Below are 114,131 nucleotides of genomic sequence, written 5' to 3' on the forward strand. Positions count from 1 at the left end.
AGGACCACGCGAACATTTGTTCGAACGGCGTGTCGCGACACGCCGTTCGAACAGATGTTTGAACAAGCCGGGTCCCGGTGGCTACGGTGACCCCATGGCCACGAAGAAGGAATCCGCCACCGGCTCCGGTCCCCAGAAGGTCAGCGAGCTGCCCGACGGACCGCCGGACGCCACCGGGCTGACCCCGCGGCAGCAGCGCGTGCTCGCCCACATCAAGGACTCCATCGAGAAGCGCGGCTACCCGCCGAGCATGCGCGAGATCGGTGAGGCCGTCGGCCTGACCAGCTCCTCGAGCGTCGCCCACCAGCTCAAGACGCTGGAGGAGAAGGGCTACCTCAAGCGCGATCCCAACCGGCCGCGTGCGCTGGAGGTGTTCCTCCCCGAGGTGATGGCCGCGCGTCGTTCACTCGGCACCGCCGACGAGACGTCGTACGACGAGACCGGCATCGGCGACGCCGTGCCCGCGGCTCAGTACGTCCCGCTCGTCGGCCGGATCGCCGCCGGCGGACCGATCCTGGCCGAGCAGACCTACGACGACGTCTTCCCGCTCCCCAAGCAGCTCGTGGGCGAGGGGGAGCTCTTCCTGCTCGAGGTTTCGGGCGAGTCGATGATCGACGCGGCCATCTGCGACGGCGACTACGTGGTCATCCGCAAGGAGCAGACCGCGGAGAACGGCGACATCGTCGCCGCCCTGCTCGACGGGGAGGCCACGGTCAAGACGTTCCAGCGCAAGGACGGAAAGGTGTGGCTCCTTCCCCACAACATTTCCTATGATCCGATTGACGGCACTCACGCCACCATCCTCGGGAAGGTGACCGCGGTGCTTCGTCGGGTCTGAATTGGGTACTCCCGGACGGGAATGACCCGAGGTGACCCTGGGTTGATGTCGGGGGGAATCCCTGATGGCCGCGGGAGGGCTGATGAAGGACGCTGGTGCTGTGGCGACAGCACCTGCTTACACCCAGACGCGGACGGTTCCGCGCTGGGTCCGAGGCATCTTCGAGCTCCTGCTGATCCTGGCCCTCTGGGTCTTCTACAGCCTGGCCCGGCTGGTCGCCGACACCAGCATGCAGCCGGCCCTCCACCGCGCGAACGAGCTGCTCCACGTCGAGAGCATCCTCGGCATCCAGTGGGAGCTCCCGCTCAACCAGCTCTTCACCGACCACCGCGTCCTCGGCCTCGCCGGGAGCTACTGGTACGCCACGCTCCACTACGTCGTCACCGGCGCCGTGCTGATCTGGCTCTGGCGCCTCGGCGCCGACCGCTACGGCCCGGCCCGCCGGGCGCTGGTCATCGGCACCCTGCTCGGGCTGGCCGCCTACATCTCGCTCCCGACCGCGCCGCCGCGCTTCCTCGGGGGGTACGTCGACGTGCTCAGCCTCCACGCCGCCGACGGCTGGTGGGGTGCTGACGCCTCCGCTCCCCGCGGCCTCGGCGGGCTGACCAACGAGCTCGCCGCCTTCCCGTCGCTCCACGCCGGCTGGTCGCTGTGGGTGGCGATGGCCCTGCAGATCTACGCCACCAAGAAGTGGGTGCGCGTGCTCGGCTGGCTCTACGCCCTCGGCACGGCGGTCGTCATCGTCGGCACCGGCAACCACTGGGTGATCGACGCCCTCATGGGCTGGCTGGTCATCCTGCTCGGCTGGGCGGCCGCGGTCGCGCTGGGCCGGGTCCCGATCGATCGGCTCTGGCGCAGACGAACACTGGATGAACGAGCATCACGCGAGGACGCCCCCGTCGTTGACTGAGGCGTGACCACCCCTCAGCCGATCCACCGTCGCACCGTCCTCGCCACCAGCACCGCCGGTGTCGCGCTGGTCGCCGCCAACCCCGCGATCGGGGCCGCCGACGCCGCCACCGGCGCTGCCCGCCGACCCTTCCGCCACGGCATCGCGTCCGGCGACCCGCTCCCCGACGCCGTGCTGATCTGGACCCGGGTCACGCCGACGCCGGCCAGCACCCCGGGCTCCGGCGCCGGCCCGACGGTCCAGGTGCGCTGGGAGGTCGCGACCGACCGCGGCTTCCGCCACGTCGTACGCCGCGGCACCTTCACCACCGGCGCGAGCCGCGACCACACGGTCAAGGTCGACGTCCGCGGCCTGGCCCCGGCGACCTGGCACTACTACCGCTTCACGTACGCCGGGGCCACCAGCCGCGTCGGCCGCACCCGGACCGCACCCGCCCACGACGCCAAGCTCGACCACCTGCGCCTGGGGGTCGTGTCCTGCGCCAACCTGCAGGCCGGCTGGTTCAGCGCCTACCGAGGTCTCGCCGCGCGCGACGACCTGCACGCGGTGGTCCACCTCGGTGACTACTTCTACGAGTACGGCCCCGGCCAGTACGGCTACGGCTCCGACGACGAGGACATCCGCCCCCACGTCCCCGCCCACGAGACCCTGTCGCTGGCCGACTACCGGCAGCGGCACGCGCAGTACAAGCAGGACACCGACCTGCAGGACCTGCACGCGAAGTACCCGTGGGTGATCACCTGGGACGACCACGAGGTCGCCAACGACCAGTGGAAGAACGGCGCCGAGAACCACAACCCCGACCTCGGCGAGGGCGACTTCCACCAGCGTCGCGCCCGCGCCCACCGTGCGTACGACGAGTGGATGCCGGTGCGCATGGACGGCACCGCCCGCCTCGGCGACGGAGACCGCCTCTACCGACGCATCCGCTTCGGCCGCCTCGCCGAGCTCAGCATGCTCGACCTGCGCAGCTATCGCGACGGCCAGCTCAAGGTCCCGGACGGCTCGGTCAGCGACCCGGAACGCACGATCACCGGCCGCCAGCAGATGGACTGGCTCAAGCAGTCGCTCGCCAACGACCGCGCCCAGTGGAAGGTGATCGGCAACCCGGTGATGATCGCGCCGGTCGACTTCGGCGCGCTGCCCGACGACCTCATCGACCCGATCGACGACGTCACCGGTCTGCTCCCCCGCGACGGCGTCGCCTACAACGTCGACCAGTGGGACGGCTACACCGACGACCGCCGCGAGGTCTTCCAGCACATCCGCGACCACCAGGTCACCGACGCGCTCTTCATCACCGGCGACATCCACTCGGGCTGGGCCGCCGAACTGCCGTACGACGCCTCGACGTACCCCGTCGGCGACTCGGCGGGCGTCGAGTTCGTCTGCACCTCGGTGACGTCCAGCAACCTCAAGGACATCACCGGCACGCCGCCGCACACGACCAGCACCGCGGTCGAAGAGGTGATCAAGGCCAACAACCGGCACATCAAGTACCTCAACTTCGACGACCACGGCTTCTCCGTCCTCGACCTCACGCCGACCCGCGCGCAGATGGACTGGTACGTCATCGGCGACCGGGCCGACCAGGACACCGAGATCACCTGGTCGGTGTCCTACCTGACCCGCACCGGGACCGCGAAGATCGAGCAGACCACGGAGCCGGTGTGAGCACGAGTCGCCGCACCTTCCTCCAGGCCGGTGCTGCCGGCCTCTTCTTCTCGACGGCCGTCGGCGCGCCCGCGCTGGCCGCGGGCTCGAAGCGCAAGCGGGCCTACGTGATCGTGATCGACGGCTGCCGGCCCGACGAGCTCGACAGCGGGCTGACCCCGCACCTGGCGGCGCTGCGCGACAGCGGCCTGCGCTTCCCGCGCGCGGAGTCGATGCCCGTGATGGAGACGATCCCCAACCACGTGATGATGATGACGGGGCTGCGTCCCGATCGCACCGGCGTGCCGGCGAACTCCGTGTACGACCGGACGGAGAAGACGGTCCGCGACCTGGACCGGGCGACCGACATCCGCTCCGACACCCTCATCGAGCGCCTCAACCGCAGGGGGTTCACGACCGGCACGGTGCTGAGCAAGGAGTACCTCTACGGTGTCTTCGGCGAGCGCGCCACCCACCGCTGGGAGCCGATGCCGACCCTGCCGATCACCGAGCACGCACCGGACGTCTTCACGATCGAGGCGGCGCTGACCATGCTCGAGGAGCTCGACCCGAGCCTGATGTTCATCAACCTCGGCGACATCGACCGCTTCGGCCACGCAGACCTCACCGGCCCGCTCGGGCTCAAGGTCGCGCGGCGTACGGCGCTCGCCGACACCGACACCCAGGTGCAGCGGTTCGTCGACGCGCTCAAGGACCAGGGCAAGTGGGAGCACGCGATGGTCGTGGTGCTCGCCGACCACTCGATGGACTGGTCCACGTCCGACAAGGTCATCTCCCTCCAGGGCGTCCTCGACGCCGACCCGCTGCTGGCCGGCAACGTCCAGATCGCCGACAACGGCGGCGCGGACCTCCTCTACTGGACCGGCCCGGCTGCGCAGAAGGAGGACGCGGTCGCACGGATGCGTCAGGTCGCGCGCGCCCAGGACGGCGTGCTCGCGGCGTACGACCGACGAGCCGACTGGCTGCGGCTCGGCCCCGAGGCCGGCGAGGTCGTGGTGTTCTGCCAGGCCGGCTGGCGCTTCAGCGATCCCGACCCCGCCATGTCCAACCCGATCCCGGGCAACCACGGGCACCCGGCCACCCGGGCGATCCCGTTCTTCGTCGCGGGTGGCCACCCCGGCGTACCCCACCGCACGGCGTCGACCCGGGTCGCCCACACGGTCGACGTCGCGCCCACCCTGGCGGCCTTCTTCGGCGTCGGCCACCCCCGCGGCGGCTACGACGGCCGCAACCTCGTGTGACTCACCCGGCACACCGCTAGTTGGGGATTTCACAGGTTCGTAGGGTTGAGTGTTCGGGTGCGCCCCCGCAACCACACCCTGTCCCGGCTCGCCCTCGCCAGTGTCGCCGTCACCGCCACGGTGGCCGGTGTGCTGACGGCCATCCCGGCCGACGCGACGGTCAACCCGCGACCCCTCGCGTCGTCCCAGGCCGCCGAGAAGGCGCTCGCCCGGGTGCAGGCGTTGCGAGCCCCGGCTCCGCTCGGCCAGGCGCGCGCGCGGACGGCGACCCCCACCGCCCAGGGTGACCTGACCATGGCGATGCGCGACCTGCGCCGGCTGCGCGGCGAGCTCTCGACCGGCGACCAGAAGACCGCGACCACCTTGCTGGCCCGGCCGAGCACCACGACGTACCGCGACTTCGGCGACGTGCGGGTGCACTACTCCACCTCGGGCAGCGACAAGTCGACCTCGGCGTACGTCAACGAGGTCGGCGACGTCGTCACCCACGTGCTCGAGACCTACGTGGACGCGGGCTACCGCTCGCCGAGGTCCGACGGCACCCGCGGCGGTGGCAGCGGCCTGCTCGACATCTACCTCCAGAACCTCGGCCCTCAGACCTACGGCTACTGCGACAGCGACACCGCTCCCCCGTCGAACGGCCCCTACGACACCTGGGCCTACTGCGCCTTCGACAACAACTACGCGGAGTTCCCGGCTCACACGCCGCTCGAGAACCTCGAGGTCACCGCGGCGCACGAGCTCTTCCACGCGGTGCAGTTCGCCTACGACTACGACGAGGACGCCTGGTTCATGGAGGCGACCGCCACCTGGGCCGAGGACGAGGTCTACACCGACGTCAACGACAACCTGCAGTACCTCGCCCAGAGCCCGCTCTCGCAGCCGCGCAAGTCGATGGACCACTTCAGCGGGGTCCGGCAGTACGGCGACTGGATCTTCTTCCGCTACCTGAGCGAGAAGTTCCCGAAGAAGGTCGGTCAGCTCCCCGTGCTGATGCGCGACCTCTGGGAGCGGGTCGACGGAGCAGCAGGCGGCCAGGACGAATACTCCATGCAGGCCGTCGATCGCGAGCTCAAGGCGCGCGGCACCAAGCTCCGCAAGGTGTTCGCCGAGTTCGCCGACGCCAACCGGCACCCCGGCAGCAGCTACAGCGAGGGCGCCGACAACTCCTACCCCGCCGCGCCCCTGATCGGCACCTGGAACTTCAGCCCCCGGAAGCGCGACTCCGACTGGCGACGCGGCACGCTCGACCACCTGACCAGCAGCACGGTGAAGATGGTCCCGAGCTCGGCGATGCGGAGCGGGTGGCGGCTCAAGGTCGCGCTCGACCTCCCGAAGCGCTCCCACGGCTCCGGCGCCGTCGTCTCCGTCTACGGCGCCTCCGGCGGTGTCACGAGCCACTACGTGGCGCTCGACCGCAAGGGTGACGCACGGACGTCGGTCCCGTTCGGCACGCGCTCGGTGAGCCGGGTCGAGGTGACGATGGCCAACGCCGGCATCGACTACAAGTGCTGGCAGGGCACCAACTTCTCCTGCCAGGGCCGCTCGCGCGACAACGACCGGACGATCAAGATCCGGGCACAGGCCGTCCGGACCTCGTCGGCCTCATGAGCCTGCGAGCCGCTTGAGCGCCTGACGCACCAGCGCCGGGTCGGTGGTGGTCCACATCGGCGGCAGGCTCGCCTTGAGGAAGCTGCCGTAGCGCGCGGTCGCGAGCCGCGGGTCGAGCACCGCCACGACGCCGCGATCGGTGTGGGTGCGGATCAGCCGGCCCGCTCCCTGGGCGAGCAGGAGCGCTGCGTGGGTGGCGGCGACCTGCATGAAGCCGTTGCCGCCGGCCTCGTCGGCCGCCTTCTGGCGCGCGCTGAGCAGCGGGTCGTCGGGACGCGGGAACGGGATCCGGTCGATGAGCACCAGCTGACAGGTGTCGCCGGGGACGTCGAGGCCCTGCCAGAGGCTGAGCGTGCCGAAGAGGCAGGTGTGCGGGTCGCCGACGAACTGGGCCGCCAGCTCGGGCAGCTGGGCGTCGCCCTGCGCGAGCGTGGTCAGGTGGGGCAGCCGTTCGCGGATCCCCTCCGCCGCGGCCTCGGCGGCCCGGCGGCTCGAGAAGAGCCCGAGCGTGCGGCCGTCGGCGGCGTCGACCAGCTCCGCGATCTCGTCGAGCTGGGCCTTCCCGAGCCCGTCGCGACCCGGCGGCGGCAGGTGGCGGGCGACGTACAGGATCGCCTGCTTGCCGTAGTCGAAGGGGCTGCCGACGTCGAGGCCGCGCCACGGCATGGTGTCGCCGGAGGGCTTCTCCGTGGAGCCCTCGACGACCCGCTCGGTGGGCTTGAGGCCGACGCTCGTCGCGACCGACGCGAAGTCGCCGCCGAGCATCAGCGTGGCCGAGGTGAAGACGACGGTCTTGTCGGCGAGCAGCTTGTCGCGCATCGGACCCCACACCTGGAGCGGCGCGACGCAGAGCCGCGGCGGCATCCGCTCGGTGCCCTCGGACATCCAGAGCACGTCCGTGGTGAGGTCGGCGGCCATCCGCTCGGCGGTCGCGAACACCTCCTGCACAGCACCCTTCGCCTGCGCCTTGCCCGCGTCGGCCTCCTCGCCGTCGCCCTTGGGGTACGCCGAGACGCAGGCGCGCGCCGCGTCGCGGACCAGCACCAGGGCGTCGGCGAGCTGCTCGGGGATGCGGTCGAAGCGGCCGGGGCTCGCCTCGGCGATCGCGTCGCGCAGCGCGTCGGCCGCGTCGGCGAGGTCGTCGGCCTGGTCGCCCTCGACGTGGCGCTGGCTGCGCCGGGCGGCGCGCTCGACCTCGGCAGCCCAGAGCTCGTCGGTGGCGGCCTGGGTGACCCGGGTGGTCAGCTCGTGGGCCTCGTCGATCACCACGACGTCGTAGTCGGGGATCATCGGCACGCCCTCGATCGCGTCGATCGCGAGCAGCGAGTGGTTGGTGACGACCAGGTGGGAGCGCTGGGCCTTCTCCTTGGCGACCTCGGCGAAGCACTCCTGGCCGAAGGGGCACTTCGCGGCGCCCAGGCACTCACGGTGGTTGACGCTGACCTGGCGCCACTCCTTGTCGGTGTGGCGCGGCGCGTTGTCGCGCTCGCCGCTGCCCTTGCCCTCGACCTCCTTCTCGGCCCAGGTGCGCAGCTCGAGGACCTTCTTGCCGAGGGAGCCCTCGGGCAGCACGACCTCCAGGGCGCCCTGCTCGTCGGGCACGCCCTCGCGGATCCGGTGGAGACAGGCGTAGTTGGAGCGACCCTTGAGGACGGCGTACGACGTGTCGACGCCACTGTCCTTGACCGCCTCGACGAGCCGCGGCAGGTCGCGCTCGACCAACTGGTGCTGGAGCGCGAGGGTGGCCGTGGCGACCACGACCCGCTCGCGGTGGAGCAGGCTCGGGACGAGGTAGGCCAGCGACTTGCCGGTGCCGGTGCCGGCCTGGACGAGCAGGTGCTGCCCACTCTCCATCGCCGCGGTGACCGCCTCGGCCATCTGCACCTGACCGTCGCGCTGCTGGCCGCCGAGCGCCTCAACGGCGGTCGACAGCAGCTCGGAGACAGAGGGAGCGTCAGGCACCCGAGAACCCTAGCCGCGCCCTCGGACTCGAGGACGCGGCTGTCCCCAGGCGCGGCTGTAACGCCGGGTTAGGAGCTGTTCCCACGGTGTTGCAACCTGGTGGGAACAAGCACTAACCCGGCGTTACAGCTGGCGGGCGAGGCTCAGTCCTTGGTCGAGAACGCCGCGTCGAAGGCGGCTTCCGGGGCGTCGAAGGCGAGCCGGCGGACGAACTCGAGCGCCTCGGGGGCACCGAGGAGCCGGTCCATGCCGGCGTCCTCCCACTCGATCGAGATCGGGCCGTCGTAGCCGATCGTGTTGAGCATCCGGAAGCACTGCTCCCACGGGACGTCGCCGTGGCCGGTCGACACGAAGTCCCAGCCGCGCCGGGGGTCGGCCCAGGGCAGGTGGGAGCCGAGGCGGCCGTTGCGGCCGTTGCCGGTCTGACGCTTCGCGTCCTTGCAGTCGACGTGGTAGATCCGGTCCTTGAAGTCCCAGAGGAACCCGATCGGGTCGAGGTCCTGCCACACGAAGTGGGACGGGTCCCAGTTCAGCCCGAAGGCCTCGCGGTGCCCGATCGCCTCCATCGTCGCGACCGTCGTCCAGTAGTCGTAGGCGATCTCGGAGGGGTGCACCTCGTGGGCGAACCGGACGCCGCACTCGTCGAAGACGTCGAGGATCGGGTTCCAGCGGTCGGCGAAGTCGCGGTAGCCCGCGGCGACCATCTCCTCGGTGGCCGGCGGGAACATCGCGACGTACTTCCAGATCGCGGAGCCGGTGAACCCGATGACGGTCTTGACCCCGAGCTTCTGCGCGAGGCGGGCGGTCATCTTCATCTCCTCGGCCGCGCGCTGCCGCACGCCCTCGGGGTCACCGTCGCCCCACACCTTCGCGGACAGGATCGCCTCGTGGCGTCCGTCGATCGGGTCGTCGCAGACCGCCTGGCCCTTGAGGTGGTTGGAGATCGCGTAGACCGCCAGCCCGTGCTTCTCGAGCAGGTCGAGCTTGCCCTGGACGTAGGCGTCGTCGTCGGCCTGCCAAGGGTCGAGGTGGTCGCCCCAGCAGGCGATCTCCAGACCGTCGAAGCCCCACTGCGACGCGAGGGAGCAGACCTCCTCGAAGGGCAGGTCGGCCCACTGCCCGGTGAACAGCGTGATCGGTCGTGGCATGTCAGTTCCTTCCTGAGGTGAGATCGCTCAGCGGACGCCGAGCAGGTGCTCCATCGCGAGCTGGTCGAGCGCTTCCATCGCGACGCTGCGGGCGCGGAGAGCGTCGAGGTCGTACGACGCGTTGCGGACGTCGTCGAGCGACTCCCCCGGCGCGACCGTGGGCTGCTCGAGCTCCATCACCCCCGCCGCCTCGACGGCCGCAGCGACCTCGGGGTCGGCCCGGAACGCCTGCACCTTCTCCCGCAGGATCAGGTAGTTGCGCATGCAGCCGCGCGCCGACTCCCAGACGCCGTCCATGGCCTCGGCCCGCGGCGGCTTGTAGTCGAAGTGCACGTAGCCGTCGTAGCGCCGGTCGGTGCCCGCGCCGAGCATCGCGTCCACCGTCCAGAAGGCCCCGCGCAGGTTGCCGGCGCCGAAGCGGAGGTCCTGGTCGAAGCGCGGCCCGTGCTGACCGTTGAGGTCGATGTGGAAGAGCTTGTCGTGCCACAGCGCCTGGGCGATGCCGTGGGCGAAGTTCAGCCCGGCCATCTCCTCGTGCCCGACCTCGGGGTTGAGGCCGACCATCTCCGGGTGCTCCAGCTCGGAGATCAGCGCGATCGCGTGCCCGATGCTCGGCAGCAGGATGTCGCCACGGGGCTCGTTGGGCTTGGGCTCGAGGGCGAAGCGCATGTCGTAGCCCTGCTCGAGGACGTAGGCGCAGACGGTGTCGAGCGCGTCGCGGAACCGGTCCATGGCGGCTCCGACGTTCTTGCTGGCACCGTGCTCGGCGCCCTCGCGCCCGCCCCACATGACGAAGGTCTTGGCGCCCAGGGAGGCAGCCAGGTCGATGTTGCGCAGCACCTTGGCCAGCGCGTAGCGGCGCACCTCGCGGTTGTTGGCCGTGATCGCGCCCTCCTTGAAGACCGGGTCGGAGAACGTGTTGGTCGTGACCATCTCGACGACGAGGCCGGTGTCGGAGAGGGCCGTGCGGAAGCGCTCCAGCGTCGCCTCGCGCTGCGCGTCGTCGGGCAGCAGGTCGTCGTCGTGGAAGGTGACCGCCGCAGCCCCGAGCTCGGCCAGCTGGTACGTCGCCTCCACGGGGTCCAGGAGATCGCGCGATGCCGGGCCGAAGACGTCGGCGCCCTGCCAGCCCACCGTCCACAGACCGAAGGAGAACTTGTCATCGGGATGGGGGGTGAAGCGGTCGGTCACTGGATCTCCTGCCAGGTACGGGTGTCGGAGCTGGTCTCGACGGCGGCCAGCACGCGCTGGACCTGAAGACCGTCGGCGAAGGACGGCGACGGGTCGGCGCCGGCCGCGATCGCGGTCACCAGGTCGACGACCTGGTGGGTGAAGCCGTGCTCGTAGCCGAGCCCGTGGCCGGGGGGCCACCAGGCGCCGACGTACGGATGGGTGGGCTCGGTGGCGAGGATCCGCCGGAACCCCGCGACCTCCGCGCCGTCGGAGGCATCGAAGAACTCCAGGACGTTCATGTCCTCGAAGTCGAACGCGAGGCTGCCGGCCGAGCCGTTGATCTCGATCCGGATCGCGTTCTTGCGACCGGTCGCGAAGCGCGTGGCCTCGAAGACGCCCATCGCGCCGCCCGTGAAGGTGGCGAGGAACGACGCGGCGTCGTCGACGGTGACCGGGCCGCGTTCGGTGGAGGAGCCACCGCCGCCCAGGCTGCCGGCGGTCGACCCCGCGGCGTACGGCCGCTCCTTGACGAAGGTCTCGAGCCGGCCGGTGAGCTCGGTGATCCGCTCGCCGGTGATGTGCTGGGTCAGGTCGATGACGTGCGCCCCGATGTCACCCAGGGCCCCCGAGCCGGCCTGGGTCTTGTCGAGGCGCCACGACAGCGGCGCCTCCGGATCGGCGATCCAGTCCTGGAGGTACTGCGCGCGCACGTGCCGGATCTCGCCGATCCGGCCCTCGGCGACCAGCTGACGGGCCAGCGCGATCGCCGGCACCCGGCGGTAGGTGAAGCCGACCATGGTGCGTACGCCGTGGGCGTGGGCCTGCTCGGCCGCGGCCGTCATCGCCTCGGCCTCGGCGACGGTGTTGGCCAGCGGCTTCTCGCAGAGCACGTGCTTGCCGGCCTCGAGCGCGGCGATCGCGATCTCGGCGTGGGTGAAGCCCGGCGTGCAGATGTCGACCAGGTCGATGTCGTCGCGGGCGATCACCTCGCGCCAGTCGGCCGAGCTCTCGGCCCAGCCCAGACGGCCCGCGGCCTCGGCCGCGCGGCCGGCGTCGTGGCCGACGACCACCGCCATCTCGGGCCGCAGCGGCAGGTCGAAGAAGTGGGGTGCGGTGCGCCAGGCCTGCGAGTGGGCGTTGCCCATGAAGGCATGGCCGACCATCGCGACGCGCAGGGGTGGTGCTGAGGTCATGACGGGCTCCCGTGTGGAGTGCGTGCCCGCCCCCGATGACGGAACGGGGGCGGGCACGCGTCGTACGCCGTGGGGCGTCGGTCAGGACTCGAACGCGGAGTCGATGAACTGGTCGACGTTGTCCGCGGTCACGACCGGGGCGTAGAGCTGGACCTTGCGCGGGACCTCGACCTCGACCAGGTCGGACATCGACTTGCCCTGGACCAGCAGGCGGGCGAGCTTGACGCCGTCGGCGGCCTGGGTCGACGGGTAGATGACCGTGGCCTTGAGGACGCTGTCACCCGACTTGATGAGCTCCATCGCGTTCTTCGAGCCGGCGCCACCGATCATCGTGAACTCGTCGCGGCCAGCGTTGTCGATCGCGGCGAGCACGCCGACGCCCTGGTCGTCGTCGTGGTTCCAGAGGAAGTCGATCTTCGGCTCCTTCTGGAGCAGCTGCTCGGTGACGTCCGAGCCGCTCTCGACGGTGAACTCAGCGGCCACCCGGGCGTCGACGTCGAGCCCGCACTCGGAGAGCGCGTCGGCGAAGCCCCGGCTCCGGTCCTGGGTCAGCGGCAGCGAGTCGATGCCGGCGATCTCGGCGACGACCGCATCCTTGTTGCCGTCGGCCTGCTCGCAGACGTAGGCGCCCGCCGAGACGCCCATGCCGTAGTTGTCACCGAGCACCGTCACGCGGGCGGCGTTCGGGTCGTCGAACTCGCGGTCGACGTTGATCACCGGGATGCCGGCGGCCATCGCCTTGAGCGCGATCGGCGTCATCGCTGCGCCGTCGAAGGGCAGCAGCACGATCGCGTCGACACCGTCGTTGATGAACGTCTCGATCTGGCTGATCTGCACGTTGACGTCGTTGGTGCCCTCGGCGACCTTGAGCTCGACGTCGTCGTACTTCGCTGCTTCCTTCTTGGCGGACTCGGTGATCGAGCCCATCCAGCCGTGGTCGGCCGCGGGTGCGGAGAAGCCGATGACGACCTTGTCACCGGACTCGTCGTTGGACCCGGCCGCGGCGACGGTGGTGGCGTCGGCGCTCGTCGAGTCATCACCGCTGGAGTCGTTGCTGGTGCAGGCGGCGAGGGAGAGCGCGGCGAGAGCGACGACCAGGCCGCTGACGAGACGCTTCTTCGAATTCATGGTGGTGGACCGCAGGGACATGCTGTGCTCCTTGGTTGGGGTGGTGACGTGGTGCGGGTGCTGCTGGTGACTAGCCCTCTGACAGCTAGGTGCTGCTCCGAGACGCCAACCTCTGCTGCAGGAGCACGGCGGCGACGATGATGGCTCCCTTGAAGAGCGACTGCTCGGAGAAGGAGCGGTTGTTGAGGATGAAGATGTTCGTGATCGTCGTGAAGATGAGGACGCCGAGGACGGTGCCGACGATCGTTCCGCGACCACCCGTCAGCAGCGTGCCGCCGATGACGACCGCTGCGATCGCGTCGAGCTCGTAGAGGTTGCCGTGCGTCGAGCTGCCGGTGGTGGTCCGGGCGACCAGCATCAGCGCGGCGATGCCGCAGCAGACGCCGATCAGCACGTAGAGGTAGACGGTGTGCCGCTTGACGTTGATGCCGGCCAGGCGGGCCGCCTCCGGGTTGCCCCCGACCGCGACCGTGCGGCGACCGAACGTGGTGCGGTTGAGCAGGATCCAGCCGACGATCGCGACCAGGGCGAACAAGTAGATCTGGAAGTCGATGCCCAGGAACTTGGAGGTGAAGAAGTCCTGGAATCCCTGGACGTGGGTGATCTGGGTCTTCTTGTCGCTGATGATCTCGGCGAGACCGCGGGCGCTCGCCAGCATGGCCAGCGTCATGATGAACGGCACGATCCCGCCGTATGCGATGAACAGCCCGTTGATCAGTCCGCAGGCGGCTCCGACCAGCAGCGCGACGGCGACCATCCACAGCCAGTGCACGTCCTCGGCCAGCTGCTGGGTGGCGACGGTGGTGCACCAGACCGACGACAGCGCGACGATGGCTCCGACCGAGAGGTCGATGCCGCCCCCGATGATCACGAATGTCATGCCCACGCTGACCACGCCGATGATCGCGGCCAGCCGCAGGATCGTCAGGGCGTTGTCCGTGGTGGTGAACCGGTCACCCGCGGTGATCGCCCCGACGACGCAGATCACCAGCAGCGCGACGACGAGTCCCGCGTTGCGGCCCACGCTGGTGCGCAGCACGGCGAGGGCCCGGTTCGGCTCCCGCTCGGTCTCGAGTGCGGCCTTCTCGACGCGGATGCTGTCGTCGGTGCTCATGCTGAGACCCTTCCTTCCATGACCAGGTCGAGGACCTGGGACTCGTCGATCTCGCTGGCAGCGGACTCGTGGACGACCTCGCCCTCGCGGACGACGAGGACCCGGTCGGCGAGACCGAGCACCTCCTCGATCTCGCTGGACACGACGACGACGGCGACGCCGCGGTCGGCCAGGGATCGGATCAGCTGGTAGATCTCGCTGCGGGCTCCGACGTCCACACCGCGGGTCGGCTCGTCGAGCAGCAGCACCCGGCAGTCGCGGAGCAGCCACCGGGCCAGCACGACCTTCTGCTGGTTGCCGCCCGACAGGGTGCGTACGGCGCGGACCACGCCGCTCGGGCGTACGTCGAGGCTCTCGGTCAGCTCGGTCGAGCGCTCCTTCTCGGCGCCGCGGTTGAGGAAACCGAGCCGCGCGAAGCGACCCATCGAGGAGATCGTGATGTTGCTGTAGACGGACTCGTCGAGCAGCAGCCCCTGGCTCTTGCGCTCCTCCGGGCACAGCCCCATGCCGGCGTGCACCGCGACGGTGACCGAGCCCCGACGCAGTCGCTTGCCGTCGACGCTGACCGTCCCGGCCGACGCCCGGCGAGCGCCGTACACGGTCTCGATGATCTCGGAGCGGCCGGCACCGACGAGGCCCGCGAGCCCGACGATCTCGCCGGCGTGCACCGTGAGGTCCACGCCCGAGAACACACCGTCGAGGCCGAGGCCCTGGACGTCGAGCACGACATCGCGGCTCGCGGGCGCGGTCACGCCGCGCTGCGGGAAGACGTACTCGATCGAGCGGCCGGTCATCAGCTTGATCAGCTCGGCGGTCGGGGTGTCGGCGACCGCGAGCCCGGTGGCCACCGTGCGGCCGTCCTTGAGCACGGTGATCCGGTCGCCGATCTCGCGGATCTCCTCGAGCCGGTGCGAGATGTAGACGACGGCGACGCCTTCGGCGGTGAGGCTGCGGATGACCCGGAAGAGGTTCTTCACGCCTTCCTGGTCGAGCACCGCCGACGGCTCGTCGAGCACGAGCATCCGGGTGTCGTGGGAGAGAGCGCGCGCCATGCTGACGATCTGCTGGTTGGCCGGCGACAGCTCTCCGACGAGCCGGGTCGGCGAGATCTCCGGGTGGCCGAGGCGGGTGAGCAGCTCGCGCGCCGTGCGGTGCGCTCGGCGGCGCTGGGAGAAACCGGCCCGGGACACCTCGTGGCCGAGGAAGATGTTCTCCGCGACGTCGAGGTGCGGCACCAGGTCGAGCTCCTGGTAGATCGTGGCGATGCCCTGGGCGATCGCCTTCGCGGGCGACGAGAGCGTGGTCTGCTCGCCCTCCCAGGAGATGGAGCCCGCGTCGGACTGGTAGACGCCGGAGAGCACCTTGATCAGGGTCGACTTGCCGGCGCCGTTCTGGCCGAGCAGGCAGTGCACCTCTCCGGCGCGGACGTCGAGGTCGACGCCACCCAGGGCGAGGACGCCCGGGAACTCCTTGACGATCCCGGTCATCTGCAGCAGCACGGTCATCTGGCTCCTCCGGCGAGGGCGTGGGTGGGAGCGACGAGGCTCGGGTCGTCGAAGACCAGGTCGAGGGCGACCGCCGCTCCCCCGCGGACGGCGGCCGTGAACCCGAGCGTCGAGAACTCGACCCGGGTCCCACCCGCTCGCGGCGCCAGGATGCCGGCCTGCAGGTGCTCCTCGATCGCGGGCCGGAGGTGGTGGCCCAGCCCGGCGAAGTAGCCGCTCAGCACGAGAGCGGCGGGGTTGAGCGCGTTGCCGAGGATCGCCGCGCCCATGCCGACCCAGTTGCCGACCTGGTTGAGCGCCGCGAGGGTGCGGGTGTCGCCGAGGTCCGCGCGGCGGTTGATCTCCGTGAGCCGGTCGTCGAGCGACAGCGCCGGGTCGCGAACCGGGTCGTCGGGGTCGGCGGCAGCGTCGAGCAGCGCACGGAGGCCGGCGACGGTCTCCCAGCAGCCGACCCGGCCGCAGCCGCAGCGACGGCCGCCGGGCTCGACGATCATGTGGCCGAACTCCCCGGCGTACCCCTGGTGACCGCGCAGCAGCTGACCGCCGGCGATGATGCCGCCGCCGACGCCGACCTCGCCGAAGAGGACGAGCATCTCCTGGTGCGCGGGGTCGCCGTGCCGGGCCTCGGCGATCGCAGCGAGGTTGCCCTCGTTGTCGATGAGGACGGGGGACGACGTCGCGAGGCGGCCTCGCAGCTCCGCGCCCACGGGGACGTCGTGCCAGCCGAGGTTCGGACCGTGCGTGAGCACGTCGCGCTCGCGGTCGAGCAGGCCGGCGACGCCGACCGTGACCCCCACGGTCGTGGCGCCGCCGGCGCGGACGTCGTCGTCGGTCCGGGTCACCAGCTCGGCGAGCCGGTCGAGCACCTCCGTGACCGAGAGCCGGTGCGCGTCGATCGCGCTCCGGTGCTCGGCAACCACGTCGCCGCGGAGGTCGAGGGCTATCGCGGCGACGTGGTTGACGTTGATCTCTGCGCCGATGCCGCAGATGGCGCGGCCGTCGAGCTCGACGGCGGTGCCGGGGCGCCCCATTCCACCGCGCTCGATGCCGGCCGAGCGGACCAGGCCGCGGCTCTCGAGGTCGGCGACGAGGGCGGAGACCGAGGAGCGGGTGAGGCCGAGGTCGGTCGCGAGCCGGGCCCGCGAGCGCGGACCGTGGTCGCGGAGCTGGCGCAGGAGCAGCCCGAGGTTCGCCGTCATGCCCACCTCCGCTCGTTGTGACTGCCATCACTCATTTGTTGGGATGCCGCACAAAGTAGGAGGCCGGACACATCGCTGACAAGGGGTTCAGGCGAATCAATTCAAACCTGAGCGCAAACTTTTGAAAGTTAGTTTCGAAAGTGGGACAGATCCAGACCACTGGGCGACCGGTGGCCGCCGCCGCGGGATGCGGCTACGGGGCGTAGACGGAGCCGCTGATCAGCCGGGCGGCGCCGATGACGCCGCCCTCGTCGCCGAGCTCGCTGAGCACGATCGGCAGGTTGCCGGTGGCGAGCGGCAGCGAGCGGCGGTAGGTGACGCCGCGGATCTCGGCGAGCAGGGCATGGCCCAGGCCGGTCACCCGGCCGCCGATCACGATCAGCCCGGGGTTGAAGAACGACACCAGACCGGCCAGCACCTGGCCGATGTGGCGCCCGCTGTCGCGGATCAGCTGCACGGCCTGGGCGTCGCCCTGGGCCACCGCGAGGCCGACGTCGGCGGCGCTGAGCTCCCCCTTCTCGGCGAGGATCGCGGCCAGCGCCGGGGACCGGCCGGCGCGGGCGGCGGCCGTCGCGTCACGGGCCAGGGCCGCGCCGCCGGAGAACGCCTCGAGGCAGCCGGTGTTGCCGCACGCGCAGGTGGGACCGAAGTCCTCGACCCGGATGTGGCCGATGTCGCCGGCGCAGCCGTTCATGCCGCGGTAGAGCTCACCGTCGATCACGATGCCGCAGCCGATGCCGGTGCCGATCTTGACGAAGAGGAAGTCCCGGGCACCGCGGGCGACCCCGGCGTGCTGCTCCCCCACGGCGAGCACGTTGACGTCGTTGTCGAGGACGACCGGGCACCCCAGCTCCCGTGAGACGGCGTCACGCACGGGGTAGCCGTCCCAGCCGGGCATGATCGGCGGCGACACCGGGAGGCCACGGTTGAAGTCGACCGGGCCCGGCACCCCGATGCCGGCGCCCATCGGTCGCTCGACGCCGACCTCGGCCAGGACCTCGCGCACCACCTCGAGCGCGGTGGCCAGCACGACCTCGGGGCCTTGGCGGATGTCGCAGGGGCGGGTCCGGGTCGCGAGCACGGCAAGACGACCGTCGGTCACGCCGACCGACATGCCGGTCGCGCCGATCGAGATGCCCACGAAGCGGATGTCGGCCGAGAGGTCGACCAGCGTCGAGCGCCGCCCACCCCGGGAGGCGGCCGGGCCGGCCTCCTGGGCGAGACCGAGCTCGGTCAGCCGGGCGACGTCGGCCGCGACGGTCGTGCGCGAGACCTGGAGCCGGTCCGCGAGCTGGGCCTTCGAGAGCGGCCCTTCGTCGCGCAGCTGGGCGAGCAACCGGGCCTGCAAGGGGCTCTCCGCCCGGCCCGCCAGGGAATGACGCACGGAGGGATCCTCGCACGGGTCAGGTCGTGAGGGCCGCGATCTGCTCGGCGACGAAGTCCCCGAACTGCTGGTGACCCGCTGGCGTGAGGTGGAGCTCGTCGTCCAGGTAGGGCAGGTGCAGGCCCGACGTACGCACGTAGCCAACGTCGTACGACGCGGCGAGGGACTCGAGCAGCCGGTCGACGTGCGGGACCTCGGCTGCGCGGGAGGGTGCCATCGCGGGTCCGACCACGACGACCCGCTGTCCGGCGAGGTCCTTCATCAGCCGGGCGAAGCCGGCGCGGATGTCGGCGTCGGGCTGGTCGTAGTCGTTGAGACCGCCCTCGACGACGACCAGGTCGGCGCCGCCGCGGAGCGCCTTCGGGGCGCGGTCGGCGAAGGAGACGGCCGCGCACTCGCTCGCGTGGGCGCTGAACCCGGAGCCCGAGAAGCCCGCGACGTGCACAGCGCCCGGCAGGCGCGACGGCCACGAGGAGCCAGGTTGGTCGAGGCCGAGCCCGGCGGACCAGGAGTCTCCGATCACGACCACGCGCTGACCTGCGCCGGTGACGGTCGCGGCACGGGCGACGGAGTCGCCGGCGAACCGGTCGCAGCGGTCGCCGTTGGCGCCGGCCCGGCCCGCGACGTGCAGGATCAGCACCGACACGACGGCGACGAGCACGCCGGCCGCGACCACGCGACGACGTGCAGACATGTGCGAGCTCGTGCTCGCGACCCCCCGGAGGACCACGTCGGAAATCATGCGGTCGGGGACGCCTCGGCACCGGCGATGTTGCCAACCTGTGAGCAAGATGCAAGAAATCGGAGAGACTGACGCGGTGACCGGACTCGACACCATCGCCCTGCCCGACGGCCGACGCCTCGAGATCCTCACGGGGGGCGACCCCGACGGCTTCGGCCTGCTCTACCACGGCGGATCACCGTCGGCCGCTGCTGACTACCCGCTCATCGACGACACGGCGCGCTCCCTCGGACTGCGCCTGGTCACCTACTCCCGGCCGGGCTACGGCGACTCGACGCCACGACCGGCCGCCGGTAGGTACGCCGACGACGTCGAGGAGTCGGTCGCGATCCTCGACCACCTCGGGATCGGCGAGTTCGTCACCCTCGGCTGGTCCGGCGGCGGCCCGCGGGCACTCGCCTGCGCGGCGCTCCTGCCCGGCCGCTGCCGCGCCGCGGTGTCACTGGCCGGCGTCGCGCCGTACGCCGCCGAGGGGCTGGACTGGTTCGCCGGCATGGCCGAGGAGAACCACGAGGAGTACCACGCTGCCGAGCAGGGCCGGGACGTCTACCAGGCCTACCTGGAGGAGAACTTCCTGCCGATCCTGAGCGCCTCGCCCGACGAGCTCGCGGAGGCGATGGGCGGGCTGGTCACGCCCGTGGACCAGGCCGCCATGGACCCGGGCTTCTCCGCGTGGATGAGCCGCACCTTCAACCGCGCCGGGGCGCAGGGCGTGGTCGGCGTCCGCGACGACGGCATCGCGGCGGTGAGCCCGTGGGGCTTCGACGTCACCGACATCACCGTCCCGGTGGCGATCTGGCAGGGCCGTGCGGACGCGATGGTGCCCTACGAGCACGGCGTCTGGCTGGCCGAGCACGTGCCCGGCGCGCAGGCGCACCTCTTCGACGACGAGGGCCACCTGTCCCTGGTGCACCGCCTCGACGAGATCCTCGCGGACCTCAAGCAGCTCGCGGGGCTGTAGCCGGGACCAGGACCGGCGTACGGCGCAGCACCTGCGCCAGCACGGCGGTGACGCCGAGCAGGCCGGTCGCGAGCGCGACGACTCCGGGCCAGCCGGCTCCCGACCACGCCGAGCCGGCGATGCTGCCGAAGACCGACGAGCCCAGGTAGTAGGCGAAGAGGTAGAGCGAGGCCGCCTGCGCGGCGGAGACGCCGCCGGCGTGCGCCCGGGCCGGGACCCACCCGCTGGCGATGCCGTGCACGACGAAGAAGCCGGCCACCAGCAGCCCGAGACCCGCGACCACGACCGGGAGCGAGTGACCGAGGGTGAGCAGCAGGCCGGCCAGTGCTAGCACGCACCCGGCCGGCAGCACCGCGCGTCGGCCGAGCCGGTCGGCCAGCTGGCCGGAGACCGCCGAGCTGACGGTGCCGAGGGGGTAGACGAGGAAGACCAGGCTCGCGGCGCCGAGGCCGAGGTGGAAAGGTGCGGCCTCGAGCCGGAACCCGAGCGTGTTGAACACCGCGACGAGCATGCCCATCGAGCAGCCGCCGATCCCGTAGAGCGCGAGCAGCGCCGGGTCCGACACGGCCTGCGCGGTCCGGTGGAGCACGTGCCGGAGCCCGGGGGTGGACGGCACGAAGTGGGCCGAGGGCGGGAGGAGGACCCGGACCGCGAGGGCGCATCCGACGGCCAGCAGACCCGAGGCCGCGAGCGCCCAGCGCCAGCCGGCGACCTCGCCGACGGCGCCCGTGAGCAGCCGGCCGGCCATGCCACCCAGCGCCGTCCCCCCGATGTAGAGACCGGCGGCGCGGGCGTGGGCGGAGGGGTGCAGCTCCTCGCGGAGGTACGCCGTCGCCACGGCCGGCAGCCCCGCCAGGGCGACGCCCTCGGCGAAGCGCAGCACCAGGACGCTCGACCAGGTCGGGGCCAGGGCGCAGGCGAGTGCGACCACGGCGGAGGCGGCCAGCGATCCGTGAATGAGCCGGGTCCGGCCGAGCAGCTCGGACGCCGGACCGGCGACCAGGAGGGCCAGCCCGAGCCCCAGGGTCGTCACCGAGAGGGTCAGCGTGCTCGCCCCACTCGAGACGCCGAAGTCGTCGGCGAGCTCCGGCAGCAGCGCCTGCGTGCTGTACAGCAGGGCGAACGTCGCCAGTCCGGCGACGAAGAGCGCCGCGACCACACGGCGGTAGTCCGTGCTGCCCGGACGGTGTCCCTCGATCTCCACGACGTCGACTCTGCCGCGCCGATCGTCATACTTCCAATGTGTCGAATGCGTGATCGTCATACGATCCACGCATGATGCTTCGCGACCTCGACTGGCTCGTCACCGTCGCCGACCTCGAGCACGTCACCGATGCCGCGGCGGTGCTGGGCATCCCGCAGCCGACGCTCTCGCGGGCCGTGGCCCGGGTCGAGGCCGAGCTCGGGGTGCGGGTCTTCGAGCGGGTGCCCGACGGCGTACGCGTCACGCCGGCCGGCGAGCTCGTCGTCGCAGCCGCGCGGGACCTCGACGCCCGGCACGCCCAGCTCGCCGACGACCTCGCGACCCTGCTCGACCCGGAGACCGGCGTCGTGCGCCTGGCCTTCCTCGACTCGATGGCCGGGCTGCTGGTGCCGCGGCTGCTCCGCGACTTCCACCGGGTCGCGCCGCGCGTGCGGCTGGTGCTGCGCCAGGAGCCGAGCATGGAGATCACCGCCGACCTCGCGAGCGGCGCCGCCGACCTCGCGATCACCACTCGGCAGGACGGACTCGGCTGGGCGCCACTCCTCGACGAGCGCGAGGTGCTCGTGGTCCCGGCCGGGCACCGGCTCAGCGGCCGCAAGCGGGTCGCGCTCAGCGAGCTGGCCGACGAGGAGATGGTGATGATCCCGCCGGGCTTCGGCTACCGCCAGCTGGTCGACGACCTGCTGCGCACCGCCGGCATCGTCCCGACGGTCTCGTTCGAGAGCCAGGACCTCGCGACAATCGAGGGACTCGTGGCCGCCGGTCTCGGCGTCGCGATCGTGCCCGAGCACTTCGCGGGCGCGTCCGGGACGGTCGGGATCACCCTCGCGGGTGCGAGCGTGCGCCGCTCGATCGGCCTCGTCTGGCGCACCGATCGCGAGCTCTCCCCCGCCGCGGAGCGGTTCCGCGACTTCGCTCGGTCCTAGACGGCGTACGCCTCGAGCTCGCCGGCGAGGTCCTCGTTGGCGCGGCCGACGACGATCGTCCCCTCGCCGGTGTGCTCCATCGAGTCGATCTCGCCCTGCTGGTGGAGCCGGTTGATCAGGTCGCCCCGCTCGTAGGGCAGCAGCGCCTTGAACTCGACGCCCGGGCGCGGCAGCTCGCCCTCGATGATCTTCAGCGCCTCGGCGATGCCCTCGCCGGTCTTGGCGGAGACGACGACGGAGTGCGGCTCGTGCTGGCGGACCCGGGCCAGCACCATCGGGTCGGCGAGGTCGGCCTTGTTGATCACGACGAGCTCGGGGACCTGCATCGCGCCGATCTCCGCGAACACCTCGCGCACCGCGGCCAGCTGACCCTCGGGGTCGGGGTGGGAGCCGTCGACGACGTGGACGATCAGGTCGGCGTCGGCGACCTCCTCGAGCGTGCTGCGGAAGGCCTCGACGAGCTGGTGCGGCAGGTGGCGGACGAAGCCGACGGTGTCGCTCATCGTGTAGACGCGGCCGTCGGAGGTCGTCGTACGACGCGTGGTCGGGTCGAGCGTCGCGAACAGCGCGTCCTCGACCAGCACCCCGGCGTCGGTGAGCCGGTTGAGCAGCGAGGACTTGCCGGCGTTGGTGTAGCCCGCGATCGAGACGCTGGGGATGTGGTTGCGACGGCGCTCCTGGCGCTTGGTGTCGCGGGTGCCCTTCATCTCGCGCAGGTCGCGGCGGAGCTTGGCGATCTTGGTGTTGATCCGGCGCCGGTCGTTCTCGATCTTGGTCTCACCGGGACCACGGCTGCCGATACCGGCACCCCCGGCGACCCGGCCACCGGCCTGGCGGGAGAGGTTGCCACCCCAGCCGCGGAGCCGCTGCTTCATGTAGTTGAGCTGCGCCAGCTCGGTCTGCGCCTGGGCCTCACCGGAGCGGGCGTGCTGGGCGAAGATGTCGAGGATCAGCGCGGTCCGGTCGACGACCTTGACCTTGAGCTTGTCCTCGAGGTTCCTCAGCTGGCTGGGCGCGAGCTCGCCGTCGCAGATCACGGTGTCGGCGCCGGTCGCCTGCACGATCTCGGCGATGCCCTCGACCTTGCCGCGACCGACGTACGTCGCGGGGTCCGGGGTCTGGCGGCGCTGGTAGATCGCCTCGAGCACCTCGGAGCCGGCGGTCTCGGCGAGCAGCGCCAGCTCGGCCATGGAGTTCTCGGCGTCCTCGACGGAGCCCTCGGTCCAGACACCGACCAGGACGACCCGCTCGAGCCGGAGCTGGCGGTACTCGACCTCGGTGATGTCCTCGAGCTCGGTGCGCAGACCGGCGACGCGGCGCAGCTGGTGGCGCTCGGCGAGCTCCATCGCTCCCGCGGTCGGGATCTCCTCGGGATCGGGCTCGTCCGACCAGCCGTCGTCGGGCTCCTGGGAGTCGTCCCAGTCGTCGGTCTCCTCGAGCTCGGCATCGAGGTTGAAGTCAGGTGCGTTTGTCATATGAGGTGAAGCGTACGTTTCAGTCATCTGCCTGTACCAACGCTTAACGTTCCTCTCGTGATTCCCGACGTGCCTGCCGGCATCCGGCTGCTCGGCATCACGGGCGCGCCCGGGGTCGGGAAGTCGACCCTGGCAGCGAGCCTGGGGCTCCCCGTCGTCCCGATGGACGGCTTCCACTACGCCGACGTCGAGCTCGTACGCCGCGGCCTGCGCGACCGCAAGGGAGCGCCGGAGACCTTCGACGCGGAGGGGTACGCCGCGCTGCTGGGCCGGGTCCGGGCGGGCGAGGCGGACGTCGTCGCCCCGATGTTCGAGCGCGGCCTCGAGCAGCCGCTCGCCGGTGCGATCGCCGTCCCGCCGACCGGGACCGTCGTCACCGAGGGCAACTACCTGCTGCTCGACGAGCCGCGCTGGCGCGCCGTACGCGCCGAGATCGACGTGGTCTGGCACCTGACGCTCGACGAGGAGGTGCGGGTCGGGCGGCTGGTCGCCCGCCACATCGAGTTCGGCAAGACGCCGGACGAGGCACGGGCCTGGGTCGAGCGGGTCGACGGCGCGAACGCGCGGCTGGTCGAGGCCGCCCGCGACCGTGCCGACCTGGTCATCGACGTCGGGGCTCGGCCGAGAACTCCCCGGGCGTCAGGCCGGTGACGGTGCGGAAGTCGCGGCCGAAGTGGGCCTGGTCGGCGTAGCCGAGATCGGCGGCGACCCGCGCCAGGTCGGGCTTCTCGACCTCTGCCAACCGCTCGGCGGCCTCGTGCAGACGACGGCGCTGGATCAGCCACTTCGGAGACAGCCCGATCCGACGGGCGGTGAGTCGCTGCAGGGTGCGCTCGGTGATCGCGAACTTGTCGCAGACCTGGCCCACCCGCTGGACCTCCGGCTCCCCCTCGACGTACTCGACGATCGCGTTGACGAGCTCACCCTCCTCGTCGACCGGGAGCAGCCGGGCCAGCGCGTCCTCGACGGCGGCGACCGCGGCCCGTCGACGGTCGGGGTCGTCGGGGTCGTCGCCGACCGCGGCCCGGATGGCCTCGGTGAGGTCGGTGTCGGGGAGCGGCACCGCCCGGTCGGTGAGCTCGCTGACCGGGCCGCCGACCAGCGCGGTGCCGGCGGCGGGCTGGAGCATGGTGCCGAGCGCCCAGCCGCTGCCGGAGAGCTCCTGGGTGGACAACCCGCTGCTCGGGCCGACGAGCAGTGCATAGGCGTGGGAGACCACGATCAGGCAGACGGGGTACTGCAGCACCCGCTGCACCGAGACCCGGCCGTCGGGCAGCGACCAGACCGGCATCCAGTAGCGGCGCACCACGGACGCGAGCTCGGGCGACGGGGCGAAGCGGTGGATCGGCGGCGTGTAGCCGGTCTCGTCGAGCAGGTGAGCGCGCTCCGTCGGGTCGATCGATCGAGGGCCGGTCATGTGTCGGATTCTTACAAGAACCGCCGACGGCCACACGCGATGGTGGGGGCATGAACTTCTACCTGGATGCCGCCGACCGCTTCACCGACACCGTGACCGCCACCGACGACTGGTCCGCCGCCAGCCCGTGCGAGGGCTGGACGGCCGCCGACGTCGTCGACCACGTGGTCGACACCGAGCGCCAGTTCCTGTCCGGGCACGGGGCCGACCTCGGCGACCGACCCTCGGGCTCGCCGGCCGAGGTCTGGGCGGCCCACCTGGCCGTCGTACGCCCCCTGGTCACCGACGACTTCCGGTCGCGGGAGTACGACGGCTTCTTCGGCCGCTCGACGATCGGCGCGACGCTCGACAACTTCTACGGCTTCGACCTGGTCGTGCACGGCTGGGACCTGGGCTCCGCCACCGGCCGCCCGACCACCTTCACCGACGCCCAGATGGACGTGATGGAGCAGGCGTTCGTCGGCTTCGGCGACCACGCCTACGACGACGGCGTCTTCAAGCAGCCGGTCGACGTCCCCGACGACGCCGACCGTCAGACCAGGCTGCTCGCGCGGATGGGCCGCGGTACGTCGGTCGAGTAGCGAGCGCCAGCGAGCGTATCGAGACCCCTGGTCGAGGTCTCGATGCGCCGGTCGCGACTACTCGACCTGGCAGCTGGGTCCGAGCCCTCGCAGGCTCGGCCTCGGGCAGCTCACTTCGGGGGCATCCGGATGCCGCCGTCGACGCGGATCACCTCGGCGTTCATGTAGCTGTTGGTGATGCACTCGATGACCATGCTGGCCAGCTCGTCGGCGGTGCCGAGGCGCTTGGGGAAGAGCACGTTGGAGCCCAGGTTGGCCTTGAACGCCTCGGACGCCTCGCCCTCGCCGTAGATCGGGGTGTCGATCAGGCCGGGTGCGACGGTGTTGAGGCGGATACCAGCGGCGGAGAGGTCGCGGGCGACCGGGAGGGTCATGCCGACGACGCCGCCCTTCGAGGCGGAGTACGACGCCTGGCCGATCTGGCCGTCGAAGGCCGCGACGCTCGCCATGTTGCAGATCGCGCCCCGGCAGCCGTCGGCATCGGGCTCGTTGCGGCTCATCGCCGTGGCGGCGATCCGGGTCATGTCGAAGGTCCCGACCAGGTTGATCGCGATCACCTTGCGGAAGGCGTCGAGGTCGTGGGCCGAGTCGTAGTCACCGTCGCGACCGATGGTGCGCTGGGCCCAGCCGATGCCGGCCGAGTTGACGACCGCGCGCAGCGGCGCGATCGCGGCGGCGGCATCGACGGCCGCCTTGATCTGGTCGGTGTTGGTCACGTCCACCTGGGCGAAGACGCCCCCGATCTCCTGGGCGAGCGCCTCGCCCTTGTCGGCCTGCAGGTCGGCGACCACGACGATCGCGCCCTTCGCGGCGAGCTGGCGGGCGGCGGCGGCGCCGATGCCCGACGCTCCGCCCGTGACGATGGCACTGGCTCCGTTGATGTCCATGCAGCGGAGCATAGAACGGGTTACAGGTCGGTGGTCCCCCGGGCCACGACCACGGCCGGGCCGGTCATCAGGATCCGGTCGTCCTCGGTCCAGGCGATGGTGAGCGTGCCGCCCGGCAGGTCGACGCGGTACGTCGACCCCGGGCCGCGACCGTCGGCGACGGCGGCCGCCACCATCACCGCGCAGGCGCCGGTGCCGCAGGAGCGGGTCTCGCCGGAGCCGCGCTCGTGCACCCGCATCGCGACGTGGCCCTCGCCGCGGCGTACGACGAACTCGACGTTGACGCCGGCCGGGTAGACGGCCGGGTCGAAGACCGGCGACTCGGTGAGCGGACCGGCCTCGTCGAGCGAGTCGACGAACGCCACGGCGTGCGGGTTGCCCATGTCGACGTGCTGCGCCGGCCAGGACCGGTCGCCGACCGACACCTTCGTGTCAGCGAGCACCTTCGGCGCACCCATGTCGACCGTGAGCTGCCCGTCGGGCTCGACGGTGATGGTCTTGATCCCGTCGCGGGTCGCGACCGGGAGCGGCCGCGCCGGGTCGGCGAGGCCCTCCTGGAAGAGGTGGAGCGCGAAGACCCGGATGCCGTTGCCGCACATCTCCGAGAGGGAGCCGTCGGCGTTGCGGTAGTCCATGAACCAGTGCTCGCCGTCGCGGACGACACGGAGCACGCCGTCGCCGCCGATGCCGGCGCGCCGGTCGCAGAGCGCGCGGACCCGCTCGGCCATCTCCTCGGCGGACAGGTCGCCGTGGACGCTGCCGTCGTGGTCGGGCAGCAGCACGAAGTCGTTCTCCGTGCCGTGCCCCTTGAGGAACGGGTAGTCAGGCATAGAGGCCCTTGGTGTAGTTCTCGGGCTTGTAGTAGTCGTCGAGCTGCTCGACGGTCATCTCGTTGGGCTCGATCGCGGCCGCGATCACCGCGCGCCGCGGGACCCGCGCGTCCGGCGCCCAGGTCTCGGGCTTCCACAGCCCGGAGCGCAGGAACGCCTTCGCACAGTGGAAGAAGACGTCGTCGATGTCGACGACCAGGGCCAGCAGCGGCCGGTGGCCCTTGACCACCATCTCGTCGAAGAACGGCGCATCGACCACCAGCCGCGCGCGGCCGTTGATGCGGAGCGTGTCGCCTCGGCCGGGGATGAAGAAGTTCAGCCCGACGTGGGGGTTCTCGAGGATGTTGTGGTAGCCGTCGGCCCGCTTGTTGCCGGGCCGCTCGGCGATCGCGATGGTGCGCTCGTCGATCACGTGCACCAGCTGACCGGCCGGGTCGCCCTTGGGCGACGCGTCGCACTCACCGGTCGCGGACGACGTCGCGACCACGCAGAACGGCGACGCCGCGAGCCAGTCACGGTCGAGCTCGAGCAGCGCGGGCCGACCCTTGTCGCGGGCACGCGCGTTGGGCTCGCCGATCAGCTCGACGAGCTCGTCGACCGTGGTGATCTCGGTCCAGGCGGTGGTCAGCGGCACGCCTCCACGGTACGCCGTGGGGCGTGCCGACCCGGGTGATTAACGCGTGGGATGGACCACCATCGCCGAGCCGCCGCCCCGCCGCTTCGGCTCGGCCGCGACGACCACCGACCCGTTGCGACGGAACTCGATCGCGGTCGCGGCACCGATCTCGTGGGTGCCGGTGAAGGGATCCGCGTAGGTCTTCACGTCGTGACCGAGGGCGTCCAGGGCGTCGCCGTACTTCCGGGTGAACCTCGGCTCGGCGTCGTCGGTCGCCGCGTTGCGCTGGCTCACGCGCGGGGCGGCGATCGCGGCCGGCAGCGACAGGCCGAGGTCGAGCCGGTTCATCAGGATCTGCAGGACGGTGGTGATGATCGTCGACCCGCCGGGCGAGCCGACGGCGAGGTAGGGCTTGCCGTGCTGCAGCACGATCGTCGGCGACATCGAGCTGCGCGGCCGCTTGAGCGGCTCGATCCGGTTGGGGTCGTCAGCGGCGTACTCCGCCGTGAAGTCGGTCAGCTCGTTGTTGAGCAGGAACCCGCGCCCGGGCACGACGATCCCCGAGCCCCCGGTCTGCTCGATGGTGAGCGTGTAGTCGACGACGTTGCCCCACTTGTCGGCGACCGTGAGGTTGGTGGTCTGGGTGTTCTCGGTGTCGTTCGTCGTGGTCGGGCGGCTGGTGCCCTGGCCGCAGACGCCGTCGTACGACGAGACGTCGCCGGCATCGACCGGCTTCGTCAGCGTGTGGTGGGGGCGGATCAGGCAGGCCCGCTCGGCGGCGTACGTGTCGGACAGCAGGTCCTGGAGCGGGACGTCGACCTGGCTGGGGTCGCCGACGTAGGCACCCCGGTCGGCGAACGCCAGTGCGCTCGCCTCGAGGTAGTGGTGGAGCGCCTGGACGCGCGACATGGACGAGAGGTCGTAGCCCTCGAGGATGTTCAGCGCCTCGCCGACCGTGGACCCACCGGACGACGACGGGGCCATGCCGTAGACGTCGAGGCCGCGGTAGCGCGTGTGGGTGGCTGCCCGGTCCCGGGGCAGGTAGCGCTTGAGGTCCTTCGCCACCATCGAGCCCGGCGGGACCGGCAGGTCGGTCCCCGCGGTCGTCGGGGGGTGCTGCACCGCGTCAACGATCTCGTCGGAGAGACGCCCGTCGTAGAACGGCCGGGGGCCGCGACGGGCGAGCAGCTGGTAGGTATCGGCGAGGTCGGGGTTGCGGAAGGTGGAGCCGACCCGCGGCGCGTGACCGCCGCGCCAGTAGAGCTTGCGGGTGGAGGTGAAGGCGTTGAAGCGCACCTTGTTCTGCTGCACCTGGTCGTGGAAGGTCTGGTCGACCTTGAAGCCGTGGCGCGCGAGCGCCGCACCCGGAGCCAACGACGCCTCGAGCGAGCTGGTGCCCCACCGGTCGAGCGCGCGCTGCCAGGTGGCGAGCGTGCCGGGAACGCCGACGGAGACACCACTGGTGACCAGCTCGGGCGAGAAGTTGTAGGGCTTGCCGGTGTCCGGGTCGATGAACGCGTCGTGCTGCATCGCGGCCGGGGCGGTCTCGCGGCCGTCGATGGTCTGCACCTTGCCGGTCTTCGCGGAGTAGTGGACGAAGTAGCCACCTCCGCCGATGCCGGCGCTGAACGGCTCGGTGACCCCGAGCGCGGCCGCCGTCGCCACCGCGGCGTCGGTGGCGTTGCCACCGTGCTTCAGCACCCGGAGCCCGATCCGGGTGGCGTAGGGATCGACCGACGTCACGGCGCCCCCGAAGCCGCGCGCCGTGGCGGTCTTGGGCGGGCCGGGATCAGCGGCCGCGTACGCCGTCGTGCTGCTGCCGACGGCGACCACCGCGCTGGCGGCGAGCGAGAGACACAGGACCGATGCTCCGAGACGCATGCCTGGTCCCGTGCCCGGTCAGGCCGGAGGTGAAACCGAGTAGCGCGCGCAGAGGAACTCGCGGTTCTGCCCGTGCTCCTCGAGACGCAGCTCGATCCGGCGCGGCAGCAGGGGCGCGCCGCCGCCCAGCGTGACGGGGGCGTACTGCACCCAGACCTCGTCGAGCAGCCCCGCGTCGGCGAACTGGCCGACCAGGTCTCCGCCACCCATCAGCCAGATGTCCTTGCCACCAGCGGCTGCGGTCATCGCCGCGTGGACGTCGCGCACGTCGTCGGTCGTGATCGTCACGCCGTCGCGCGGCGCGAACTCCCGATGGGTGAAGACCCAGGTCGGGAGGCTGGAGTCCCAGGCGTCGCCCTCCTGGTCGAGCACCCACTGGTAGGTCGTGGCCCCGACCGCCGCCGCGCCGACCTCGGCCCGGAAGCCGCCGAAGTTCATGACTCCCTCCTGGTCGATGTCGCGGGTCAGCAACCAGGACAGCGAGTTGTCGGGGTCGGCGATGAAACCGTCGAGCGAGGAGGCGGTGTAGTAGACGGTCGTGGTCATGAGGTCAGTGTGGCCGCGACCGCCGACAGCGCCAGGTCGAGCCGCTCGGGGTCGTCGAAGCGCACCCAGACGATCCGCGGGTCCTTGCGGAACCACCCGTCCTGACGCCGGGCGAAGCGCCGGGTCGCGAAGACCGTGCGCTCGCGCGCCTCGTCGAGGCTGAGCTCGCCGGCGAGGTACGCCGTGACCTCGCGGTAGCCGATCGCGACCGACGCGGTGCGTCCCTCGGCCAACCCGTCGGCGAGCAGCCGCTCGACCTCGGCGACGAACCCCTGCTCGAACATCTCGTCCACCCGCTGCTCGATCCGGGCGTCGAGGGTCGGCCGGTCGATGTCGACGCCGATCTGGACGGTGTGCGGGTCGGCGTACTCCAAGGTCGGCAGCGAGGCGCTGTAGGGCCGGCCGGTGAGCTCGATGACCTCGAGCGCGCGGACCGTGCGTCGGCCGTTCTCGACCAGCATCCGGCCGGCGGCCTCCGGGTCCAGCTGTCGGAGCCGCTCGAAGAGGACAGCAGGACCGACCTCGGCGAGCTCGGCCTCCAGCCGAGCGCGTACGGCCTCGTCGGTCTGCGGGAACTCGAAACGGTCGAGGATCGCGCGGGTGTAGAGGGCAGACCCGCCGACGAGGACCGGCGTACGGCCGCGACCTCGCAGGTCCGTGACCGCGGCCCGCGCCCAGCCCTGGAACTCCGCCACCGTCGCCGGGTCGCGCACCGACATCGTGTCGAGCAGGTGGTGCGGGATCCCGCGGCGCTCGGCGGGCGGCAGCTTCGCCGTGCCGATGTCCATGCCGCGGTAGACCTGCATCGCGTCGGTGTTGACGATCTCGCCGTCGAGCTGCTCGGCGAGGTCGAGCGACAGCCCCGTCTTGCCGGCGGCGGTGGCCCCAACGACGGCCACGATCGGCACGTCGGGGGCTGGCGGCATGTGGTTAGTGTGGCAAACATGACCGCACCCGTGCCCGAGGAGAACGACGAGCCGATCGCGACCACCAGGAGCACGCCGCCTCCTGGAGAGCACGACAGCGAGCTCCCCGACGAGTCCGACGCGAAGCGTCCTCCCGGCGAGCAGGAGGAGAACGCGGAGACTGCGCTCGACGAGCCGTCGGACGGCTCCGGGGGTGAGTGACCACGGCCGCTTCGTGGTCGTCCCGGCGTCGTACGTCTTCCTGCTCCGCGACGGCGCCTCGGGGCTCGAGGTGCTGCTGCAGCTGCGCCAGAACACGGGCTACATGGACGACCACTGGGCCGCGGCGGCCGCCGGACACGTGGAGCAGGGCGAGACGGCGTACGACGCCGCGCACCGCGAGGCGCTGGAGGAGATCGGCGTGCGCGACCTGGACCTGACCTTCCTGACCGCGATGCAGCGCACCCGCCACGCGGCCGCGATCGACGAGCGGATCGACTTCTTCTTCACCGCCCGCTCGTGGTCGGGTGAGCCACGCATCATCGAGCCCGAGAAGGCCGCCGACCTGCGGTGGTGCGCACTCGACGACCTGCCCGATCCGGTGGTGCCGCACGAGCTGGCGGTGTTGACGGCGCTGCGAACGGGTACGACGACGGCGTACTCGACCCACGGATTCTGAGGAGACACGCATGTCCGACGACGACCTCGGCCCGATGCCCGAGCCGAAGATCGAACCGGGCGAGCCGAACCCCGGCGGCGCCGACGCGCTGAAGGAGGACCCGGAGTCCGGCGGCGCGATCCCCGATCTGACCCCCGACGAGAACCCGGCCATCGACGACCAGGTTCCCGACGAGGTCAAGGGCGAGGTCGAGGGCAGCGAGGACACCTCGACCAAGGCGACCCGCGACGAGGACGGCTCCGAGGAGACGGACAAGGAGTCCCCCGCATGAGCCCCGACGGCGAGATGGGCGTCAGCAGCGAACGGGTCGGCCCGACCGGTCCCGGTCAGCACGCGACCGAGGGCGTGCGCGACGCGTCCGAGAAGGACCGGTCACCCGACGCGGAGACCCCGCCCGAGCAGTCGGCCGGCGGCCCCGAGGACAACCCCGACGGCATCGAGCCCAAGGCCGGCTACTCCAGCAAGGACCCGCGCTCCGACTGATCGGCATCGTTGGTTGAGGAAGGACGAAGTCCTGTCTCGAAACCCCCTCAACCAACGCAGGTGGGTGGGCCGCGGGGGTAACGAGTGCGGTCGCTGCGCAACCTCCTCGACCAACGAGGCCGCCTACGGGCAGCTGGCCGCAGCGACGTCGATCGAGAGCACCCGGCGACCTGCGGCGGTGACGGCCACGTGCGTGGACCGCTCCGTGGGCACCGACAGGTAGTAGTTGGTCGACGACGCCGGCCGGACGGTCAGGGACGCCGACGAGGCGCCGTACGACGACTCGACGGTGTAGGCGATCCTGTCGTCGCTGGTGGACCGGTTGTCGAGCACGATCTGGGCGACCGAGTCCTTGCCGTGGCACGACACTCCCCCGAGCGAGGCCTTGGGCTTGACCGTCGCGACGTAGCAGGACGCCAGCGCCGCGACGGTCGTCGAGAGCCGCAGCTCCCCGCGACCCATCTCGGGGACCCGGACCCGCACCGAGGCCGTGGTGCGCTGCGGGACGGACACGGTGACGGACTTCCTCCCGTGCGCGGGGACCCAGACGTAGACGGTGGGGTCGGCGAAGCGGTCGCCGTCGCGGACGACCTTGAACTGCACGCGGCGGGCCGACCGCGTGTTGTCGAGGACGATCGTGCGCCGCGTGATGCCGGTGGTCGCGGTCTTCGTGCAGGTGCGGTGGCCCGCCATGCTCGCGCGGGCGTCGTAGCCGGTGGCCGCGGTCGTGGCTCCGGCGGTGGTCAGCAGGGTGGCGACGACGCCGAGGACGGCGGTCGCGGTCGAGATGGTGCGCATGAGGGTCTTCCTTCTCCCGAGGTGACGTGACGGGCGTCAGCCTCGGCAACCCCCACGCGGCGGGCAATGCGCTTCCCGGGACCTGTGGACAACACGCTCAGGGAGCGTGCGTCAGCGTGCGGGGACGCCGATGCTCGGCATGCCGAGCGACACTCCGGGCGAGGCGACGGGTGCACTCCCCGGCTCCTGAGCCTGTCGAAGGGCCCAGGCGTCACCCGAGCGGGTCCGGCGTACGTCGGAGGCCGGGCCGTCCGCGACCAGGTGGTGCGGAGCGGCGTACGTGATCTCGACGGTGACCATGTCGCCGGGTCGGGGCTGCGGGAGCGCCGGGTCCCACGCGAAGTGCACGAGCCGGTTGTCGGGCCCGCGGCCGGAGAGCCGGTGCGTTGCCTTGTCCTTGCGGCCCTCGCCCTCCGAGACCATCAGCTCGACGCGTCGACCGACGAGCTTCTTGGCCTCCTCCCACGCGACGTCGTCGACCAGCGCGGCGAGCCGCTGGTAGCGGTCCTTCACGACCTCGGGAGAGACCTGGTCGTCGAGCGTGGCGGCGGGCGTGCCGGGTCGCTTGGAGTACTGGAACGTGAACGCCCCCGAGAACCGCGCCTCCCGGACCACGTCGAGCGTGGCCTGGAAGTCCTCCTCGGTCTCCCCCGGGAAGCCCACGATGATGTCGGTGGTGATCGCCGCGTCGGGCATCGCCGCGCGGACCCGCTCGATGATGCCGAGGTACTTCGCCTGCCGGTAGGACCGGCGCATGTCCTTGAGCACCTTGTCGGACCCGGACTGCAGCGGCATGTGCAGCTGGGGCATCACGTTGGGCGTCTCGGCCATCGCCTCGATGACGTCGTCGGTGAACTCCGCGGGGTGCGGGCTGGTGAAGCGCACCCGCTCCAGCCCCTCGATGTCACCGCAGGCGCGCAGCAGCTTGGAGAACGCCTGCCGGTCGCCGAACTCGACGCCGTACGCGTTGACGTTCTGGCCCAGCAGCGTGATCTCGGAGACCCCCTCGGCGACCAGCGCCTCGATCTCGGCCAGGATCTCGCCGGGGCGGCGGTCCTTCTCCTTGCCCCGCAGCGCCGGGACGATGCAGAACGTGCAGGTGTTGTTGCAGCCCACCGAGATCGAGACCCAGGCGGCGTACGCCGAGTCGCGCTTGGTCGGCAGCGTCGACGGGAAGACCTCGAGCGACTCGAGGATCTCGACCTGCGCCTCCTCCATCACCCTCGCGCGCTCCAGCAGGACCGGCAGCGAGCCGATGTTGTGGGTGCCGAAGACGACGTCGACGTACGGCGCCTTGGCCGTGATCGTCGAGCGGTCCTTCTGCGCCAGGCAGCCGCCGACGGCGATCTGCATGCCGGGGTTCGCGGCCTTCACCGGCGCCAGGTGGGAGAGGTTGCCGTAGAGCTTGTTGTCGGCGTTCTCGCGCACCGCACAGGTGTTGAAGACGACGACGTCTGCCTGCTCGTCCGCAGGAGCGGCGACGTAGCCCGCGTCCTCCAGCAGCCCCGTGAGCCGCTCGGAGTCGTGGACGTTCATCTGGCACCCGTAGGTGCGGACCTCGTACGTGCGCGTCATGACCGGAAAAGGGTACGGCGGTCTCCACCACGGACCGAAAACCTGGGGTTACGCTGCCGCCACCATGAGCACCCACCTCAACCGACGCGCCCTCCTCCTGGCCGGCGCCGGCACGTTCACGACCGCCGCCCTGCTGACCTTCCAGCCGGCGGTCGCCGGCACCACGTCGTCGCAGGTGTTCACGGGCAAATTCACCGACCCCGACGGCCCGGACTGGGTCTACCTGCCCTTCGACGTGCCGGCCGGGGTCAACCGGATCGACGTGTCCTACACGTACACCCCGGTCCACACGCCGGTCGGCCTCAGCTTCAACGTGGTCGACATCGGCATCTTCGACCCGTCGGGCAAGGGCCTCGGCAACATCGCCGGCTTCCGCGGCTGGTCGGGCGGCGCGCGCAGCTCGTTCACCCTCGCGGCGACCGACGCCACGCCCGGCTACCTCCCCGGCCCGATCACGCCGGGTCGCTGGCGGATCGCGCTCGGGCCCTACCAGATCCAGAAGCCGGGCACGCCGTACGAGGTCAGGGTGACGCTGACCTACGGCGAGCCCGGGGCGACCGCGGTCGCCAACCCGGCGCCGCGCGCCGTCGAGGGCACGGGAGCCGGTTGGTACCGCGGCGACCTGCACGTCCACACCGTCCACTCCGACGGCTCTCAGACCCAGGCCGACGTGCTGCAGTACGCCGCTGCCGCCGGCCTCGACTTCATCGGGACCTCCGAGCACAACACCAGCTCGGCGCAGTGGACGTGGGGCGACTACCTGGTCGGCGACTACGCCGACTTCCTCGTCATCGCCGGCGAGGAGGTCACCACGCGAGCCGGCCACTGGCTCGCGACCGGGCTGAGGAACACGAACCCCAAGCGCACCTGGGTCGACTGGCGCTACCGCCCCGAGGACCACCAGCTGAAGCGCTTCACCAAGCTCGTGCGCGACCAGGGCGGCCTCTCGATCGCCGCCCACCCCTACCAGCTCGGCGGCGGCATCACCTGGGAGTTCGGCTACGACTTCGGGCAGATGGACGCGATCGAGGTCTGGAACGGCCCGTGGAGCGGGCTCAACGCGGTCGCCAACGGCCGGGCCGTGACCCAGTGGCACAACCTCCTCGTGAAGGGCGTCTTCAAGCCCGCGGTCGGCAACTCCGACACGCACAAGCAGAGCCAGCAGATCGGCCTCGCGCAGACGGTCGTGCGTGCGGAGTCGCTGTCGGCGGACGCGATCATCGCGGGCTACCGCGGTGGCCACTCCTGGATCACCGGGTCGTCGGCGGTCGGGCTGACCTTCACCGCGTCGCTCGGCGACGTGACGGGTGAGTGCGGCGACCGGGTCCGGAGCAGGGCCACGGACCAGGTCGGCGTCCACCTCGAGGTGACCGGTGTCGACGGCGCGGTCGCGACGCTGATCGGTCCGAAGGGCGTGCTCGCGACGGCTCCCGCCGTCGACGGGACGATCACCCTCGACACGACCGTGAAGGGCGGGACCGCGTTCATCCGGGTCGAGGTGAAGGCCGGCAGCACGATGGTCGCGCTGACCAACCCGATCTTCCTCGCCTGAGGATCACTTCCGGGGCGTGACCCACAGCCGGATGACGCCCTCGACCACCACGGTCCCGTCCGCGAGCCGACCGCGGACGCGGACCGGGAGGTCAGGGTCCTCAGAGGTCCACTGCGCGGCGTCGGTCTCGGCGGTGCAGGTGACATCGCCTGCGGCCTTGGCCGTGTAGGAGACCTCCATCCCCTTCGGGATCCAGCGCTTGTCGGCCGGGATGGACGCCTCGGCGAGCGCGCCCATGGCCGCCTCGAGGCCGTTGCACAGCGCGATCGCGTGCACGGTGCCGAGGTGGTTGTGCACCCGACGCCGGTCGGGGATCAGCAGCTCGGCGCGGTTGGGCTCGATGGTCAGGAACCGCGGTCGGATCGAGGCGAAGTACGGCGCCTTCTGCGCGAACAGCACCGAGTAGATCCGGCTGCCCAGCGGCAGCCTGCGGGTCTTGTTCCACAGCGTGAGTACCTGGCTCATACCGCGACATTACCCATTGGTAACTTCGACGCACACCTGACGCGTGTCAATTCTGCCTGCTAGCGTCCGCGGCTGTGACCGCCACCACGTCTCCCCCGGACGGACAGGACCTCCCCGAGCTCGGTTGCTACGGGCTGGCCGGTCACTCCGCCTCACCGCGTGACCTGCTCGCCGAGGTCCGGCTCGCCGAGCGCCTCGGCATCGGGTCGGTCTTCCTCTCCGAGCGCTTCAACGTCAAGGACGCGGCCGTGCTGGCCGGTGCTGCCGGCGCGGTCAGCGAGACCATCGGCATCGCCACGGCGGCGACCAATCACAACACCCGCCACCCGCTGGTGACCGCGACGTTCGCGACGACGATGCACCGGCTGACCGGTGGCCGCTACGCCTTCGGGCTGGGTCGCGGCTTCGACCTGCTCTTCGACGTGATGGGCGTCCCGAAGATCACCGGCGCCCAGATGGAGGACGCGATCGGGATCTACCGCTCGCTCTGGCACGGCCAGGCCGTGATGGGTCATGACGGCCCGGCGGGCCAGTTCCCCTACCTCAACCAGGACAGCTCCTTCGACGAGGACATCCCGGTGCTGATGATGGCGATCGGCGGCAAGACCCTCGAGCTCGCCGGCCGGGTCGCCGACGGCGTCGTGCTCCACACCTTCCTCAGCGACGAGACGCTCGCCCGCTCGGTCGCCACCATCCGCCGCTCGGCCGAGGAGGCCGGGCGCGACCCGGCATCGGTGCGGATCTGGGCGGTGCTCGCGACGGTCGAGGAGTCCATCGGCGAGGAGGCCCGGCTGCGCAAGCTGGTGGGTCGGCTCGCGACGTACCTCCAGGGGTACGGCGAGGTCCTGGTGCGCGCGAACGGCTGGGACCTGGCCGTCCTCGAGAGGTTCCGCACCGACGACCTGGTGGTCGGCTACCCGGGCGCCTTCGACGCCATCGGCACCACCGAGGAGCTGACCCACCTGCGCGACGACGTGCTGCCCGCCGAGTGGCTGGCCGCATCGGCGACCGGGACCGCCGCCGAGTGCGCGACCCGGATCCAGGACCAGCTCGACGCCGGCGCGGACAGCGTCATCCTGCACGGCGCCACCCCGATCGAGCTGTCACCGGTGATCGACGCCTGGCGCGAGATCAGGCCGACCGACCAGCTCGCGGGGCTGCCTACCAACCCGGGGCGGTCCCGATGATCCTCGAGGACCTCACCGCCGACTGGCTCGGCGGCGTCCTGGGCCGCGACATCGACGAGCTCACCGTCGAGCAGGTCGGCACCGGCCAGATCGGGACCTGCTTCCGGCTCCGCTTCGGCGCGGACGAGACGGTGCTCGTCAAGCTGCCGCCGCCCGACACGTCCGCCCGCGACATGATGGCCGGCGCCTACCGCGGCGAGGTGCGGTTCTACCAGCGGGTCGCGTCGACGGTCGCGATCCGTACGCCGGCCTGCCACCTCGCGGAGATCGCCGACGACACCGGCGACTTCGTGATCGTGCTGGAGGACCTGGCGCCGGCCGAGCAGGGCGACCAGATCGCCGGCTGCACGACCGCCCAGGCACGCGACGCGGTCGTCAACCTCGCCGGTCTGCACGGCCCTCGTTGGTGCGACCCGTCGCTGCAGGAGATCGACACGCTCTCGGTCAACGACCCGGAGTCCATCGAGCTGTTGCTGGCGATGTGGGAGCCCACCGCCGACCTCTTCCTCGACGGGCTCGGCGACCTGATCCCAGCCGAGGACGCCGCGACCATCCGCGGGTGCGGGACGGTGATCGACCGCTGGCTGCTCGCCCGCTCGGACCGCTACGGGCTCGTGCACGGCGACTACCGGCTCGACAACCTGCTCTTCCCGCCCGACGGCAGCGACGGCGTCGTCGCGGTCGACTTCCAGACCCTGAGCCTCGCCCTGCCTGCGCGGGACCTCGCCTACTTCCTCGGCACCAGCCTGACGGTCGAGGACCGCCGGACCCACGAGCGCGAGCTCGTGGCTGCCTACCACCAGGCGCTCACGTCGTACGGCGTGCAGGACTACTCGCTCGAGGACTGCTGGGACGACTACCGGCTGGCCATGATCCAGGGACCGCTCGTGTCGATCTTCGGCTGCGCCTACGGCACCCGGACCGAGCGCGGCGACCGGATGTTCACGGTGATGATCGAGCGCTCCTGCGCGGCGATCCGCGACCTCGACACGTTCGCGCTGCTGTAGCGCACGCGTCAGCCGTCGCCGCGGTCCTCCAGCAGCTCGACCTTCTGCTTGCGGGTGCGCTGCAGGTCGAGCATGTCAGCCGCCGCGGACGCCGCGGCCTCGGCCCGGCGGGCGTCGGCCTCCGCGTCCGCCAGTGGGTCGTCGTCCTCACCCACGGTGCCGGCGCTCGCCGCCTCCTCACGGACGCGACGGTCGTCCTTGACCGCCTTCTTCACCTGGCGGTCGGTCTCCCGGAGCGAGGCCTGCAGGGCCCGGGTGCTCATCGTGGCGGCCAGCTCACGTCGCTGGACCTCGGGGTCCCACCGCACGGTGGGCCACTCGGGATCCATCGCGACGAGCGTCTGGGTGAGGATCTCCGTGATCGCCAACCGGGCGTACCACTTGTGGTCGGCCGGGATGACGTACCACGGCGCCTCCTCCGTCGACGTGCGCTGGAAGACGTCGGCGTACGCCGCCTGGTAGTCGTCCCACTGCCTGCGGGTCGGGAGGTCGTTGCTGCTGTACTTCCAGCGCTTGTCGGGTCGGTCGAGCCGCTTCATGAGCCGCAGGCCCTGCTCGTCGTGGCTGACCATCAGCCCGAACTTGAGCACGGTGACGCCGGAGGCCGCGAGCTCGGCCTCGAAGGCGTTGATCTCGTCGTACCTCTTCTCCCAGACGTCGGGCGGCACGATCTCGTCGACCCGGGCGATCAGGACGTCCTCGTAGTGCGACCGGTCGAAGACGCCGATCATCCCCGGCTCGGGGAGCGCCTTCTTGATCCGCCAGAGGAAGTGGTGCTTCTGCTCCTCGTCGGTGGGCGCGCCGAACGAGCGCAGCGCCACGCCCTGCGGGTCGACGTGGCTCATCACGTGCCGGGCGACCCCGCCCTTGCCTGCCGTGTCGAGTCCCTGGACCACGACCAGCAGGGAGCGCTTGCCCCCTGCGTGGCCCTCCGCGAAGAGCCGCTCCTGGAGCTCGCTGAGGAGGTCTCCGCGGTCCGCGGCCAGCTTCTTCGCCGCCTTCTTGCCGGCCCGCCACCCAGGAGTGGCGTCGCGCTCGAACGTGTCGAGGTCGAAGTCCTTCCCGGCCTCGAGCAGGTCGCGCGGGTCCTCGCTCCACGGACCGTCGGTTCGCTTGCCCATCTCAGTTCCCCTCACCAGGTCGCGGGCGACCGTCCGGATCGAACACCAGGTCGTACAGGCGTGGCGCCCAGCGCAGCTGCGTCGGGGTGAGCTCGGGGACCGACAACCGGCGCAGCTGCCCGGGCGGCCGCTGGCGCTCGTGGAGCGCCGCCGCGAAGGCGGCGGCGCGACCCTGGACCCGTCGGCGCCGGAAGTCGTGTCCGGGGAGGTGGCGGCTCAGCGAGCCCGGCACCGGGACCGGGCGCCGCGGCCGCTTGTCGGCCAGCAGTCCGCGCACGCCGGTGCGTCGGTCCCGACGCCCGCCGCCGTACCACTCGTCGAGCGAGTCGGCGCAGGCCACCAGCGCGTCGAACAGCTCGTGGGGGTCCTCCGGCACCTCGGCGGGCGTGCACCCGAGGTGCTCGGCCACGAGGGTGCGCAGCAGGACGCGCGGGAAGGAGTCCTCCGGCGCCGGTCCGTCGAGGTCGCCGCGGTCGTCGACCACCGTGCACGCGATCTCGCTGTCGCTGGTCCACGAGCGTCGGTTGAGGTTGTCGGATCCGACGCTCGCCCACCGGTGGTCGATGATGCAGGTCTTGGAGTGGACGTAGACCGGCAGGCCGGCCTCGTTGGTCAGCCCGAAGAAGGCGACCCGGTCGCCACCGGCCTCGAGGATCCGTCGCATCGCGAGCGCCCGTCCGTAGAGCTGCGGCACCTCGACGGCGGCGCCCTCGCGGTCCGGGACCATCGGCAGCACGACGACGAGCCGGAGCTCCGGCTTCTCGCGCAGGGCCTTCGCGAAGTGCTCACCCACCTCCTCGGACCACAGGTACTGGTCCTCGACGTAGACGAGCCGGTCCGCCTGCGCGATCGCCTTCGTGTTGCCCAGCATCACCGACCGCTCCCCCTCGGGCGCGAAGTCGTAGGACTTGGGGTAGATCACCGGGAAGGTGCGCAGGATCTGCACGACGTCGTGCCCGTCGGCCCGTGCGGGAGGCGGCGGCGCCTGCTCCCCGAGCGGCTCCGGCGAGAGGTCCTCCCGGTGGACGAAGCTGGACAGGAGCCGACCCGGGTTGAGGGTCAGCGGGGTGCTGTCCTCCCACCGCTCGCGGAACGTCGTCTCGACGTCGTGGACCGCCGGGCCCTGGATGGCGACCTGGACGTCGTGCCAGGCCGGCGTCGGGCCGTAGGCGCGCGCCATGTCGACCGGCTGCCGGTCTCCCTGGTGCTTCGCGTCGTCCCGGCGCCCGTTGCACAGGTCGATGCCGCCGACGTAGGCGACGTCGCGCGACGGGTCGTCGAGGTGCCGAATGACCACGAACTTCTGGTGGTGCGCGCCACGCGTGCGGACCCTCATGTCGCGCAGGCACTGCCCGCCGACCGCGCCGATGTCCTCACCCAGTTGACGGTGGCGGTGCGCGCTGAAGCCCAGCCGGTGCCAGTGCGAGCGCCACAGCAGCCCGCGCACGTCGACCCCGCGGCGTACGGCGTCGACCAACGTGTTGTTGAGCGTCGACCGGGGATCGTCGGTGAGCTGCTGGTCCGGGTCGCCCTGCCAGTCGGCGAAGTAGAAACGATCACCCGCGCCCAGAGCACTGATGCGCTCGTAGAGGTCGGCGAAGTAGTCGCGACCGTGCACGAGCGCGCGCACCGAGTTGCCGGCACTCCACGCGGCCCCGTCGGGGTGCACTGCATCGACGACCGTGTGCGAGTTCTCCCTCTCGTCGCTGCTCAGCAGCCACTCCCTGACCTCCACGGCGCAGAGTCTGCTCCCGGGGGACCACTCCAAACCTCAACGGTTGAGCGGGTTTGCGCCCCTCGCCAGGTGCACAAGATGGGTCTCATGGAGGGGTACCCGAGTCGATCGCGCCGTCTGGTGCGCGCCGTTGTGTACGGCGTGCTCGTGGTGATCCCGCTCGCCGCGCTCGCCTACCTCGTGCGCACGCAGTTCGGTCCGCTCATCCGTCTGGACCAGCACGTGAGCGTCACCGCCACCGACTTCGCGCGTTCCCACCCGGGGTTCCGCTCGTTCGCGGAGACCTGGGAGCTCATCAGCCAGCCGTGGGTGGTCTACGCCGTCCTCGGTCTTCCGGTCTGCGCCTTCGCCTACTTCCACCTGCACCTGCGGACCCGTGCGCTGTGGGCCCTCGCGACGATGGCGACCGGATGGGCGGTGGCCGTCGTGCTCAAGGAGCTGGTGCAGCGCTCCCGACCGGCGATCGAAGACCCGTTCTCGACCCACTCCGGCTACTCGTTCCCCTCCGGCCACGCCACCAACAACGCGATCGTGATCACCCTCGTGCTGCTGCTCCTGCGCCCCGCGCTCGGCACGACGTCACGCACGGTGCTGCTCGTGGTCGGCGCCCTGTGGGTGCTGGTGACCTGTGCGGATCGCCTCGTCATGGGCGCGCACTACCTGTCCGACGTGATCGCCGGCGTCGTGCTCGGCTGCGGGCTCTGCCTCGCGTCGTACGCCGGCTACCTGGGTTGGAGCCCTCCGACCACCGACACCCCCAGCAAGAAGGAGTCCCTTGATGGCGTTTCTCACCCGGTGGGATGAGGACCAGTCTCGCCCCCAGCTGAAGGGCGCGGGCCGTGACCTGGCCGTGCGCGTGCTGCTCCCGATGACGCTGTGGTGGCTGGTCGTGCTGGCGATCGGCTGGGCGATCACCGACGGACCGCTCAAGCAGCTCGGCACCCGGGAGGAGCGGTTCAACAAGTGGTTGGCGTCAGGGCGGACGTCGCTGCTCAACGACATCACCCTCTTCTTCTCCTGGACCGGCGCGACCGTGAGCATCATCGGGGTCTGCGTGGTCGTCGTCGCGATCGTGTGGTGGCGGACCAAGCAGTGGTGGTTCGCCGTGGTGCCGCTGATCGCGATCTCGGCCCAGGCGCTCGTCTTCTTCTTCACCACGCTCCTGATCGACCGCGAGCGACCCCACGTCGAGAAGCTCGACGACTCACCGCCGACGTCGAGCTTCCCGAGCGGGCACACGGGTGCCGCCACCGGCCTCTACTTCACGCTCGCCCTGATGGCGCTGCGGATCAAGAACCCGACCCTGCGCGCCGTCGTCGTGACCGTCTGCCTGCTGATCCCGGTCTGTGTCGGCTCCGCACGGCTCTACCGCGGCATGCACCACATCAGCGACGTGCTGGTCGCCATGGTCAACGGCCTGATCGCCGGCGTGCTCGCCTGGGGATGGCTGCGCCGCGACCCGGCCCGGCACGACGGGGCGAGCGACGAGCGCCAGGAGGCCGGACGACGGTCAGACCAGCCCGTCGCGCAGGACTGACGACACCCCACCAGGGGTAAGGACCCCGTGGGAGCGGGAGACATGAGGGAGACCATGGCACAGCAGAACATCTCGACGAACGCGCAGCAGGCGGGCGCGACCGCCAAGGGAGCCGCGCGCAAGGCCGGCGACCACCCCGTGGTCGAGTGGGGTGCGAGGCTGGGCTACGCCGCCAGCGGAGTGCTGCACCTCATCCTGGCCTGGATCACCCTCCAGATCGCACTGGGTGGCGGCGGCAAGCAGGCGAGCCAGTCAGGAGCGCTGGGCACCGTCGCTCACCAGGCCTTCGGTCAGGTCCTGCTCTGGGTGCTGGTCGTGGGCTTCGCCCTGCTGACCGTGTGGCAGGTCACCGAGGCGATCACCCAACGGGAGGCCTTCGACAAGGCGAAGGCCGCCGGCAAGGCGGTCATGTACGTCGCGCTCGCGTGGACGTCGTTCAAGTTCGCCATGGGGGGCCACACGTCGAGCAACAAGCAGACCCAGGACTTCACCCGCACCCTCATGGATGCACCCGCCGGGCGCTTCCTGGTGGGGCTGGTCGGCGTCGGCATCATCGGCGTCGCGCTCTACCACGTCTACAAGGGCTGGAAGAAGAAGTTCCTCGAGGACCTCCAGGAGCACCCCGGTCGCGGGGCGGAGATCGCGGGGCGCGTCGGTTACATCGGCAAGGGCATCGCGCTCGTGGCCGTCGGCGTGCTCTTCATCGTCGCCGCCGTCAAGCACCACGCCGGCAAGGCCACGGGTCTCGACGGCGGGCTCAGGTCACTGCGCGACCTGCCGGCCGGCACCGTGATCCTGATCGCGATCGCGCTGGGGATCGCGGCGTACGGCGTCTACTCCTTCGCACGCGCTCGCTACGCGCGGGTCTGACCCGAGGACCGTCATGGAGACCGAGTCGAAGATCGTCGTCATCGTCAACCCGACCAAGGTCGACGCGGACGAGGCGCGCGGCACGTTGGCGGAGGTCGCCGAGTCGGCCGGCCTCCCCGCACCGACGCTCGTCGAGACGACCGAGGACGACCCCGGGTTCGGGCAGACCCGCGAGGCACTCGCGGGCGGCGCCACCCTGGTGTGCGCCCTCGGCGGCGACGGGACCGTCCGCGCGATCGCCCAGGAGCTGGTCGGCACCGGCGTACCGCTCGGACTGCTGCCCGGCGGCACCGGCAACCTCCTCGCTCGCAACCTCGGGGACGGCGTCGACTCGCTCGAGGACGCGGCGCGCGCCGCCTTCACCGGTCGCGACCGCAGCATCGACGTCGGCTGGCTCGTGCTGGACCCCACCGCCGAGCAGCGGGAGGGCATTCCCTCGCCTGCCGACAACGTGCACTGCTTCACCGTGATGGCCGGCCTCGGGTTCGACGCCCAGATGATGGAGGACGCTCCCGAGGGCGTGAAGGACAAGGTCGGCTGGGCTGCGTACGTCGCCAGCGGTGGCAAGCACCTCACCGACCCGCCCTTCGGGCTCGACCTCACGATCGACGGCACGGGAGCCACGTCCGGCAAGACCCGGACCGTCGTCGTGGGCAACTGCGGCGAGCTGACCGGCGGCATGGAGCTGCTGCCCGACGCCGTGCTCGACGACGGCCTGCTGGACGTCGCGACCGTGAGCCCGGAGAGCCTGACCCAGTGGATCGGGGTGGCCGCCCGCGTGCTGGCCAAGCGGGACGACGGCCCCCACCTGGAGCGGTTCAGCGGGCGCGACATCACGGTCGACGTCGAGCCGGCCCAATTGTGCGAGGTCGACGGTGACGTCCTGACCGAGGCGTCCACGATCAGGTTCGTGGTGCAGCCGGGCTCGCTGGTCGTGCGCGTCGGAGACGCCGGCTGAGGGCGTCCCCGCACACCCAGTAGCGTCGCCGCATGACTTTGCGACGTGGACTCGTCCTCGGTGGCGGCGGCATCACCGGCATCGCCTGGGAGACCGGACTGCTCTACGGCCTCCAGGAGCTCGGTGTCGACGTGACCGTCGCCGACGCCGTGGTCGGGACATCGGCCGGCTCCGTGGTCGGCGCCCAGATCACGACGGGCATCTCGCTCGAGGACCTCTTCGCCTACCAGGTGTCGAAGCCGAAGCCGGCCAAGCTCGCGAGCATCAGCCCGCTCGTGATGGTCGGCTTCGCGCGGGCGCTGCTCCGGGCTCGGGGCGACCTCGAGGGCTTCGGCCGCCACGTCGGGCAGTGGTCCGCGCGCCGGGCGGCCGCGGGCAAGCTGTCCAGCGTCGAGGAGCGCTTCGAGGCGATCCGCGAGCGGCTGCCGATCCAGGAGTGGGGGCCGGGCGAACGGCTGCAGGTCACCGCCGTCGACATCGAGACCGGAGCGCTCCGGGTCTTCGACGGCACCGACGGCGTCCCGCTGGTCTCTGCGGTCGCGGCGAGCTGCGCGGTGCCGGGCGTCTACCCGCCGGTGCCGATCGACGGGCGCAGCTACGTCGACGGCGGCGCCCGGTCCGGCTCGAACGCCGACCTGCTCGCCGACTGCGACCGGGTGCTCGCCTTCACCCCGGTCGACCGATCGATCGGCCCGCTGAAGGCCGCCGGCGAGCTGCTCGGCTCGACGCCCCACCTGGTCGTGTCGCCCGACGAGGGCTCCGTCGCCGCGATCGGCAAGAACGTCCTCGACCCGGCCCAGCGGGCCGCCTCCGCCCGCGCCGGTCGGGCCCAGGCCGAGGTCGTCGCGCCGCTGGCGAAGGAGATCTGGTCGTGAGCAGGCGTCGGGTCAACGGAGGCCTGCTGGCCGTCGCGATCGCCTGTCTGGTCCCGGTCGCGTGCGGCGTCGTGCTGATGACCTACGACGGCGGCGCGGCCCTCGGCCTGGCCCTGATCGGTTTCTTCGGGGCCGGCGTCTTCGTGCTGGGCCGCAAGGCGTTCACGGGCTAGCCGAGCACCTCGACCCGGTTGCCGTGGGAGTCGTGGGTGTGGAAGCGCTCGAAGCCCGGGAAGGTGTGGCGCTCGCGCCAGTCGACCTCGAAGCCGAGGCTCTCGAGCCGGGCCGCGACCGTCGCGAGGTCGTCGACGACGAGCGCGGGATGCGCCTTGCGCGCGGGGGCGAAGGGCTCCTCGACCCCGAGGTGGATCTCGGCCCCGCCGCTCCTGAACCACGCGCCCCCGCGCGCCTTGAGGTCGTCGGGCTTCTCGACCTCGGTCATCGCGAGCCCGTCGACGTAGAACCGCCGGGCCGCGTTCTCACCGCCGCGCGGGCACGCGACCTGGACGTGGTGGAGCCTCATGCCGGCACCTGCGCCACGACGAAGATCCGGCGGAACGGCAGCACGACGCCGTACGCCTGCTCGGGGTAGGCGGTCGCGAGCCGCCGCTTGAACTCCGCCTCGAACTCCCCGCGCAGGTCGCCGGGCAGCGCCTGCAGCGTCGGCCGCGCACCGGTGCCGGAGACCCAGGTGAAGACCGGGTCGGGGCCGGTGAGGACGTGGAGGTAGGTCGTCTCCCACGCGTCGACCGTGCACCCGAGCGCGGCGAGCGCCGCGAGGTAGGTGGCGGGGTCGTGACTGCTGGGCACGGCGACGTCGCGGGTGTGCGCGGCGTACGGCGCCTCCGCGGCGAGCTCGGCCCGGATCGTGTGGCTCGGCTCGTCGAAGTTGCCGGGGACCTGGAAGGCCAGCCAGCCACCCGGACGGACGCTCGCGACGAGGTGCGGCAGCAGCTCGAGGTGGTCCGGCACCCACTGGAGCGTGGCGTTGGAGACCAGCACGTCGACCGAGCCCGACCACTGGCGGAGGTCCCCGACCTCGAACCGGATGCGCGGGTCGTCCGCCGCCGCGACCATCTCCGGACTGGAGTCGAGGCCGGTGATCGCGGCGCTCGGCCAGCGGTCGGCGAGCAGGCTCGTGAGGTTGCCGGGACCGCAGCCGAGGTCGACGACCGTGGCCGGCGAGGAGGCGTCGATCCGGCCGACCAGCTCGACGAAGGGGCGGCCGCGCTCGTCGGCGTAGGTGAGGTAGCGATCGGGGTCCCAACGGTGGCTCATGCCGACCATCGTGCGCCCGCATTTATCTTGATGTCAAGATTCTCGACGGATCCGATAGGCTCCTGCCATGCGAGACGAGGTCGACGAGCTGGTCGAGGCGTGGGCGCGCGAGCGACCCGACCTCGACCTGGCCCCGGTCGAGGTCTTCAGCCGGATCAGCCGGCTCGGCCGTCACCTCGACCTGGCCCGCCGCGACGCGTTCACGGCCGCGAAGGTCGAGTCGTGGGAGTTCGACGTGCTGGCCGCGCTGCGTCGCGCGGGGGCGCCGTACGAGCTCTCCCCCGGTCGACTGCTGCGCGAGACGCTGGTGACCAGCGGCACGATGACCAACCGGGTCGACCGGCTGACCGCGCGGGGACTGGTCGAGCGGCTGCCCGACCCCAACGACCGCCGCGGCGTCCTGGTCCGGCTGACGCCCGAGGGCAAGGCCACCGTCGACGGCGCCTTCACCGCGCTGATCGAGGCCGAGCAGTCGTTCCTCGCCGACCTGCCCGACAAGGAGCGCACGAAGCTCGCGGCCCTGCTCCGGACGCTGCTCGCGCCGTTCGCCGACTGAGATCTACTCCAGCAGCTCGGACGCCTCGAGCCACTCCAGCTCGAGCTCGTCCTTCTCGCTCGCCAGTGCGGTCAGCCGGGCGCTGAGCTCGGCGATCTTCTCGTAGTCCTGCGCCTGCTCCAGGATCTCCGCGTTGATCGTCGTCTCCTCGGCCGTGATCCGCGCGAGCCGCTTCTCGATCCGGGAGACCGCCTTACGAGCGGCCCGCTCCTCGGCGCCACCGACCTTCGCCTTGGTCGCGGACGCCGAGGCGTTGGCGGCCTGCTGCGACGCCGTTCCGACGTCGAGCTGGCCGGAGGCGAGGCCACCGGCACGGCGCTCGAGGTACTCGTCCACGCCGCGCGGGAGCATCGAGATCTGGCCGTCGCCGAGCAGCGCCCACACCGAGTCGGTGACGCGCTCCAGGAAGTAGCGGTCGTGCGACACCACGATCAGCGTCCCCGGCCAGCCGTCGAGGAAGTCCTCGAGGACGTTGAGGGTCTCGATGTCGAGGTCGTTGGTGGGCTCGTCGAGGAGCAGCAGGTTGGGCTCGTCGAGCAGGAGGAGCAGCAGCTGGAAGCGGCGCCGCTCACCTCCGGACAGGTCACCGATCCGGGCGGTCAGCTTGTCGCCGGTGAACCCGAAGCGCTCGAGCATCGACGTCGCCGAGATCTCCTGGCCGTCGGTGGTCTTGGTGACCCGCCGCAGCGACTCGACCATCGGCAGCACCCGACCGTTGGGGTCGAGGTCGTCGAGCTGCTGGGTCAGGTGGCGCAGCTTGACCGTCCGGCCCTGCTTGACCTTGCCCGCGCTCGTCGGCAACGACCCCGCGACCATGTTGAGCACCGAGCTCTTGCCCGCGCCGTTGACGCCGACGATGCCGACCCGGTCACCCGGACCGAGCCGCCAGGTCGCGTGCGAGAGCAGCTGGCGCTCCCCGCGGACGAGGTCGACGTCCTCGACGTCGATGACGTCCTTGCCGAGCCGTTGCGTCGCGAACTTCTGCAGCTCGAGCCGGTCGCGCGGCGGGGGCACGTCCTCGATCAGCGCGTTGGCGGCGTCGATGCGGAACTTGGGCTTGGACGTCCGGGCCGGCGGGCCACGGCGCAGCCAGGCGAGCTCCTTGCGGGCGAGGTTCTGGCGTCGGGTCTCCGAGGCCGAGGCCTGCCGGGAGCGCTCGGCCTTGGCGAGCACGAACGCGGCGTACCCGCCCTCGTAGGCGTCGACGACACCGTCGTGGACCTCCCAGGTCCACTGGCAGACCTCGTCGAGGAACCAGCGGTCGTGGGTGACCACGACCAGGGCCGACGGCAGCTTGGCGACGTGCTGGGCCAGCCACGCGACCGCCTCGACGTCGAGGTGGTTGGTCGGCTCGTCGAGCACGACCAGGTCGTGGTCGCCGAGGAGCAGCGCCGCCAGCGAGCAGCGCCGGCGCTCGCCGCCGGAGAGCCCGGTGACCGGCCGGTCGAGCGCGACGCCGGCGAGGAGCACCTCGACCACCTCGCGGGTGCGCGAGTCGGCGGCCCACTCGTGGTCGGAGAGCCCGTGCAGCACGGCCTCACGGACCGTGTGGGTGTCGTCGAGCTCGTCGCCCTGGTGGAGGTAGCCGATGAGCAGGCCGCGCTGCTGCGAGACCCGACCGGTGTCGGGTTCCTCGATGCCGGTCATCACCTCGAGCAGGGTGGTCTTGCCGTCGCCGTTGCGACCGACGATGCCGATCCGCTCACCGACCCCGATGCCGAGCGAGACGTCGGTGAGGAGCGGGCGCACGCCGTACGACTTGGAGACGCGCTCGAGGTTGAGGAGGTTGGCCATCAGACGTACGACACCGTGTGTGCTCCGGCGACAGCGCCGTTCGTGACGAGGACGACGTCGTGCTTCGCGCCAAGCTCGCCGGCGGTCGCGCGGGCGGCGTCGGCGGAGTCGTGGAGGAAGACGCAGGTCGGGCCGGAGCCGGTGACGACGCCGCGCAGGGCACCCGCCGCCTCGCCGGCCTCGATCAGCCGGGCCAGGTCGGGCCGCAGGTCGAGGGCCGCGGGCTGGAGGTCGTTGTGCAGAGCCGCGGCCAGGGCGTCGGCGTCGCCGTTCGCGAGAGCGGCGAGCAGCTCCTCCGGCATCGGGGGCGTGCTGGGAGCTTCGGGGGAGAGCCGGTCGAAGTGGCGGTAGATCTCCGGTGTGGACAGGCCGATCGGTGACGGGACCAGCACCCACCACCAGGTGCCGGCGTCCTCGACGGGCTGCACGATCTCGCCGCGACCGGTGCCGAGCGCGGAGCCGCCCACGAGCGCGAAGGGCACGTCGCTGCCGAGCTGCGCGGCCAGCGCGAGCAGGTCGTCGTCGGAGGTGCCGGCCTCCCAGAGCCGGTCGAGCGCGACCAGCGCGGCCGCGGCGTCGGCGGAACCACCGGCCATGCCGCCGGCGACCGGGATGGCCTTCTCGATGTGCACGTCACCCAGCATGGCGGTGCCGTGGTGAGCAGCGAGCAGCGCGGCGGCGCGGTCGACGATGTTGTCGCCGGCGAGGGGGACGTGGTCGCGGTCCATCCAGTCGGCGACCGTCACGTCGACGGACCACCCGTCGGAGTCGCGCACGGTGAGGTCGTCGTAGAGCCCGACGGCCTGGTAGACGCTGGTCAGCGGGTGGAAGCCGTCCTCGCGTGGGGCGCCGACGCCGAGGTGGAGGTTGATCTTCGCGGGGGCGCGAACGGTGAGTGTCACAAGAGGCCTTCTGCGATGCGGACGAACTGCTCGATGGTCAGCGACTCGCCGCGGGCGAGTGGGTCGATGCCGGCGCCCGCAAGGGCGGCGTCGACGACCTCGGCCGGCGCGAGCGACTTGAGCACCCCGCGCAGCGCCTTGCGCCGGTGGGCGAAGGCCGCGTCGATGACCGCGAAGACCTGCTCGCGGGTCGCGGTGGTCTGCGGGGGCTCGCGCCGGGTCCAGGCGACCAGGCCGGAGTCGACGTTGGGGGCGGGCCAGAAGACGTTGCGCCCGATCGCCCCGGCACGACGGACGTCGGCGTACCACGCGGCCTTGACCGACGGCACGCCGTAGACCTTGGACCCGGGCGCAGCGGCCAGGCGGTCGGCGACCTCGGCCTGCACCATCACCAGGCCGCGCTCCAGCGACGGCAGGAGCGCGAGCAGGTGCAGGAGGACCGGCACCGAGACGTTGTAGGGCAGGTTGGCGACGAGCGCGGTCGGCGGCGGACCGGGCACCGCATCGATGCGCAGCGCGTCGGCGAGCACGACCTCGAAGCGGTCCGCCTGGTCGGGGGCGTATGCCGTGATCGTCTCGGGCAGCCGGGCCGCGAGCTTGTCGTCGAGCTCGATCGCCACCACCCGGCCGGCGACCTCGAGCAGCGCCAGCGTGAGCGAGCCGAGCCCGGGGCCGACCTCGATCACGACGTCGTCGGCGGTGATGCCCGACTCGCGCACGATCCGGCGCACGGTGTTGGCGTCGATGACGAAGTTCTGGCCGCGCTGCTTCGTCGGACGCAGGTCCAGCTCGGCGGCCAGGGAACGCACATCCGCCGGCCCCAAGAGCTGGGGACCGGCGGATGCGTCTGACATGAGGATCAACCTAGCGAGGCAACCCCAGCGACGCCGCACAGGCCGGCCAGGCGCCGTAGCCGCCCGAGGCGTTCCTCACCTTGGTGGCGATGGCGATCTGGGTCTCCCGGCTGGCGTTGCTCGGCAGGCCGGTGCCGCCGTTCGCCTGCCAGGTGCCGAGGTTGAACTGCAGGCCGCCGTAGTAGCCGTTGCCGGTGTTGATGGCCCAGTTGCCGCCGGACTCGCACTGGGCGAGCTGGTCCCAGACGGTGTTGCCACCGGCGAAGTTGGTCGTGGCCTGCTGCTTGGTGCCGACCTTGACGACCTCGTCGACCGGGGCGCGCAGCACGCTCTGGCTGACCACCTTGCGGACGGTGACCTCGCCGTTGCGGTAGACGATCTTGTAGGTCACGTTGCGCAGGCCGGTCTTGCCGGCGCTGACGACCGAGGTCTCGCCCTCGTACATCGAGGAGTCGGGACGCTCGTCGGTTCCGAAGTCCATGACCTCGCCGGAGACATGCTTCGTGACGACCTTGACGTTGGTGAAGACCAGCTTGTCGCCGTCCTCGAGCACGTGCGCGGGCGCCGGCTTGGTCTGGTCGTGCTTGCCGACGTCGACACCGAGCTGGTCCAGGGCGTCCTCGACGGTCAGCGCCGTGACGGTGCGGGTGACCGGCTTGTGGGCACCGAGGGTGACCTTGATGGTCTTCGGGGTGACGACGTCGAGGGTCATGCCACCGCGGCTGACCGCGCCGCTGCGACTGGCCGACAGGTCGGCGCCGGCGTACCGCGCGCCGATCTCGTCGAGCGCGCGGGACACGGTGGTCGAGAGGACCCAGTAGGTCTGGGACTTGCCATCGACGTTGAGCTCGAACGGCCGCGCGAAGCGGACCGCGATGCTGCTGCCGTCGGAGATCGGGGTGTCGACGCTCGGAAGGACCTGGTCGCGACTGCTGAGCTGGACACCCTCGGCGTCGAGGACGTCACCGACGGTGCCACCGAAGGCGGTCACCTGCTCGGACTTGCCGTCCAGCGAGAGGGTCACGGACTTGCTGAGGGAGCTGTAGCCCCAGGTGGTGCCTGCGACGGCCAGGACGGCAACGGTCGCGAGGACGAGGATGAGGGCGCGGCTCTTGCTAGCTCTGCTCAGCTTCTGGCCGAGCGTGCTGTGTCCATTGCTGGGCACGATTCTCCGAACGTCGTACTCCCCGGGCCTCGGGTGCCAGCGCATCCGGAACCCGCCCGCAGGCGTGTGTCCAGAGGGGTGGTGCACGCTGGTCAGATCGGTCCCGATCCCGGCCATCAGTCGCCCAGACCACCAGCCTCGGCGGTCGATTGCAAACCAAACGTGTCATATTTCCGCGCTCCGTGAGCAGGATCTCGACGGTAAAGTCGCGCCGTGCCAGACCCCACGCGAGCCGACTTCACCCCTCTGACCAGCGGGAACGGCGTCTCGCTGATGGCCGCAGTGGCTGGTCCAGACCTCGGGGCCGCGGGCTGGCTCGAGACGGAGTACGTCGCCTCCGGGACGGCGGTCTCCTACGCGGACCCGTCGCATCCGCCCGCGGCGTACGCGACCCGCGTGGTGGTGCGCCAGCCGAAGGACTGCGCGACCGCGAGCGGCACCCTCGTCGTCGAGTGGCTCAACGTGAGCAGCGGCTCGGACGCCGCCCCGGACTGGACCTATCTCTCCGAGGAGCTGGTCCGGCGCGGTCACGCGTGGGCCGGCGTCTCGGCGCAGTACGTCGGCGTCGAGGGCGGGACGCCCGCGGTCGACGCGGGAGCCGGGCTGTCGGGCCTCAGGGCGGTCGACCCGGAGCGCTACGGCGACCTGTCCCATCCCGGCGACGCCTACTGCTACGACATCTACACGCAGGTCGCGACCGGGCTGGCGGCGGACCTGCAGGCCGACTGCGTGCTGGCGATCGGTGAGTCGCAGTCGGCGTACGCCCTCACGACGTACGTCAACGTGGTGCAGCCGCAGACGCTGACCTTCGACGGGTTCCTCGTCCACAGCCGCGGCGGTGCCGGGCTCCCGCTCGGCGAACCCGGCCTCCCGGTCGACCTGGTCGCACGGCTCAACGGTCCGCCGACGCCGTTCCGCGTGGACCTGTCCGAGCCGGTGATCGTCGTGCAGACCGAGGGCGACCTCCTCGGCCGGCTCAACTACCTGCCGGCCCGGCAGCCCGACGCCGAGCTGCTCCGGGTGTGGGAGGTGGCGGGTGCCGCGCACGCCGACCTCTTCCAGATCGGTGCGTTCGAGTCGTTCCTCGGCTGCCCCGACCCGGTCAACCGCGGGCAGCAGGCGTACGTCGTCCGCGCGGCCCTGCGCTGGCTGGAGTCCTGGGCACGGGGTGGCGCTGCTGCGCCGTCCGCGTCGCCGATCTCCGTCGTCGACGGTGTCCTCGAGCTCGACGAGGTCGGCAACGTGCGCGGCGGCGTACGGACTCCGGTCGTCGACGCGCCGGCCGACGTGCTGTCCGGCTATGCCGCCCCTGACGCCTCGCCGATCTGCGCGCTCTTCGGCCGGACCCTGCCGCTGTCGCAGCCGCGCTGGGCGTCGCACGACGACTACCTGGCGGCGTACGCCGCGGCGACCGATGCCGCGATCGAGGCGGGCTTCGTGCTGGCCGATGACCGCGACGCGGTGCTGGCCGAGGCCCGCTAGCCCCAGGTCCCGCCGAAGGCCAGCTCCGTGTTGGCGTCGACAGCAGCGCAGAGCTCACCCAGGTCGGCCCCGCGCACGTCCGCCATCACTCGCATGGTGAGCGGGACCAGGTAGGACGCGTTGGTGCGACCGCGGTGCGGCGTGGGGGTGAGGTACGGCGCGTCCGTCTCGACGAGCACCCGGTCGGTCGGGGTGATGGCGAGGGCGTCGCGCAGCGGCTGGGCGTTCTTGAAGGTCACGGTGCCGGCGAAGGACAGGTAGGCACCGCGGTCCAGGCACGCCCTCGCGAAAGAGGCGTCACCGGAGAAGCAGTGCATCACCCAGCGGTCCGGCACGCCCTCGCTGTCGAGCACCTCGAGCACCTCGGCGTGGGAGTCGCGGTCGTGGATGACCAGGGTCTTGTCGAGCCGCTTGGCGAGGTCGATGTGGCGTCGGAACGACTCCACCTGGACGGCGCGCCCCTCCTCGCCGGTGCGGAAGTGGTCCAAGCCGGTCTCGCCGACAGCGCGCACACCCGCGTGCGCGCCGGCGAGCGCCTCGATCTCGGCCATCGCGTCGTCGAGCGACGGCAGCCGCGGGGCCTCGTTGGGGTGCAGCGCGACACCGGCGACGATCGCGTCGTACGACGCCGCCGCCTCGACCGCCCAGCGGGCGCCGGGCAGGTCGCAACCGATCTGCACGATCCGGGTCACCCCGACGGCGGCGGCCGCGGCCAGCGCGTCGTCGACGGGCAGCGCCTCCTCGTCGCCGCGGGCGATGTCGAGGTGGCAGTGGTTGTCGACGACCGGGTGGGGCAGCGGCTGGGGGGCGGGAGGGCGTTCGCTCACACCGACCTCACCCGGGCGAGGATCGCCTCCGTCAGCGGCTCGGGCGCCTGGGTCGGGATCCAGTGGGTCACACCCTCGAGCACGACGAGCTCGTACGGCGCGTCCATCCAGCGCTCGGTGCCGTCGACCCCCTCGCGGGCGATCGCGATGTCGCGGTCGCTCCAGACGAGCGTGGTCGGGACCTTCACCTGGTGGTCGGCCGAGCTCGGGTTGCCCAGCGCGAGGGCGCGGTACCAGCCGAGCGCGTGCGGCAGCGCGCCGTACTCGATGATCTCGCGGCGCATCCGGGCCACCTCGTCGGCGCTCATCCCGGCCTTGCGCATGCTCGTGTCGAACCGGCCGCCGGCCTTGCGGGCGCTGAGCTCGGGCAGCAGCGGGACGTTGAAGAAGGCCATGTAGCGCGACCGGCGGCGCTGGCTCGGGTTCTTCATCGCCCGGGCGAAGGCGGCCGGGTGCGGCACGGAGACGGCGGTCCACGTGCGCACCAGGTCGGGACGGCGCAGGGCCACCGCCCAGCCCACGGCCGAGCCCCAGTCGTGGCCGACCAGGTGGACCGGCCCGCCGACCTGCTCGATCAGGGCGATCACGTCGCCGGCCAGGTGCTGCATCCGGTAGTCGCGGCGCCGTCGCGGCCGGGCCCCCGGCGAGTAGCCGCGCTGGTCGATCGCCAGCGTGCGCAGGCCGGCCTCGTTCAACGCGGGCGTGACCAGGCGCCAGGTGCTGCTGCGCTCGGGGAAGCCGTGCAGGAGCACGACGGGCGTCCCGTCGATCGGCCCCTCGTCGAGGACGTCGAAGCTCAGGCCGTCGTGCTGGAGTGTGCTGATGCGGTCGGTCATGCCGGACCTCCTGCCCCGTGGACCAGGTTGTAGACCTCGCGCTTGGGGAGTCCCGCGCGCTGGGCGACCTCGACGATCGCCTCCTTGCGGCGTACGCCGTCCGCCTCGAGCTCCGCGACGGCGGCCAGCAGGCTGGCCGGGTCGTTCGCGACCTCCGCGGCCGGGGCGGCACCGGACACCACGATCGTCACCTCGCCCCGGACGCCCTCGGACGCCCAGGTGACGAGGTCGGCCAGCGGTCCACGGCGTACCTCTTCATGGGTCTTGGTCAGCTCGCGGCACACGGCAGCAGCCCGGTCGTCGCCGAGCGCGCCGGCCATCGCCGCCAGCGCGGCCTCGGTGCGGTGCGGCGCCTCGAAGAAGACCATCGTGCGCTCTTCCCGGGCGAGCGCGGCGAGACGGCGCGACCGCTCCCCCGCCTTGCGGGGCAGGAAGCCCTCGAAGCAGAACCGGTCGACCGGCAGCCCCGAGACGGCGAGAGCCGTCAGCACCGCGGACGGACCGGGCACGGCGGTGACCAGGACGTCGTGCTCGACCGCGGCCACGACCAGGCGGTAGCCGGGATCGGAGACGCTGGGCATCCCGGCGTCGGTCACGAGCAGCACGCGCTCGCCGGCCAAGAGCGCCTCGAGGAGCACCGGGGTGCGGGCCGACTCGTTGCCCTCGAAGTAGGACACCACGCGACCCGTGATGGTCACGCCGAGGTCGGTCGTGAGCCGCCGCAGGCGGCGGGTGTCCTCGGCCGCCACGACGTCGGCCGTGGCCAGCTCCTCGGACAGTCGGGGTGGCGCATCGGCGACCCGGCCGATCGGCGTGGCTGCGAGGACGAGCACGCCGGGATCAGGGGTCACGTCCTAGAGTCTTCCACCGTGACGTCCGCCGCGCCCGCAGAGGATCCCGAGGAGCGGGTCGGTCTCTCGAGCAACGCTGCCGGGCGCCCGGTGCCGTCCGCGTGGGCACGCGCGCGCGGGCGCGTCCGTCTCGAGGACCCGTTCATCGGCTGGACCGCCAGCATCGGCGTCGCGCTGCTCGCGCTCTTCCTGCGCCTGTGGCACCTCGGCAGGCCGCACATCTTCGAGTTCGACGAGACCTACTACGCGAAGGACGCGTGGTCGCTGGCGCACTTCGGCTACGTCAGGGAGTACGTCGACAAGGCCAACGACAACATCCTCAACGGTCAGACGACGGGTCAGTGGAAGGACGACCCGTCGATGATCGTGCACCCCGAGGTCGGCAAGTGGCTGATCGCGCTCGGGGAGAAGACCTTCGGGATGGACCCCTTCGGCTGGCGGATCGCCGCGGCCGTCGTGGGCTCGCTGATGGTCCTGGTGATGTGCCGCCTCGCGCGCCGCCTCACCGGGTCGACCGCCCTCGGCATCGTCGCCGGCCTGCTGCTGAGCCTCGACGGACTCCACTTCGTGCTGTCCCGGCTCGCGCTCCTCGACATCTTCGTCGCGTTCTTCGTGCTCTGCGGCGTGCACTGCATCGTCGCCGACCGCGACTGGCACCGCGCCAAGATGGCGCGCCTCACGCCCGAGCAGGTCACCGGCGACCGGGCCTGGGGGCCGGTGCGCCGTCTGCTCTTCCGGCCGTGGCTGCTGCTCGGCGGCATCTGCTGGGGGCTCGCCTGCGGGTCGAAGTGGGAGGCGATCTACCCGCTCGCGGCGTTCGGGATCCTGGTCTGGCTCTGGTCGTCCGGTGCCCGTCGCTCGTTCGGGGTCCGCTGGCCGATCCTGAAGTCGGCCGTCGTCGACGGCATCCCGGCGTTCGTCCACCTCGTGCTCGTCGGCCTGGTCGTCTACGTCGCGACCTGGACCGGTTGGCTGATGCACGCGAACCAGTACGAGGAGCACCTGTCGGCGACGCAGTACACCCACTACGCCGGCGGGCACGACTGGCCGACGCGCACCGAGCCGGACGCCCACGGCTTCGGCGAGGTCACCCAGTCACTGCGGTCGCTCTGGTACTACCACCAGGACGTCTACACGTTCCACACGCACTTCCTCAACGACAGCACGCACACCTACGCGTCGAAGCCGCTCGGCTGGCTGATCCTCAACCGCCCCGTCGGCGTCGCCGCCGACACCGGCATCCAGCCCGGCACCCAGGGGTGCGAGGCACCGACCGGCAGCGACTGCCTGCGCCAGGTGCTGCTGCTGGGCAACCCGACGATCTGGTGGGGCGGCGTGCTCGCGCTGGTCTTCGCGGCGGTGATGTGGATCGGCGCCCGGGACTGGCGGTTCGGGATCGCGGTGGTCGGCACGCTCTCCACCTGGCTGCCGTGGCTGCAGTACGACGACCGACCGATCTTCTCGTTCTACGCGATCGTCACCCTGCCGTTCATCATCATCGCGCTGACCCTGGCCATCGGCTCCCTGATCGGACCGTCGACCGAGCCGAGCCGCCGACGCACGGTCGGCGTGATCGTCTCGGGTGCGTACGTCGTGCTCGCGCTGCTGAACTTCGCGTGGTTCTGGCCGATCTGGACCGACCAGCTGCTCACGCACTCCGAGTGGCTGGACCGGATCTGGTTCAGTCGCTGGATATGAGCTGCCTTCGTGACCAGAGCTTGCCCGGGTCACGAAGACGCAGCAGCCAGGTCGAGTAGTCGCGCGAGCGAGGAACGAGCTCGCGACCGGCGTATCGAGACCTAGTCGGGCCGGGTCTCGATACGCTCGCTACTCGACCAGCGAGAAGGCGCTCGCTACTCAACCCACGGCGGCGGTAACCCACGCCCACATCCGGTCGCGCTCGGCGTCGCCGGTGCGGGTCTTGCGGAGGAGGTGGGTCGGCCGCGGTGCCCGGTCGTGCCAGAGCTCGCCACCCGGCCGCCGCGGTTCGGTGGCCGCGAGCCAGACGGTCGTGTCGACCCCGGACTCCGCGTCGCGGAGCAGCGGGCCGAGGACCTTGTTGAAGGTCGGGAGCGACTCGGTGACGCCCGGGGTGCCCGCCCAGCCCGGGTGGGTGGCGTAGACCTCGACGCCGTCCCACCGGTCCTCGAGGATCGGCAGCAGCTCGACCTGAGCGCGCTTGCTGCGGGCGTAGGCGGTGGTCGGCGAGTAGTCGCCGACGAGGTACTCCGGGTCGTCGTCGCGCAGCCGCTGGCTGTACATCCCGCCGGACGTCACGAGCACCACGCGGCCGCCGGACAGCCGCGGCGCGAGCAGGTCGGTCATCAGCACCGGGCCGAGCACGTGCAGCGCCATCGTCATCTCGTGACCCTGCGCCGACTCGGTGCGAGACGGCGGCATCACGCCCGCGTTGTGCACGACGACGTCGACGTGCACGAGGTCGAGCTCCGCGACGAAGCGGCGTACGTCGTCCAGGTCGGACACGTCGCAGCGCCGTACGTCGAGCCGGGCGAGGGGGTGGCGGGCGACGATCTCCTGACGGACCCGCTCACCCTTGGCGGTGTCGCGGACGACCATCACCACCTCGGCCCCGAGCGCGGCGAACGCCTCCGCGGTGGCGATGCCGAGGCCCGAGCTCGCGCCGGTGACCAGGGCGACCTTGCCGACCAGCGCACCCGGCTCGGGGTCGGCGGGCCAGGTCGACAGGCGCCTGCGCACGGCCGGCCCGATCCGGGTGTAGCCGGGCACAACGGTGCGGTCCAGGGCTGTGTCCACGAAGGCGGCGATCCGGTGCATGCCACGAACGTAGCCCGGGGCTCCGTGCCAGCATGTGCGGATGACCTCATGGACCCCGGACTGGGCCGCCTTTCCCCAGCCGCTGCTGGACTTCTGGACCGAGCGGCACCTGTGCATGCTCTCCACGCTGCGCGCGGACGGCGGCCCGCACCTCGTGCCCGTCGGTCTGACCCTCGACCTCGACGAGCGGTGCGCCTGGGTCATCACCAACGGTTCGTCGCAGAAGGTGCGCAACGCCGAGCGCGACGCGCACGTCGCCGTCGGCCAGGTCGACGGCGCGCGCTGGTCGACGATCGAGGGCCGGGTCGAGGTACGCCGCGACGAGGCATCGGTCGCCCGAGCCGTCGAGCGCTACGCGACCCGCTACCGCCAGCCGAGGCCCAACCCCCACCGGGTCGCCCTCCGGATCGAGGTGTCCCGGTTCCTGGTGTCTGCGGCGCTCGTGTGAGGATCTGCGGCGTGCACTCCGACGACCTGACCGACCTCGACCGTGAGATCCTCGCGTTCGAGCAGGACTGGGTGGAGCACGCCGGCGCGAAGGAGTCCGCCCTGCGCGAGCGCTTCGACCTGACGCCGACCGGCTACCACCAGCTGCTCAACCGGCTGATCGACCTCCCAGCCGCCGAGGCGCACGCCCCGCGCCTCGTGCGCCGGCTGCGTCGCCGCCGCGCCGCCCGTCAGGAGCAGCGCAGCGCCCGACGCTCCGACGGTCTCTGAACAGCGCCGAGGTGCCGCTGGGACGTCATACGGACGGTGTGTCCTCTTGCTCCACCCGTATGACGTCCCAGCCACCATGTGATCAGGCGAGGTCGAAGCGGTCGGCCTCCATGACCTTGACCCAGGCGGCGACGAAGTCGTTCACGAACTTCTGCTTCGCGTCGTCGCTGGCGTAGACCTCGGCGAGCGCGCGCAGCTGCGAGTTGGAGCCGAAGACCAGGTCGACCGCGGTCGCGGTCCACTTCAGGTCACCGCTCGCAGCGTCGCGGATCTCGTAAACGTTCTCCTCCGACTCCGACGCCTTCCACTCGGTACCCAGCGCGAGCAGGTTGGCGAAGAAGTCGTTGGTGAGCACCCCCGGACGGTCGGTGAGGACGCCGTGCTGCACGCCGTCGACGTTGTTGCCCAGCGCCCGCAGGCCACCGACGAGGACCGTCATCTCCGGCGCCGTCAGACCGAGCATGTACGCCCGGTCGACCAGCAGCGTCTCCGGCTGCAGCTTCTCGCCGGCCCGCAGGTAGTTGCGGAAGCCGTCGGCCCGGGGCTCGAGCACCTTGAAGGAGTCGACGTCGGTCTGCTCCTGCGTGGCGTCGGTGCGACCGGCCCGGAACGGCACGGTCACCTCCACCCCGGCGTCCTTGGCGGCCTTCTCGACCGCCGCGGAGCCCGCGAGGACGATCAGGTCGGCCAGCGAGACCTGGGCGCCGCCGGCGCCGTTGAACTCCGCCTGGATGCCCTCGAGCTTCTCCAGCACCGAGGCGAGCTGCGCCGGCTGGTTGGCGGCCCATCCGCGCTGCGGCTCGAGACGGATGCGCGCGCCGTTCGCGCCACCGCGCTTGTCGGTGGAGCGGAAGCTCGCGGCCGACGCCCACGCGGTGGAGACCAGCTCGGACACCGAGAGACCGGAGTCGAGCACGGACGCCTTCAGGCTCGCGACGTCGGCGTCGCTGACCGGGGTGCCGGTGGCTGCCGGGACGGGGTCCTGCCACAGCTGCGGCTCGGGGACCCAGGGGCCGAGGTAGCGGTCGACCGGACCCATGTCGCGGTGGAGCAGCTTGTACCAGGCCTTGGCGAAGGCCAGCGCGAACTCGTTCGGGTTCTCCAGGAAGCGGCGCGAGATCTTCTCGTACGCCGGGTCGAACCGCAGCGCGAGGTCGCTGGTCAGCATCGTGGGCTTGCGCTTGGGCGAGTCGGCGGTCGGCCCGGGGATGATGTCCTCGGCGTCCTTGGCGACCCACTGGTTCGCGCCCGCCGGGCTCTTCGTGAGCTCCCACTCGTAGCCGAACAGGATCTTGAAGAAGTCGTTGCTCCACCGGGTCGGCGTCGTGGTCCAGGTGACCTCGAGGCCGGACGTGATCGCGTCGGCACCCTTGCCCGAGGCGTAGGCGCTCTTCCAGCCGAGGCCCTGCTCCTCGAGCGGGGCGCCCTCCGGCTCGGGGCCGACCAGGTCGGCGTCGCCCGCACCGTGGGTCTTGCCGAAGGTGTGGCCGCCGGCGATGAGCGCGACGGTCTCCTCGTCGTTCATGGCCATCCGGGCGAAGGTGTCGCGGATGTCGCGGGCCGAAGCCAGCGGGTCGGGGTTGCCGTTGGGGCCCTCGGGGTTGACGTAGATGAGACCCATCTGGACCGCGCCGAGCGACTCGCTCAGGTCACGCTCGCCGGAGTAGCGCTCGTCGCCCAGCCAGGTGTCCTCCTCGCCCCAGAAGATCTCCTCGGGCTCCCAGACGTCCTCGCGGCCGAAGCCGAAGCCGAAGGTCGTGAAGCCCATGTCCTCGAGCGCCACGTTGCCGGCGAGGACGAGCAGGTCGGCCCACGAGATCTTCTGGCCGTACTTCTGCTTCACGGGCCAGAGCAGGCGGCGGGCCTTGTCCAGGTTGCCGTTGTCGGGCCAGCTGTTGAGCGGCGCGAACCGCTGGCCGCCGTCGCCGGCGCCACCGCGGCCGTCGTAGATCCGGTAGGTGCCGGCCGCGTGCCAGCTCAGCCGGATCATCAGGCCGCCGTAGTGGCCGAAGTCGGCCGGCCACCAGTCCTGCGAGGTGTTCAGCACGTCGACGATGTCGCGACGCAGGGCTGCGAGGTCGAGCTTCGCGAACTCCGCTGCGTAGTCGAAGTCGTCACCCAGCGGGTTGCCCTTCGACGAGTGGGAGTGCAGCACCGACAGGTCGAGCTGGTTGGGCCACCAGTCCTTGTTGGTGCGCGGGCGACCACCGGTCTTCGGCGTCGGCGCGTCGAGCGCGGGGTTCTCGCTCTCGCTGCCGGACGCACCGTCGTGCATCACGGGGCATCCGCCCTCGGACGGGTTGTTCTCGCTCATGTGCTTCCTTCCACGGGGGGATTCACTTCTGGGTGGGTACGGCGGAGCAGGTGGGGCACAGGCCCCAGTAGACGACCTCGGCCTCGTCGATCGTGAAGCCCGAGTCGTCGGACGCGGTGAGGCACGGGGTGTGGCCGACGGCGCAGTCGACGTCGGCGATCACGCCGCAGGAGCGGCAGACCACGTGGTGGTGGTTGTCGGCGACGCGCGACTCGTAGCGCGCGACCGAGCCGGACGGCTGGATCCGGCGTACGAGACCGACGTCGGTCAGCGTCCGCAGCGAGTCGTAGACCGTCTGGTGGGAGACCTCCGGCAGCTCGCGGCGTACGGCGTCGATGATCGACTCGGTGTCGGCGTGCGGGTGGTCGTGGACGGCGTCCAGGACCGCGATCCGCGGCCGGGTCACCCGCAGGCTCGCACCACGGAGCAGGTGCTCGTGGTCCGACGTCGTGGCCATGTCCGCAGTCTTGCCAGTTTTCTGGAACGAGTCAAGAAAGCCTCGCGCGGGCGTGCTGGTGCCCCCGGTCGGTGATACTTCACTCACTCGGGCGAGGAGGACAGTGCGTGGAGATCGGGTCGGACGGCGCCGAGCTGTGGCGCCTCACGGTGGAGAACTCCCCGGTCGGGATGACCCTGGTCGGCCTCGACGGGCGCCTGCTGATGGTCAACCGGGCCTTCTCCGAGATGCTCGGGTACGACGCCGAGGAGCTGTCCCGGCTGGGCTTCCAGGAGCTCACCCACCCGGAGGACCTCGACGCCGACCTCGCTCTCTTCGAGAAGACGATCGAGGGCGAGATCGACAACTACCGGTTGCGCAAGCGCTACCTCCACGCCGACGGACGAATCGTCTGGGGCGACCTGTCGGTGGCGCTGGTCCGCGGCCAGGACGGCACCCCGCTGCACTTCATCTCCCAGATCGTCGACGTGAGCGAGCAGCAGGAGTACGAGCAGCGGCTCGAGGCAGCGAACGCCGAGATCGAGCACGAGCGGCAGACGCTCGAGGCCATCTTCGAGACGGTCAACGTCGGGCTCCTGCTGATCGACCGTGACGGTCGCTACGAGCGGATGAACCGCCGCCACCAGGAGACCATGCACCTGCCCTTCCCCCAGGGGCACCAGGGCTCCGCCGGACAGCTCGGCGAGGTCTTCTTCGCCGACGGCACCACTCGGATGGGTCGCGAGGACATGCCGTCCTACCGGGCGACCCAGGGCGAGGAGTTCGACGACTACATGTACTGGGTCGGCGACGACCACAACCGGGCCGCCTACTTCACCTCGGCGCGCCAGGTGCGCGGGCCGTCGGGCGAGCGGATCGGCGCTGCTCTCGCCTACCAGGAGGTCACCGACCTGATGCGTGCGATGCAGGTCAAGGACGAGTTCGTGTCGTCGGTCTCCCACGAGCTGCGTACGCCGCTCACCGCGGTGCTCGGGCACCTCGAGATGCTCTGCGACCACGACGACCTGCCGGCCTCGGTCAGCGCCCAGCTGCGGGTCGTGCAGCGCAACGCGCTGCGGCTCCGGGCGCTCGTCTCCGACCTGCTGCAGGTCGCGCAGGCGAGCGAGGGCATCTTCCTCCAGCGCGAGTCCGTCGACCTGTCCGTGGTCGTCGAGGAGGCGGTCGAGGCGCTGCGCCACTTCGCCGACCGGGCCGAGGTGACGGTCGAGGTCGACGTACCCCCGCACCTCGTCGCGCTGGTCGACGAGCACCGCATCCGCCAGGTCCTCGACAACCTGGTCTCCAACGCCATCAAGTACAGCGAGCCCGACGGCGCCGTGACGGTCGCTCTCCGGCCGACCGGGGCCGGCGTCGAGATCGAGGTGAGCGACGCCGGCATCGGGATCCCGGCCGACGAGGTCGAGCGCGTCTTCGACCGCTTCTTCCGCGGTGACCGCGCGCTCACCAGCCACATCTCCGGCACCGGCCTCGGCCTCACCATCGTCAACGCGATCGTCGCCGCCCACGACGGCGAGGTGTCGCTCCAGAGCGAGGTCGGTCGGGGCAGCACGTTCCTGGTCACGCTCCCCCACGCGGAAGCAGGAGACTCCCTGCTGGGCAGGTAGGTTTTCCGGGTGTCCGACACCCGTCCCCGCCGCACCTTCGCGGTGATCAGCCACCCCGACGCCGGCAAGTCCACGCTCACCGAGGCGCTCGCGCTGCACGCGCGGGTGATCACCGAGGCGGGCGCCGTCCACGGCAAGGGCGGACGACGGGCGACGGTCTCCGACTGGATGGACATGGAGAAGGCCCGCGGCATCTCCATCACCTCCGCCGCCCTGCAGTTCGAGTACGGCGGCCACGTGGTCAACCTGGTCGACACCCCGGGCCACAGCGACTTCTCGGAGGACACCTACCGGGTCCTGTCGGCCGTCGACTCGGCCGTGATGCTGGTCGACGCCGGCAAGGGGCTCGAGCCGCAGACCCTCAAGCTCTTCAAGGTGTGTGCGCTGCGCGGCATCCCCGTGATCACCGTCATCAACAAGTGGGACCGGCCCGGCCTCTCGGCGCTCGAGCTGATGGACCTGATCGAGCAGAAGATCAAGCTCCGGCCCACTCCCCTGACCTGGCCGGTCGGCGAGGCCGGCGACTTCCGGGGCGTCCTGGACCGGCGGACGGGCGAGTTCGTGAAGTACACCCGCACCGCCGGCGGCGCGACCCGCGCACCCGAGAAGCGGATGCCCGCCGACGCGGTCGACGAGGTCGACCGCCCGGTCTGGGAGGACGCCGTCGAGGAGCACGAGCTGCTGTCGGCCGACGACGCCGACCACGACCAGGAGGCCTTCCTGGCCGGGCGGACGACGCCGGTCATGTTCGCCTCGGCGCTCCAGAACTTCGGTGTCGCGCAGCTGCTCGACCTGCTGCTCGACCTCGCGCCCGCACCCCACGCCACCGAGGGCGTCGACGGCTCGGTCCGCGAGGTCGACGACGAGTTCAGCGCCTTCGTCTTCAAGGTGCAGTCGGGCATGAACGCGTCCCACCGCGACCGGCTCGCCTACGCCCGCGTCGTGTCGGGCACCTTCGAGCGCGGCATGATCGTCACCCACGCGGCCAGCGGCCGGCCCTTCGCGACGAAGTACGCCCAGGCGGTCTTCGGCCGGGAGCTGTCGTCGATCGAGGAGGCCGCTCCCGGCGACATCATCGGCCTGGTCAACGCGCAGGCGCTGCGCGTCGGCGACACGATGTACGTCGGCGACGCGATCGAGTACCCGCCCGTTCCGTCCTTCGCCCCCGAGCACTTCATGACGGCCACCGCCGCCGACATCGGGCGCTACAAGCAGTTCCGCAAGGGCATCGACCAGATCGACCAGGAGGGCGTCGTCCAGGTGCTGCGCTCCGACCTGCGCGGCGACCAGAGCCCGGTCCTCGCGGCCGTCGGCCCGATGCAGTTCGAGGTCGTCCAGGAGCGGATGACCAACGAGTTCAACTCACCGATCCGGCTGTCCCGTCTCGACTACCAGGTGGCGCGGCGTACCGATGCGGCCGGCGTCAGCGCACTCTCGGGCATCCGCGGCGTCGAGGTCCTGCAGCGCTCGGACGGCACCTACCTGGCGCTCTTCGTCGACCAGTGGCGCGCCAACGTCACCGCCCGCGACAACCCCGACGTGATGCTCGAGGCGCTCCCCGCCGGCGGCGGCTAGTCCGCCAGCCGGGTGTACTCCACCATCCGCTGGTTGCGCGGGTGGCCCCACTTGCCGATGTAGCGGACCTCCCACGGCGACCGCTTGGCGACCCAGGTCATGTCGGACCGGTAGTACCAGAACGCGTTCCGCTCGCTCCACATCCGACCGGACTTGGGCACGTTGTCGAGCGGGAAGTCGCGGCCGCGCTCGAAGAACGTGACGTAGAAGCGACCGCCGGGCCGCATCACCTTCGCGACCCGGTAGAGGCACAGCCGCATGTGGTTGAGCGGGATGTGCGTGAAGACCGACTGGGCGATCGCCATGTCGAACTGCACACCGAAGTCGTTGTCGAAGCGGTCGGTCGAGCGCAGGTTGGCCTCGGGCAGCCGGGCGCGCTGCTCGTCGGTCAGCTCGACCCGGTAGCCCGTCTCGAGCAGCTCGTGGTTGATGTCGGTGCCGTAGTAGTGGCCGGGATCGAGGTAGTCGACGAGCTTCCGGCCGGCCCGCAGCGTCCCGCAGCCGACGTCGAGGAACCGGTGCTCGGGCTGGAGACCCTGCTCCCGGAGGAAGTCGAGCTGGAGCTGGCCCATCTCGTCCCAGAAGCCACCGACGAACCGGCGGTGGCCGCCGTCCGCGATCCGCTCCGCGTCGAACTCGACGTTCTCGTAGTCGGGGTCCTTGTGGTCCGGGGGGATCTCCGTGCGTCGCTCGATGCTCACTCGCAGCTGCTCCTTCTCGAGAGGTCGGGGCGTGTTGGACCCTAGCAACCAGCCTCGGACGGAGCCGGAACGACGAGAGGCCCCGGTCAGCTGCGCGCTGACCGGGGCCTCTCGGATGGTGGAGCTGAGGGGATTCGAACCCCTGACCTTCTCGAAAGGGCGAGCCTCATCGAGTCGTCGATGTATCTCGGTCTCTCTCGAGCCAAACCGCTCAATCTGGAGCCCTGCAACGGATCTGAGATCTTAGGGCTGCCAACGCTACCTCATCACCTCGAATGAACTCGGTGGCCTTCGGACTTCATTTCTGCTGACTTTCCGCTGAGGGAGGCCGGTTGCGAAGCTGCGACCCCTTGTCCATATCCCCAGGAAGAGATTGACCTGCCGTCGTTTGCGGAAACGTGCGCTGACCTGCGTAAGGACCTCGTCGCAGAGATTCGACTCTTGTTCGATTTTGACCTCGGGGGTGAGCTTCCGACCTATTAAATGGGGAAATTGTGCGGCACGACTCACGAGATAGCGATCGGCCGCCTGGAGCGAGCGATAAGGCACTTCGGCCAGAGGTGGCCCGAAGATTGTTGCCAATACCGCATTGCGGCTCACCCCTCGAGACACGCCGGGCGGTATCGATTGCGGGCGTATGCGGTCCACGTCAACGGCTTCGTGCTGTCCGTCCTTTGTGCTGTGGTCCCTCTCCGCAGTCCATTGGATTCACGCGCCGCGGACCGCGGGTTCTTTGCAACTGGCTAGTGCTGGGAGGACCGGCCTTGGCCATCCCGACCGGCAGCGCACTCGCGATGCATCACAAGGTCGCCCCCTCGAGCAGCGCCATTGCAAATGCCACGTACTGCTTGGCGACGTCTTCAGCCGTCAGTGGTCCATCATTTCGGAACCAGGAGGGCAGCGAGGTGCACATGGTGGCGATGGCGCGGCACGGGATACGTACGTCGGCACCCGGGGCGACGAGTGCAGCTTGTTCGTCGAGGAGGTGCTGGACCTCATTGCGCATACCGATGATTCGCTTCAGGTCGGCCCCGCTGAGTCCTCGCATCTCGCTGGCGCCGAGGAAGGCCAGGTCGCCGCGCACGGCGTGGAACAGTGCCAGTGACTCGACCATGAGTCCGAACGACTCCGCCTCGTCGTTCCCCTCGTCGCGTGCAGCCAGGAGTCGCCATTTAATCTCGGCCATGGTGAGGTCCATGAGATCGACCAGGATCCGCTCCTTGCTCGGAAAGTGGTGGTAGATCCCGGCCACGCTCATCGAGGCCTCGGCGGCAATTCCGCGCATGCTGGTGGCGTGGAAGCCTTGGGCGACAAAGAGTCGCGCGGAGGCGGCGAGCACGGGGTCCAGGCGCAGGTCGTCGTAGTGGCTCCAACTGCCGGCTTCCGGCCTTGGCTGTCCGGGTGGGATCGGCAATGCGGTGGGTTCACCTCGCAGCAGGCGGGATGCGGGCACGTCCAGGATTTCGGCGATCCGGTGCAGGCGCTCGACCGTCAGGCGCGTGTGGTCGTTCTCGATGGCGCTGATCGTCGCAGGACTCACCGAGAGCTTGCGAGCCAGCGCACGTAGGCTAACGCCCCGCACCCGACGTGCGCTGCGCACAGCTCTTCCCACTGTCTGTTCAGTCATGCTGAACACGATACACGCTCTAGCGGGGCCTGAACGAACTTGGTACGATCGCTCGGTATCGTTCAGCCAATGACCGGAAGAGTTTGTATGTCAGTCGACGCACCCGACCTGTTGCGGCTGGTACCTCTTGACCGGCTCGGTCCTGCGATTGGGGAGGCGACCGGCGAACCCGCGTGGCTCCATGCAGAGGTCGGCCTAATCAGCGGGGGCAAGTCGAACCTAACGTTCCTATTGTCCAGCGCTGCCGGCGAGATGATCCTGCGTCGCCCACCGACCGGGGAACTGCTGCGCAGCGCCCACGACATGGTGCGGGAGGCGCGCGTGCAGGCGGCGCTGGCGGACACGAAGGTGCCGGTCGCTCGAATCGTGCTGGCGGACCCTGGTGAGCTGATCGGGATCCAGTGCTATGTGATGGACAAGGTCCCCGGCCATGTGATTCGGGGCAACCTGCCGCAGGACTACGCCCAGACGCCCGCCGAGCGCGAGGCCCTTTCCCACGCGTTCGTCGACACCCTGGCCGAACTGCACGCGGTCGACCCCGACACGGTGGGACTGGGCGACTATGGGCGGCCCGAAGGCTTCATGGCCCGCCAGGTCCGTCGGTGGAACAGCCAGTGGCGGGCGAGCGCCAGCCACGAGGTCGCCGAGATCGACGAACTGGCCCAGCGGCTCGCCGCCACCGTGCCTCAGCAGCAACGCGCCACCATCGTGCACGGGGACTATCGACTCGACAACGTGGTGCTCGACACCGCAGATCCGAGCCGGATCAACGCCGTGCTGGACTGGGAACTGTCGACCCTCGGGAACCCACTGACCGATGTTGCACTCCTCTCCCTCTTCTGGATCGGACCCGGCGAACGACGCCTGAGCCTGATCCCGGGGGTCACCCACCTGCCCGGCTTCCCTACGCGTGAGCAGATGCTTCAGCGCTACGCCGCAACCTCCGGCGCCGACCTTGCCGACATGGCGTGGTACGAGGCGTTCGCCCACTTCAAGTTCGCCGTCATCGCCCAAGGTGTCCAAGCCCGGGCCAGGGCCGGCGCCATGGGCGGCCAGGACTTCGGCGACCTCGACGACGAGATCCTCCACCTGGGCCGCACCGGCCTCGTTCTGCTCTGACCTCCCGGCATCACCGAAACCTGCGAAAGGAACACCATGAACTTCGTCCTCTCCCCCAAGGCCCAGGAAACCTGCGAGAACATGTGGGACTTCATGCGCTCCCACGTGTTCCCCGCTGAGCCGGTGTGGGACGCCCACCTGCGCGAACACGGAGACCACACACACCCACCGGTCATGGAAGACCTCAAGGCCGAGGCCAGGCGTCGCGGGCTGTGGAACCTCTTCCTGCCACAACTCTCCGGCCTCTCCAACCTTGAGTACGCCGCAGTGGCCGAGATCTCCGGCTGGTCCCCGGTGATCGCCCCCGAAGCGATCAACTGCCAGGCCCCCGACACCGGAAACATGGAAACCCTCGAGCTCTTCGCCACCCCCGAACAGCGCGCCCAATGGCTCGACCCCCTGCTCGCAGGTGAGATCCGGTCCGCGTTCGCGATGACCGAACCCGACGTCGCCTCTTCCGATGCCACCAACATCACCACCGTGATCACCCGCGACGGCGACGACTGCGTCATCAACGGCCGCAAGTGGTGGATCACCGGGGTCGCCGACCAGCGCTGCCAGGTCATCATCGTCATGGGCAAGACCGACCTCGAGACCGAGACACACCGTCAGCAATCGATGATCCTGGTCCCCCGCGACACCCCCGGCGTGACCATCGAACGCAACCTGCCCATCTTCGGCTACAACGACCAGCACGGCCACTGCGAGATCACCTTCAGCGACGTCCGCGTGCCCGCCACCAACCTCCTCGGCAACGAGGGCGACGGATTCCTCATCTCCCAGGCCCGCCTCGGACCCGGACGCATTCACCACGCCATGCGCGCCATCGGTATGGCCGAACGCGCCCTCGCCCTCATGGTCGACCGAGCCAAGTCCAGAGAAGCATTCGGGCGCCACCTGTCCGACTACGCCAACGTCGCAGACCTCGTCGCACAATCCCGCATCGACATCGACATGGCCCGGCTGCACGTCTACGACGCCGCCTGGAAGATCGACCAGTACGGCGCCAAGGGCGCCCGATCGGAAATCTCCGCCATCAAGGTCTCCACACCCGCCATGGCCACCAAGGTCATCGACCGCGCCATCGAGGTCTTCGGCGGCATGGGCGTCTCCAACGACACCGTCCTCGCCTACTTCTACGCCTGGGCACGCGTCCTGCGCATCGTCGACGGCCCCGACGCAGTCCACCGACGCACCATCGCCCGCATCGAAATGAAGAAAACCCCCGCCTACATCGGGTAACCCGTTGTGAGCGGTGGTCCACCGCCAGTAATGTGCCTGCCCCGCAAATGTCTGGCTGGTGAATGCCCGATTCACGTCGTGCCTTCAGGCTGAGAAACCAGGAGGTTACAGCCGTTCGTGTGCGACAACAGAGTCGTGTCGCTCGTTCCCCACGGTGAGCTTCTGGTCGGCAGGGCCCAGACGGAGGATCACGAAACTAAGGCCACATTCCGAAAGGCAGCTGCGCCGCTTGGGCAAGCAACTGTAATGCCTCCTCGTCGCCTGACCCAGCGAGGCGTTTTGCCGCATGAGCGAGATCGCTTACGGCCGGTTCTCTTGCAAGAATTGGCTCTTGCGTACCCATCCAGTCCAAGTATTGCGTCCAGAAGTCGCGCTCGCACTCAGGCGAAGGACGCTCCAACATCGCCCGCGCCACTCCGGACAACAGGACCGAGCGCCGATCTTCCCAGGGGTCGGTGCCCGATGGCGCGAGCGCACGTACCGCCGCCCGGACGGATGGCGTTATTTCGTGGGGTCTTTGGGGCACCAAGTGAAGTGCATCGGCGAGTAACCTGCGAAGCGTCAATACACTGAAACCGGACCGCAACACCTCCAAGCTCATCGACTCGTCAGAACTACTAATCGTCGCGTTCACCCACAATCCGGCAACCTTGAAGGTCGCCAGCACGACGTAGTAGTGGAGAATGTCCGTCGACAGCTCTACGCCTGTGCGGGTCGCGTAGAGATCGGCAAACTCACCATCTTCCCAGATGCCGTCGTACAGCCCGCCGGCGAGTACGGCCGGAGATGCCATCAGCCCAACGTCGAGTAGGGGGTCTCCCGCCGAGGCAAATTCCCAATCAAGAATGGCGGCGACGCGACCGCCCTCTGCGACGATGAAATTTCCCATCCGGTAATCCCCATGAATCAGCGAGCACCGTTGTTCAGCCGGCTCGTGGTCCCGCAACCACTGCTCAACGTGAGCTAGTAGCGGGTCGTCGACGAAGCGTGACTTGGCGATCACAACCGACCACCGGTCGATCTCGTGTCGGACGGGAAAGTTGTCATTGGACAACTGTGCCGACTCTGGCAACTTCGCGATTTCAATCGAGTGCAGGGTCACGAGGTGGTCGACGATGGCGCTCTTGAGGAAGGAATTGTCGGCGAGCTCGCGGAGGGTTCCGCGGTGATCGCGACGGAACGGATCGAGGGATGCGCCTAGCACCGTGCTCGTCACCAGGAAGGGGGCTCCTAGGTGAACGGGGTCGTCGCTGCACCACCACGGGTTCGCCACGGGGAGACCGTGCGATTGAGCGAGCTTGAGAAGATCGAACTGTCTTTGCGGGCTGGCGATCCCGGCGAGCGGGCCGGCGTCCTTCTGCACTTGCAGAACGACTTGGTCCGGCAGCGATCGATCATCTGACTGCAGTTCGAGGCCAGCCGTCAACACCGACCGTCCACCACCGAGCGACTGGTATCCAGTCACAATAACGTCGTGTCCTAAGCCAGCCAGGAACTCCGTCAAACGGTCGGCCAGGTACGCCAGCATCGCCAAATCCTCCGTCATGATCATCAACTACCTTCGGTCCCGGCCACGTGTCCGGCAATCCGCGCCCTACGCGGCCACCAAGGAATCAGGTGCTCGACGATCACGGCGGCGTCCTCCTGCCGGAGACAATCTGGGCGTGCAAGTCTTCTGCAGTCAATTGGGCATGCCTTTGCATATCCAAGCTCCTATGAGACCGCCCGCCCTGCTCATAGCAGCGCGTCGCGCCTGGTTTGGGGGCGAACTTCCGCAGTCCTTGTGGCCGACTGCACCGCCCTTCCCCCTCACAAGGATCACCTCTGCAGAAACCGGGAGATCAGTGCAGGGGCCTGATCACCTTCGTACTCGCGCACCAAGGCCTTGATCTCGTCAGCAGCACTCAGGTGCCGCTCCGTTTCCCACGCCTCATGCAGCAATCGTCGTGTTTGCCCGAGTGCACTGGCCGCCGGACTGTCGGCAATCTCCCGGGCGACCTCCGCCGTCCGCGCCGCGACGGAGTCGTCGTCGACTACCTCCGTCAACAAGCCCCAGTTCAGTGCTTCCTCTGCTGTCAACACGCGCCCCCGGAGAGCCATCTCCATTGCACGCGCCTTGCCGATGACCCGCGGCAGGAGCCACGAAACGCCGCAATCCGGCACCAATCCGATGCTCGGATACGCGAATGCGAACCTGGTCGAGGCGCCCGCCACCGTCAGGTCGGCGTTCAACACCAGGGCGAGCCCTGCTCCGGCGACAGCACCCTGCACGCCGGCCACCACCGGCGTGGGCAGGGCGGAGAGTCGACGAAGGTGCCCTTCCAGTTCCGTGGCGAGCAGTTGCATGTACGACGCGCCGCCTCCTGGGCCGGTAAAGGAAGCCACGTCTCCCCCGCCACAGAATCTGGCGCCCCTGCCGGTCAGGGAGATCGCGCGAACCTCTGACTTCGAAGCTGCGTCCACGGCGGCGCCAAAGGCCCTTGCCGCGCGCAGGTCGAAGGCGTTGGCCACATCCGGCCGGTCGAGTTCGATAACAGCCACGCCGCGATCGACCGCGAACTCGACGCCACGCGGGCTCATCGCAGACTGATCAGGGGCCATTGCCACGGGCTCACAGGTTCGTTCGGTAGACGTATGACGTACTCCGACTGAGCGCGAATTCGAAGATGTTAGACACCTCGGTGCCACCACAGCGAACGACGCAGGGCTTGTCCACCAGCATCAGGCCCAGGGATGCCGGGTCGAATGACTGGTCGAGCGACCACGTCTCGCCCTCCACCACCGTTCCACGCGCAACTCCGTGTCTCCCGTCGTAGCCGCCTCCCGCCATGAACACCCCACGGGACAAGGCCTCGACGCCGAGGTCGAACTCCTCGCCGTCCTCCATGGTCACCACCATCACTCCCGAGATGAGTTCACGATCCTCATTCACCTCGAATGCATGGCGCACCTGAGTCACGCGAGTTCCCAGAACGGACTCGGTCATCAGGCCACCATCCAGGTGGGAGACCGACCCGTCCCGGGTTTCGTTGTAGTTGAACGCCAGGCATGAACCGTCATCGGTGCGGAAGTTGCCCCAGAGGTGCATGCCGAGCCGGGCCCGGGCCTCACGCAGTCCGCGAGAGCGATCACGCATGCCCGTCCACCCGTCCAAGGACCAAGTGGTCCCGTCGACGACGAGCTCCCCCTCGTAGCGACCACGTTGGAAGAAGTGGGCGAATCGTGTTCCCCCACCGGATTCGTTGTTCGCGGCAATCGGATCCAGGAAATTGGGCACCGTGGTGGCAGTGAACCGGGCCCTCATCTCGACTCCGGTCTCCGGCGAATTCAGCTCAAGGGTCCACTCCCGGAAGGGGTCAACCACCTGCCAATGAAACGGTCCGATTCGCTCGGGGTCGCCGAGCGCCTGGGAGAAACGCAGGTTGCGCTGTGACTCACCGGACAACACGATCGCGTAGCCGTCGCTGACTCCCCGCCCCTCACCAGCGTTGGGGTAGTGAGCAGCCCCCACCACCACAGCTGGGAAGCCAGGGGCGTTGAATAGGTTGAAGTAGGCGCGATCGAACCACATCGGCCCGTCCGCTCCGTTACCCATGGCGGTGGTCAGTAACGGGTCGTCGAATTCCTGAGGGATGTCGCTCACACCATTCGGGCGCCAGCGTCGACCTGATAGGTCGCGGCGTTCAAGTAGCGGTTGTTGATCAGGTGCAATGCGAATTCCGCGAACTCGTCGGGGTCGCCCATGCGCTTCGGGAACAGCACCTGGTCCTCGAGCTCCGCCACCAGCTCGGCCGTGAAGGTGGCCGACATCCCGGTACGGAAGAGTCCGGGCGCAATTGTGACCACCCGGATCCCGTGTGGCGCCAGATCGCGAGCCACCGGCAGCATCAGACCGATGACACCGGCCTTGGAAGCGGCGTACGCTGCTTGGCCCTTCTGCCCTTGCCACGCCGCGCCCGAACTCACGTTCACGATCACGCCACGCTCGCCGTTCTCGTCGACCTCGTTGGTCACCATCGCAGCCGCGCAGCGTCGGACCACGTCGAACAGGCCATTGAGGTTGACATCGATGACGGACTTGAATCTGGCCATGTCGAGCGGTTCGCCGCGCGACACCGTCTTCCCGGCCGTGGCCACACCGGCCGCTGAGACGCATCCGTGAACCGTGCCGAAACGGTTCAGCACCTGCTCGAAGGCTTTCTCGACCGAGGCTTCGTCCGCCACGTCGACCGGTACCGCGAGCATCCGCTCGGGCGCGAACGACGCAACGTCCGCCGCGGCCTCTTCGCTACGGTCCAGCACCGCAACCAGCGCCGATTCCTTCGCCAACCGTCGCGCAGTCGCGGCACCGAGGCCAGAGCCTCCACCGGTCACAACGACGATCTTGTCGTTGATGTTCATCCGTTCACCTCTTCGATTCGGGGGCCACGCCCACGTCTGTTTGTCTTGCGTTGGACTGCACGAGCAACCGGTCGATCCGGTCTCGGTCGACGCCGACCTCACCGAGAACGGCTTCGGTGTCCGCCCCGAGCTGCGGTACACCAGTCCTCGGCCCGCTCCCCTGCCCGTCGATGGTGAGGGGTTGCCGGATGTGTCGCACGCCGTCGGTGTGCTCGCCGGAAGTGAGCATTCCCCTGGCCCGGACGTGGGGATCGCGCACGACGTCCTCGACGGTGGCGACGACGGCGAAGGGCACATCGGCTGCCTCGAAGATCTCGCTCCAGTGCTCGGAGGTCTGGGTGCGCAGTTGCTCCTGCATGCGACGTCGGATTGCCTGCTGATCCCGACGCCGGGCGTCGGCGGTGAGGTGGGACAGGTCGTCGAGCCCTAGTGCCTCACAGGCCGATTTCCAGAACCAGTCCTCGTAGGAAAGGCTCAGCGTGATCCGGCCATTGCTCGTCTCGTAGAGCCCATAGCCGGGCTCGTCCTCGATCCAGCGGTTGTCGATGCGATTGGCCACCGGATGGATGTTCGTCGACATCAGGGAGATCAGCGAGTCCATCATGGCCACGTCGACATAGGAGCCCTCGCCCGAGAGTTCGCGATGCCGCAGAGCACTCAGGCAACCGATGATCGCGAACAGGCCACTGCTCAGGTCTGCCACGGCCAGCGGATCGGTCAGACGCCAGGGCACCTCGGCCTTGGCCAGCAGTCCGGCCGCCGCCTGATAGCTCAGGTCGTGGGCTGGCCGCAGCCGGTAGGGACCGTCCTGCCCGAAGCCGCTGATGGACACGTAGATCAACGCAGGATTGACCTCACGCAGCTGCTCCCACCCGATCCCCAACCTCGCCGCCGTGCCGGGGCGGAAGCCTTCCAGGAAGATGTCGGCGTCCGAGACCAGCGTTGTCAGCGCGGCTATCCCGTCGTCGGACTTCAGATCGAGGGCCACCGAACGCTTTCCGCGATTCAACGCGGCGAAGAAGGGCCCGAACTGCCGCGCCGGATCTCCGGTCCCCGGCCGCTCGACCATGATGACGTCGGCGCCGAGGTCCGACATCACCATGCCCGCATAGGGCCCGGGATACTGCTCGGCCATGCTGACCACCCGGAGTCCCGCCAAGGGTCGGGTCGAGCCGGCTCCTGCTGGGGTTTCCATATCGTTCAGTCGCGCGACAGGATGGTGACGACCACGGCAGCCGGGTCGTTGCCCAGGTAGCCGCCGCCGTTCTCGGCCAACCCCACTCGGGCGCCCTCGACCTGGCGATCTCCTGCCCTGCCTCGCAACTGGTTGCTCAGCTCGACGATCTGCGCACAGCCCGTGGCTCCCACCGGGTGTCCCTTGCTGATCAGGCCGCCACTGGTGTTGATCGGGATCCGACCACCCAGGGTCGTCTCACCGTCGGCCAGCAGCTTCGAGGCCTCACCCGGTCCGCAGAGGCCGAGCTCCTCGGAGATGATCAGCTCGGCGGGTGCGGCCGCATCATGCAGTTCGACCACGTCAACATCCTCCGGTCCGATCCCGGCGATCTCATAGGCACGTTGCGCCGCACGCGCGCTGGCGGGGACCTCGACCGAAGGGCCGCGCACCCCCGACACGAGGACCGACGCACGAAGCCGGACGGGATCGACTATCTGCCCGACGACCTCTTCAGAACACAGGACCACCGCGGCAGCACCGTCCCCGATGGGCGAGCACATCATCAGGGTCAGCGGATCGCTGATCATGCGGCTGCCCAGGACCTCCTCGACCGTGATGCGGTTGCGATACTGCGCATGCGGGTTCAGGGCGCCGTGCTCGTGGGCCTTGACTGCGACCCGCGCGAAGTCCTCGGCAGTCGCGCCGGAGCGCTCGGTGTAGCGACGCGCCATGTCGGCGTAGATGTCCATGAACAGCGACCTGTCGGCGCCGGCCGCGTTCTCCGGGGAACCGCCGTACAACGCCGCCTCTAGCTCGTCGACCCGCTCAAGATCGACGGCCGAGGCCAATCCGCGGAAAGCCCGCGTCTTGTCCTCCGAGGTCATCTTCTCCGCCCCGACTGCGAGGGCGACGTCCACCTGGCCGCTGGCCACCGCCATCCAGGCAAGGTGTACCGCGCTGGAGGACGAGGCACAGGCATTCTCGACACTGACCATGGGCGTCGCCAGCGTGGCGAAGTCGGTCAGCCCCAGACCAGCCTTGGCCCGGATCATCTCCTGACCGGTCATCGTGCCACCCATGGCATTGCCGAAGAAGACCATCCCCACCCGGTCCGCGGACAGCGCCGCATCCCCTAAAGCGGACTCGACAGCGTGCCCGGCCAGTCCGGGAACCGTGCTGTCGATTGACTTGCCGAAGGAGGTCATGCCCACTCCACCGACGTAGACGTTTCTCATTTCTCATTCCTCATTCATGTCGTGATGCTCAGCGATGCGGCCAAAGGCCGGTGTCACGCGGTCAGGTATCGGCCAAGCAACAGGCGCTGGACCTCGGAGGTTCCTTCCGCGATGGTCAGGACGCGCGCGTCCTGGTAGTGGCGGGTGACGGCCGTCTCGAGCATGAACCCGTAGCCGCCGTGCAGTTGGGTTGCCTCGTAGGCCACTCGATTGGCGATCTCGGTCGCGACGAGCTTGGAGGCGGCTGCTTCGAAGTCGAAGGCGTGACCGTTGTCGTATTTCCAGGCGGCGTCATAGGTCTGCAACGTGGCCGTCGCTGTGTCCGCGGCCATCTCGGCAATGCGGAAGTTGACGCTCTGGTGATCCACGATGCGCGATCCGAAACTATGCCGCTCGGAAGTGAACCGAATGGTCTCGTCGACGCAGGCCCGGGCGAGCCCGACCCCGATGGCCGCGAAGGGGATTCGGGCCCACGTCAGCATGCCCAGGGCCTTGGACATGCCGCTCCCCTCCTCGCCCAGCAGTGCACCGGCGGGCAACCGCACCGAGTCGAAGAAGATCGGGTGTGTGTCGGACGCCCGCCAGCCCAGCTTCTTGTACGCCGGGTCCACGGTGACGCCAGGAGTGTCCGACGGCACCAGGAACGCGGAGACCGCTCCTCTGTTGCCCGACTCATTCGTCTTGGCAAAGACGACCATGTACTTCGTCCTGGGCGTGCCCGAGTTGGTGATGAACTGCTTGGCGCCGTCGAGAACCCAGTCGTCTCCGTCGCGTCGAGCGATCGTGCCGACGTTCGACGCGTCCGAACCGCCCGAAGGCTCAGTGAGGCCGAAGCAGGACATGATTTCCCCCGAGGCCAGACGCGGCGCGAGCTCCTCGTACAGGCCCGGGCGGTCCTCGATCAGTTTGGTCAGCAGGAATGCCGAGACGGCGGCCACGTGGGTGGTCACCGCGAGGGATGAGTCGACGTAGGCGAGCTCCTCCACCGTGATGCACAGCGTGCGCAGGTCAGCATTCCCGCCGTACGGCTCGGGGAGCAGCAGACCGAAGGCACCCAGCTTCGCGACCTCGTCCACCAGACCGGGCTCATACCTGGCCTCGACACTTCGGTCGGTCGCGCCCGGCGCAACCCGGTCCCGACAGAACGCCTGGATGGTCTTTCGCCACTGCTCGTGTCCTTCGTCGAACGCCCACGGAAGGTTGCTGATCGGATCGCCGATGCGGCGCCTCGGTTGGCTCACTTGATTGTTCGTCGCTGTCACGTCTGATCCGTCTTCTCTCGTCGTAGTCTCAACGTCCCGTGAACCGGGGATCGCGCTTCTCGACGAAGGCGGCGACGCCTTCGTTCATGTCGTGGGACTTCTCGTGGAGCATCGAATAGAGCAACTCCAGCGACAGGGCCGTGGAGATCGGCTGGTCCGAGGTCTCGTTGACCAGCCGCTTCATCCGGGCCAGGCCCAAGGGACTCCTGCTGCCCAGGCCTGCGGCGAATCGACCTGTTTCCACCAGCAGCTCCGCATCCGGCAGGACCCGGTTGACCAGGCCCCACTGGCACAGCAGTTCGGCCGGGTAGAGCTCGCCGCTGTAGAGCATCTCCAGGGCGCGATTGCGCCCGACCAGGCGCGGCAGCCGTACGGCGCCGCCACCCCCGGGGAGCAGTCCGTACTTGGAGTGCCCGTCGCCGATCCGGGCCGATTCCGCAGCGAAGACCACGTCGCAGGCCAGGATGAGTTCGAGTCCTCCAGCCATGGCCAGGCCGTTTACCGCGGCGATCACAGGCTTCTCGGAGGCCACCATCCGGTCCAGGAGTTTCCCGAAAGTGCTGCGGAAGTCATTGCTCGACTCGGTTTCATTGACGGCCTTCAGATCCGCGCCGGCGGAGAAGGCCGGCCCGGTGCTGGTCAAGACCACGGCCCGGACGTCCGCGTGCGACTCGGCGAGGTCGAGCCCGGCCTGCAGCTCGGCAATCACCTGGTAGCTGATCGCCCCGAGTGCATCGGGCCGGTTGAGGCACAGCCAGAGGGTGGACCCGTCCAGAAGCGTCGTGACCACACTGGCCGCCTCGGCGTTGTCCTGGTTCGACTCCCCCGCACCGGACCCGGTCCTGGACTTTGCTCGCGAGCCACAGTCCACCGCCTGGGCCACGTCATGGTCGGCGCGGATCCGAAGACGATCCAGCTTGCCGTTGGGGAGCCGGGCCAGCTCCCCCTCACGAAGCGTGAGGTACCGCGGGACCTTCCAGTCCGAGAGATGGGTCCGCACCCAGGTCGTCAACTCGTCCGGGGTCAACGTCGACCCGGCGCGAACGCCCACGATGGCATGGACTTCCTCCGTGTAGATCGGATCCGGGACGGCGACCGTCACGCAGTCGACCACCTCCGGGTGTTCGATGATGCAGAACTCGACCTCTTCACCGGCGATGTTCTCCCCGGCACGCTTGATCACGTTCTTGATCCGCCCGTGGAAGTAGACGTTGCCGTCCACGTCCATCGAGCAGAGGTCGCCTGTGCGCACCCAGCCGTCGACCAGCGTTGCTGCGGTGTTCTCGGGGTCCTTGAAGTACTCGAGCATCACGTCCGAGTGCCGGAACCACAACTCACCCTGCTCGCCCGGCGACAGTGTCTGGCCCGACTCGGCGCCGAGGATCTTCGCCTCCGAACCCACCACGGGGACACCGATGCTCCCGTTGGGAACCGCTTGCCCTGGGTGGCTCATGATGCCCACCCCACTGGTCTCGGTCATGGCCCATGCCGTGCTGACATGACAGCCGAACCGCTCGATGAAGTCGGCCGGCTGAACATGGCTGAAGATCTGCCGCAACCCGTGGTCACGCTCGTGCTCGCTGGGGTCAAGGGTCATCAGGATCGCCAGCTGGGCGGGCATGAGGAGGGTGATCGTCGACCCGCTCTCGCGAACCTGCCCCCAGAACGCGTCGCGGCTGAAGGACGGGACGAGCGTGAACCGTCCTCCGCAGGCCACGGCGGGCGCCAGCAGCATGTGAGTGGCGGCGGCATGGAATAGCGGCAGACACGAATAGAAGTTGTCCTCCTCCGTGGCACCGAGCCTGTCGGCGATGACCACGGCTGCGGCCACCAGGCCACGCGTCGGCTGGACCACGCCCTTAGGCTTCCCGGTGCTGCCCGAGGTGTACATGATCGCCATCGGGTCGCTGGGGGTGATCCCCGCCGGTCCCGGTCGGGCCTCGATGTCGGTGTACAGGGCCTCGGCCTGCGTGACCCGGGACGCCCGCGCAGCGTCCTCTCCCAGACCGAAGACAAGCCAGCGGGTCCGTCCCACGCCCGGAAGTTCGTCCCCCAACCCGCGGAGGGACTGGGCGTCCGTGATGCACATGTCCGGCTCCGCATGGCCGATCACGTAGGCCACCTCTGGTCCGGTCAGCCCATAGATCATCGGCACCATCACGGCGCCGACCTTGTGGATGGCCAGTTCGATGTGCAGCAGTGCAAGGTCGCTGGGCAGCAGCAGGCCAACGCGGTCACCCGCCCCGATGCCGTTGGCCTGCAACCCGGCAGCCACCCTGTTGGCCTCGCGGTCCACCTGGTCGAAGGAGAAGCGTTTCTCGCCGTAGACGAGGAACTCGCGATCCGGGCTGGCGTCCACGCGGCTCTCCCAGAACTCCCGAAAAGTCATGTCGGGAACAATGCTTGACTGCCCTGAGGTCATCCTGCTTCTCTCTGTCTCGCGCTGGTCTTGGTCTCGTGCACCGTGCTCCGCTCGGGACGACACTCGGGCATTTGTGGAGGTCATCAGTGCACCGCCGCAAACATGATTTGGTGCTCCGAAGCCTCGCCACCGGCGAACTCGGCCACAATGCGGCCGCCCTTCGCGACGAGGATCCGATCGGACAAGGTGAGGATCTCGGGGAGATAGGAAGAGATGACGACGACGGCTACCCCGTTGTCGGCGAACTCCTGGATGAGCTCGTGGATCTCCTTGATCGCTCCGACGTCCACGCCCTTGGTCGGCTCGTCGAAGATGACCACCTTCGCGTTGTTGGTCAGCGCCTTGGCAAGGGTCACCTTCTGCTGATTTCCACCCGAAAGCGTGACCACCTGAGCCTTGGGATCAAGGGAGCGGATACCGAAGCGCTTCCCGAGACGTTCCTCCAGCTCCTTGGCTCGCTTCCTCGTAGCGAGGAAGGGCGTACGACGACTCGCGGCCAGACTGCCCACCAGCAGGTTCTCCCTGATGCTCATCGAGTCGAAGAATCCGCCGGTCTTGCGGTCCTCGGTGATGTACACGACGCCGTCGCGGATGGCTTGTCGCGGGGTGTTGTAGCGCCGAACGCGCTTGGCGACACGGATCACGCCACCGCGGAGACGGCGTCGCTTCAGGAACCCGCTTACGATCTGAGCGCTCTCGCTTCGACCCGAGCCAACCAACCCGGCGATTCCGACGATCTGGCCAGGGTAGGCCGAGAAGGTCATGTTGCGGACGAGCTGGCCCAGGGTGACGTCACGGACCTCGAGGACGGGGTCGACCGTCGCGGGTTTGCGGGGGTTCGCGACCCGAGTCTCGACTGTCCGGCCGACCATCGCCTGGATCAGGCTCTCCCGGGTGAACTCATCGCTGGGCCTGGTCTCGATGCGTTCGCCGTCGCGCAGGACGGTGATCCTGTCGGACAGCTCGAGGCACTCCTCAAGCGCGTGGGAGACGTAGATGATGCCAAGTCCTCGCTTCTTGAGCTCGGCAATGGTCATGAAGAGTTGTTGCTTCTCCTCAGGGGTGAGGGAGGTTGTGGGCTCATCGAAGATGATCACCTTGGCATCGCGGTGCACCGCGCGGGCGATCTCGACGAGCTGTCGCTGCGCCGCGCTCAGGCTGCTGACCATCGCTCCCGGATTGATGTGGAAGTTGTGAGAATGCAGCACTCGCTGCGCCACCAGATTGACCTTGCGGATCCGATTGAGTGATCGCTCGGAGCCCAGGGTCAGGTTCTGCGCCACCGTCATGGCGGGGACCAGGGAGGTCTCCTGGTAGACCATGGAGATGCCCGCCTTCAATCCCTCTGCGGGCGACTTGAGCGGGGTCGGCTTCCCGGCCAGCTCGAGATGTCCTTCGTCCGGGCTCGTCACCCCGGCGATGAGCTTGCACATCGTCGACTTGCCGGCGCCGTTCTCTCCCACGAGTGCGTGGACCTCCCCGGGGAGGACCTCGAAGTCGACGTTGGACACAGCGGCCTGGCTGCCGTAGAACTTCGAGACTCCGACCAGTCGCAGGGCGGCCACCTGGTCGGCGTGTGCTTCGGCTGCGATGCCGGTCATGAGACCACCTCATCCTCGGAGAGCGTGACCCGGACCAGACCCGAGCGGGACCGGGCCGCGACCCAGAGCGAACCTTCGTGTTCGACGGCGGCCACCACGCCGTGCGTCGTACCTCCAGCGCGCGAGTGCAGGCTGCGGAGCACCCGACCGAAAGCATCGACCTCGACAACCAGTCCATAGCTGCGCGGTGGCGCCCACGGCTTGAGCTGGCCGAGCACCCGAAGGCCACCGAGCTGAAGGGGTTCGCGATACACGGAGCCACCAGCCATGCTCGGGCCGTACCAGGACTGCGTCGGCACCGTGGCCATCATGTCGCTGAGGAAGGCCTTCTCCCCCAGCATCAGTTCGGTCAAGCGGGAGCGTACGAGGGGCATGGACACCCACCAGGAATCCCGACCGGGTGCCCGAGAGATTCGCCACGGATAGGACGGCAGGCCCTCAAGGAACGTGCCCAAGCTCTGAAGGCTCGTCGGGTCGACGTACTCGATCCTGTGGGCGTGAGCCAGGGAGAGCAGAACCGGGCTTCCCGGTCCCTCCATGCCTTCGGCGAGACCGGCCGCCCAAGGAAGGCCCTGCCTGCTCTGGACAATCCGTCCATCTGCGTCGATCCGGTGGATGGAGCCAGTGGCCTTCTGCTCGAACAGATCCCAAACCCAGCCATCCAGGTCACGCTCGGAGGAACCGACGGTGGCCAAGAGTTCGCCACCAGGGAGTGCCAGCAGCGCGGTGACGTTGTGGCGCAGTGAGACGTCTTCGCTTTGCGGGTCCACGCGACCAGCATTGACCTTGAGCAGCCCATGGCCGCTGACGGCGACGACGATTCCGTTGTCAGTGGCCGCCATCGCGGTGACCCGATCCGGGAGCGTCGTCTGGTCGGCGCCGTCGGCCCGGTGCACGGTCACGACGTTGCCCGTGGCCACTGCGAGTTCTCCGTCGACAAGCACCACGTCGTCCACCTGACCGGTGCCCGCCCAGGCGACGTCGTCTGCTCGCTCCAGCCGGTCGTTTGGGGTCATGCCCAATTCCATGGGCGGGACCTCGGGATGGCTGATCCTGGTCGGAGCGACCAGTTCGACGACGGTTCGAAGGAAGCGGTTCATGCGCTGGCTCCTACCCGTGCAATGACTTTGCCGGACTGGGTGCCGGGGACCGCCCGGACGTCGACATCGCCCACCTCGGAAGGATCGAGCTGGATCCGACCAATGCGATTGTTCTGCAGTCCGCCGATGTAGAGGCAGCCGTCGTGTTCGCGAACGGAGGTGATCAGACCGTGGTTCTCGAGCGTTCCGTCCCACAGGGTGTTCAGGACTTCGCCGGACTCGGTGACCTTCGCGACACACGAGACGTTGAGTTGCGGCATCGGCCATTCATCAGCCGCCAGCTCGTGGAAGGCGCGGCGACGCACGGTGTCGTGACGCATCAAGACGTCGTACGCCGGGACGCGCATGCCGGCGAAGGCCAGCCAGTAGTTCCCGTCCGAGGCACGGTTGATGTTGTCGGGATAACCGGGCAGGTTCTCCATGACCGTCTCGATCTGACCCGCCCTCGGACCCGCGATCCATAGCCGGTCGACGCGACAGAGCAGCGTGGCCGCGATCAGGATGGACTGACCGTCGTGGGACGTGCAGACGCCGTTCGGGAAGGAATAGTTCTTGGCGGCGAGTGTCACCTTGTCGCGCTGTGGATCCCACCGCAGGACGCGCCCGTTGGGGCGGCACTCGAGGATCTCGGCGACGTACTCCGACGCCTGATTTCGTGAGGAGAAGTCGGAGAAGTAGACACTGCCGTCGGGCGCGACGTCCAGGTCGTCCGCCGCGCGCACCAGCGAGTCATCGGACACCTTGTACCAGGTCTTGCGGATGCTCGCCGCCAAGGATTCCAGGGTCCCGTCGGGCGCGATCCGGACCAGCCCGATCCCGCCCACGGCGCACAGCAGGTTGTTCTCGGCGTCCCAGGCGAGCCCCAGCGGGAGTCCACCGGTTCGTGCGAAGACCCGTCCCTCGTCGTGGTCGGGTCCTTCGAACCTCCAGATCCATCCACGCCTGTCACCGCAGTAGACGTTGCCGTCGCGGTCGATCGCGACGTCCTCGCCGCCCTCGATCTCGCCGAGCCCGATCGCCTTGGCATCGGTCAGCCGGTGATTGATCGTCCAGGGAGTCCCTGGGGCGGTCACGTCGATGAGTTCGCCGAGGTTCGCCTTTCCAGGTCGCATCGAGAGTTTCTGCGCCAGGGTTCCTCGATACTTGCCGAACTTCAGGTCGAAGGTGGCGAAGGCGAGCAACGCGATGGCCAGGGTCACGACGTACCACGACGAGTCCAGGCTGTTGAGCTGGGTCGCCTGGGAGATCATCGCCACGATCGCCACTCCGAGCGAGGCGCGAACCACGCTGCCTCGACCACCAGCCAGGCTCACGCCACCCAGGACGACCGCCGTCAGCGCGACCAGCTCGAGACCCGAGCCCGCACTGCTGCTGGTGTTCCCCTGACGCGTGGCCATGAAGGCACCCGCGAGACCGCACATGGCCCCGCAGAACACATACGACTGGAACTTCGCCCACTCCGGGCTGATCCCGTTCCGGCGTGCGGACTTGGGGCTTGCCCCCACGGCGAGCAGTCGCCAGCCCCAGCGCCCCCTAGTGACCAGGACCTGGACCACGACCAACACGATCAGGAACAGGATGAACGACAGCGGCAGGATCCCGATCCGCCCGATCCCCAACAGCAGCCAGGTGCTGTCCTGGGGCTGGCTGATCAACTTGTCCGCGTACCCCTCCTGCGCGAACTGCACCACCGTGCGGAAGGTCATCAGCGTCACGAGGGTCGTCACGAATGGACGGGTCTTCAAACCTGCGATCAGGGCGCCGTTGATGGCTCCCATCAGCAGACCGGCAGCCAGGGCGAGCAGGACCGCCACGCCGGCCGTGAGCCCCCACACGCGAAAGGCGATCAGGGCGGTGAAGTTGGCGACTCCAACCATGGAGCCCACCGAGAGGTCGATGCCACCGGCGAGCATCACGACGGTGAGGCCCATGGCGATCAGGCCGATCTCGCCGATATTACGAGCCATGATCACCTGGGTACCCGAGCTGATGAACCCGGGAGTGGTGATCGTCAGCAGAAGAAACAGCCCGACGGCGAGCACCAAGGGCACCGCGCCCTCGACCCAGGATCGGGACAGGATGTCTGACACGGACCTGCCGACGGAGAACCGACGAACCGTCGGCTGTCCGGTCAGGCTGAAGGCGTCAACTGGCCGCACGGGCTGTCTCCTCTGACTTCATCGGTGTGCTCGTCGCCTCAGTTGTTGCCGTAGCAGGCGAGCGTGACGTCGTCCACGTTCGACTTGTCGACGACCTGATAAGGCATGAACGTGGCCGAGCGGGTCGCGCCCGGCGTCTTGCCCGACTGGATCAAGGACTGAATGAGCGAAAAGACCGTGCCGCCCATCGCCGGGACGCTGTAGGAGATCGTTGCGGTCAGGGATCCGTTCCTGATGTTCGCGCAGGCAGGTGCGCTGGCATCCAGGGAGTACACCCCCACCTCGCCGGCCTTTCCAGCCTGCTGAACCGCCTGGGAGGCGCCGAGCATCATCGTGTCGAAGTTTCCCACGAAGGCGCAGAGGTCAGGCTCCTGCTGGAGCACCGTGCGTGCGACCTTGTTGGCATTGGCCGGCAGGTAGTTGGCCGACTGCTCTGAAACGACATCCAGATCGGAGGCCTTGAAGACCGAGCCCCAGCCCGTTCGAGCCGCGACGCTGGCGCCGTCGGTGCCGAATCCATCGATGGTGGCGATCTTCGTCTTGCCCTTGGCCGTGCAGTCCTGGACCACTCGATCGGCCAGAGCAGCGCCCATGGCCTCGAAATCGCCCCCGACGAAGGCGTCGGATTGCTGGCTGGGCATCATGTTGAGTGTGATGACGTAGATGCCTTCCTGCTTTGCCCGCTGGATCTGGCTGGTCAGCACTCCGACGTCCGGGTTGTGCAGAATGAGCACGTCGACCTTGGAATTGATCAGTCCGTCGACGATGTCGGGCATCTTCGCCGAATCCCAGTTGGGGTCGCGAATGATGAGCTCAGCGCCCAACTGTTTTGCAGCGAGCTTGAATTGACTGGTCCAGTTCTCCGTCAGCGGGATCCCCATTCCGGTGGGAACCCAGCCGATCTTCTTCCCTGCCAACGATTCGTGGACCAGCTTGCTGATCTCCGAAACAGTTCCACTGGCGGGGATCACTGCGTCGCCCGAGGAGGCCTCGGTGCTACTGCCGGTGCTCACCGAGCATGCGGACAGCGCAAGCGCTGCCAGTGACGGGGCAATCAGGTGTCGAAACTTCATGTTGGTGCCTTTCCTGGGGGAACTGTCGGAACTTCAGGTGTCCGTGGTGAGCTCGCTGAAGTCAGAGATCTCCAGCTCGAACCGTTTCTTCGCTTTCGGGGTGAAGCCAGGCATCGACTGCGATGGCGGCCAGCAGGATCAGGCCCTTGGTCAGCGTCGTAGCGACGACGGTGAAATTCATCAGCGTCATGCCGTTCTGGACCACGGCGATCAACAAGGCGGCGACGACGACGCCCCGGATGTTGCCCCTGCCTCCCGCAAGGCTGAAACCACCGATGATGGCAATGGTGATGGCGTCGAAGAGGATCGCCTCACTGCTGCCGTAGACGGTCGTGTACGAGCCGGCGACTCCCAGCAGCACGAGGCCGGTCAGTCCAGCCAGGATGCTGGAGAGGACGTAGCTGATAAGGCGAAGCGGTCGCTCAGGGATGCCAGTGAGTTGAGCGGTGATGAAGTTGTCGCCCACGGCCCGGTAGAACCAGCCGAAGCTCGTGAATCGCAGGACGAATGAGGTGAGGACGACAACGCCTCCTGCAATCAGCAGGGTCGACGGAATGCCCAAGACGTTGCTGCTTCCCATCCACGAGACAACCATGGAGTCTCGGGGAAGCACTGCGTTTGTCTCCTTGGAGACAAACAGTCGGAACAAACCCAGGTACAGCTGCCAGGTGGCAAGCGTGACGAAGAGCGCTGGGACCTGCCCCCATACGATGATGGCGCCATTCACGAGGCCCAATACCGCACTCACCACCAGGCACACCAGGATTGCGCGGAGCTCGCCGTACCCCTGGACGCTGACCAGCCAGACGAATAACTGTGCGGCGACGGCTGCCACCGACGCGGCCGAAAGATCAATACCCCGGCCGAGGATCACAAGCGCCGCCCCAGTACCCAGAATCAGCAGTGGCCCTGTGGCTCGGCCGATGTCGGCCAGGTTGGCCGGATCCAGCACGCCGAGCCCCGCCACACTGAGCGCGAGAACCACTACGGCGACGAGACCCAGGGTGAGCCAGGTCTGCTCCACAGACGCGACTCGTGAGCGCAGGGAGACGGCACCGCGGCGGGGGTGCCGAGGACTGTCGGACAGGACGTCAGTTGTCCCTGCCCCGTCCTTCAGGTTTGTCATGTGCGAGAGTGTTACTGATATTGACGTCAGCGTCAAGACGTGAGGTAGACAACAATCCTCGTCCGTTAACCTGCGGGCAGGATGCGGGAGGAGAGAGCGTGAGCGACACATTGAAAGCCGACGGCAGCGTCCTGACCCGTCAAGAGCAACGAACCGCGAAGACGCGTCAGGCACTGCTCGACGCCGCCCTGCTGGTGCTCGAGGAGGTCGGCTACAACGAGGCCACGGTGGGTCTCATCGCGAAAACGGCCCGGCGCGCCCATGGGACCTTTTATGTGCACTTCGTCAATAAAGAGGAGATATACTCCGAACTACTCAAGGAGATGCGGGAGCGGCTACATCAGGGCTCACGGGCGGTCTGGGACAGCAACCGGCCGGTCGAAAGCATCCGCAGATCAATCGATCTCTATGTTCGTTCGTTCGAGGACGATCGCACTCTGTGGGTGCTGCTGGACGGATCGTCGGCCACCAGCGCCCTATTTCGAGAGGCGCGTCGGTCGCTCCGAGACTCACTTGTCACAGACATCCGGAAGGGCATCGCAAGCACTGCCGCCCACGTCAATCTTGGCAACATGGACGTCGCTCTGGTTTGCGAGATCCTTGCAGCGATGCTTGAGGAAACCTGCGTCACCTCTCTGCTCTACGGTGAGGGGACTGCACGCGAGAAGATCACCGACCATGTGTCGAGGATGTGGGGCCGCATTCTCGGCTACGACATGAGGTCGTGACCATAGGCTCGGTATGGCTGTGGTTCCTTTCCGAGAAAGCGAACGGGGTCCGGGGTGCTACCGTCACGTCCCTTCGGGAGAGTGACCGGGTTCGCGCTCTCGCTGGCTCGCCAGCCAGGCGTGTACGTCGCTGACGACGTAGCGAAGTTGTCGGCCGACACGGATGGCGCATGGCCCGCGGCCACAGATGCGCTAGTCGTAGAGGGTCCTGACTGGATCCACGGCCCTGACGAGTAGCGGGGGCAGTGTGCTGGTTCAGGACATCGGCGACACCTGTCTCAAGACATAGGCGACACATGTCGCAGGTCATCGGCGACAACCTCGCCGAGCTCGATGCTCGGCCATGCCGCCACCCACCTCTGAAGCCCGCCTGGTCATCACCGCCCTGTTCGTCGACCACCAGACCCCGAGGAGGCCGAACCCACAAGGGAACCCACGTCATCCTGCTCATCCAGGACCTCGACCTCAGAGTCGTCAACGCCGTCACCGGCGAACTCCTCCGCGAGCTCACCATCGACACCAGCAAGGACTACCAGCCACGAACTCCGAAATGACGAACACCCGAACCCACGTTTCCGTGGGTTCGGGTGTCCGCGATGTCCTGAGACATCACAGGAGTAGCGGGGGCAGGATTTGAACCTGCGACCTCTGGACGAGATCGGGGCCCCTGCGACAACTACGGAGTCCGGCCGAAAGCTACCGATTCGCTCGGTGTGGTGAGGGATTCGCCCTCGCTTCCGGTCTCAGGATACCCATCCAGTGACGAGTGGGACGGCCTCAATCTGGACACTAAATGGACCCCGATCGAATCTGGCTTGGACCGGGCAACCGAATCACTCGCGGTGGATCCTTCAGTGCGGCCTCCCCGCTGACGGGTGACGCCATGCGGTACGCGGGCCGGCTTATAGAGGGACGTACACGACGCGTGAGCGGTATCGGTGAGGGCGGTCCGCTGGGGCGGAGTCGCAGCCAGCCACGATCAGGTGTGTGGGAGGGTGCGAGGCTCCTGCAGCATTCGCCGCCAACGCCGTTCCTTGACCGCTCGTATCTTCAGTCGGGGTCGACCGGGGCCGGCGGCGCGCCGCGATCGAAGTGGGCTATGTCCACTTTGAGGAACAGCGCTGACGCAGTGGCGACCACGGTGCCGCCGGCCTCTGCCATCTCGGCTTCGACGAACAGCTTGCGGCCGTCGTCGCGTACGACGCGCGCTGCAAGCTCGTAGCTGGTGCCGAGGATGACGGGGGCGTCGTAGCGCACTTCGAGCTGCCGGGTCACCGCCGGCGCCCCGGTCAGGTAGAGCAGGAAGCCGAACAGGTCGTCGAGGACGGTGGCCACGGCGCCGCCGTGTGCGATGCCCGGAGCGCCCATGTGGCGTTCGCTGAACTGGTGTACCGCGTGCACTTCCTCGCCGCGGCGTCGGACCACGAGGTGGTGTCCGTGGGGGTTGTCGGGTCCGCAGCCGAGGCAGTGGCCGTGGTGTGGTGGAAGCTGGCTGCCGTCCGGGTGCGGCCGGAACTTGTCCGCCCAGCTCCCAAGGATGCTGTTCAACGGTCCCCCTCCGGGTTCGCGGGGGTCGTGGCGAGGCCGTTGAGCATGAGGTCGCAGATGGAAGCAGCGATGCGCGCAGCGTCCGTGGCCGAGTCGTTCGACGGGCCTTCGACCGCGACGCTGAGGCCGGTCACGGTGATCGCACCGAAGATGCTCAGCGCGACTGCACCCGGGTCCTCCACCGGCCGCAGGGTGCCGTCGCTGACGCCTTCGGCAAGCAGGCTCGCGATGGGCCGGTGGAATGCCTCCTGTAACGCTGCGGCGAGCTCCGGAAGGCGCGTAGCGCGACCCAGGTCGCCGACGAGGGCCCGGCAGACGGCCGGATGATCGAGCATCACGGCGAGCTGTGCCTCGACCGCCGACTCGAGGCGATCCCGAGCGCTGCCGGGGGCCGACGCCGCAGTGCCGACTTCGCCGGCGATCAGCTCGAGCATGTCGGCCAGCAGGAACGCCAGGACCTCGTCCTTGCCGCTGAAGTAGTAGTACAGCGTGGCCTTCGGGATGCCGGCTGCGTCGGCGATCTCGTCGACCTTGGCGTCAGCCAGGCCGCGCTCGGCGATGAGCTCCGCCGCCCCGTAGAGCTTGCTGGCCAGCTTGGCAGGTACCTGTCGCACTTCGCTTCCCCTTCCCTCGGCCCCTGAGACCCACGGTTGACGTCATTCCTTTGCTGGATCAGAATCTTATCTTGAACTCTCAGTACAAACTATGAGTCCGGCGACTGAGCGCACGACCCACGACGACTGGAGCTACTCGATGAACGCGTTGCTCACCCCCTTGCGAGGCCCCCTGCGGCGCCGTACTTCCTCAGTCGTGCTGACTCGACTGCCCGGTCGGGTGGACCGCGGCCTGCGCACGCTGAGTCGGTCCTGGCCGGTCCGGCCGCTGGCCGAGGCGCCGGCCGGCAGCGGACTAGCAGCGGTGCAGGGCGACCAGGGCCTGCCGTTGTTGGGCCACACTCTTGACTACATCCGGTTCGGGTCCGACCTGGGTCGCGAGCGGTACGCGCGGCTGGGTCCGGTCTCGTGGATGGGTGCCTTCGGGACCCAGGTCGTCGTGGTGGCCGGTCCCGATGCGACGCAGTCGGTGCTGGCCAACAAGGAGAAGGCGTTCTCCCAGGACGGGTGGACCTTTCTGATCGACGCGTTCTTCCATCGCGGCCTGATGCTGATGAGCTTCGGTGAGCACCTGATGCACCGGCGGATCATGCAGGAGGCGTTCACGCGTGACCGCCTGGCCGAGTACGTCTCCCAGGTGGTCCCCCGGGCACGCAGCGGTGTGGGCGCGTGGTCGACCGAGCACCCGGTGCTGCTCTACCCCCTGCTGAAGGAACTCACCTTGGACATCGCCACCGAGGTGTTCATGGGCGGCCGCGGAGGCGAAGACACCCGCGCCATCAATGACGCCTTCGTGGCAACGGTCCGAGCGGCCAGCTCCATGGTGCGCTTCCCGCTTCCCGGGACCCGCTTTCGGGCCGGCGTACGAGGCCGCAGGGTGCTGGAGACCTACTTCTTCGAGCACCTGCCGGCCGCCCGGTCCGGCGCCGGGAGAGACCTGTTCGCCGGGCTCTGTCAGGCGCGGACCACGGACGGCGACAAGTTCAGCGACCAAGACGTCGTCAACCACATGATCTTCTTGATGATGGCCGCACACGACACCTCGACCATCACCACGGCAGCGGTCGCCTACTTCCTGGCCAAGCACCCCGAGTGGCAGGACCGCGCCCGCCAGGAGTCCCTCGCCCTGGGAGCAGAACCGGTCGACATCGACGCCCTCGACCGGTTGAACACCCTTGACCTGGTGATCAAGGAATCTCTGCGTCTGGTCGCGCCGGTGCCGCTGGTGATGCGCAAGACCGTCAAGCCCGCCGAGGTCGAGGGGCACTTCATCCCCAACAACACGCTCGTCGCAGTGGCTCCGGCGGTGAACCACTTCGACCGCGCGTACTGGACCAATCCTGACGACTTCGACCCCGACCGGTTCGGGCCCGACCGAGCGGAGGACAAGTCCCACCGCAACGCGTGGGTCCCGTTCGGCGGCGGTGTGCACAAGTGCATCGGCATGCACTTCGGCATCTTGGAGGTCAAGGCGGTCCTGCACGAGATGCTTCGCACCCACACCTGGACGGTGGCCGATGACTACAGGGTGCGGTGGGACAACACCTCGTTGCCCGTACCCGTCGACGGCCTTCCCGTCCAGTTCCACAGCCTGGCGGACGCCCAGGCATGAGCAGGCTCAGGCGCCGGGCCACGCGAAGCCGCGAGCGGCGAACCGCCCGCCGGCTCGAGTCGGGGATGCGCACGGTCCTCGCGGTGGGCCTGAAGGTCCCGGTCCTGGTCGTGGTCGCCTGGGTGACTGCCGCCGCCACCCTGTCACTGTTGGTGACGCCGCTGGCAACCGTCGTCGAGCGCAGCAGCACCGCGTTCCTCCCCGAGGACTCCCCGACCCTGAAGGGTCTGCGGGTGATGGACTCCGAGTTCGGGTCCGGCCGCACCGAGTCCTACGTGTTCATCGTCATCGCCGACGAGGAGGGCCTGGACGCCGCTGACCAACGCCTCTACCGGACCCTGGTGAACCGGCTGCAGGACGCGCCTCAGCGGGTCGCGGAGGTACAGGACTACCTCGGCAGGCCGCAGGCGCGGAAGGTGCTGACCAGCGACGACGGCAAGGCCACCTACATCGTGGTCGGCCTTGCGTCCGCGGTCGGCTCCCCGGAGTCAGACCAGGACGTCCACTGGCTGCGCGACCTGGTCGATGAGTTGCGGACCCCGGACGGCACGAAGGTCCACGTGACCGGGGATCCCGCGATGATCTCGGACCTGACCACGGCGGTGAACGAGGCGTCGCTGAAGGTCACGGTCGTCTCGTTGCTGCTTCTTGTCAGCATCTTGTGGCTCATCTATCGCCGCGTGGCCACGGTCTTCGTCCCGTTGGCCACCATCGGGGTCGCCCTGCTGTGCACGCGCGGCGTCTTGTCCTTGGCCGGGCAGCACGGCCTGCCGCTGTCGACGTACACCGACGCGTTCGTGGTGGCCATCACCCTGGGGGCGGGAACCGACTACTGCGTGTTCCTGATCAGCCGCTTCCGCGAGGAGTACGCCGGTGGGCACGCGGCCCTCGATGCGGTCGGCACTGCCGTCTCCCGGGTCGGTCCGGCGCTGCTGGCCTCTGCGGCCACCGTCATCCTGGGCGCCATCAGCCTGGGGTTCACCAAGCTCGCGATCTTCGCCACGACAGGCCCGCCGATGGCGATCTGCGTCGCAGTCACGGTCGCGGTTAGCCTGACCTTCACCCCGGCGCTGATGCACTGGCTCGGCCCTCGCATCGGCCCCGCCCCCGCGCCGTCACCGGACTCGCGGTGGGCGCGGACCGGTGGCCTGCTGGCACGTCAACCCGCCCGGGTTCTCGCCCTCGGTGTCGCGTTGCTGCTACTCCTCGCACTGATGCTGCCCACGATGCAGTTGTCGTTCGACGAGCGCAGCGCTCAGCCGCCCGACACCCCCAGCAACCTGGGTCTGGCCGCCCTGAACGACCACTTCCCGGTCAACGAGACGTTGCCGGACTACCTGCTGATCCGCGCCGACCACGACATGGCCAACGCTCGCGACCTCGCGGTACTGAACGCGGTCAGCACCGCGGTGGCCAAGGTCGACGGTGTCGCGTCGGTCAGCTCCATCACCCAGCCCGACGGCAAGCGCCTCGCGCCCGCCTCGATCGCGGGGCAGCTTGGCCGCCTCGCCAGGGGCCTGAACTCTGCTGACCGAAAGCTGCAGGAGGGCGAGCCCGGCCTCGAGAAGCTCGCCACGGGCAGCGACCAGCTCGGCTCCGGCATCGGCAAGGTCGCCGACGGCGCCGACAAGGCGCAGGACGGGGCGGCCAAGCTGAGCCAAGGCAGCCGCCGACTCACCGGAGGGCTCGACCAGGCAGCCGACGGAACACAGCGGGCCGCGAGCGGATCCCGCGACCTCCGCGACGGAGCCGCCAGCCTTGCCGCCGGACTGCGCACCGCCCACGACCAGGTCTCTGCCGCAGTCGACGCCATGGGCCAGATCGTGACCGCGCTCACCGCCGACCCGGTGTGCACCGCCGACCCGATCTGCAAGCGATCCCGAGAGGGCCTCGACAGGATCTACCGAGGACAACGCGACCAGCTGCTGCCCGGGCTCGCGCGAGCCGCCGACGGGGCAACCCGCATCGCTGAGGGCAACGGTCAACTGGCAGCAGGCCTCGACAAGCTCACCAGCGGGCTCCGGCAGGCCCAACGTGGCAGCGCCCGCATCGCCAGCGGCCAGCAACTGCTCGGCGCCAAGCTCGGACAGCTCGCCGACGGCACCGACAAGCTGGCACAGGGAGCCCAGCGCATCTCCCCCGCGATCAGTCAGCTGCAGGCCCAGACCGCCCGACTGCAGACCGGCCTCGACCAGTCCGGGGACTATCTCCAGGCCGTGCACCAGCGCGCCAGCACCCCCGAGGCCGGCGGCTTCTACCTACCCTCCTCGGCGCTCAACCGGCCCGACTTCGCCCTGGCTCGACGATCGTTCCTCTCCGACGACGGCCGGCTGGCCCGCATCCAGGTCACCGGCGACACTGACCCGCTCAGCCCCTCCGGACTCGAGCGCTACAACGCGGTCCAAGACGCCGCCGAGCAGTCGATGAACAACACCCGCCTGAGCGACGCGACCGTCCTGACCACCGGAGCAGCGGGCCTCGGCGCCGACCTGGGCCGCTACCTCGCCCGCGACTCCGTCCTCGTCCTCATCGTGGTCCTTGCCGCAGTCCTCCTCATCCTCATCCTCACCCTGCGTGCCCTCGTGGCCCCGCTGTACCTGCTCGCCTCAGTCATCATGTCCTGCGCGGCCGCGCTCGGCCTGACCGCCCTGGTCTTCCAGCACCTCCTCGGGCAGCACATCCACTTCACCGTGCCGGTCATCACCTTCGTCCTGCTGGTCGCGGTGGGGGCCGACTACAACATCCTGCTGATGAGCCGCATGCGGGAAAGCGGGCTCGCGCTGACCCGTAGCGAGGTCGCCCGCGCAGTCACCGCCACCGGTCCCGTCATCACCGCCGCCGGGGTCATCTTCGCCTCCACCTTCGTGGCGCTGCTGTTCTCACCGGTCGAGGCACTCACCCAGACCGGGTTCGCCGTCGCCTCAGGACTGCTGCTGGACACCTTCATCGTCCGCACCCTGGTCGTCCCCGCCTGCGCCGCCCTGTTCGAGGAACGCAGCTGGTGGCCACACCGCAACCCGACACCAGAAACCGCCCGACCGCAACCAGCCACCTTGGCCGACCCGCCGACACGGAGCTCAACACTCGAGGGGACCCCCCGATGAACCAGCAACAGCTGACCTACAGCCCCTTCGACCCGGCAGTGATCGAAGACCCCTACCCTGTCTACCGCGAGCTGCGCGACGACGCTCCCCTCTACTGGTCGCCAGAGGCGAGCACCTGGGTGCTCAGCCGCTACGACGACGTCTCCGCGGCCCTGCTCGACCCGGAGACATACTCCTCGGCGTCCGGGATCTTCCCCACTCCACCCGGGGTCGACATGACCGAGCTGTTCCTGCCGATGCTCATCATGAGCGACCCACCCCGGCACGCCCAGCTTCGCCACCTCATCAGCAAGGCCTTCACCCCGCACCGCATCGCCGGACTCGAGACGCGCATCCAAGCCCTTGTCGACGAGCTGCTCGACCAGGCTCCCGACGTCGGGACGTGGGATTTCGTCTCCGGCTTCGCCGGGCCCCTCCCGGCCATCGTCATCGCCGACATGCTCGGTGTGCCGCGCAACGACCGCGACCGGTTCCGAACCTGGTCCACCACGCTCATCCAGTCCAACCCCGTCCGCGGAGAGTTCGGCCCCGGGCTGGACGCCGCCGCCGCGCTCTACGAGTACTTCGCGGCGTTCCTCGCCGAGCGACGCGCGCACCCCCAAGACGACCTCATGACAGCACTCGTCCACGCCGAAGTGGACGGTGCCCACCTCTCCGAGGAGGAGCTCCTCGGCTTCTGCCTTCTGCTGCTCGTCGCCGGGCACGAAACCACCACCAACCTCCTCTCCAACAGCGCCGTCACACTCGCCCAGCATCCCGAGAGCCGTCGACAGCTGGCAGATCACCCCGATCTCGTTCCCGGCGCGGTCGAAGAACTGCTCCGCTACGACTCACCCGTCCAAGGCCTCGCGCGCACCCTGACCCGACAAGTCGACCTACACGGGCAATGCATGAAGACCGGTGACAGCGTGCTGCTGTTGTTCGGGTCAGCGAACCGCGACGACCACGCCTTCCCCGCCGCCGACGACTTCGACATCAACCGTCGCCCCGAACGACAGGTCGCCTTCGGCCGCGGCATCCACTTCTGCCTCGGCGCAGCCCTGGCACGCCTCGAGGCACAGATCGCTCTACAGGCACTCCTATCCCGGCATCGTGACTGGCATGTCGACCTCGACTCAGCGGTCCGCCTTCGCTCCGGCCCGATCCGCGGCTACGTCTCGCTGCCCGTGCAGTGGGCGAGCGCCGCACCACCCTTGTCTTGAGGAAGGGAGCGCCCCGTGAAGAACCACCCGAAGCCGACCCGCGCCGGCGTCCTCCACGCCGTGACCGAGGAGATCCTGGCCCGCAAAGACGGGCAGATCCCCACCGACATCGACGGCATCGACACCTTCTTCCACGACCCCGAAGACCTCGCGGACGCCCTGCTACTTCGCTGGCACACGCTCCTGACCGCTTCACTAGAACGCGGACTCGTCGGCGACCCCGAAGACCGCGAGGAGATGGTCATCGAGGCCTGGCGGCACGCGAGCGAGACCTACCGCGGCGTGCGGATGGTCATCGACGCGCTGGCTGAGAACCCGACAACCGACGGAGTAGCGCACGCTGTCCGCGCGACCGCGCGCAACGACTGGGCAGCCATGGCTATTGCAGCCGGGCTGGCCAGCGGCTTCGACGAACCAGCGATTCGAGTGGGGCACCGCCTCGAGCTCGAAGCGCGACGGCGCAACAACATCGTCGACGGCACCGCGGTACGCGAGCCGCCACCGCGGAAGTTGTTCAGCAAGTTCAAGACGATCCTCATCGGCCGATCGGCCACCGCAGGAGTCGAGCGCCGTCGACCCTGAGGTCGGTCAACCCCGCGATCACGATCACGAACGGGGCGACGGCCAGCAGCAGGACGAGAAGGGTTTCGATCGGGTGCAAGCCGCCCAGGTGCCACGCGGTGACGGCAGCCGAGACCACTGGTGCAGTCCCTCCTGCTGCGGGTGGTGGTCGACGACCTTGGGCGCCTGGTGGAGGAGGCCCCGCCCGAAGCGTTGGCCGCGTTCCTGACCGAGCGGGCCGAGGCCGGGCAACCCCGTCGAATCCCCATGGCCTCGAACTAGTGTGAGGGCAGCTCGCCGGTGAGTCGGCCGTGCCGTTCGGCGCTGGCGTCGTTGAGCCCGATGATCTCGACGGTCTTGCCCTTGCGGTCGTACTTGGTGGTGATGGCGTCGAGCGAGGCGACGGTCGAGGCGTCCCAGATGTGCGATTGGGACAGGTCGATGACGACGCGGTCGGGGTCGTCGGCGTACTCGAACTGGGTGTAGAGGTCGTTGCTGGAGGCGAAGAAGAGCTCGCCGGTGACGGTGTAGACCGCGGTCACGGTCCCGTCTGTGCTCTCGACGAGCTCGCGGCGGGTGTCGGTGAGGTGGGCGACCCGGCGGGCGAACAGGGTCATGGCGACCAGGACGCCGACCACGACGCCGATGGCGAGGTTGTGGGTGCCGACGGTCACCGCGACGGTGGAGAGCATCACCATGGTCTCGGACTTCGGCATCCTGCGCAGGGTGGCGGGCTGGACGCTGTGCCAGTCGAAGGTGCCGAGCGAGACCATGATCATCACCGCGACCAGCGCGGCCATCGGGATGAGGGCGACGACGTCGCCGAACCCGACCACCAGGACGAGCAGGAAGACACCGGCGAGGAAGGTCGAGATGCGGGTCCGGGCGCCGGAGGCCTTCACGTTGATCATGGTCTGCCCGATCATGGCGCAGCCGCCCATGCCGCCGAAGAGTCCGGTGATGACGTTGGCGGCCCCTTGGCCCCAGGCCTCGCGGGTCTTCTCGGAGTGGGTGTCGGTGATGTCGTCGACCAGCTTGGCGGTCAGCAGCGACTCCAGCAGCCCGACGAGCGCCATCGCGAGCGCGTAGGGGGCGATGATCTCCAGGGTGTGCAGGTTCAGCGGCACGTCGGGGATGAACAGCGACGGAAGGCTGTCCGGGAGCTCGCCCTCGTCGCCGACGTTGGGCACGTTCAGCGCCGCCAAGAGGGTGAACCCGGTCAGGGCCACGATCGCGACGAGGGGGGCCGGGACGACCTTGGTGACCGTCGGGAGCCCGACCATCACGGCGATGCCGACCGCGATCATCGGGTAGACCAGCCAGGGCACGTCGACCATGTGCGGGACCTGGGCGAGGAAGATCAAGATCGCCAGGGCGTTGACGAAGCCGACCATCACCGAGCGCGGGATGAACCGCATCAGCCGGGCGACCCCGGCGAGGCCGAGGACGATCTGGAAGACGCCCGCGAGCAGCACGGTGGCGATGAAGTAGTCCATGCCGTAGTTGCGGGCGACCGGCGCGATGACCAGTGCGATGGCGCCCGTGGCGGCGGAGATCATCGCGGGCCGGCCACCGAGGAAGGCGATGGAGACGGCCATGGTGAAGGAGGCGAAGAGCCCGATGCGCGGGTCGACGCCGGCGATGATCGAGAACGAGATCGCCTCGGGGATCAGGGCGAGTGCGACCACCAGGCCTGCCAGCACCTCGGTGCGCAGCAGCTTGGGTGAGCGCAGGGCGGCGCGCACCGTGGGCTCGGGTGCATGAGTCAGGGTGGTGCTCAAGGGCGGGGCTCCGTTCGTGGCAGCAGCGGTCAGCGCCCGTGGCCTTGGAGACAGGCCCGGACGACTTGGATCTGGGTGGAGATGGTGCGCACCATGGGGCGCATGCCGGCGTCCTCGCCGGCGGAAGTCTGCGCACCACTCTAACCTCACGTAACGTGAGGGTTGAAATCCGAGCGACGTGAGAGAGCCCACCCCGTGACCAGCGAGCCCACCCAGGCCTCCCCCACCGTCATGCAGATCGGCGAGGTCGCCTCCCGAACCGGGTTGTCGTTGCGCAGCCTGCGGCACTGGGAGGAGGTCGGGTTGTTGCGGCCGTCAGGGCGCACTGAGGGTGGCTTCCGGCTCTACACAGAGCTCGACGTCGAGAAGATCCTGGTGATCCGGCGGATGAAGCCCCTCGGGTTCACCCTCGAGCAGATGAGCGCGGCGATGCGGGACATCGAGGTGTTGCGGGACCGTGACGCGGGCGACCGGTATGCCGAGGCACGGGAGCGGCTGACGGCGATCCTGGCCGATGCGGCCGAGCGCCGCGAGAAGCTCCGAAGCCAGCTTGCGATGGCTGACGAGTTCATCAGCCAGCTGGGGCGCGAGCTGACCTGAGCGTCCGCCTCCGCCGTTCCTACGCCTCGGCTCGGACCTCATAGCCCCAGGTCGCGACTGGAGGTGTACTCCAACGCTTGGGCGGGGCGGATGTAGCGCTCGATCAGCGTGGACAGGCGCTTGTGCCGGGTCTGGGCCGCGATCCGGTCCAGGGCGACGCCGGCGATGGCGGCGCTGGTGGCGTGCCCGGCGCGCAGCGAGTGCGCGGTGATCCGCTCGGCCGCGAGGCCGGCGGCGCGGGCGCGTTTGCGGAGCACGATCGAGATCGCCTCCCGGAGATCGGGTCGGTGGTGACCGACCCGCTGCGCAGGCTGGTGAACAGTCGCCCGGGGTCGGGTCCGCGGTGGCGGAGCCAGGCGTCGAGGGCGGCGATGGGGTCGGTGGCGGCCTGCTGGCCGTGCACCACGGCGACGACCTGGCCGTCGGCGTACTGGTCGGTCTTCGAGCGACGGATGGTCAGCAGGACTCCCCCGGGCTGGAACTCGACGTCGGCCAGAGTGAGCGCGGCCAGCTCGGAGCGCCGCATCGCGGAGGCGAAGCCGAGCAGGATCAGGGCGGCGTCACGCGCACCCAGGGTGGTAGAGCGGTCGATGTGCGCGACGATCTGGCGGATCTCCTCGGTGCCGAGCGGTCGGGCCTGGCGGCGGGGAGCGGTGCCGATGATCCGGCGCAGACCGCGGCGGACCTGCCGAACCCCTTCGGTGAGGACCGGGCCTTGCAGGCCGTGCATCCGGTGGCGATAGGCGATGGCGCCGCAGGCGAGGTCGATGGTCCCGACCGACAGACCGTCGGCCGCCCGTTCGGTGAGGTACGCGCAGATCAGCGCCGGCTCCGCGGGCAGCGGCGTGGCGCCGCGGGTGGAGCACCAGCGCTCCCACTGGCTCCACGCGAAGTCGTAGACGGTGCGGGTCGACTCGGCGTGCGCGGCGGTGATCGCCTCGCTGATCCGGACGGCCTCGTCGACGGTGAAGCCGGCGGGCAGGCCCGGCGGTCGGGCGGCAGATGTCAGGGCTGGCTTCACCCAGAAGTTGTACGGAGCGAGAACAGAACAGCATCTTCCTCGCCGGGTTCACTGCGGCGATGGCGCCGCCACCGTCTCGGCCAATCCCCTGGCCATTCCCTGACGAGAGCGGTGGAAGAAGGTGCCGCTCACCCCCGCTCCGCGATGACACCGGTGGTCGTGTCGGTCAAAGGGGCAGTTGATGGGCCGAGGTCGAGTCCGCTGGTGTCGCGAGCCGCCGGGCGGAAGGCGGTAGACGGCGACGGCACCGAGATCGAGGCCGTCGTGACGAGGATGGCAACCGACTCATCAAGCTGGGCTTCGTAGCCGTCGGGCGTGCTCATGGAAGTTGACCGGCGTGTTGTCGAGAAGAACGCTCAGCATTACCCGGAAGAAGCGGGCAGGGCTGACCTCGTCCGGAACCAGGTCATGCCGAAGAGTCACCGGCGGCAGCGAACGAAGCCGCTCCTCGACCTCGTCTTGCGGGAGCTCGAGGTCGACCTCGGGGTCAGCATCCGGGACTACAGCGTCGTCGATCGGCGCCGCATCGCCATCGTCGTCGTCGGCCGGGACCTCGCCGCCGTACTCGGGAACGATCAGAGCGACCGCGTGGTAGGCGTCATTCTCCCGCCCGAGTTTCGCCAGCAGGTCGACGAGCCAGCGCGCCTTGTCTGGTGTCTCATCCCAGCAGGTCGAACGCAGCCCGTAGACGAAGCCGGCGGCGGCCTGCGGATAGCGGAGCCTGAGGTTCTTTGCGTCGCCGTATGACTCTTCCACTCGGTTGGCAGCGTTCTTGCCGAAGGAGGAGTCCATGCGCTTGGTCGAGATCATCACCTCGGGGCCGGTCGCCCAGTGGCTCATGACAACGTCGACCTGCTTGAGGTAGTTCTTCCCCAGGAGGTTCGCGGAACCACCGACAGTGCCGCCGAACGTATTGCCGCCCTTCGTCAGACGCTCCTGGATCTCCTTCTTCGTCTTGACGTACTGCTTGTCGATAAACCGCAGCAAGTCCGAGGAGATCACCCGAGGAGCGGACTCCCGCGGCCAGACGGCATCGGGGTCGAGGCCAGCTCGACGCAGCTCGTAGGCGACCCAGACGTCGAGGGCGAGCGCCGGCACACCTGAGGTGGTGTCAGCTTCGAGCAGGAGCGGCACACCGAGCAGCCGTTGCAAGGTCTCGAAGTCGGGGACGTACGCGCCTTGCTCCCAAGGGTTGAGATGGCGCATCGGAGCGTCGGTGACGATCGCGTCGAACAACGGCCACGCGATCGCCTTCTTGGAGTCATCCTTCGCCACGGACGACATCTTTGCCCCTGGCCGCACGTCGCGCAGCGAGGCGCGCACGGTCGGCGCGTATTGCTTGCTGCTCGAGTGGGGCCATGGCGAGCCCGTTGACGAGTAGGACCTCATCGACCAGCGCGACGGCGTCGAGCATGCACCCCGCGCGCAGAGCGGCCGAGACCTTCGGCCGAAGCGCAGCCAATGCCGCGCGGTGCGTCTCCACCAGGGCCGGTGATGGCATCGGCAGTCGGTCAGCCTCGCGCGGCTCGATCTTCAACATGCCGCCGCCGTAGGCACGTCCGACCACCTCTGCGCCGAGCAAGGTCACAGAGTTGAGCGAGGCGATCGGCAGGAGGCTCAATCCGAGGTCTCGCATGTCGGTGTTGAGGTAGACACCGTGTACCGAGTTCAGGTGGTGCGCCTTCGCGCGGTTCGTTGCTAACCGGGGTGTGTCGGCGTTCATGTAGGTCAAGAAGAGGTCGGCTGGCCGCAGGTACGGAACGCGCCACCATGGATTGCGTACTCGGCACTTGTAGGCCGTGTGAACGTCAAGATCCTCGCCGGACTTGATGTAGCGCCATGCCGCCGAGGAGGGTTCGCCCGAGGGTCGGAAGAGATGTGTGGCCTCGCCGTCGTCTCCAAGTCGCGCCAGGCGATCGTTGGTCAGGGTGAGTTCTCGTAGATGGCGCGAACCGGGAGGAGAGAGCCGCACGGTGTCGGTTTCGGCGAGTCCGAGAGCACGAACCTTGGCAGGGCTGAGCGTGAAGAACTTGTTGTTGCCGCTGACCATTCCAAGGGTCGTGTCGCCCCAGTCCTCCAGAACACCAAACCCGGGGTGCTCCGTCGCGGCCGCGTACGCAGTCAAGCCCTGAGCTGACATCAGCCCAGCGGACCAGCGGGCGCCACGCGTGGGCGGCGTCCACTGCCGCGCCGCAGCTAGGTCAGTCAGATCGCCGGCGTCACGGACCTGGACAAGGCTCATGTGATCAGTGCCGTCGAGTCGATCCGGGTTGTAGCCGTCGGCAAGAAGGAGGACCGCCTCGACCTCGACGCCGGGAAATACGCGTTCCTCGAACAACACGAGGGTCACGTCTGAGAAATGGTCCATGAGGAATCGCCGCACCGGGGCGGCGTAGTTGACCGTCAGCAGTTCGGCGGGGAGCACGAGGCCGAGCCGTCCGCCCACCCGCAGGTGAAGTGCGGAGTGGACAGTGAACGCGGCCCAGGAGCTGGCGAGGTTCGTCAGATTGACCCCGGCACGCAGTGCTGCGGTGAGCGAGGTGGCGCGTGCCTCGCCGGTCCAACCTTGGTAGCGAACGTATGGGGGGTTGCCGACAGCGGCGTCGAACTGGCCGAACTGGTCGAATGCGAAGAAGTCACCGTTGTGGACGACGGCGTTGATGCCCTCGCGGTTGAGCGTGCGCTCAGCCTCGAATGCAGAAGGCGAGTGAAGCTCCACACCGACGATGCGGCCGGCGTGTCCCCGATCGATCTGGTGCAGAAAGACGGCCTCCCCACAGGACGGCTCGATGATTGCGTCATCGGTCGACCGGACGGCCCAGTCGGTGACGAAGCGGGCGACCTTGTCCGGGGTGAAGAAGGCTCCGCGGGCCTTGCGCAGATCTGCGGAGTCACCGGGGAGCATGTCTTGGATTCTCTCGCATGCGTGTTCGACTCAGGTTGCGACCCGCCGCACTGCCCAAGCTAGGAGTGCGCAGGTTCACGCCCAAGCCCCGTACGGACGGACTCCGCAGCACGGCGAGCGGCCGTTAAACAGGCCAGGACGCCAAACCTAATGGCGTCCCAGGCGAGGACGAGCACGGCGATGTTGAACCAGCTGGGGGCGCCCGACACGATCGCCTCGGCGATCAGGTGCATCGCGACTAGGCAGGCGAACGCGAGTACGCCGAGGGTGGCCGTCATCCGGAAGGTCGCACGGGAAGCGCGGACGTGACGGATCAGGATGTTCGAGGGCGCCCATGCCTGGAGTAGGCCGTGCGCGCATGCGGCAATCGCGATTGCCGGGATGAAGATCAGCAGGAAAAGCATCGGGACCTCCGGGTGCTTGGTGACGATCTCCTCGTACATCGCTGCAACCTCCAGCGCCCCTGACGCCAGCAGGCTGTGGACAACCCGCGGCGCGTTCCCGGCTATAGCGCAGATACGGCCCGACCCTCCGGGTGAGCCTGGACCCGGGCGACCGATTCTGCGGCCCGACGGCTCGCTGCGCAGCGCACGGCTTGGAGGGCGCTCTGGCGGTCCATCCGCTGGGCGTCGGTCGATGCGCTGCCGCCGACGGGTAGGTCTGAGGTGATCTTGTAGCGGTCGCGATATGCCGCGACCGCCACCGCCGCGTCGACCCAGGCGTCGTCAGCGCCCACACGGACTGGACGCAGTTCGGGTCGCCGCGCCCACGCCTTGCGGCTAGCGACCGCGTCCTCGGCAAGAGCGCGTGCCCGTGACTCGATCAGTTCCTTGCGTTGGTCGATCGCCTGTCGGTCCTCTGCCGACATCGGGCCGAGGGGCTCGGGGAAGAGGCCGGCGATCAGCCGCGGACGGAGCCGACAACCGCGCGGCGGAGTCGCTGCGAGCTTGTCGACTCGGTAGCGGAGTACCGCTGCGACGTCATCTGCATCGTCGAGACCGTGCTGCGCGACGACCCGAGGCATGAGACGTTCGAGGTCGTGGTGATAGACCTCAGCGCGGCGGAGTGCTGCCGTGAGCGGGCCGAAGGCCGACGACTCGACAACTGCGGCGTGCTGCTCAGCACTTAGGCCGGAGCGGCTGAGCAGGTCGGTGAAGCGGTCGTGCTGAGCCTCCGCAGCGATCGTGTCAAGTTCGGCCGCGAGGCGATCGATACCGCCGTGGAGTTCGTACTCGGCCTCGATCGTCTGCGTCGCCGAGAGGTCGGCGCCGCTGTGCTGGAGGACGCCGTACAGAACTGTTCTGGCCGTCACGTCATCCGCCTCCGGCGTGGAGTGGCTGTCGTCGGGTTGATCGAGGGCGACGTACGCGATGTTGGACTCGCGGCCGCGGGTCATCGAGACGTAGAGGTTCTCCCGGGTCGTGGATGCGGTCACGACGACGTGCGCCGTATCGACGGTGACACCCTGAGCGCGATGCGCGGTGACCGCGTAGCCGAGGTCGACGTGCTCGGCGACGTACTCCGGCGGCAGGACCGTTCGCCCACCGCGGCCGTCGAGGCGCTTGACCAGGACAGAGCCGTCACGCCGGATGTCGGTGATCAGCCAGCGGTCGCCGTTCTTTACCCATCCGCCGCGCGGCGTCCGAACGCGGCGGTCGTTCTGGCGCGTGATCACGACGTCGCCCACCGAGGCTCGGCAGCCGTCGACCAGACCGACCTCGCGGTGGTCGACCGCACCATCCAGGAGCAGCCGCTCGGCCCGGGCGCGTTCGTTGAGCGCGCGGACATCGCGAGCGGACTCGGTCACAAGAATGCTGGCCCGCCCGGCGTCACAATCGGCGCGCCAGGCGACGTACGCGGCGTCGACCATCTCGTCGGTGAGGCCTTCGCGGATCCGCTTGAGGCGACCGTACGTCGAGATGACCTGGACGTCACCGCGGCTCAGCGCGAGGGAGGCCTCCTTCTCCCACTCGTTGGCGAACCGGTGGATCTCCCTCAGCTCCGGCACGTCCGCACGCCGATCGACGAGAAGTGCGAAGGCTCCGCCGGCATCGACGGACTGGAGCTGGTGGGGGTCGCCGACCAGCAGGATCTTGGCGCCCGCGCCTGCGGCGATCCCGGTGAGCCTGTCGAGTGTCACAGTGTCGGCGAGAGTCGCCTCGTCGACGATCACCAGCTGACCGCGCCGCAGTTCGGTGCGGCCGCGGTCGTACTGGTGGAGCCACTTCGAGGTGTTCTCGCAGGCGACACCGAGGTCGTCCGCCAGAGCCTGCGCAGCCACGGCGGACGGTGCCAGGCCGACCACACTCCCCCGTCCGTGCTCACTGATCCAGGCCGCGCGGAGCGCTCTCATGGTCGTGGTCTTGCCCGCCCCAGCCGGTCCGACCAGAAGGTCGACCTGGCGCCCTGAGCGACAGATGCTTTCCACCGCGCGGCGCTGCTGATCGGTCAGCGAGACCTTGCCATGGCCGCACGCTCGCCCAGCGACGCCGACGGACACCGTTGGCGCGGTCACCTTCTCGGCGCGGGCCAACAGCCGCCCCTCGGCCTCAAGCACTGCGACCGAGGAGTACTTCTCGCCATGCCGCGGGCGGAACCGGCTCGTGCCGTCCTCGCGCTGGAACCGGGCCGGGCTGAGAGCAAGCTCCGGCGGCGTAAGGACCACGGAGCGTGCCTGCGCCGCGTCCACGACGAGGCCGAGAACGGCCTCGCGGTCTTCGGTCGTCGCGAACCTCAGATCCATCGTCTGCTTCGCCGCCTCGGCCATCAGGTTCCAATGCGTCCACACAGCCCGCTTCACGGCTACCGCTGCGACCACCTCGGCGCCGATCGACTCGATGGCAGGCAGTGGCACGTCCTCCGCTGTCAGGAGGTCGCCGTCTCGGCCGATCACCGTCTGCGACCAGCCCGTGGGCTCGGCGCCCAACCGCTTGGCGGCTCGTCGCCGCCAACCCGCGGTGAGGTCGGCGAGCGACCGGACCTCCTTCGGCGGGCGCGTGGCGAGCGTGGCTTGGGCCCGGAGTTCGACGATCGTCCTCGCCGAGGGCCTCCGGCCGTGGCGAGCGACGTACTCCGCGATGAGCTCGTCCTTCTTGAGCTCGATCTCGCGGGTGCGGCTGGAGAACTCGGCGATCAGGTCGTCGGTCACGCCCGCGATCTCCCATCGAGGATTCCGGTCGGGTCCACGCTGCCTCAGCTCCCATTCGATGCCGAGGTCGCGCGAGAGCCGGTCCGCCAGGAGTGCGTCGTAGTGCGCAGACAAGCCGGTGCGTGAGGCGAAGACCGGGCGCCCGTCGAGACTGCGCCAGCGGCCGTCCATGACCGTGAGGACCTTGTTGGCGACGACGACGTGCGTGTGGAGCTGCGGGTCCCCGGCCCGCGAGTCGAAGTGGTCGTAGGCGACGGCCGCGACGCCTGCCACGTCGACCTGGGCGACGGCGCCATCAGCGTCGGAGATGCCCGCACGAGTGGCGGCGACCTGTCGTTCGAAGAGCGCAATGACGTCTGTAACCGCCGCGTGATGGGCGGCGACGATCCGTTCTTGGGTGACGGCGTCAGCGACACCCCAGAGCACGGAGACCGACTTCGGGACGCTGAAGGTGAGGTCGAACCCGGCCACCGCGCGGCGCATCCCAGCCGCGGTCTCCTCGGCCTCGATCCGTGTCGTCTCGGCCGCGCAGTCCTCCTGGGTCATCTCCGGATCGAGAGCGGCGACGCGCTCCTCAATGCGGTCCGAGAGCCTCTTGTACGACGGATACGCGCGGCCGAGTTGCTCTCCGGTGATGGGGTCTCGGCCCATGCCGACAAGCAGGGCTAGCTGCTTCTCGTTGACCTGCATGCCCGGGTGGAGCTGGCCGGCGCCGAAGGCGCCGACACCGGAGCCGAGCCAGCGGCCGGGCGGCGTACCGACCTCGGAGTAGTAGCGGGTCAGCGGCGTCGACAGGACGCGGTTGCCGTCGCCGGCCGCGACGCTGCGCAGCAGGTACTGGTAGCCGCTGCCCGCGGACATCCGGCGCATCGAGACCGTCACGGCCGTTTCCGTTCCACAGCGCTCAGGTGCGCCTCCTTCTCCACAACCCCCTCGATCTGCACACCGTGTGAAGGCAAGGAGGCGGTAGCTGAGGAGGGGTGGAAGCGGGACGGGATGAGAGGCACGGAGCGGTGATGGGCAGGTGGGAGACGAGGTGAGCGAGGCGCCTGAAGGAGCGACGGGGAAGGGCGAAGACGGAGAGCGGAAGCGGGTCGGGCTTGGGCAGAGACGAGCACCTGACCCCCGAAGTGACCCCGGTAAAGACATCGGGTCCGGATCCGTAAATCAGGCTTACGATGAGGTTCAGACGATGCACGCACCGCCCGTGGGGCGTCGTCGCGCCTCATCGCCGTAAGGCGAGAGGAAGCAAGAGCACCCCCATGAAGAATCGACTCGGGTTGACCTTCCTGGCGACCGGCACACTTCTGTTGGCCGCGGTGTCGGCGTGTGCCGACAACGACGCGGATCCTCCACCGACGACGCCGGCCACGTCGTCACCGACTAAGTCGACTGAGCCGACGACGAGCCCGACGCCGACGTCGCCGAACGACGCCGCGACCGCGAATGCGACGGCTGCGATGACCGACTACTACTCCGTTCTCGACGGCCTCCGGGCCGATCCCTCCAGCGATCTCAAGGAACTCGAGACCGTCGCGATCGGCGCGCAACTCAACGCGGTGCAGACGCTCGTAGAGCGGCAACGCGATCAGGGCCAGCGCCAGACCGGCACCACGGCCATCAGCGAGCTGAAGGTCCAGTCGGTCACCCTCGACAACTCCGACCCGGACGCCGGCAAGGTGCCCACGGTCGTCATCGACGTCTGCTGGGACGTCACCAAGGTCGACGTGCTCGACAAGAGCGGCAAGTCGATCGTCTCCTCGGACCGCCCGGACACCGGGTGGACGCGTTACACCGTCGCGAACTACAAGTACGTCGCCGACCCGACCGGCGGCTGGCGCGTGGCGACGGGCCAGGACCTCAAGCAGACGCCATGCGCGGCATCCTGATTCGCCTCCTCCTGACTGCGCTGTCCGCCGGCGTCCTCTCCGCCCTTGTCCAGGGTCCGTCATACGCGGACACCGTGTGCTCACAGACCGACCCGGCGACGGGCGAGTGCCTCATCTGGATCGAGGTCCCGGGCACGCCAGGAACGCCAGGTGAGCCGGGTGACGACGGTCCACAGGACACCGGCAGCGGAGCGGCCTGTTACTGGGACGGCACCAGCCAGGGCATCACGAAGCCTCCGCCGGGGCCTGTGCCCTGTTCATCGCCCGCCGGCTACTGGTCGAACAACTACCACTGCTACATCAGCCCGGTTAAGCCGCAACCACCGGCGGGCGACCCGAGCTGGCAGGGTCACGAGCCGGGCGACGGCGCGGTCTACAACTGCTACCAGCCGCAGACAGGGCTGCTCATCACGATCTGGTCGCAGGACCCGCCGCCCAACTCTGGCACCGGACCAACTCCGCGCGAGGTGGCGCAGATCGCCATCGAGCGAATGCGCCTGTCCGCCATCAACATCGGCATCGCGCCCGAGCCGGGTCCGGACAGCGTCGGCCTAGTGGGGATGCCGGTCTGGATGTGGGCCAAGGACCCGAACGCCCATACCGTCGGCCCGATCACTGAGAGCGCCTCCGCCGGGGGCATCACAGTCACTGCCACGGCGAAGGTCCTCCACATCACCTGGGATATGGGCGACGGCACCGAAGTCGTCTGCGACACGGCGGGCACGCCGTACATGCCGGAATTCGGGCGGAAGGACTCCCCCGACTGCGGCCACACCTACAAGAAGTCGAGCGCGGGGCAGGCGGACGATGCGTACACCGTCACCGCGACCTCGAGTTGGGTCATCTCCTGGTCGGGCGCGGGCCAGACCGGGACGATCCGCCTCGACGGCCTCAACCGCTCGACCCAGATCCGGATCGGCGAAGCGCAGGTGCTCGTGAACTGACGAGCGCTGCGCGGGGAGGGACGAAGTGACCACGACTGCCCGAGAGGACCGGAAGCCCGGCCCCCACCGCACCGCGCCCGACGCCGGCCCGCCGGTCACTCCCCCGCCCAAGCTCCGCAGGCGGCCCGGGCTCGTCGTCGCCGCCGTCGTCATGACCGCCCTCGGCTGCCTGCTCGGTGCCTGGGCATGGAACGCGACGACCAGCACCGAGGAGGTCCTCGCTGCGACGAAGACGATCCACCGAGGCGAGGTCATCGCCGCCGACAACATCCGGCGCATCCGGATCAGCGGTGATCCGGCTCTGGAGCCAGTGCCTGCTTCGGCGTACGACGAGATCGTCGGCCAGCGCGCCGCGCTCGACATCTCTGCCGGCGGCCTGATCACGACCGAGTCGACGACCGATGCGCCGATGCCACCGGAGGGCCAGTCGATCGTCGGCATCTCGCTCACCCCGGCCCAGGTCCCAGCGCTCCCCATGCACGGCGGTGACAAGGTCCGCATCATCGTCACCCCTGCTGCCAACGGCGATGCACCGTCCGGCGCGCCACAGTTCACGGCCGCCGAGGTCGTCGACACAGCGATCGACGAGACCACCGGGAACACGGTCGTCAACGTCCTGGTGCCGTACGCCAACGCGAGCGTCCTCGCGGCCCGCGCCGCGACCGGCAATGTCGCACTGATCCTCGACGCGGGAGCCCAGTGATGGCGATCGTGTGCCTGACATCGGCCTCCGGTTCGCCCGGCGTCACCACCACCGCAGTGGGCATGGCGTTCAGTTGGCCACGGCCCGTGCTCCTTGTCGAGGCCGACCCGACCGGCGGATCCGGCGTCCTCGCCGGGTTCCTCCGCGGCACGACGCCGTACGACGCCGGGTTGATCGAGCTCGCCCTCTCACCCCTCGGCACGGCGGACGCGCTGCGGGACGTCGTACGACCGTTGAGCCCGAACGTTTCGCTCGTCACCGGCATCCGGTCGCACGCGCAGGCCACGGCGCTGCGTGACCTCTGGGAGCCGTTGGCGGCCGCACTCCGCGATCTGGATGACAACGGCCAGGACGTCATCGTCGACGCCGGCCGGCTCGGCCTCATGGGCTCGCCGACCCCGCTGCTGGACGCCGCCGACGCGGCGCTCCTGGTCACCAGAGCCACCCTGCCGACGATCTCGGCAGCTCGTTCGTGGGCGGAGACCGTCCGGCAGCCCGCCACCGGATGGCGTCACCCCGGCTTGCTTCTCATCGCCGAGGGCCAGCCCTACCGGGCCTCCGAGGTCGCCAAGGTTCTCGGCATACCCGTCGTCGCCGACCTGCCGGACGATCCAGCCGCCGCGGCCGTGTATCACCGTGGAGCGGCGCCTCCGAAGCACTTCGAGACCAGCTCCTACATCCGCGCGCTCCAGGCCGCGGCCCAGTCCGTCCAGGCGCACATCGCCCGCGGTCGGTTCGCGCTCGTCGAGGAGGCGCGCGCATGACCGAGACCTACCGATTCGCGAACGAGTACGGCGACCTGACGCACCTGCCGCTCTTCAGCCAGACCTCGAACGGTGTCACCCACGAGGTGCCGAGCGGTCTCGACGCGACCGTTGCGTCGCCGCCCCCTGCCACCTCCGATGTCGACTGGTCGCTCGTCTCGACACTGCGGGCCCAGGCGTCCGAGCAGCTGAGCCAGGCCGTGCAGTCCGGTCGCGCCCGACTCGACAAGGAGGCGCAACAGGAGCTGGGCCGATCGATCGTGCTGGACCTCATCGAGTCTGCGATGGCAGAGGCTGTCGACGCCGGCCTCGGTTCGTGGAGTCCCTCGAAGCAGCAGGCGACCGCGCAGGCCGTGTTCGACTCCCTGTTCCGCCTGGGCCGCCTCCAGCCGTTGGTGGATGACGACCGGATCGAGAACATCGTCATCGTCGGCCACGACAACGTGCAGCTCGAGCTGATCGACGGGACGCTCGTTCCCGGGCCGTCGGTGGCCGACTCCGATCAGGAGTTGATCGACTTCCTCGTCTTCCTTGCCTCGCGCAGCGAGGTGAATGCGCGCTCGTTCTCCGAGGCGCAACCGAGCCTCCACATGAGGCTGGACGGCGGCTCTCGGCTTGCGGCCGTGGCGTGGGTGACCACCCGACCGTCGGTCGTGATCCGTCGCCACCGCCTGATGCGGGTCACGCTGGACGACCTCGTCAAGCGAGACATGATGACGCCGGTCGTCGCCTCGTTCCTGAGAGCCGCGGTGCGGGCTCGGTGCTCGATCGTCGTCGCCGGCGCGCAGGGGGCGGGGAAGACGACGCTAGTTCGAGCCCTCTGTGCCGAGATCGACGAGCTCGAGGCCATCGGCACCTTCGAGACCGAGTACGAGCTGCACCTCCACGAGCTCGGCCGGCACAAGGTGGTCATTCCCTGGGAGGCCCGGCCGGGATCGGGTGAACGCGGTCCCGACGGGCGGCAGTCGGGTGAGTTCACGCTCGACGAGGCACTGGTCGACTCCTTCCGCTTCAACCTCTCACGGCAGATCGTCGGCGAGGTCCGAGGCAAGGAGATCTGGGCGATGATCAAGGCGATGGAGTCCGGCACCGGATCCATCTCCACCACCCACGCGGCGGACGCCGTGGCCGCGGTACGCAAGCTCGTGACCTGCGCGATGGAGGCGGGTCCGCACGTCACGCAGGGTCTCGCCACCAGCAAGCTCGCAGCGACCGTCGACCTGATCGTCCAGTTGAGTCTGGAGACCAAGGTCGTTCCGGGCGGGGCTCAGCGGACCAGGCAGGTTGCGGAGGTCATTGCGCTCGCGCCCGGTGAGAAGGAGCCCGGCTACGCGACGACGCACGTGTTCCGCGCCGATGCCACCGGCGTCGCAGTCCCCGATGTCCTGCCCGACGAGTACCGCCGACTCGCCCAGCACGGATTCGACCTGGCGGCGTACCTCGGTAGTCAACAGCTCGGAGCCCGGACATGACCGCGATCCTTCCGGCACTCGCGGGTGGACTCGTCGCGTTGGGGCTCCTCGGGGTGGTCGTCGGCCTTCGCCCGACTGCGATTCCGCCGCGGGAGCCCACGGCAGCCAGTCGGCGCCGCGCCCTCAATCGGCGAACCCGAGTCCTGCTTCTTGCCGGCGGCGCGCTCGGCCTCGTTGGATGGCTCATCACGGGCTGGATCCTGGCGCTGGTCATCGCGCCGGTCGCCGTCATCGGGCTGCCCATCCTGCTCAGTGCGCCGCCGGCGGCCACACAGATCGCCCGCCTCGAGGCGATGGAGGAATGGACGCGATCGCTCTCCGGAGTCCTCACCGTCGGCATCGGGCTTGAGCAAGCATTGGTCGCCACTCTGCGGTCGACGCCCGCGCCGATTGCCGATGAGGTCCAGCGACTCGTGTCTCGACTGCGGGCACGGTGGGACACCGAGAAGGCGCTGCGCGCGTTCGCCGACGAACTCGACGACGCGACCGGCGACCTGATCGCGGCCAACCTGATCCTAGGCGCCCGTCGACGCGGAGCCGGGCTGGCGAGTGTCCTCGAAGGACTCGCCGAGTCGGTCGGCGCCGACGTAAGAGCGCGCCGCCAGGTCGAGGCAGACCGGGCCAAGCCGCGAGCCACCGCGCGGTGGGTCACGTTGATCAGCGCCAGCGTGCTCGTCGTACTCGCGCTGTCGGGGACGTACGTCGAGCCGTACCGCACCCCGGTGGGCCAGGTGCTCCTCGTGCTCCTCTTGTCGGCGTACGTCGCCACCCTGATCTGGATGCGACGCATGGCCGCAGGCAAGCCTCTCCCCCGGTTCCTGGCAACCCGCGCCGTCGCGGAGGCGCCGCGATGATCACCCAGCTGCAGTTGGCGATCCTTGCCGGAGGCCTCGTCGGCCTCGGCCTCGTGCTCCTCGTCGCCCGCCTCCTGCCCGCGGAGCCCGACCTCGCAGATGCGCTCGAGCGGGTGTCCTCGTCGCGTCCGCGTTCAACCGCCTCCGATTCCGCGCGGTCGAGCAAGGAGCGGCTCGGCCTGTGGGGCCTGCGTGTCCTGCCGACCGGCCTCTGGGTTCGTACGCCGACTCGTGAACTCGCGCTGCTGCGGATCCCGGTCGCGCAGTTCTACGGGGAGAAGCTGATGTTCGCCGGGCTCGGCCTCGTCATCCCGCCGGTGCTCGTCACGCTCTTCAACGCATTCGGGCTGAGCATCCCGTTCCAGCCCCCGGCGGTGGCATCGCTCGCGCTGGCCGCTGTCATGTTCTTCATCCCGAACTACAACGCCCTCGACGACGCCAAGAAGGCACGGACCGAGTTCGCCCGTGCGCTCGGCGCCTACATCGACCTCGTGGCGTTAGAGCGGAACAACGGCATCGGCCACCGGCAGGCGAT

104 protein-coding genes and 1 pseudogene (1 of these 105 only partly in view) are annotated in these 114,131 nt (G+C 69.4%); 45 read left to right on the forward strand and 60 right to left on the reverse strand.

Going from position 1 to position 114,131, the window contains the following annotated elements; genetic code table 11:
- Window positions 1-94: 94 nt before the first annotated feature.
- The 5 genes from lexA (at window position 95) to ABLE68_RS03835 (ending at window position 6,274) form a co-directional block, all read left to right on the forward strand.
- Complete coding sequence (gene lexA, locus ABLE68_RS03815; protein WP_348869888.1) at window positions 95-838, forward strand: transcriptional repressor LexA; 744 nt, start codon at window positions 95-97, stop codon at window positions 836-838.
- A gap of 100 nt (window positions 839-938) precedes the next feature.
- Window positions 939-1,748 (forward strand): phosphatase PAP2 family protein, encoded by an 810-nt coding sequence (locus ABLE68_RS03820; protein WP_348869889.1) that lies wholly within the window; start codon window positions 939-941, stop codon window positions 1,746-1,748.
- A 3-nt stretch (window positions 1,749-1,751) separates the two neighbouring features.
- Window positions 1,752-3,422: an alkaline phosphatase D family protein gene (locus ABLE68_RS03825; RefSeq protein WP_348869890.1), complete on the forward strand. Its 1,671-nt coding sequence runs from the start codon at window positions 1,752-1,754 to the stop codon at window positions 3,420-3,422.
- Complete coding sequence (locus ABLE68_RS03830; protein WP_348869891.1) at window positions 3,419-4,663, forward strand: alkaline phosphatase family protein; 1,245 nt, start codon at window positions 3,419-3,421, stop codon at window positions 4,661-4,663. The genes ABLE68_RS03825 and ABLE68_RS03830 overlap by 4 nt, the downstream gene beginning before the upstream one ends.
- A gap of 57 nt (window positions 4,664-4,720) precedes the next feature.
- A complete protein-coding gene (locus ABLE68_RS03835; protein ID WP_348869892.1) occupies window positions 4,721-6,274 on the forward strand; it encodes an MXAN_6640 family putative metalloprotease in 1,554 nt (517 codons plus the stop codon).
- Here the strand turns inward: ABLE68_RS03835 and ABLE68_RS03840 are convergent.
- From ABLE68_RS03840 to ABLE68_RS03885, 10 genes are all read right to left on the reverse strand, one after another.
- Window positions 6,269-8,236, reverse strand: coding sequence for an ATP-dependent DNA helicase (locus ABLE68_RS03840; protein ID WP_348869894.1), 1,968 nt, complete (start codon window positions 8,234-8,236; stop codon window positions 6,269-6,271). The two genes, ABLE68_RS03835 and ABLE68_RS03840, sit on opposite strands and share 6 nt — an antisense overlap.
- Before the next feature lie 143 nt (window positions 8,237-8,379).
- Entirely contained in the window at window positions 8,380-9,384 is a 1,005-nt protein-coding gene (locus ABLE68_RS03845; protein ID WP_348869895.1) for a sugar phosphate isomerase/epimerase family protein, read from the reverse strand.
- 27 nt (window positions 9,385-9,411) lie between these two features.
- Window positions 9,412-10,575, reverse strand: a complete 1,164-nt coding sequence (gene xylA, locus ABLE68_RS03850; RefSeq protein WP_348869896.1) for a xylose isomerase — start codon at window positions 10,573-10,575, stop codon at window positions 9,412-9,414.
- Window positions 10,572-11,750, reverse strand: coding sequence for a Gfo/Idh/MocA family protein (locus ABLE68_RS03855; RefSeq protein ID WP_348869897.1), 1,179 nt, complete (start codon window positions 11,748-11,750; stop codon window positions 10,572-10,574). Before ABLE68_RS03855 ends, xylA begins: the two co-directional genes overlap by 4 nt.
- Before the next feature lie 81 nt (window positions 11,751-11,831).
- Entirely contained in the window at window positions 11,832-12,899 is a 1,068-nt protein-coding gene (locus ABLE68_RS03860; protein WP_348869898.1) for a substrate-binding domain-containing protein, read from the reverse strand.
- 64 nt (window positions 12,900-12,963) lie between these two features.
- Window positions 12,964-13,992, reverse strand: coding sequence for an ABC transporter permease (locus ABLE68_RS03865; RefSeq protein ID WP_348869899.1), 1,029 nt, complete (start codon window positions 13,990-13,992; stop codon window positions 12,964-12,966).
- A complete protein-coding gene (locus ABLE68_RS03870; RefSeq protein WP_348869900.1) occupies window positions 13,989-15,497 on the reverse strand; it encodes a sugar ABC transporter ATP-binding protein in 1,509 nt (502 codons plus the stop codon). The genes ABLE68_RS03865 and ABLE68_RS03870 overlap by 4 nt, the downstream gene beginning before the upstream one ends.
- Window positions 15,494-16,696 carry an ROK family protein gene (locus ABLE68_RS03875; RefSeq protein ID WP_348869901.1) on the reverse strand — a complete coding sequence of 401 codons (1,203 nt, stop codon included), beginning with the start codon at window positions 16,694-16,696 and terminating at the stop codon, window positions 15,494-15,496. Before ABLE68_RS03875 ends, ABLE68_RS03870 begins: the two co-directional genes overlap by 4 nt.
- Window positions 16,697-16,889: 193 nt before the next feature.
- Window positions 16,890-18,080 (reverse strand): ROK family transcriptional regulator, encoded by a 1,191-nt coding sequence (locus ABLE68_RS03880; RefSeq protein WP_348869902.1) that lies wholly within the window; start codon window positions 18,078-18,080, stop codon window positions 16,890-16,892.
- A gap of 19 nt (window positions 18,081-18,099) precedes the next feature.
- Window positions 18,100-18,774 (reverse strand): SGNH/GDSL hydrolase family protein, encoded by a 675-nt coding sequence (locus ABLE68_RS03885; RefSeq protein WP_348869903.1) that lies wholly within the window; start codon window positions 18,772-18,774, stop codon window positions 18,100-18,102.
- 124 nt (window positions 18,775-18,898) lie between these two features.
- Here ABLE68_RS03885 and ABLE68_RS03890 point away from each other — a divergent pair, with 124 nt between their 5' ends.
- A complete protein-coding gene (locus ABLE68_RS03890; RefSeq protein WP_348869904.1) occupies window positions 18,899-19,783 on the forward strand; it encodes an alpha/beta fold hydrolase in 885 nt (294 codons plus the stop codon).
- Here the strand turns inward: ABLE68_RS03890 and ABLE68_RS03895 are convergent.
- Window positions 19,761-20,987, reverse strand: coding sequence for an MFS transporter (locus tag ABLE68_RS03895; protein WP_348869905.1), 1,227 nt, complete (start codon window positions 20,985-20,987; stop codon window positions 19,761-19,763). The two genes, ABLE68_RS03890 and ABLE68_RS03895, sit on opposite strands and share 23 nt — an antisense overlap.
- 71 nt (window positions 20,988-21,058) lie before the next feature.
- On the opposite strand from ABLE68_RS03895, the gene ABLE68_RS03900 reads away from it, so the two are divergent.
- The gene (locus tag ABLE68_RS03900) at window positions 21,059-21,913 is read left to right on the forward strand and encodes a LysR family transcriptional regulator (RefSeq protein WP_348869906.1); all 855 of its coding nucleotides are present in this window, start codon (window positions 21,059-21,061) and stop codon (window positions 21,911-21,913) included.
- On the opposite strand, the gene hflX is transcribed toward ABLE68_RS03900, so the two are convergent.
- Window positions 21,910-23,388 carry a GTPase HflX gene (hflX, locus tag ABLE68_RS03905; protein ID WP_348869907.1) on the reverse strand — a complete coding sequence of 493 codons (1,479 nt, stop codon included), beginning with the start codon at window positions 23,386-23,388 and terminating at the stop codon, window positions 21,910-21,912. The genes ABLE68_RS03900 and hflX overlap by 4 nt on opposite strands.
- A 57-nt stretch (window positions 23,389-23,445) precedes the next feature.
- On the opposite strand from hflX, the gene ABLE68_RS03910 reads away from it, so the two are divergent.
- On the forward strand, window positions 23,446-24,039 hold the full coding sequence (locus ABLE68_RS03910) for a nucleoside/nucleotide kinase family protein (RefSeq protein WP_348869908.1): 594 nt from the start codon (window positions 23,446-23,448) through the stop codon (window positions 24,037-24,039).
- Here the strand turns inward: ABLE68_RS03910 and ABLE68_RS03915 are convergent.
- Window positions 23,990-24,805, reverse strand: coding sequence for an AraC family transcriptional regulator (locus ABLE68_RS03915; protein WP_348869909.1), 816 nt, complete (start codon window positions 24,803-24,805; stop codon window positions 23,990-23,992). The two genes, ABLE68_RS03910 and ABLE68_RS03915, sit on opposite strands and share 50 nt — an antisense overlap.
- A 50-nt stretch (window positions 24,806-24,855) precedes the next feature.
- On the opposite strand from ABLE68_RS03915, the gene ABLE68_RS03920 reads away from it, so the two are divergent.
- Window positions 24,856-25,386: a TIGR03086 family metal-binding protein gene (locus ABLE68_RS03920; RefSeq protein ID WP_348869910.1), complete on the forward strand. Its 531-nt coding sequence runs from the start codon at window positions 24,856-24,858 to the stop codon at window positions 25,384-25,386.
- Window positions 25,387-25,496: 110 nt separating this feature from the next.
- On the opposite strand, the gene ABLE68_RS03925 is transcribed toward ABLE68_RS03920, so the two are convergent.
- From ABLE68_RS03925 to miaA, 6 genes are read right to left on the reverse strand one after another with little or no spacing between them, the layout of a single operon-like run.
- The gene (locus tag ABLE68_RS03925; RefSeq protein WP_348869911.1) at window positions 25,497-26,273 is read right to left on the reverse strand and encodes an SDR family NAD(P)-dependent oxidoreductase; all 777 of its coding nucleotides are present in this window, start codon (window positions 26,271-26,273) and stop codon (window positions 25,497-25,499) included.
- A gap of 20 nt (window positions 26,274-26,293) precedes the next feature.
- Window positions 26,294-27,103, reverse strand: coding sequence for a diaminopimelate epimerase (dapF, locus tag ABLE68_RS03930; protein ID WP_348869913.1), 810 nt, complete (start codon window positions 27,101-27,103; stop codon window positions 26,294-26,296).
- Complete coding sequence (locus tag ABLE68_RS03935; protein WP_348869914.1) at window positions 27,096-27,737, reverse strand: pyridoxamine 5'-phosphate oxidase family protein; 642 nt, start codon at window positions 27,735-27,737, stop codon at window positions 27,096-27,098. Before ABLE68_RS03935 ends, dapF begins: the two co-directional genes overlap by 8 nt.
- Window positions 27,738-27,776: 39 nt before the next feature.
- Entirely contained in the window at window positions 27,777-29,600 is a 1,824-nt protein-coding gene (gene ggt, locus ABLE68_RS03940) for a gamma-glutamyltransferase (RefSeq protein ID WP_348869915.1), read from the reverse strand.
- Window positions 29,601-29,618: 18 nt separating this feature from the next.
- Window positions 29,619-30,146: a dihydrofolate reductase family protein gene (locus ABLE68_RS03945; protein ID WP_348869916.1), complete on the reverse strand. Its 528-nt coding sequence runs from the start codon at window positions 30,144-30,146 to the stop codon at window positions 29,619-29,621.
- Window positions 30,143-31,072, reverse strand: a complete 930-nt coding sequence (gene miaA, locus ABLE68_RS03950) for a tRNA (adenosine(37)-N6)-dimethylallyltransferase MiaA (RefSeq protein ID WP_348869917.1) — start codon at window positions 31,070-31,072, stop codon at window positions 30,143-30,145. The genes ABLE68_RS03945 and miaA overlap by 4 nt, the downstream gene beginning before the upstream one ends.
- 18 nt (window positions 31,073-31,090) lie before the next feature.
- On the opposite strand from miaA, the gene ABLE68_RS03955 reads away from it, so the two are divergent.
- From ABLE68_RS03955 to ABLE68_RS03970, 4 genes are read left to right on the forward strand one after another with little or no spacing between them, the layout of a single operon-like run.
- Window positions 31,091-31,273, forward strand: a complete 183-nt coding sequence (locus tag ABLE68_RS03955) for a hypothetical protein (protein ID WP_348869918.1) — start codon at window positions 31,091-31,093, stop codon at window positions 31,271-31,273.
- Window positions 31,266-31,730, forward strand: a complete 465-nt coding sequence (locus ABLE68_RS03960; RefSeq protein ID WP_348869920.1) for an NUDIX hydrolase — start codon at window positions 31,266-31,268, stop codon at window positions 31,728-31,730. The genes ABLE68_RS03955 and ABLE68_RS03960 overlap by 8 nt, the downstream gene beginning before the upstream one ends.
- A gap of 10 nt (window positions 31,731-31,740) precedes the next feature.
- Window positions 31,741-32,001, forward strand: a complete 261-nt coding sequence (locus ABLE68_RS03965) for a hypothetical protein (protein ID WP_348869921.1) — start codon at window positions 31,741-31,743, stop codon at window positions 31,999-32,001.
- The gene (locus ABLE68_RS03970; protein ID WP_348869923.1) at window positions 31,998-32,213 is read left to right on the forward strand and encodes a hypothetical protein; all 216 of its coding nucleotides are present in this window, start codon (window positions 31,998-32,000) and stop codon (window positions 32,211-32,213) included. The genes ABLE68_RS03965 and ABLE68_RS03970 overlap by 4 nt, the downstream gene beginning before the upstream one ends.
- A gap of 123 nt (window positions 32,214-32,336) precedes the next feature.
- Here ABLE68_RS03970 and ABLE68_RS03975 read toward each other — a convergent pair whose 3' ends face one another.
- Together ABLE68_RS03975 and miaB are read right to left on the reverse strand one after the other, a co-directional pair.
- Window positions 32,337-33,011, reverse strand: coding sequence for a hypothetical protein (locus ABLE68_RS03975; RefSeq protein ID WP_348869925.1), 675 nt, complete (start codon window positions 33,009-33,011; stop codon window positions 32,337-32,339).
- A 111-nt stretch (window positions 33,012-33,122) separates the two neighbouring features.
- Window positions 33,123-34,586 carry a tRNA (N6-isopentenyl adenosine(37)-C2)-methylthiotransferase MiaB gene (miaB, locus tag ABLE68_RS03980; RefSeq protein WP_348869926.1) on the reverse strand — a complete coding sequence of 488 codons (1,464 nt, stop codon included), beginning with the start codon at window positions 34,584-34,586 and terminating at the stop codon, window positions 33,123-33,125.
- A 64-nt stretch (window positions 34,587-34,650) separates the two neighbouring features.
- Between miaB and ABLE68_RS03985 the strand changes: the two genes are divergently transcribed.
- Window positions 34,651-36,138: a CehA/McbA family metallohydrolase gene (locus ABLE68_RS03985; RefSeq protein ID WP_348869928.1), complete on the forward strand. Its 1,488-nt coding sequence runs from the start codon at window positions 34,651-34,653 to the stop codon at window positions 36,136-36,138.
- Between the two features lie 3 nt (window positions 36,139-36,141).
- On the opposite strand, the gene ABLE68_RS03990 is transcribed toward ABLE68_RS03985, so the two are convergent.
- On the reverse strand, window positions 36,142-36,603 hold the full coding sequence (locus ABLE68_RS03990; protein WP_348869930.1) for a hotdog fold domain-containing protein: 462 nt from the start codon (window positions 36,601-36,603) through the stop codon (window positions 36,142-36,144).
- Between the two features lie 74 nt (window positions 36,604-36,677).
- Between ABLE68_RS03990 and ABLE68_RS03995 the strand changes: the two genes are divergently transcribed.
- On the forward strand, window positions 36,678-37,790 hold the full coding sequence (locus ABLE68_RS03995) for a TIGR03857 family LLM class F420-dependent oxidoreductase (protein WP_348869931.1): 1,113 nt from the start codon (window positions 36,678-36,680) through the stop codon (window positions 37,788-37,790).
- A complete protein-coding gene (locus ABLE68_RS04000; protein WP_348869933.1) occupies window positions 37,787-38,797 on the forward strand; it encodes a phosphotransferase family protein in 1,011 nt (336 codons plus the stop codon). The genes ABLE68_RS03995 and ABLE68_RS04000 overlap by 4 nt, the downstream gene beginning before the upstream one ends.
- Window positions 38,798-39,069: 272 nt before the next feature.
- On the opposite strand, the pseudogene ABLE68_RS04005 reads toward ABLE68_RS04000, so the two are convergent.
- Together ABLE68_RS04005 and ABLE68_RS04010 are read right to left on the reverse strand one after the other, a co-directional pair.
- Window positions 39,070-39,918 (reverse strand): annotated as a pseudogene (locus ABLE68_RS04005) (PPK2 family polyphosphate kinase); the annotation flags it as partial.
- 1 nt (window position 39,919) lies between these two features.
- Window positions 39,920-41,653: a phospholipase D family protein gene (locus ABLE68_RS04010; protein ID WP_348869936.1), complete on the reverse strand. Its 1,734-nt coding sequence runs from the start codon at window positions 41,651-41,653 to the stop codon at window positions 39,920-39,922.
- A gap of 87 nt (window positions 41,654-41,740) precedes the next feature.
- Between ABLE68_RS04010 and ABLE68_RS04015 the strand changes: the two genes are divergently transcribed.
- From ABLE68_RS04015 to ABLE68_RS04040, 6 genes are read left to right on the forward strand one after another with little or no spacing between them, the layout of a single operon-like run.
- Entirely contained in the window at window positions 41,741-42,457 is a 717-nt protein-coding gene (locus tag ABLE68_RS04015) for a phosphatase PAP2 family protein (RefSeq protein WP_348869938.1), read from the forward strand.
- On the forward strand, window positions 42,432-43,190 hold the full coding sequence (locus ABLE68_RS04020) for a phosphatase PAP2 family protein (protein ID WP_348869939.1): 759 nt from the start codon (window positions 42,432-42,434) through the stop codon (window positions 43,188-43,190). The genes ABLE68_RS04015 and ABLE68_RS04020 overlap by 26 nt, the downstream gene beginning before the upstream one ends.
- A gap of 54 nt (window positions 43,191-43,244) precedes the next feature.
- Entirely contained in the window at window positions 43,245-44,060 is an 816-nt protein-coding gene (locus tag ABLE68_RS04025; RefSeq protein ID WP_348869941.1) for a DUF1206 domain-containing protein, read from the forward strand.
- A 13-nt stretch (window positions 44,061-44,073) separates the two neighbouring features.
- Window positions 44,074-45,018, forward strand: a complete 945-nt coding sequence (locus tag ABLE68_RS04030) for a diacylglycerol/lipid kinase family protein (RefSeq protein WP_348869942.1) — start codon at window positions 44,074-44,076, stop codon at window positions 45,016-45,018.
- Between the two features lie 32 nt (window positions 45,019-45,050).
- Entirely contained in the window at window positions 45,051-45,893 is an 843-nt protein-coding gene (locus tag ABLE68_RS04035) for a patatin-like phospholipase family protein (RefSeq protein ID WP_348869943.1), read from the forward strand.
- On the forward strand, window positions 45,890-46,066 hold the full coding sequence (locus tag ABLE68_RS04040) for a hypothetical protein (RefSeq protein WP_348869944.1): 177 nt from the start codon (window positions 45,890-45,892) through the stop codon (window positions 46,064-46,066). The genes ABLE68_RS04035 and ABLE68_RS04040 overlap by 4 nt, the downstream gene beginning before the upstream one ends.
- Here ABLE68_RS04040 and ABLE68_RS04045 read toward each other — a convergent pair.
- Window positions 46,063-46,416, reverse strand: a complete 354-nt coding sequence (locus tag ABLE68_RS04045) for a VOC family protein (RefSeq protein ID WP_348869945.1) — start codon at window positions 46,414-46,416, stop codon at window positions 46,063-46,065. The two genes, ABLE68_RS04040 and ABLE68_RS04045, sit on opposite strands and share 4 nt — an antisense overlap.
- Complete coding sequence (locus tag ABLE68_RS04050) at window positions 46,413-47,171, reverse strand: trans-aconitate 2-methyltransferase (protein WP_348869946.1); 759 nt, start codon at window positions 47,169-47,171, stop codon at window positions 46,413-46,415. The genes ABLE68_RS04045 and ABLE68_RS04050 overlap by 4 nt, the downstream gene beginning before the upstream one ends.
- A 67-nt stretch (window positions 47,172-47,238) precedes the next feature.
- On the opposite strand from ABLE68_RS04050, the gene ABLE68_RS04055 reads away from it, so the two are divergent.
- Complete coding sequence (locus tag ABLE68_RS04055; RefSeq protein ID WP_348869948.1) at window positions 47,239-47,727, forward strand: MarR family winged helix-turn-helix transcriptional regulator; 489 nt, start codon at window positions 47,239-47,241, stop codon at window positions 47,725-47,727.
- Between the two features lie 3 nt (window positions 47,728-47,730).
- Here the strand turns inward: ABLE68_RS04055 and ABLE68_RS04060 are convergent, their stop codons facing one another.
- Genes ABLE68_RS04060 through ABLE68_RS04075 form a run of 4 tightly spaced genes read right to left on the reverse strand, consistent with a single transcriptional unit; the run spans window position 47,731 to window position 52,442 of the window.
- Window positions 47,731-49,521, reverse strand: a complete 1,791-nt coding sequence (locus ABLE68_RS04060) for an ABC-F family ATP-binding cassette domain-containing protein (protein WP_348869949.1) — start codon at window positions 49,519-49,521, stop codon at window positions 47,731-47,733.
- Window positions 49,521-50,423, reverse strand: coding sequence for a 4-(cytidine 5'-diphospho)-2-C-methyl-D-erythritol kinase (locus tag ABLE68_RS04065; protein ID WP_348869950.1), 903 nt, complete (start codon window positions 50,421-50,423; stop codon window positions 49,521-49,523). The genes ABLE68_RS04060 and ABLE68_RS04065 overlap by 1 nt, the downstream gene beginning before the upstream one ends.
- Entirely contained in the window at window positions 50,420-51,277 is an 858-nt protein-coding gene (rsmA, locus tag ABLE68_RS04070) for a 16S rRNA (adenine(1518)-N(6)/adenine(1519)-N(6))-dimethyltransferase RsmA (protein ID WP_348869951.1), read from the reverse strand. Before rsmA ends, ABLE68_RS04065 begins: the two co-directional genes overlap by 4 nt.
- 10 nt (window positions 51,278-51,287) lie before the next feature.
- The gene (locus tag ABLE68_RS04075; RefSeq protein WP_348869952.1) at window positions 51,288-52,442 is read right to left on the reverse strand and encodes a resuscitation-promoting factor; all 1,155 of its coding nucleotides are present in this window, start codon (window positions 52,440-52,442) and stop codon (window positions 51,288-51,290) included.
- A gap of 213 nt (window positions 52,443-52,655) precedes the next feature.
- Between ABLE68_RS04075 and ABLE68_RS04080 the strand changes: the two genes are divergently transcribed.
- Window positions 52,656-53,924: an alpha/beta hydrolase domain-containing protein gene (locus ABLE68_RS04080; RefSeq protein WP_348869953.1), complete on the forward strand. Its 1,269-nt coding sequence runs from the start codon at window positions 52,656-52,658 to the stop codon at window positions 53,922-53,924.
- Here the strand turns inward: ABLE68_RS04080 and ABLE68_RS04085 are convergent.
- From ABLE68_RS04085 to rsmI, 3 genes are read right to left on the reverse strand one after another with little or no spacing between them, the layout of a single operon-like run.
- Window positions 53,921-54,751 carry a TatD family hydrolase gene (locus ABLE68_RS04085; protein ID WP_348869955.1) on the reverse strand — a complete coding sequence of 277 codons (831 nt, stop codon included), beginning with the start codon at window positions 54,749-54,751 and terminating at the stop codon, window positions 53,921-53,923. The two genes, ABLE68_RS04080 and ABLE68_RS04085, sit on opposite strands and share 4 nt — an antisense overlap.
- A complete protein-coding gene (locus ABLE68_RS04090) occupies window positions 54,748-55,587 on the reverse strand; it encodes an alpha/beta fold hydrolase (RefSeq protein WP_348869957.1) in 840 nt (279 codons plus the stop codon). Before ABLE68_RS04090 ends, ABLE68_RS04085 begins: the two co-directional genes overlap by 4 nt.
- A complete protein-coding gene (gene rsmI / locus ABLE68_RS04095) occupies window positions 55,584-56,438 on the reverse strand; it encodes a 16S rRNA (cytidine(1402)-2'-O)-methyltransferase (RefSeq protein ID WP_348869958.1) in 855 nt (284 codons plus the stop codon). Before rsmI ends, ABLE68_RS04090 begins: the two co-directional genes overlap by 4 nt.
- A gap of 18 nt (window positions 56,439-56,456) precedes the next feature.
- Here rsmI and ABLE68_RS04100 point away from each other — a divergent pair, with 18 nt between their 5' ends.
- Window positions 56,457-58,136 carry a dolichyl-phosphate-mannose--protein mannosyltransferase gene (locus tag ABLE68_RS04100; protein ID WP_348869960.1) on the forward strand — a complete coding sequence of 560 codons (1,680 nt, stop codon included), beginning with the start codon at window positions 56,457-56,459 and terminating at the stop codon, window positions 58,134-58,136.
- A 159-nt stretch (window positions 58,137-58,295) separates the two neighbouring features.
- Here the strand turns inward: ABLE68_RS04100 and ABLE68_RS04105 are convergent, their stop codons facing one another.
- Entirely contained in the window at window positions 58,296-59,234 is a 939-nt protein-coding gene (locus ABLE68_RS04105; protein WP_348869961.1) for an SDR family NAD(P)-dependent oxidoreductase, read from the reverse strand.
- A 40-nt stretch (window positions 59,235-59,274) separates the two neighbouring features.
- On the opposite strand from ABLE68_RS04105, the gene ABLE68_RS04110 reads away from it, so the two are divergent.
- Entirely contained in the window at window positions 59,275-59,682 is a 408-nt protein-coding gene (locus ABLE68_RS04110) for a pyridoxamine 5'-phosphate oxidase family protein (RefSeq protein ID WP_348869962.1), read from the forward strand.
- An 11-nt stretch (window positions 59,683-59,693) separates the two neighbouring features.
- A complete protein-coding gene (locus ABLE68_RS04115) occupies window positions 59,694-59,951 on the forward strand; it encodes a DUF3263 domain-containing protein (protein WP_348869964.1) in 258 nt (85 codons plus the stop codon).
- Between the two features lie 82 nt (window positions 59,952-60,033).
- Here the strand turns inward: ABLE68_RS04115 and katG are convergent, their stop codons facing one another.
- Together katG and ABLE68_RS04125 are read right to left on the reverse strand one after the other, a co-directional pair.
- Window positions 60,034-62,265, reverse strand: a complete 2,232-nt coding sequence (katG, locus tag ABLE68_RS04120; protein ID WP_348869965.1) for a catalase/peroxidase HPI — start codon at window positions 62,263-62,265, stop codon at window positions 60,034-60,036.
- A gap of 22 nt (window positions 62,266-62,287) precedes the next feature.
- On the reverse strand, window positions 62,288-62,722 hold the full coding sequence (locus tag ABLE68_RS04125; protein ID WP_348869966.1) for a Fur family transcriptional regulator: 435 nt from the start codon (window positions 62,720-62,722) through the stop codon (window positions 62,288-62,290).
- Window positions 62,723-62,829: 107 nt separating this feature from the next.
- Here ABLE68_RS04125 and ABLE68_RS04130 point away from each other — a divergent pair, with 107 nt between their 5' ends.
- Together ABLE68_RS04130 and ABLE68_RS04135 are read left to right on the forward strand one after the other, a co-directional pair.
- Window positions 62,830-64,326 (forward strand): sensor histidine kinase, encoded by a 1,497-nt coding sequence (locus ABLE68_RS04130; protein ID WP_348869967.1) that lies wholly within the window; start codon window positions 62,830-62,832, stop codon window positions 64,324-64,326.
- A 9-nt stretch (window positions 64,327-64,335) separates the two neighbouring features.
- Window positions 64,336-65,901, forward strand: coding sequence for a peptide chain release factor 3 (locus tag ABLE68_RS04135; RefSeq protein ID WP_348869969.1), 1,566 nt, complete (start codon window positions 64,336-64,338; stop codon window positions 65,899-65,901).
- On the opposite strand, the gene ABLE68_RS04140 is transcribed toward ABLE68_RS04135, so the two are convergent.
- On the reverse strand, window positions 65,898-66,602 hold the full coding sequence (locus tag ABLE68_RS04140) for a class I SAM-dependent methyltransferase (protein WP_348869970.1): 705 nt from the start codon (window positions 66,600-66,602) through the stop codon (window positions 65,898-65,900). The two genes, ABLE68_RS04135 and ABLE68_RS04140, sit on opposite strands and share 4 nt — an antisense overlap.
- Window positions 66,603-67,401: 799 nt before the next feature.
- Window positions 67,402-68,229 (reverse strand): TetR family transcriptional regulator, encoded by an 828-nt coding sequence (locus ABLE68_RS04145; RefSeq protein ID WP_348869971.1) that lies wholly within the window; start codon window positions 68,227-68,229, stop codon window positions 67,402-67,404.
- 87 nt (window positions 68,230-68,316) lie between these two features.
- Between ABLE68_RS04145 and ABLE68_RS04150 the strand changes: the two genes are divergently transcribed.
- The gene (locus ABLE68_RS04150; protein WP_348869973.1) at window positions 68,317-69,348 is read left to right on the forward strand and encodes a phosphotransferase family protein; all 1,032 of its coding nucleotides are present in this window, start codon (window positions 68,317-68,319) and stop codon (window positions 69,346-69,348) included.
- A 36-nt stretch (window positions 69,349-69,384) separates the two neighbouring features.
- Entirely contained in the window at window positions 69,385-70,590 is a 1,206-nt protein-coding gene (locus tag ABLE68_RS04155; protein ID WP_348869974.1) for an acyl-CoA dehydrogenase family protein, read from the forward strand.
- A gap of 196 nt (window positions 70,591-70,786) precedes the next feature.
- On the opposite strand, the gene ABLE68_RS04160 is transcribed toward ABLE68_RS04155, so the two are convergent.
- The 13 genes from ABLE68_RS04160 to ABLE68_RS04220 all read right to left on the reverse strand — a co-directional run bounded on the left by ABLE68_RS04160 (window position 70,787) and on the right by ABLE68_RS04220 (window position 88,044).
- A complete protein-coding gene (locus tag ABLE68_RS04160; RefSeq protein WP_348869975.1) occupies window positions 70,787-72,118 on the reverse strand; it encodes a phosphotransferase family protein in 1,332 nt (443 codons plus the stop codon).
- A gap of 290 nt (window positions 72,119-72,408) precedes the next feature.
- The gene (locus ABLE68_RS04165) at window positions 72,409-73,170 is read right to left on the reverse strand and encodes an enoyl-CoA hydratase/isomerase family protein (protein ID WP_348869976.1); all 762 of its coding nucleotides are present in this window, start codon (window positions 73,168-73,170) and stop codon (window positions 72,409-72,411) included.
- Between the two features lie 31 nt (window positions 73,171-73,201).
- Window positions 73,202-74,233, reverse strand: a complete 1,032-nt coding sequence (locus ABLE68_RS04170) for an Rv3169 family protein (RefSeq protein WP_348869977.1) — start codon at window positions 74,231-74,233, stop codon at window positions 73,202-73,204.
- A complete protein-coding gene (locus tag ABLE68_RS04175) occupies window positions 74,230-74,991 on the reverse strand; it encodes an SDR family NAD(P)-dependent oxidoreductase (RefSeq protein ID WP_348869979.1) in 762 nt (253 codons plus the stop codon). Before ABLE68_RS04175 ends, ABLE68_RS04170 begins: the two co-directional genes overlap by 4 nt.
- A 4-nt stretch (window positions 74,992-74,995) precedes the next feature.
- Complete coding sequence (locus tag ABLE68_RS04180; RefSeq protein ID WP_348869980.1) at window positions 74,996-76,186, reverse strand: CaiB/BaiF CoA transferase family protein; 1,191 nt, start codon at window positions 76,184-76,186, stop codon at window positions 74,996-74,998.
- A gap of 5 nt (window positions 76,187-76,191) precedes the next feature.
- Complete coding sequence (locus ABLE68_RS04185) at window positions 76,192-77,403, reverse strand: thiolase family protein (protein ID WP_348869981.1); 1,212 nt, start codon at window positions 77,401-77,403, stop codon at window positions 76,192-76,194.
- Between the two features lie 53 nt (window positions 77,404-77,456).
- Window positions 77,457-78,665 (reverse strand): acyl-CoA dehydrogenase family protein, encoded by a 1,209-nt coding sequence (locus ABLE68_RS04190; RefSeq protein ID WP_348869982.1) that lies wholly within the window; start codon window positions 78,663-78,665, stop codon window positions 77,457-77,459.
- Window positions 78,666-78,693: 28 nt separating this feature from the next.
- On the reverse strand, window positions 78,694-81,054 hold the full coding sequence (locus tag ABLE68_RS04195) for an AMP-binding protein (RefSeq protein ID WP_348869983.1): 2,361 nt from the start codon (window positions 81,052-81,054) through the stop codon (window positions 78,694-78,696).
- Between the two features lie 116 nt (window positions 81,055-81,170).
- A complete protein-coding gene (locus tag ABLE68_RS04200; RefSeq protein ID WP_348869984.1) occupies window positions 81,171-82,688 on the reverse strand; it encodes a sugar ABC transporter ATP-binding protein in 1,518 nt (505 codons plus the stop codon).
- Window positions 82,685-83,788: a hypothetical protein gene (locus ABLE68_RS04205; RefSeq protein WP_348869985.1), complete on the reverse strand. Its 1,104-nt coding sequence runs from the start codon at window positions 83,786-83,788 to the stop codon at window positions 82,685-82,687. The genes ABLE68_RS04200 and ABLE68_RS04205 overlap by 4 nt, the downstream gene beginning before the upstream one ends.
- The gene (locus ABLE68_RS04210) at window positions 83,785-85,878 is read right to left on the reverse strand and encodes an ABC transporter permease (protein WP_348869987.1); all 2,094 of its coding nucleotides are present in this window, start codon (window positions 85,876-85,878) and stop codon (window positions 83,785-83,787) included. Before ABLE68_RS04210 ends, ABLE68_RS04205 begins: the two co-directional genes overlap by 4 nt.
- A 107-nt stretch (window positions 85,879-85,985) precedes the next feature.
- Window positions 85,986-87,020 (reverse strand): sugar ABC transporter substrate-binding protein, encoded by a 1,035-nt coding sequence (locus tag ABLE68_RS04215; RefSeq protein ID WP_348869989.1) that lies wholly within the window; start codon window positions 87,018-87,020, stop codon window positions 85,986-85,988.
- Between the two features lie 61 nt (window positions 87,021-87,081).
- A complete protein-coding gene (locus ABLE68_RS04220; protein WP_348869990.1) occupies window positions 87,082-88,044 on the reverse strand; it encodes an ABC transporter permease in 963 nt (320 codons plus the stop codon).
- Between the two features lie 200 nt (window positions 88,045-88,244).
- Here ABLE68_RS04220 and ABLE68_RS04225 point away from each other — a divergent pair, with 200 nt between their 5' ends.
- Both ABLE68_RS04225 and ABLE68_RS04230 read left to right on the forward strand, forming a co-directional pair.
- Window positions 88,245-88,874, forward strand: coding sequence for a TetR/AcrR family transcriptional regulator (locus tag ABLE68_RS04225; protein ID WP_348869992.1), 630 nt, complete (start codon window positions 88,245-88,247; stop codon window positions 88,872-88,874).
- Between the two features lie 296 nt (window positions 88,875-89,170).
- Window positions 89,171-89,428 (forward strand): hypothetical protein, encoded by a 258-nt coding sequence (locus ABLE68_RS04230; protein WP_348869994.1) that lies wholly within the window; start codon window positions 89,171-89,173, stop codon window positions 89,426-89,428.
- Window positions 89,429-89,924: 496 nt separating this feature from the next.
- On the opposite strand, the gene ABLE68_RS04235 is transcribed toward ABLE68_RS04230, so the two are convergent.
- Both ABLE68_RS04235 and ABLE68_RS04240 read right to left on the reverse strand, forming a co-directional pair.
- Window positions 89,925-90,422 (reverse strand): PaaI family thioesterase, encoded by a 498-nt coding sequence (locus ABLE68_RS04235; protein ID WP_348869996.1) that lies wholly within the window; start codon window positions 90,420-90,422, stop codon window positions 89,925-89,927.
- Window positions 90,419-91,036 carry a TetR/AcrR family transcriptional regulator gene (locus ABLE68_RS04240; RefSeq protein ID WP_348869997.1) on the reverse strand — a complete coding sequence of 206 codons (618 nt, stop codon included), beginning with the start codon at window positions 91,034-91,036 and terminating at the stop codon, window positions 90,419-90,421. Before ABLE68_RS04240 ends, ABLE68_RS04235 begins: the two co-directional genes overlap by 4 nt.
- Before the next feature lie 91 nt (window positions 91,037-91,127).
- Here ABLE68_RS04240 and ABLE68_RS04245 point away from each other — a divergent pair, with 91 nt between their 5' ends.
- The 4 genes from ABLE68_RS04245 to ABLE68_RS04260 are packed head-to-tail and all read left to right on the forward strand — an operon-like array spanning window position 91,128 to window position 97,536.
- Entirely contained in the window at window positions 91,128-92,648 is a 1,521-nt protein-coding gene (locus tag ABLE68_RS04245) for a cytochrome P450 (protein WP_348869998.1), read from the forward strand.
- Complete coding sequence (locus ABLE68_RS04250) at window positions 92,645-95,752, forward strand: MMPL family transporter (protein ID WP_348869999.1); 3,108 nt, start codon at window positions 92,645-92,647, stop codon at window positions 95,750-95,752. The genes ABLE68_RS04245 and ABLE68_RS04250 overlap by 4 nt, the downstream gene beginning before the upstream one ends.
- Window positions 95,650-96,954 (forward strand): cytochrome P450, encoded by a 1,305-nt coding sequence (locus ABLE68_RS04255; RefSeq protein WP_348870000.1) that lies wholly within the window; start codon window positions 95,650-95,652, stop codon window positions 96,952-96,954. Before ABLE68_RS04250 ends, ABLE68_RS04255 begins: the two co-directional genes overlap by 103 nt.
- Before the next feature lie 15 nt (window positions 96,955-96,969).
- The gene (locus ABLE68_RS04260; RefSeq protein ID WP_348870001.1) at window positions 96,970-97,536 is read left to right on the forward strand and encodes a hypothetical protein; all 567 of its coding nucleotides are present in this window, start codon (window positions 96,970-96,972) and stop codon (window positions 97,534-97,536) included.
- A 257-nt stretch (window positions 97,537-97,793) separates the two neighbouring features.
- Here ABLE68_RS04260 and ABLE68_RS04265 read toward each other — a convergent pair whose 3' ends face one another.
- Complete coding sequence (locus ABLE68_RS04265) at window positions 97,794-99,296, reverse strand: SulP family inorganic anion transporter (RefSeq protein WP_348870003.1); 1,503 nt, start codon at window positions 99,294-99,296, stop codon at window positions 97,794-97,796.
- Between the two features lie 195 nt (window positions 99,297-99,491).
- Between ABLE68_RS04265 and ABLE68_RS04270 the strand changes: the two genes are divergently transcribed.
- On the forward strand, window positions 99,492-99,896 hold the full coding sequence (locus ABLE68_RS04270; protein ID WP_348870004.1) for a MerR family transcriptional regulator: 405 nt from the start codon (window positions 99,492-99,494) through the stop codon (window positions 99,894-99,896).
- A gap of 103 nt (window positions 99,897-99,999) precedes the next feature.
- On the opposite strand, the gene ABLE68_RS04275 is transcribed toward ABLE68_RS04270, so the two are convergent.
- The 6 genes from ABLE68_RS04275 to mobF all read right to left on the reverse strand — a co-directional run bounded on the left by ABLE68_RS04275 (window position 100,000) and on the right by mobF (window position 108,119).
- Window positions 100,000-100,917, reverse strand: a complete 918-nt coding sequence (locus ABLE68_RS04275; protein WP_348870005.1) for a tyrosine-type recombinase/integrase — start codon at window positions 100,915-100,917, stop codon at window positions 100,000-100,002.
- Window positions 100,918-101,045: 128 nt separating this feature from the next.
- Window positions 101,046-101,240, reverse strand: coding sequence for a hypothetical protein (locus tag ABLE68_RS04280; protein WP_348870007.1), 195 nt, complete (start codon window positions 101,238-101,240; stop codon window positions 101,046-101,048).
- On the reverse strand, window positions 101,206-102,192 hold the full coding sequence (locus ABLE68_RS04285; RefSeq protein ID WP_348870008.1) for a hypothetical protein: 987 nt from the start codon (window positions 102,190-102,192) through the stop codon (window positions 101,206-101,208). The genes ABLE68_RS04280 and ABLE68_RS04285 overlap by 35 nt, the downstream gene beginning before the upstream one ends.
- A complete protein-coding gene (locus ABLE68_RS04290; protein WP_348870010.1) occupies window positions 102,179-103,822 on the reverse strand; it encodes an N-6 DNA methylase in 1,644 nt (547 codons plus the stop codon). The genes ABLE68_RS04285 and ABLE68_RS04290 overlap by 14 nt, the downstream gene beginning before the upstream one ends.
- Before the next feature lie 59 nt (window positions 103,823-103,881).
- Window positions 103,882-104,265, reverse strand: coding sequence for a hypothetical protein (locus tag ABLE68_RS04295; RefSeq protein ID WP_348870011.1), 384 nt, complete (start codon window positions 104,263-104,265; stop codon window positions 103,882-103,884).
- A gap of 62 nt (window positions 104,266-104,327) precedes the next feature.
- The gene (mobF, locus tag ABLE68_RS04300; RefSeq protein ID WP_348870012.1) at window positions 104,328-108,119 is read right to left on the reverse strand and encodes a MobF family relaxase; all 3,792 of its coding nucleotides are present in this window, start codon (window positions 108,117-108,119) and stop codon (window positions 104,328-104,330) included.
- Between the two features lie 131 nt (window positions 108,120-108,250).
- Here mobF and ABLE68_RS04305 point away from each other — a divergent pair, with 131 nt between their 5' ends.
- The 7 genes from ABLE68_RS04305 to ABLE68_RS04335 all read left to right on the forward strand — a co-directional run.
- Window positions 108,251-108,859 carry a hypothetical protein gene (locus tag ABLE68_RS04305; RefSeq protein ID WP_348870014.1) on the forward strand — a complete coding sequence of 203 codons (609 nt, stop codon included), beginning with the start codon at window positions 108,251-108,253 and terminating at the stop codon, window positions 108,857-108,859.
- Window positions 108,844-109,803 carry a hypothetical protein gene (locus ABLE68_RS04310; protein WP_348870015.1) on the forward strand — a complete coding sequence of 320 codons (960 nt, stop codon included), beginning with the start codon at window positions 108,844-108,846 and terminating at the stop codon, window positions 109,801-109,803. Before ABLE68_RS04305 ends, ABLE68_RS04310 begins: the two co-directional genes overlap by 16 nt.
- A gap of 25 nt (window positions 109,804-109,828) precedes the next feature.
- Window positions 109,829-110,506 (forward strand): SAF domain-containing protein, encoded by a 678-nt coding sequence (locus tag ABLE68_RS04315; RefSeq protein ID WP_348870016.1) that lies wholly within the window; start codon window positions 109,829-109,831, stop codon window positions 110,504-110,506.
- A gap of 86 nt (window positions 110,507-110,592) precedes the next feature.
- Window positions 110,593-111,270 (forward strand): CpaE/TadZ family protein, encoded by a 678-nt coding sequence (locus tag ABLE68_RS04320; RefSeq protein ID WP_348870017.1) that lies wholly within the window; start codon window positions 110,593-110,595, stop codon window positions 111,268-111,270.
- Window positions 111,267-112,742, forward strand: a complete 1,476-nt coding sequence (locus tag ABLE68_RS04325; protein ID WP_348870018.1) for a TadA family conjugal transfer-associated ATPase — start codon at window positions 111,267-111,269, stop codon at window positions 112,740-112,742. The genes ABLE68_RS04320 and ABLE68_RS04325 overlap by 4 nt, the downstream gene beginning before the upstream one ends.
- Window positions 112,739-113,596 (forward strand): type II secretion system F family protein, encoded by an 858-nt coding sequence (locus tag ABLE68_RS04330; RefSeq protein WP_348870019.1) that lies wholly within the window; start codon window positions 112,739-112,741, stop codon window positions 113,594-113,596. Before ABLE68_RS04325 ends, ABLE68_RS04330 begins: the two co-directional genes overlap by 4 nt.
- Window positions 113,593-114,131, forward strand: the 5' portion of a protein-coding gene (locus ABLE68_RS04335) for a type II secretion system F family protein (RefSeq protein ID WP_348870020.1). The gene runs 361 nt beyond the window's last position; 539 of the gene's 900 nt are visible here — the first part of the coding sequence; its start codon is at window positions 113,593-113,595; the stop codon falls past the right edge of the window. The genes ABLE68_RS04330 and ABLE68_RS04335 overlap by 4 nt, the downstream gene beginning before the upstream one ends.

Origin of the sequence: Nocardioides pollutisoli (assembly GCF_040045055.1) — a bacterium.
GTDB lineage: Bacteria > Actinomycetota > Actinomycetes > Propionibacteriales > Nocardioidaceae > Nocardioides > Nocardioides tweenelious.

Bases quoted from the DNA above. Each gene is read 5' to 3' on its own strand.
- ABLE68_RS04185 (WP_348869981.1), bottom strand. From the start codon at position 77,403: ATGAGAAACGTCTACGTCGGTGGAGTGGGCATGACCTCCTTCGGCAAG.
- ABLE68_RS04155 (WP_348869974.1), top strand. From the start codon at position 69,385: ATGAACTTCGTCCTCTCCCCCAAGGCCCAGGAAACCTGCGAGAACATG.
- ABLE68_RS04045 (WP_348869945.1), bottom strand. From the start codon at position 46,416: ATGAGGCTCCACCACGTCCAGGTCGCGTGCCCGCGCGGCGGTGAGAAC.
- ABLE68_RS03970 (WP_348869923.1), top strand. From the start codon at position 31,998: ATGAGCCCCGACGGCGAGATGGGCGTCAGCAGCGAACGGGTCGGCCCG.
- ABLE68_RS04200 (WP_348869984.1), bottom strand. From the start codon at position 82,688: ATGACCGGCATCGCAGCCGAAGCACACGCCGACCAGGTGGCCGCCCTG.
- ABLE68_RS03985 (WP_348869928.1), top strand. From the start codon at position 34,651: ATGAGCACCCACCTCAACCGACGCGCCCTCCTCCTGGCCGGCGCCGGC.
- ABLE68_RS03945 (WP_348869916.1), bottom strand. From the start codon at position 30,146: ATGACCACGACCGTCTACTACACCGCCTCCTCGCTCGACGGTTTCATC.
- ABLE68_RS04230 (WP_348869994.1), top strand. From the start codon at position 89,171: ATGTCGCAGGTCATCGGCGACAACCTCGCCGAGCTCGATGCTCGGCCA.
- ABLE68_RS03885 (WP_348869903.1), bottom strand. From the start codon at position 18,774: ATGTCTGCACGTCGTCGCGTGGTCGCGGCCGGCGTGCTCGTCGCCGTC.
- ABLE68_RS04245 (WP_348869998.1), top strand. From the start codon at position 91,128: ATGAGTCCGGCGACTGAGCGCACGACCCACGACGACTGGAGCTACTCG.
- ABLE68_RS04165 (WP_348869976.1), bottom strand. From the start codon at position 73,170: ATGAGCCCGCGTGGCGTCGAGTTCGCGGTCGATCGCGGCGTGGCTGTT.
- ABLE68_RS03865 (WP_348869899.1), bottom strand. From the start codon at position 13,992: ATGAGCACCGACGACAGCATCCGCGTCGAGAAGGCCGCACTCGAGACC.
- ABLE68_RS04325 (WP_348870018.1), top strand. From the start codon at position 111,267: ATGACCGAGACCTACCGATTCGCGAACGAGTACGGCGACCTGACGCAC.
- ABLE68_RS03900 (WP_348869906.1), top strand. From the start codon at position 21,059: ATGATGCTTCGCGACCTCGACTGGCTCGTCACCGTCGCCGACCTCGAG.
- ABLE68_RS04160 (WP_348869975.1), bottom strand. From the start codon at position 72,118: ATGCTGGCGTACCTGGCCGACCGTTTGACGGAGTTCCTGGCTGGCTTA.
- ABLE68_RS03925 (WP_348869911.1), bottom strand. From the start codon at position 26,273: ATGGACATCAACGGAGCCAGTGCCATCGTCACGGGCGGAGCGTCGGGC.
- miaA (WP_348869917.1), bottom strand. From the start codon at position 31,072: ATGCCGCCAGCCCCCGACGTGCCGATCGTGGCCGTCGTTGGGGCCACC.
- ABLE68_RS04015 (WP_348869938.1), top strand. From the start codon at position 41,741: ATGGAGGGGTACCCGAGTCGATCGCGCCGTCTGGTGCGCGCCGTTGTG.
- ABLE68_RS04330 (WP_348870019.1), top strand. From the start codon at position 112,739: ATGACCGCGATCCTTCCGGCACTCGCGGGTGGACTCGTCGCGTTGGGG.
- ABLE68_RS04290 (WP_348870010.1), bottom strand. From the start codon at position 103,822: ATGCTCCCCGGTGACTCCGCAGATCTGCGCAAGGCCCGCGGAGCCTTC.
- ABLE68_RS04055 (WP_348869948.1), top strand. From the start codon at position 47,239: ATGCGAGACGAGGTCGACGAGCTGGTCGAGGCGTGGGCGCGCGAGCGA.
- ABLE68_RS04205 (WP_348869985.1), bottom strand. From the start codon at position 83,788: ATGAACCGCTTCCTTCGAACCGTCGTCGAACTGGTCGCTCCGACCAGG.
- ABLE68_RS03975 (WP_348869925.1), bottom strand. From the start codon at position 33,011: ATGCGCACCATCTCGACCGCGACCGCCGTCCTCGGCGTCGTCGCCACC.
- ABLE68_RS04125 (WP_348869966.1), bottom strand. From the start codon at position 62,722: ATGGCCACGACGTCGGACCACGAGCACCTGCTCCGTGGTGCGAGCCTG.
- ABLE68_RS03855 (WP_348869897.1), bottom strand. From the start codon at position 11,750: ATGACCTCAGCACCACCCCTGCGCGTCGCGATGGTCGGCCATGCCTTC.
- ABLE68_RS04180 (WP_348869980.1), bottom strand. From the start codon at position 76,186: ATGGAAACCCCAGCAGGAGCCGGCTCGACCCGACCCTTGGCGGGACTC.
- ABLE68_RS04050 (WP_348869946.1), bottom strand. From the start codon at position 47,171: ATGAGCCACCGTTGGGACCCCGATCGCTACCTCACCTACGCCGACGAG.
- ABLE68_RS04025 (WP_348869941.1), top strand. From the start codon at position 43,245: ATGGCACAGCAGAACATCTCGACGAACGCGCAGCAGGCGGGCGCGACC.
- ABLE68_RS04215 (WP_348869989.1), bottom strand. From the start codon at position 87,020: ATGAAGTTTCGACACCTGATTGCCCCGTCACTGGCAGCGCTTGCGCTG.
- ABLE68_RS04280 (WP_348870007.1), bottom strand. From the start codon at position 101,240: ATGAGCACGCCCGACGGCTACGAAGCCCAGCTTGATGAGTCGGTTGCC.
- ABLE68_RS03845 (WP_348869895.1), bottom strand. From the start codon at position 9,384: ATGCCACGACCGATCACGCTGTTCACCGGGCAGTGGGCCGACCTGCCC.
- rsmA (WP_348869951.1), bottom strand. From the start codon at position 51,277: ATGTCAGACGCATCCGCCGGTCCCCAGCTCTTGGGGCCGGCGGATGTG.
- ABLE68_RS04000 (WP_348869933.1), top strand. From the start codon at position 37,787: ATGATCCTCGAGGACCTCACCGCCGACTGGCTCGGCGGCGTCCTGGGC.
- ABLE68_RS04090 (WP_348869957.1), bottom strand. From the start codon at position 55,587: ATGACCGACCGCATCAGCACACTCCAGCACGACGGCCTGAGCTTCGAC.
- ABLE68_RS04250 (WP_348869999.1), top strand. From the start codon at position 92,645: ATGAGCAGGCTCAGGCGCCGGGCCACGCGAAGCCGCGAGCGGCGAACC.
- ABLE68_RS04175 (WP_348869979.1), bottom strand. From the start codon at position 74,991: ATGAACATCAACGACAAGATCGTCGTTGTGACCGGTGGAGGCTCTGGC.
- ABLE68_RS04060 (WP_348869949.1), bottom strand. From the start codon at position 49,521: ATGGCCAACCTCCTCAACCTCGAGCGCGTCTCCAAGTCGTACGGCGTG.
- miaB (WP_348869926.1), bottom strand. From the start codon at position 34,586: ATGACGCGCACGTACGAGGTCCGCACCTACGGGTGCCAGATGAACGTC.
- ABLE68_RS03965 (WP_348869921.1), top strand. From the start codon at position 31,741: ATGTCCGACGACGACCTCGGCCCGATGCCCGAGCCGAAGATCGAACCG.
- ggt (WP_348869915.1), bottom strand. From the start codon at position 29,600: ATGCGTCTCGGAGCATCGGTCCTGTGTCTCTCGCTCGCCGCCAGCGCG.
- ABLE68_RS03955 (WP_348869918.1), top strand. From the start codon at position 31,091: ATGACCGCACCCGTGCCCGAGGAGAACGACGAGCCGATCGCGACCACC.
- dapF (WP_348869913.1), bottom strand. From the start codon at position 27,103: ATGCCTGACTACCCGTTCCTCAAGGGGCACGGCACGGAGAACGACTTC.
- hflX (WP_348869907.1), bottom strand. From the start codon at position 23,388: ATGACAAACGCACCTGACTTCAACCTCGATGCCGAGCTCGAGGAGACC.
- ABLE68_RS04030 (WP_348869942.1), top strand. From the start codon at position 44,074: ATGGAGACCGAGTCGAAGATCGTCGTCATCGTCAACCCGACCAAGGTC.
- ABLE68_RS04145 (WP_348869971.1), bottom strand. From the start codon at position 68,229: ATGACTGAACAGACAGTGGGAAGAGCTGTGCGCAGCGCACGTCGGGTG.
- ABLE68_RS04150 (WP_348869973.1), top strand. From the start codon at position 68,317: ATGTCAGTCGACGCACCCGACCTGTTGCGGCTGGTACCTCTTGACCGG.
- ABLE68_RS03920 (WP_348869910.1), top strand. From the start codon at position 24,856: ATGAACTTCTACCTGGATGCCGCCGACCGCTTCACCGACACCGTGACC.
- ABLE68_RS03875 (WP_348869901.1), bottom strand. From the start codon at position 16,696: ATGACGGCGAACCTCGGGCTGCTCCTGCGCCAGCTCCGCGACCACGGT.
- mobF (WP_348870012.1), bottom strand. From the start codon at position 108,119: ATGTCTTTACCGGGGTCACTTCGGGGGTCAGGTGCTCGTCTCTGCCCA.
- ABLE68_RS03990 (WP_348869930.1), bottom strand. From the start codon at position 36,603: ATGAGCCAGGTACTCACGCTGTGGAACAAGACCCGCAGGCTGCCGCTG.
- ABLE68_RS03860 (WP_348869898.1), bottom strand. From the start codon at position 12,899: ATGTCCCTGCGGTCCACCACCATGAATTCGAAGAAGCGTCTCGTCAGC.
- ABLE68_RS04295 (WP_348870011.1), bottom strand. From the start codon at position 104,265: ATGTACGAGGAGATCGTCACCAAGCACCCGGAGGTCCCGATGCTTTTC.
- ABLE68_RS04195 (WP_348869983.1), bottom strand. From the start codon at position 81,054: ATGACTTTTCGGGAGTTCTGGGAGAGCCGCGTGGACGCCAGCCCGGAT.
- ABLE68_RS04110 (WP_348869962.1), top strand. From the start codon at position 59,275: ATGACCTCATGGACCCCGGACTGGGCCGCCTTTCCCCAGCCGCTGCTG.
- ABLE68_RS04020 (WP_348869939.1), top strand. From the start codon at position 42,432: ATGGCGTTTCTCACCCGGTGGGATGAGGACCAGTCTCGCCCCCAGCTG.
- katG (WP_348869965.1), bottom strand. From the start codon at position 62,265: ATGAGCGAGAACAACCCGTCCGAGGGCGGATGCCCCGTGATGCACGAC.
- lexA (WP_348869888.1), top strand. From the start codon at position 95: ATGGCCACGAAGAAGGAATCCGCCACCGGCTCCGGTCCCCAGAAGGTC.
- ABLE68_RS04310 (WP_348870015.1), top strand. From the start codon at position 108,844: ATGCGCGGCATCCTGATTCGCCTCCTCCTGACTGCGCTGTCCGCCGGC.
- ABLE68_RS03915 (WP_348869909.1), bottom strand. From the start codon at position 24,805: ATGACCGGCCCTCGATCGATCGACCCGACGGAGCGCGCTCACCTGCTC.
- ABLE68_RS04105 (WP_348869961.1), bottom strand. From the start codon at position 59,234: ATGCACCGGATCGCCGCCTTCGTGGACACAGCCCTGGACCGCACCGTT.
- ABLE68_RS04035 (WP_348869943.1), top strand. From the start codon at position 45,051: ATGACTTTGCGACGTGGACTCGTCCTCGGTGGCGGCGGCATCACCGGC.
- ABLE68_RS03870 (WP_348869900.1), bottom strand. From the start codon at position 15,497: ATGACCGTGCTGCTGCAGATGACCGGGATCGTCAAGGAGTTCCCGGGC.